88 protein-coding genes (1 of these 88 cut by a window edge) are annotated in these 115,343 nt (G+C 42.9%); 46 read left to right on the forward strand and 42 right to left on the reverse strand.

Going from position 1 to position 115,343, the window contains the following annotated elements; genetic code table 11:
- The first annotated feature begins 60 nt into the window (after positions 1-60).
- From FXV77_RS00845 to FXV77_RS00905, 13 genes are all read left to right on the forward strand, one after another.
- Positions 61-1,341, forward strand: coding sequence for a Gfo/Idh/MocA family protein (locus FXV77_RS00845; RefSeq protein ID WP_148917332.1), 1,281 nt, complete (start codon positions 61-63; stop codon positions 1,339-1,341).
- A 46-nt stretch (positions 1,342-1,387) separates the two neighbouring features.
- On the forward strand, positions 1,388-2,767 hold the full coding sequence (locus FXV77_RS00850; RefSeq protein WP_148917333.1) for a 3-keto-disaccharide hydrolase: 1,380 nt from the start codon (positions 1,388-1,390) through the stop codon (positions 2,765-2,767).
- Between the two features lie 21 nt (positions 2,768-2,788).
- Positions 2,789-4,204 (forward strand): Gfo/Idh/MocA family oxidoreductase, encoded by a 1,416-nt coding sequence (locus tag FXV77_RS00855; protein ID WP_148917334.1) that lies wholly within the window; start codon positions 2,789-2,791, stop codon positions 4,202-4,204.
- Between the two features lie 229 nt (positions 4,205-4,433).
- Positions 4,434-5,915 (forward strand): sulfatase family protein, encoded by a 1,482-nt coding sequence (locus tag FXV77_RS00860; RefSeq protein WP_246162134.1) that lies wholly within the window; start codon positions 4,434-4,436, stop codon positions 5,913-5,915.
- A 29-nt stretch (positions 5,916-5,944) separates the two neighbouring features.
- The gene (locus tag FXV77_RS00865) at positions 5,945-6,547 is read left to right on the forward strand and encodes an RNA polymerase sigma factor (protein WP_148917335.1); all 603 of its coding nucleotides are present in this window, start codon (positions 5,945-5,947) and stop codon (positions 6,545-6,547) included.
- A gap of 101 nt (positions 6,548-6,648) precedes the next feature.
- Positions 6,649-7,845, forward strand: a complete 1,197-nt coding sequence (locus tag FXV77_RS00870; RefSeq protein WP_148917336.1) for a FecR family protein — start codon at positions 6,649-6,651, stop codon at positions 7,843-7,845.
- Between the two features lie 162 nt (positions 7,846-8,007).
- Positions 8,008-11,451, forward strand: coding sequence for a SusC/RagA family TonB-linked outer membrane protein (locus FXV77_RS00875; RefSeq protein WP_148917337.1), 3,444 nt, complete (start codon positions 8,008-8,010; stop codon positions 11,449-11,451).
- Positions 11,452-11,469: 18 nt separating this feature from the next.
- Positions 11,470-13,197: a RagB/SusD family nutrient uptake outer membrane protein gene (locus FXV77_RS00880; protein WP_148917338.1), complete on the forward strand. Its 1,728-nt coding sequence runs from the start codon at positions 11,470-11,472 to the stop codon at positions 13,195-13,197.
- A 37-nt stretch (positions 13,198-13,234) separates the two neighbouring features.
- Positions 13,235-15,493 carry a family 78 glycoside hydrolase catalytic domain gene (locus FXV77_RS00885; RefSeq protein WP_148917339.1) on the forward strand — a complete coding sequence of 753 codons (2,259 nt, stop codon included), beginning with the start codon at positions 13,235-13,237 and terminating at the stop codon, positions 15,491-15,493.
- Between the two features lie 206 nt (positions 15,494-15,699).
- On the forward strand, positions 15,700-16,302 hold the full coding sequence (locus FXV77_RS00890) for an SGNH/GDSL hydrolase family protein (RefSeq protein WP_187443963.1): 603 nt from the start codon (positions 15,700-15,702) through the stop codon (positions 16,300-16,302).
- Between the two features lie 11 nt (positions 16,303-16,313).
- Entirely contained in the window at positions 16,314-17,960 is a 1,647-nt protein-coding gene (locus tag FXV77_RS00895; RefSeq protein ID WP_148917341.1) for an FAD-dependent oxidoreductase, read from the forward strand.
- A 50-nt stretch (positions 17,961-18,010) separates the two neighbouring features.
- Positions 18,011-18,544 (forward strand): gluconate 2-dehydrogenase subunit 3 family protein, encoded by a 534-nt coding sequence (locus FXV77_RS00900; RefSeq protein WP_246162136.1) that lies wholly within the window; start codon positions 18,011-18,013, stop codon positions 18,542-18,544.
- A 50-nt stretch (positions 18,545-18,594) separates the two neighbouring features.
- Complete coding sequence (locus tag FXV77_RS00905) at positions 18,595-20,313, forward strand: GMC oxidoreductase (RefSeq protein WP_148917342.1); 1,719 nt, start codon at positions 18,595-18,597, stop codon at positions 20,311-20,313.
- Between the two features lie 29 nt (positions 20,314-20,342).
- On the opposite strand, the gene FXV77_RS00910 is transcribed toward FXV77_RS00905, so the two are convergent.
- Positions 20,343-23,486: a ligand-binding sensor domain-containing protein gene (locus FXV77_RS00910; protein WP_148917343.1), complete on the reverse strand. Its 3,144-nt coding sequence runs from the start codon at positions 23,484-23,486 to the stop codon at positions 20,343-20,345.
- 296 nt (positions 23,487-23,782) lie between these two features.
- On the opposite strand from FXV77_RS00910, the gene FXV77_RS00915 reads away from it, so the two are divergent.
- Positions 23,783-24,757: a family 43 glycosylhydrolase gene (locus FXV77_RS00915; RefSeq protein ID WP_246162138.1), complete on the forward strand. Its 975-nt coding sequence runs from the start codon at positions 23,783-23,785 to the stop codon at positions 24,755-24,757.
- 15 nt (positions 24,758-24,772) lie between these two features.
- Here the strand turns inward: FXV77_RS00915 and FXV77_RS00920 are convergent, their stop codons facing one another.
- Positions 24,773-25,576, reverse strand: coding sequence for a response regulator transcription factor (locus tag FXV77_RS00920; protein WP_148917345.1), 804 nt, complete (start codon positions 25,574-25,576; stop codon positions 24,773-24,775).
- A 293-nt stretch (positions 25,577-25,869) separates the two neighbouring features.
- Between FXV77_RS00920 and FXV77_RS00925 the strand changes: the two genes are divergently transcribed.
- From FXV77_RS00925 to FXV77_RS00940, 4 genes are read left to right on the forward strand one after another with little or no spacing between them, the layout of a single operon-like run.
- A complete protein-coding gene (locus tag FXV77_RS00925) occupies positions 25,870-29,046 on the forward strand; it encodes a SusC/RagA family TonB-linked outer membrane protein (RefSeq protein WP_148917346.1) in 3,177 nt (1,058 codons plus the stop codon).
- Positions 29,047-29,089: 43 nt separating this feature from the next.
- Positions 29,090-30,625, forward strand: coding sequence for a RagB/SusD family nutrient uptake outer membrane protein (locus FXV77_RS00930; protein ID WP_187443964.1), 1,536 nt, complete (start codon positions 29,090-29,092; stop codon positions 30,623-30,625).
- A 50-nt stretch (positions 30,626-30,675) separates the two neighbouring features.
- The gene (locus FXV77_RS00935; protein WP_148917348.1) at positions 30,676-31,437 is read left to right on the forward strand and encodes a carbohydrate-binding protein; all 762 of its coding nucleotides are present in this window, start codon (positions 30,676-30,678) and stop codon (positions 31,435-31,437) included.
- Between the two features lie 4 nt (positions 31,438-31,441).
- Entirely contained in the window at positions 31,442-32,527 is a 1,086-nt protein-coding gene (locus tag FXV77_RS00940; RefSeq protein ID WP_222867681.1) for a family 43 glycosylhydrolase, read from the forward strand.
- Positions 32,528-32,594: 67 nt separating this feature from the next.
- On the opposite strand, the gene FXV77_RS00945 is transcribed toward FXV77_RS00940, so the two are convergent.
- From FXV77_RS00945 to FXV77_RS00955, 3 genes are all read right to left on the reverse strand, one after another.
- Positions 32,595-33,773 (reverse strand): trans-sulfuration enzyme family protein, encoded by a 1,179-nt coding sequence (locus tag FXV77_RS00945; protein WP_148917349.1) that lies wholly within the window; start codon positions 33,771-33,773, stop codon positions 32,595-32,597.
- Between the two features lie 176 nt (positions 33,774-33,949).
- Positions 33,950-37,297 (reverse strand): transcription-repair coupling factor, encoded by a 3,348-nt coding sequence (mfd, locus tag FXV77_RS00950; protein ID WP_148917350.1) that lies wholly within the window; start codon positions 37,295-37,297, stop codon positions 33,950-33,952.
- A 37-nt stretch (positions 37,298-37,334) separates the two neighbouring features.
- Positions 37,335-37,880: a hypothetical protein gene (locus FXV77_RS00955; protein WP_148917351.1), complete on the reverse strand. Its 546-nt coding sequence runs from the start codon at positions 37,878-37,880 to the stop codon at positions 37,335-37,337.
- Between the two features lie 117 nt (positions 37,881-37,997).
- Here FXV77_RS00955 and FXV77_RS00960 point away from each other — a divergent pair, with 117 nt between their 5' ends.
- Positions 37,998-38,852 (forward strand): helix-turn-helix domain-containing protein, encoded by an 855-nt coding sequence (locus FXV77_RS00960; RefSeq protein ID WP_148917352.1) that lies wholly within the window; start codon positions 37,998-38,000, stop codon positions 38,850-38,852.
- Between the two features lie 11 nt (positions 38,853-38,863).
- Positions 38,864-39,283 carry a DUF983 domain-containing protein gene (locus FXV77_RS00965; protein ID WP_148917353.1) on the forward strand — a complete coding sequence of 140 codons (420 nt, stop codon included), beginning with the start codon at positions 38,864-38,866 and terminating at the stop codon, positions 39,281-39,283.
- A 40-nt stretch (positions 39,284-39,323) separates the two neighbouring features.
- Here the strand turns inward: FXV77_RS00965 and galE are convergent, their stop codons facing one another.
- On the reverse strand, positions 39,324-40,352 hold the full coding sequence (gene galE / locus FXV77_RS00970; protein ID WP_148917354.1) for a UDP-glucose 4-epimerase GalE: 1,029 nt from the start codon (positions 40,350-40,352) through the stop codon (positions 39,324-39,326).
- Positions 40,349-41,344: a UDP-glucuronic acid decarboxylase family protein gene (locus tag FXV77_RS00975; protein WP_148917355.1), complete on the reverse strand. Its 996-nt coding sequence runs from the start codon at positions 41,342-41,344 to the stop codon at positions 40,349-40,351. The genes galE and FXV77_RS00975 overlap by 4 nt, the downstream gene beginning before the upstream one ends.
- A gap of 60 nt (positions 41,345-41,404) precedes the next feature.
- Here FXV77_RS00975 and FXV77_RS00980 point away from each other — a divergent pair, with 60 nt between their 5' ends.
- A complete protein-coding gene (locus tag FXV77_RS00980) occupies positions 41,405-42,667 on the forward strand; it encodes a 3-deoxy-D-manno-octulosonic acid transferase (protein ID WP_148917356.1) in 1,263 nt (420 codons plus the stop codon).
- Positions 42,668-42,743: 76 nt separating this feature from the next.
- Here FXV77_RS00980 and FXV77_RS00985 read toward each other — a convergent pair whose 3' ends face one another.
- The 5 genes from FXV77_RS00985 to FXV77_RS01005 all read right to left on the reverse strand — a co-directional run bounded on the left by FXV77_RS00985 (position 42,744) and on the right by FXV77_RS01005 (position 49,333).
- A complete protein-coding gene (locus tag FXV77_RS00985) occupies positions 42,744-44,192 on the reverse strand; it encodes a glyceraldehyde-3-phosphate dehydrogenase (protein WP_148917357.1) in 1,449 nt (482 codons plus the stop codon).
- Between the two features lie 175 nt (positions 44,193-44,367).
- Positions 44,368-45,495: a radical SAM family heme chaperone HemW gene (hemW, locus tag FXV77_RS00990; protein ID WP_148917358.1), complete on the reverse strand. Its 1,128-nt coding sequence runs from the start codon at positions 45,493-45,495 to the stop codon at positions 44,368-44,370.
- Between the two features lie 2 nt (positions 45,496-45,497).
- A complete protein-coding gene (locus FXV77_RS00995) occupies positions 45,498-47,360 on the reverse strand; it encodes a M1 family metallopeptidase (RefSeq protein WP_148917359.1) in 1,863 nt (620 codons plus the stop codon).
- On the reverse strand, positions 47,361-47,855 hold the full coding sequence (locus tag FXV77_RS01000; protein ID WP_148917360.1) for a hypothetical protein: 495 nt from the start codon (positions 47,853-47,855) through the stop codon (positions 47,361-47,363). It lies immediately after the preceding gene.
- Positions 47,856-47,869: 14 nt separating this feature from the next.
- Positions 47,870-49,333 carry a WG repeat-containing protein gene (locus tag FXV77_RS01005; RefSeq protein WP_148917361.1) on the reverse strand — a complete coding sequence of 488 codons (1,464 nt, stop codon included), beginning with the start codon at positions 49,331-49,333 and terminating at the stop codon, positions 47,870-47,872.
- A gap of 79 nt (positions 49,334-49,412) precedes the next feature.
- Here FXV77_RS01005 and pepT point away from each other — a divergent pair, with 79 nt between their 5' ends.
- The 6 genes from pepT to FXV77_RS01035 all read left to right on the forward strand — a co-directional run bounded on the left by pepT (position 49,413) and on the right by FXV77_RS01035 (position 55,357).
- Positions 49,413-50,693: a peptidase T gene (gene pepT, locus FXV77_RS01010; RefSeq protein WP_148917362.1), complete on the forward strand. Its 1,281-nt coding sequence runs from the start codon at positions 49,413-49,415 to the stop codon at positions 50,691-50,693.
- A gap of 60 nt (positions 50,694-50,753) precedes the next feature.
- On the forward strand, positions 50,754-51,320 hold the full coding sequence (locus FXV77_RS01015; RefSeq protein ID WP_148917363.1) for a nitroreductase family protein: 567 nt from the start codon (positions 50,754-50,756) through the stop codon (positions 51,318-51,320).
- 441 nt (positions 51,321-51,761) lie between these two features.
- Positions 51,762-52,238, forward strand: a complete 477-nt coding sequence (locus FXV77_RS01020) for a copper resistance protein NlpE (protein ID WP_148917364.1) — start codon at positions 51,762-51,764, stop codon at positions 52,236-52,238.
- A gap of 3 nt (positions 52,239-52,241) precedes the next feature.
- Entirely contained in the window at positions 52,242-53,447 is a 1,206-nt protein-coding gene (locus tag FXV77_RS01025; RefSeq protein WP_148917365.1) for an MFS transporter, read from the forward strand.
- A gap of 8 nt (positions 53,448-53,455) precedes the next feature.
- Positions 53,456-54,244, forward strand: a complete 789-nt coding sequence (locus FXV77_RS01030) for a hypothetical protein (protein WP_148917366.1) — start codon at positions 53,456-53,458, stop codon at positions 54,242-54,244.
- 3 nt (positions 54,245-54,247) lie between these two features.
- The gene (locus FXV77_RS01035; protein ID WP_148917367.1) at positions 54,248-55,357 is read left to right on the forward strand and encodes a toxic anion resistance protein; all 1,110 of its coding nucleotides are present in this window, start codon (positions 54,248-54,250) and stop codon (positions 55,355-55,357) included.
- Positions 55,358-55,727: 370 nt separating this feature from the next.
- On the opposite strand, the gene FXV77_RS01040 is transcribed toward FXV77_RS01035, so the two are convergent.
- From FXV77_RS01040 to FXV77_RS01065, 6 genes are all read right to left on the reverse strand, one after another.
- Entirely contained in the window at positions 55,728-56,258 is a 531-nt protein-coding gene (locus FXV77_RS01040) for a fumarate hydratase (protein WP_246162140.1), read from the reverse strand.
- A gap of 4 nt (positions 56,259-56,262) precedes the next feature.
- Positions 56,263-57,660 (reverse strand): class II fumarate hydratase, encoded by a 1,398-nt coding sequence (fumC, locus tag FXV77_RS01045; protein WP_148917368.1) that lies wholly within the window; start codon positions 57,658-57,660, stop codon positions 56,263-56,265.
- A gap of 234 nt (positions 57,661-57,894) precedes the next feature.
- Positions 57,895-58,299, reverse strand: coding sequence for an HU family DNA-binding protein (locus tag FXV77_RS01050; RefSeq protein ID WP_148917369.1), 405 nt, complete (start codon positions 58,297-58,299; stop codon positions 57,895-57,897).
- Positions 58,300-58,349: 50 nt separating this feature from the next.
- Positions 58,350-58,601, reverse strand: a complete 252-nt coding sequence (locus tag FXV77_RS01055) for a hypothetical protein (protein ID WP_148917370.1) — start codon at positions 58,599-58,601, stop codon at positions 58,350-58,352.
- Between the two features lie 59 nt (positions 58,602-58,660).
- Complete coding sequence (locus FXV77_RS01060; RefSeq protein ID WP_148917371.1) at positions 58,661-59,068, reverse strand: VOC family protein; 408 nt, start codon at positions 59,066-59,068, stop codon at positions 58,661-58,663.
- 118 nt (positions 59,069-59,186) lie between these two features.
- Positions 59,187-59,756: a hypothetical protein gene (locus FXV77_RS01065; protein ID WP_148917372.1), complete on the reverse strand. Its 570-nt coding sequence runs from the start codon at positions 59,754-59,756 to the stop codon at positions 59,187-59,189.
- Positions 59,757-59,916: 160 nt separating this feature from the next.
- Between FXV77_RS01065 and FXV77_RS01070 the strand changes: the two genes are divergently transcribed.
- Positions 59,917-61,530, forward strand: a complete 1,614-nt coding sequence (locus FXV77_RS01070; protein ID WP_148917373.1) for a S41 family peptidase — start codon at positions 59,917-59,919, stop codon at positions 61,528-61,530.
- Position 61,531: 1 nt separating this feature from the next.
- On the opposite strand, the gene FXV77_RS01075 is transcribed toward FXV77_RS01070, so the two are convergent.
- From FXV77_RS01075 to FXV77_RS01100, 6 genes are all read right to left on the reverse strand, one after another.
- Complete coding sequence (locus FXV77_RS01075; protein ID WP_148917374.1) at positions 61,532-61,927, reverse strand: hypothetical protein; 396 nt, start codon at positions 61,925-61,927, stop codon at positions 61,532-61,534.
- Positions 61,928-61,931: 4 nt separating this feature from the next.
- Complete coding sequence (locus FXV77_RS01080) at positions 61,932-63,446, reverse strand: tetratricopeptide repeat protein (RefSeq protein ID WP_187443965.1); 1,515 nt, start codon at positions 63,444-63,446, stop codon at positions 61,932-61,934.
- A 188-nt stretch (positions 63,447-63,634) separates the two neighbouring features.
- Positions 63,635-65,191, reverse strand: a complete 1,557-nt coding sequence (locus tag FXV77_RS01085) for a fimbrillin family protein (RefSeq protein ID WP_148917376.1) — start codon at positions 65,189-65,191, stop codon at positions 63,635-63,637.
- A 97-nt stretch (positions 65,192-65,288) separates the two neighbouring features.
- Positions 65,289-65,492, reverse strand: a complete 204-nt coding sequence (locus FXV77_RS01090; protein ID WP_148917377.1) for a hypothetical protein — start codon at positions 65,490-65,492, stop codon at positions 65,289-65,291.
- A 247-nt stretch (positions 65,493-65,739) separates the two neighbouring features.
- Positions 65,740-67,329 carry a hypothetical protein gene (locus FXV77_RS01095; protein ID WP_148917378.1) on the reverse strand — a complete coding sequence of 530 codons (1,590 nt, stop codon included), beginning with the start codon at positions 67,327-67,329 and terminating at the stop codon, positions 65,740-65,742.
- Between the two features lie 61 nt (positions 67,330-67,390).
- Positions 67,391-67,573 carry a hypothetical protein gene (locus FXV77_RS01100; protein ID WP_148917379.1) on the reverse strand — a complete coding sequence of 61 codons (183 nt, stop codon included), beginning with the start codon at positions 67,571-67,573 and terminating at the stop codon, positions 67,391-67,393.
- Positions 67,574-67,858: 285 nt separating this feature from the next.
- On the opposite strand from FXV77_RS01100, the gene FXV77_RS01105 reads away from it, so the two are divergent.
- A complete protein-coding gene (locus FXV77_RS01105) occupies positions 67,859-68,485 on the forward strand; it encodes a response regulator transcription factor (RefSeq protein WP_148917380.1) in 627 nt (208 codons plus the stop codon).
- Positions 68,486-68,489: 4 nt separating this feature from the next.
- Here FXV77_RS01105 and FXV77_RS01110 read toward each other — a convergent pair whose 3' ends face one another.
- From FXV77_RS01110 to mutL, 5 genes are read right to left on the reverse strand one after another with little or no spacing between them, the layout of a single operon-like run.
- The gene (locus FXV77_RS01110; RefSeq protein WP_148917381.1) at positions 68,490-70,520 is read right to left on the reverse strand and encodes a tetratricopeptide repeat-containing sensor histidine kinase; all 2,031 of its coding nucleotides are present in this window, start codon (positions 70,518-70,520) and stop codon (positions 68,490-68,492) included.
- A 15-nt stretch (positions 70,521-70,535) separates the two neighbouring features.
- Positions 70,536-71,645: an endonuclease/exonuclease/phosphatase family protein gene (locus tag FXV77_RS01115; protein WP_148917382.1), complete on the reverse strand. Its 1,110-nt coding sequence runs from the start codon at positions 71,643-71,645 to the stop codon at positions 70,536-70,538.
- Positions 71,646-71,647: 2 nt separating this feature from the next.
- Positions 71,648-72,532, reverse strand: coding sequence for a rhomboid family intramembrane serine protease (locus FXV77_RS01120; RefSeq protein ID WP_148917383.1), 885 nt, complete (start codon positions 72,530-72,532; stop codon positions 71,648-71,650).
- 15 nt (positions 72,533-72,547) lie between these two features.
- Positions 72,548-73,264 carry a rhomboid family intramembrane serine protease gene (locus FXV77_RS01125; protein WP_187443966.1) on the reverse strand — a complete coding sequence of 239 codons (717 nt, stop codon included), beginning with the start codon at positions 73,262-73,264 and terminating at the stop codon, positions 72,548-72,550.
- A gap of 23 nt (positions 73,265-73,287) precedes the next feature.
- Complete coding sequence (mutL, locus tag FXV77_RS01130; RefSeq protein WP_148917384.1) at positions 73,288-75,177, reverse strand: DNA mismatch repair endonuclease MutL; 1,890 nt, start codon at positions 75,175-75,177, stop codon at positions 73,288-73,290.
- A gap of 124 nt (positions 75,178-75,301) precedes the next feature.
- Here mutL and FXV77_RS21975 point away from each other — a divergent pair, with 124 nt between their 5' ends.
- The 9 genes from FXV77_RS21975 (at position 75,302) to FXV77_RS01175 (ending at position 88,479) form a co-directional block, all read left to right on the forward strand.
- The gene (locus FXV77_RS21975; protein WP_187443997.1) at positions 75,302-76,852 is read left to right on the forward strand and encodes a TPM domain-containing protein; all 1,551 of its coding nucleotides are present in this window, start codon (positions 75,302-75,304) and stop codon (positions 76,850-76,852) included.
- Between the two features lie 70 nt (positions 76,853-76,922).
- Positions 76,923-77,516 carry an RNA polymerase sigma factor gene (locus FXV77_RS01140; RefSeq protein WP_148917385.1) on the forward strand — a complete coding sequence of 198 codons (594 nt, stop codon included), beginning with the start codon at positions 76,923-76,925 and terminating at the stop codon, positions 77,514-77,516.
- 91 nt (positions 77,517-77,607) lie between these two features.
- Complete coding sequence (locus tag FXV77_RS01145) at positions 77,608-78,762, forward strand: FecR family protein (RefSeq protein ID WP_148917386.1); 1,155 nt, start codon at positions 77,608-77,610, stop codon at positions 78,760-78,762.
- 222 nt (positions 78,763-78,984) lie between these two features.
- Positions 78,985-82,299: a SusC/RagA family TonB-linked outer membrane protein gene (locus FXV77_RS01150; RefSeq protein ID WP_148917923.1), complete on the forward strand. Its 3,315-nt coding sequence runs from the start codon at positions 78,985-78,987 to the stop codon at positions 82,297-82,299.
- A gap of 20 nt (positions 82,300-82,319) precedes the next feature.
- On the forward strand, positions 82,320-83,783 hold the full coding sequence (locus FXV77_RS01155; RefSeq protein ID WP_148917387.1) for a RagB/SusD family nutrient uptake outer membrane protein: 1,464 nt from the start codon (positions 82,320-82,322) through the stop codon (positions 83,781-83,783).
- A 16-nt stretch (positions 83,784-83,799) separates the two neighbouring features.
- Positions 83,800-84,660 (forward strand): DUF4843 domain-containing protein, encoded by an 861-nt coding sequence (locus FXV77_RS01160; protein WP_148917388.1) that lies wholly within the window; start codon positions 83,800-83,802, stop codon positions 84,658-84,660.
- Positions 84,661-84,678: 18 nt separating this feature from the next.
- Positions 84,679-86,223: a PKD-like family lipoprotein gene (locus FXV77_RS01165; RefSeq protein ID WP_148917389.1), complete on the forward strand. Its 1,545-nt coding sequence runs from the start codon at positions 84,679-84,681 to the stop codon at positions 86,221-86,223.
- Positions 86,224-86,260: 37 nt separating this feature from the next.
- A complete protein-coding gene (locus FXV77_RS01170; protein WP_148917390.1) occupies positions 86,261-87,376 on the forward strand; it encodes a TlpA disulfide reductase family protein in 1,116 nt (371 codons plus the stop codon).
- A 20-nt stretch (positions 87,377-87,396) separates the two neighbouring features.
- Positions 87,397-88,479, forward strand: a complete 1,083-nt coding sequence (locus FXV77_RS01175) for a TlpA disulfide reductase family protein (protein ID WP_187443968.1) — start codon at positions 87,397-87,399, stop codon at positions 88,477-88,479.
- Between the two features lie 3 nt (positions 88,480-88,482).
- Here the strand turns inward: FXV77_RS01175 and FXV77_RS01180 are convergent, their stop codons facing one another.
- From FXV77_RS01180 to FXV77_RS01205, 6 genes are read right to left on the reverse strand one after another with little or no spacing between them, the layout of a single operon-like run.
- On the reverse strand, positions 88,483-93,312 hold the full coding sequence (locus tag FXV77_RS01180; RefSeq protein ID WP_148917392.1) for a DNA repair ATPase: 4,830 nt from the start codon (positions 93,310-93,312) through the stop codon (positions 88,483-88,485).
- Positions 93,313-93,316: 4 nt separating this feature from the next.
- Positions 93,317-95,437 carry an SPFH domain-containing protein gene (locus FXV77_RS01185; RefSeq protein WP_148917393.1) on the reverse strand — a complete coding sequence of 707 codons (2,121 nt, stop codon included), beginning with the start codon at positions 95,435-95,437 and terminating at the stop codon, positions 93,317-93,319.
- Between the two features lie 12 nt (positions 95,438-95,449).
- Positions 95,450-96,133 (reverse strand): DUF1449 family protein, encoded by a 684-nt coding sequence (locus FXV77_RS01190; RefSeq protein ID WP_148917394.1) that lies wholly within the window; start codon positions 96,131-96,133, stop codon positions 95,450-95,452.
- Complete coding sequence (locus FXV77_RS01195) at positions 96,126-96,389, reverse strand: PLDc N-terminal domain-containing protein (protein ID WP_148917395.1); 264 nt, start codon at positions 96,387-96,389, stop codon at positions 96,126-96,128. The genes FXV77_RS01190 and FXV77_RS01195 overlap by 8 nt, the downstream gene beginning before the upstream one ends.
- A gap of 4 nt (positions 96,390-96,393) precedes the next feature.
- On the reverse strand, positions 96,394-97,089 hold the full coding sequence (locus FXV77_RS01200; RefSeq protein ID WP_148917396.1) for a PspA/IM30 family protein: 696 nt from the start codon (positions 97,087-97,089) through the stop codon (positions 96,394-96,396).
- A 1-nt stretch (position 97,090) separates the two neighbouring features.
- On the reverse strand, positions 97,091-97,492 hold the full coding sequence (locus FXV77_RS01205) for a type III secretion system chaperone family protein (RefSeq protein ID WP_148917397.1): 402 nt from the start codon (positions 97,490-97,492) through the stop codon (positions 97,091-97,093).
- 89 nt (positions 97,493-97,581) lie between these two features.
- Here FXV77_RS01205 and FXV77_RS01210 point away from each other — a divergent pair, with 89 nt between their 5' ends.
- On the forward strand, positions 97,582-98,241 hold the full coding sequence (locus tag FXV77_RS01210; RefSeq protein WP_148917398.1) for a helix-turn-helix domain-containing protein: 660 nt from the start codon (positions 97,582-97,584) through the stop codon (positions 98,239-98,241).
- Positions 98,242-98,255: 14 nt separating this feature from the next.
- Here the strand turns inward: FXV77_RS01210 and uvrA are convergent, their stop codons facing one another.
- The gene (gene uvrA, locus FXV77_RS01215) at positions 98,256-101,108 is read right to left on the reverse strand and encodes an excinuclease ABC subunit UvrA (RefSeq protein ID WP_148917399.1); all 2,853 of its coding nucleotides are present in this window, start codon (positions 101,106-101,108) and stop codon (positions 98,256-98,258) included.
- A 144-nt stretch (positions 101,109-101,252) separates the two neighbouring features.
- Between uvrA and FXV77_RS01220 the strand changes: the two genes are divergently transcribed.
- Genes FXV77_RS01220 through FXV77_RS01230 form a run of 3 tightly spaced genes read left to right on the forward strand, consistent with a single transcriptional unit; the run spans position 101,253 to position 103,531 of the window.
- Complete coding sequence (locus FXV77_RS01220) at positions 101,253-102,293, forward strand: DUF2157 domain-containing protein (protein WP_148917400.1); 1,041 nt, start codon at positions 101,253-101,255, stop codon at positions 102,291-102,293.
- Between the two features lie 32 nt (positions 102,294-102,325).
- A complete protein-coding gene (locus FXV77_RS01225; protein WP_148917401.1) occupies positions 102,326-102,595 on the forward strand; it encodes a PqqD family protein in 270 nt (89 codons plus the stop codon).
- A gap of 15 nt (positions 102,596-102,610) precedes the next feature.
- On the forward strand, positions 102,611-103,531 hold the full coding sequence (locus tag FXV77_RS01230; RefSeq protein ID WP_148917402.1) for a hypothetical protein: 921 nt from the start codon (positions 102,611-102,613) through the stop codon (positions 103,529-103,531).
- 8 nt (positions 103,532-103,539) lie between these two features.
- On the opposite strand, the gene FXV77_RS01235 is transcribed toward FXV77_RS01230, so the two are convergent.
- Positions 103,540-103,956: an OsmC family protein gene (locus FXV77_RS01235; protein WP_148917403.1), complete on the reverse strand. Its 417-nt coding sequence runs from the start codon at positions 103,954-103,956 to the stop codon at positions 103,540-103,542.
- A gap of 151 nt (positions 103,957-104,107) precedes the next feature.
- Between FXV77_RS01235 and FXV77_RS01240 the strand changes: the two genes are divergently transcribed.
- Entirely contained in the window at positions 104,108-104,995 is an 888-nt protein-coding gene (locus tag FXV77_RS01240) for a glycerophosphodiester phosphodiesterase family protein (RefSeq protein ID WP_148917404.1), read from the forward strand.
- Between the two features lie 7 nt (positions 104,996-105,002).
- Here FXV77_RS01240 and FXV77_RS01245 read toward each other — a convergent pair whose 3' ends face one another.
- Together FXV77_RS01245 and FXV77_RS01250 are read right to left on the reverse strand one after the other, a co-directional pair.
- Positions 105,003-106,310 (reverse strand): SGNH/GDSL hydrolase family protein, encoded by a 1,308-nt coding sequence (locus FXV77_RS01245; protein ID WP_317132123.1) that lies wholly within the window; start codon positions 106,308-106,310, stop codon positions 105,003-105,005.
- Positions 106,310-107,536 (reverse strand): OmpP1/FadL family transporter, encoded by a 1,227-nt coding sequence (locus FXV77_RS01250; RefSeq protein ID WP_246162142.1) that lies wholly within the window; start codon positions 107,534-107,536, stop codon positions 106,310-106,312. The genes FXV77_RS01245 and FXV77_RS01250 overlap by 1 nt, the downstream gene beginning before the upstream one ends.
- A gap of 124 nt (positions 107,537-107,660) precedes the next feature.
- Here FXV77_RS01250 and FXV77_RS01255 point away from each other — a divergent pair, with 124 nt between their 5' ends.
- Positions 107,661-108,842: a trans-sulfuration enzyme family protein gene (locus FXV77_RS01255; protein ID WP_148917926.1), complete on the forward strand. Its 1,182-nt coding sequence runs from the start codon at positions 107,661-107,663 to the stop codon at positions 108,840-108,842.
- 29 nt (positions 108,843-108,871) lie between these two features.
- Here FXV77_RS01255 and tpx read toward each other — a convergent pair whose 3' ends face one another.
- Positions 108,872-109,369 carry a thiol peroxidase gene (gene tpx, locus FXV77_RS01260; protein ID WP_148917405.1) on the reverse strand — a complete coding sequence of 166 codons (498 nt, stop codon included), beginning with the start codon at positions 109,367-109,369 and terminating at the stop codon, positions 108,872-108,874.
- Between the two features lie 116 nt (positions 109,370-109,485).
- On the opposite strand from tpx, the gene FXV77_RS01265 reads away from it, so the two are divergent.
- On the forward strand, positions 109,486-111,381 hold the full coding sequence (locus FXV77_RS01265; RefSeq protein ID WP_148917406.1) for an alpha-L-fucosidase: 1,896 nt from the start codon (positions 109,486-109,488) through the stop codon (positions 111,379-111,381).
- Positions 111,382-111,498: 117 nt separating this feature from the next.
- Complete coding sequence (locus tag FXV77_RS01270; RefSeq protein WP_148917407.1) at positions 111,499-112,980, forward strand: hypothetical protein; 1,482 nt, start codon at positions 111,499-111,501, stop codon at positions 112,978-112,980.
- A 79-nt stretch (positions 112,981-113,059) separates the two neighbouring features.
- Here FXV77_RS01270 and FXV77_RS01275 read toward each other — a convergent pair whose 3' ends face one another.
- Both FXV77_RS01275 and FXV77_RS01280 read right to left on the reverse strand, forming a co-directional pair.
- Complete coding sequence (locus FXV77_RS01275; RefSeq protein WP_148917408.1) at positions 113,060-114,013, reverse strand: D-2-hydroxyacid dehydrogenase; 954 nt, start codon at positions 114,011-114,013, stop codon at positions 113,060-113,062.
- An 11-nt stretch (positions 114,014-114,024) separates the two neighbouring features.
- A protein-coding gene (locus FXV77_RS01280; RefSeq protein WP_148917409.1) for a glycine--tRNA ligase crosses the window boundary here: on the reverse strand, positions 114,025-115,343 show its 3' portion. Its footprint extends 151 nt past the window's final position; the window shows 1,319 of its 1,470 coding nt (coding positions 152-1,470); its start codon lies off the right edge, out of view; the stop codon is at positions 114,025-114,027.

Consider the following 115,343-nt stretch of genomic DNA (forward strand, 5'->3'; position numbering starts at 1 on the left):
AATTGTAGACCCGAAAGAAAAAGATTGAATTTCTTGAAATCGGAAAAAAGAAAGTACTAAATGAACAGAAAAGATTTTATAAAGATTTCGTCGATTTTTGCTGCATCTGCTTTTGTGCCTTTTTCTGAAGTACTTGCCAGCCAAGCATCCCTTAGGGTGGGTTTGATTGGAGCGCATGGAATGGGATGGTCAAATTTAAATGCGATATTGAAGAATACCAACGTGCGTTGTACGGCATTATGTGATGTAGATGAAAACGTATTAGAGAAACGTACAGCGGAGTTGGCCGAACGTGGCATTGATGTGCAGACATTCGTTTCCTATAAGGAGATGCTGGAAGCGGATCTGGTCGATATCGTCATCATCGCTACACCCGATCATTGGCATTGTCTGCAGCTTGCAGATGCGGTCAAAGCGGGGAAACATGTATACCTTGAGAAACCTATTGGCAATTCTGTTCAGGAATGCGATATGATGGTCGCTGCCGTAGACAATAGTTCCAGTATAGTGCAGGTGGGCCAGTGGCAACGCAGCCAGCAGCACTTCCGGGATGCAATAGATTTCGTGCATTCCGGACGGCTAGGGAAGATCAGAACGGTAAAGGCCTGGTCTTATGTGAATTGGAAACAAACCATCGAACAAAAACCGGATACACCTGTTCCAGAAGGCGTACATTATGATTTGTGGTTGGGTCCGGCCACAAAACGACCATTTAATCCCAATAGATTTCACTTCGAATTTCGTTGGTTCTGGGATTACGCAGGCGGCCTTATGACCGATTGGGGTGTACATATGTTAGATTACGCCTTATTGGGAATGAAAGTGTCCGATCCCGTGTCGGTGATGGCATCGGGCGGTAAATATGCAGATCCAAATGGCGCTTCGGAAACACCGGATACCCTAAATGTTGTTTACGAATTTGATGACTTTAGTATACAATGGGAGCATGCTATAGGCATTGGCCTTGGGCCATACGATAGAAACCATGGTGTCGCATTTATAGGGAATAACGGTACGTTGGTGTTGAATAGAAATGGATGGGAGGTTATCCCCGAGAAAGGAAAGATGGAGGCTGTTGCGCTGCAAAAACCGAAAGATAATGGACTGGATATGCACATGCAAAACTTTATTCAGGCCATAACGAAAAAAGATCGTACCCTGGTCAATGCGCCTATTCAGGTCGGGGCTCATATCGCTGTTTTTTGCCAGATGGGGAATATCGCTTACCGGACCGGTGAAAAATTATATTGGGATCGCACGAAACGTAAATTTACAGATAGAAAAGCCAATAATTATCTACTAGCCAAATATCATAACGGTTATAAATTACCGAAGGCGTGATACGCTTTTCCTATCTATTATCTAAATACTTAAATACACTTAAAAAATGAACGCAATATCTAAATTTTTGGTCGCAGCAACTATCGGCTTTGTGGCTTGTCAATCTCCTACTGAAGCTCAAAACGGAGGTAAATGGACGGATCTGTTTGATGGTAAGACGCTGGAAGGATGGAAATCCGTCGGAGGGGATGCGCCATATACGGTTGAAGATGGTGTAATCGTGGGTACGATGACCAAGGGAACACCAAATTCATTCTTAATTACCGAGAAAGAATACGGCGATTTTATACTGGAAGTTGATATTAAATTGGAAGGAACCGAAACCAATTCAGGGATCCAGACCCGTAGCCATATCGACCCGGAAGGGAATAACGGTAAGGGCCGGGTATATGGTAGACAGGTGGAGGTAGATCCGACGCCAAGAGCTTGGGCAGGCGGTATTTACGATGAAGCACGTCGCATGTGGCTTTATCCACTGGATCTTAATGAGAAGGCGAAGACTGCTTACAAAGTCAACGAATATAATCACTATCGTATCGAAGCTATAGGCGACGAACTACGCGTTTGGGTAAACGATACGCCGACAGCATACGTTATTGATACATTGGACAAATCCGGGTTTATCGGTTTACAGGTACATAGTATTAAGGACCATCTGGACGGACAAAAAGTATACTTCAAAAATATCCGTATACAAACCGAAAATTTGGAGCCGACAGCTTTCCCGGAAGACGTGTTTGTCGTCAATCTTAAACCTAATAATCTGAGTGATGCGGAGAAAAAATCTGGTGTGGAGTTACTATTTGATGGCAATACGGCTGATCAATGGCGTAGCGTGCGTGGTGACGCATTCCCCGAGAAAGGATGGAAAGTAGGAAATGGCGAAATTACCGTATTGAAATCTGATGGTGGTGAATCGACCAATGGAGGAGACATTATCACACGCGATCAGTATGCCGTTTTTGATCTTTCTTTTGAATTTAAATTGACTCCCGGAGCAAATAGTGGTGTCAAGTATTTCGTAACGTTGAAAGAACAAACCAAAGGCTCTGCGATCGGGTTGGAATACCAGGTGCTGGATGATAAGTTACACCCAGATGCGAAGATGGGCCGTGATGGAAACCGGACACTTGCTTCGCTATATGACTTAATAACCTCCAACAAAGATGCTCGTGCACGCAGGCCGATAGGACAGTGGAACCGCGGAAGAGTATTGGTGTCGGAAGATGGCACCGTAACGCATTATCTCAATGGTGCTAAGATGGTTGAATATAAACGCGGATCGCAAGAATATCTTGACTTGGTGGCGAAAAGTAAATATAAGGATTGGGATAATTTCGGTGGTGCGCCACAAGGACATATCCTTTTGCAGGATCACGGAGACAACGTATCCTTTAGAAATATCAAGGTTAAAAAAACGAAGTAATCACTTATAAAAAGATAAGATATGAACCATTACCTTTCACGTCGTAGTTTTATCAGCCGTGCTGCTATGGTAGGCGGTGGCGTGATACTATCCAATAGTCTGTTAGGAAAAATTCCGTTTGCTCCGGCCAATGAACGTGTGAACTTAGCGTGTATTGGAGTAGGCAACCGGGCGGGTGAAATCATCCGTGATTTGTACAAAACCGGACTTTGTAATATTGTTGCGCTGTGCGATGTCGATATGAATGCACCGCATACGCAGCAGATTTTGAAGATGTTTCCGGATGTTCCCCGATTCCAAGATTTCAGACAGATGTTTGACAAAATGGGCAATCAGATCGATGCCGTATCGATCGGTACGCCCGATTTTGCGCACTTTGCGATAACGATGACCGCGTTGGAGTTAGGGAAGCATGTATATGTGGAGAAGCCAATGGCACAGACTTTCTGGGAAGTGGAGCTGATGATGCAAAAAGCGAAAAAGCACAGTAATGTCGTTACGCAGATGGGAAATCAAGGGCATTCAGAAGCAAATTATTTCCAGTTTAAAGCTTGGAAAGATGCCGGTATTATTAAAGATGTGACTCGTATTGATGCACACATGAATAGCCGACGTCGCTGGCACGATTGGGATCCGAATATGAAAAACTTTCCGCCGGCAGAGAAAATTCCATCTACATTGGATTGGGAATTGTGGCAGATGCAGACACTAGGGCATAACTATAATAAGGATTTTATTAACGGACAATGGCGTTGTTGGTATGATTTCGGTATGGGAGCTTTAGGCGACTGGGGTGCGCATATTCTCGATACAGCACACGAATTTTTAGAGCTGGGTTTACCAACGCAAGTGGAAGCCACTTATCTGGAGGGACATAATGCATTCTTTTTCCCGATGTCTTCTACTATTAAATTTCATTTTCCAAAACGGAAAAGAATGCCCGCAGTAGACATCACTTGGTATGATGGTTTGGATAATTTACCTGAGATTCCGGAAGGTTATGGCGTTTCGGGCCTAGACCCGAACATCCCACCGCCGAGTACGGGTAAAATTGAACCGGTGAAACTGAATCCGGGGAAGATTATTTATAGTAAAGACTTAACGTTTAAAGGAGGCTCGCACGCAAGTACACTGCAGATTATTCCGGAATCAAAAGCGCAAGATATGGCGAATAAACTTCCAGAAGTTCCACAATCGCCTTCGAACCATTTTGCAAACTTCTTGAAAGCATGCAAGGGTGAGGAGAAAACAAGGTCTCCATTCGAAATTGCTGGGCCGTTAAGCCAGGTGTTCTGTCTGGGCGTTATTAGCCAACGACTGAACGGCAAAATAGAATTTGACCCCGTGAAGAAAGAAATTACCAACGACAAATTTGCAAATGCATTGTTGGCAGGCCCGCCCCCAGCTAAAGGTTGGGAGCAGTATTATAAAGTTTAAATAGACTTGGCGTACAAAGAAACGTTACGTGTGGATTCTTTGTACGCTAATTTTTTGCGTCTTCATAACCCATAAATGAAGCTTATCTTACTGTAAATCAAGAGTGATAAATAAAGCCTGCCTTATTTTTATTGAGATAATAAGGCAATAAAGTAAGATGATTTGACATATTACTCCCGTTATCTTTTTGTAATATTACAGGTTTAATTATGATAATCGATCGTTGAAAATGAAAAGAACATTATTTGTATTTGTTGTGATGGGCATGTTCTGTTGTAACAAGTTGTATTCGAATGACCATCTGACGAATGTGGTTAGTGACCGTGATACCATAGCCAAACCCAATTTTATTTTTTTCATCACCGACGATATTGGATGGGAGGATTTAGGATGCTACGGGAGTCCAAATGTAAAAACACCAAACATTGATCGTTTGGCGGCGAGAGGACTTAAGTTCGAAAACGCCTACCTGACAACCAGTAGTTGTAGCCCAAGTCGCTCCAGTATTATTACCGGGCGTTACCCTCATAATACGGGGGCACCGGAACTACATGATCCGCTTCCTAAGGGACAGGTCATGTTTCCACAGCTCTTAAAACAGGCTGGTTACTATACCGTGCTATCGGGCAAGAACCATATGGGGCCACAAACGAAGCATGCGTTTGATACGATCTCAGCAGGGCGAGGCCCTGGTGGAGAAGAAGACTGGAATGAGATTATAAGAAACCGACCAAAAGACCAACCTTTTTTCTTTTGGTTCGCTTCACACGATGCACATCGCGACTGGCAGATGAATGATAAAGCACCCGTATATAATCCCGATGATATTGTGGTACCACCGATGTTATACGATGGTCCGGAGACACGTGAGGATCTGGCGGCCTATTATCATGAAGTATCGCGTGCCGATTATTATATGGGAGAGATTGTTAAGGAACTGAAGAAGCAGGGTATCTTGGAAAATACCTATATCATCTTTATGAGTGACAATGGCAGGCCTTTTCCGAGAAACAAAGGAAGGCTGTATGACAGCGGAATCAAGACGCCTTTTATTGTCTATGGTCCCGATGTGGATAAGGGTACTACAACTGCTTTAATAAGCTCGGTGGATATTGCACCGACCATTTTGCATTTGACGGGTAATAAGATCGATGATCATATGCAAGGAGCCAGTTTTCATCCCATTTTACAGGACAAGGAATGGTCTGATCACCGTGACTTTGTTTTCGCTGAGCATAACTGGCATGTTTTTCAAGCGCATGAACGCATGGTGCGATACAAAGACTGGGTCTATATCCGAAATGCCTTTCCCGAACGTCAAAATTTGCTAGGTGAGTCTACGCGCCAGTTTCCTGCAGGACGGGAATTATGGGGCGCTCATGAGAAGAAGTTGACCTCACCAGAGCAAGAGGATGTTTTTCTGGTTCCGCGCGAGGGCGAAGAATTGTACAATCTGGTTTCCGATCCTTACCAGTTTAACAATCTAGTTTCCGATAAAAAACACCAGGAATCACTCGATTCTTTGCGAAAGGTGATGGATCAGTGGATTGCGGAAACAGGGGATTCGGTTCCGAAAAATCCAACGCCCGATCGGGATGATGTAAACGGAAAACGTTTACCGGGCGTGTGGAAAAAGGGTGAAAAGGCTGGGGCAAGTAAACAGGCTGAAAGCATCAAATTAAAGGGACCCCTGAGGATACAGGATTTGTAAATAACATCCTGCTATCGTAGAGATGGACTATGAAACACCTAAAAAGTCATACGGATGAAGCGTTGGTTGTCTTATTGAATAATGACGACGAAAGAGCTTTTTTGGAAATTTATGATCGGTATAAAGATGAACTGGCGACTCATCTTGTCCGGCTGCTACATGCCGCCGAATTGGCCGAAGAGGTGTTGCAAGATGTATTTATGATGCTATGGGAGAAGCGATATGAAATGGATGCTTCGAAGTCCGTTCCGGCTTACCTATATCGGAGCGCAATAAATAAATCCAAGAATATATTTCGTAAAATAGCGAATGACAATCGTTTGCGGGAAGAATTTCTGACCTACTTTAGAACAGCGAATAATAATATCGTGGAGGAGTGGATGGAAAATAAGGAAATTCAACAATTACTGCAAACATTGTTAGACCGCTTACCACCTCAACAAAAGAAAGTATATATGCTTTGCAAGCTTGATGGATTAAGCTATAAAGAGGTGAGTGAAAAGTTAAAAATATCGATAACGACTGTTAATAGTCATATTAGAAATGCCAATATTTTCTTAAAAGGGGAGCTTAAAAATCAATCAGAACTTTCTGGTTTTTTATATATCATCCTTATTCTTCTTGTTTTTTAATTTTTTTAATTTGATTTACAGTGTTTTATGAAAAAGCACTGTTTCGCTTGCTTGCTTTTTGCGTTTCAGGTGTAATATAACAAGTAAACCGAAATGTTATAATGGGTAAGAGCCAATACGATATCGAAGTATTATGTAGAAAATATTTAAATCGTGCTATTTCTGAAGAAGAACTAGCAGAAATGCTAGACTATTTTAAAGATCATGGTATACCGGAAGCGTTTGATCAGATGTTAGGCCAAGAGTTTTCGAAGACCATGAACAACGCCCCTTCCGAAGATATACAGGAGCTAACCAATAATGTGAAATTTAACTTAATCCATCAAATTAGATCGAAAAAGCAACCGCTTCGTTACCATTGGTTACCCTATGCCGCAGCTGTTCTTCTGACAAGCATGTTGGGATTCTTTTGGTTTATGTCTACGCAAGAGGCAACCCCTGATCAACAAATGGCGTCCGAAGTAGCGATCACACCGATAGGCCATAAAGCAACGATAACCCTTGCCGACGGTCGGGTATTGATCTTGGACGAAAGTCGCGACGGTATTATCGTTGAGGGGGGGCAAATCACCTATAATGATGGTGCCTCCACGGTTTTAGCATTGGAATCATCATCCCCTCAACAGTTAACCCTCAGTACACCGCGCGGCGGAATGTATAAAATTACCCTTTCTGATGGGACCGTCGTTTGGCTAAATGCCGAATCTACGTTAAAATATCCTTCTCATTTTCTGGAAGGGGAGCGGGTTGTTGAGTTAGAAGGAGAGGCCTATTTTGACGTAAAACGTGTGTCGGATGAAACCTCGACTCAACATTTCCAACCGTTCAAAGTCGTTAGTGCCAACCAAACGATAACGGTTTTAGGTACAGAATTTAATGTATCGGCTTATAACGGCGAAAAAGAAGCTAAAACAACCTTGGTAGAAGGAAAGGTTCGTTTAGAATCTGTTCAACACCGGGAAAATATGATCCTCCTTCCGGGTGAGCAAGGAAAAATCGGGCAAGATGGTGTGGAGAAGAATAAAGTGGATATCAATGATTATATAGACTGGAAGAACGGCGAATTTATATTCCGAAATGAGACTGCGAAAGAGGTGCTGCACAGAATAGCGCGTTGGTACGATATTGATATCGAATATAGCGACTATTTGCCTTCGGATGAGATTTTCTCCGGAAGTATTTCACAGTATAGCAACCTCCAGACTGTCTTAGATATTATGGAGGCAGCGGGTGATTTAGCATTCGAAATTAAAAATAGGACCGTTATTGTTCGAAATAAACTTAAAAAGAAAAACTAATCATCTATTAAGATCAAAAAATTATGTTATGATATAATGACGACGAAATGAACAAAAAAAACCGAAAGTGCGACCAACACTTTCGGCAATATCTGCAAGGCAGAAAATGTTCAGCACAACCTGTAATCTATAGTTATTCCATTGAACCAAACATTATTACAAATGTACGAAAAAATTACGTCCACCCTTAACGGGGTGTTAAAAAGGCAGGTGCTTATGCGCATTCAACTTACGCTAACTATTATTATCTTCTTCGCCATGCAAGTGGGGGCAAATAGTGTCGCACAACACTATGTTACCCTTCAGCGGGAGGGTATTTCCATTAAAGAGGTCTTTCGAGAAATCAAAAAGCAAACAGATCTTACGGTTTTCTATTCCGCAAAGCGGTTGAATGATTCCCGTAAAGTGAATGTAAACCTTAAAAATGCTGACATTGAAACCGTTCTGCACAATTGTCTTCAAGGATTGCCACTCACGTACGTCATTATGGATAAGACGATCGTTCTCAAGGGAGCGGATACGCAGATATCAAAGCATAAAAACAAAGAAGCTCCGAACCGGCAATTAACCTCAATTACGCAACAGCAATCCGTAACAGGTACTGTGCGCGATGTAGACGGAAACCCACTAGCGGGGATTTCCGTATCGGTAGCCGGCACATCAACTACTACTGCTACCACCGAAGATGGGCGCTATAGTATCAGCGCAAAACCAGATGCTACACTTGTCTTTCAATCGGTGGGTTTCGTTCGTCAAGAAGAACGTATCAGTGGCCGGCTCGCAGTCGATGTCACTTTAACGCAGGAAATCAGCGATTTGGACGAAGTGGTCGTGGTGGGGTATGGAACCGCAAAACGGAAAGATTTCACCGGATCGGTAGGGTCGATGAATCTCGAAAATTCACCAGTTGCCATGGCGCCGAATCTAAATGTGCTCGAAGCACTTAAAGGTAGCATCAGCGGATTAAATATAGGGGCGACAAATTCAGCAGGTGGAGAACCTGCGATGCAGATCCGCGGACAGAATTCCATTCATGGAACCAATACACCGTTGATCGTATTGGATGGGGTAATCTTCATGGGGAGCCTCAGTGACATCAATCCAAACGATATTGCCACGATAGACGTACTCAAAGATGCTACATCGGCAGCGGCTTACGGTTCGAGATCGGCCAATGGTGTTATTGCGGTATCTACCAAGCGGGGTCGCACTGGTAAACCGATGATCAGTTTTAATACGTCAATTGGTTTTCAGGAATGGCAGAATAGACCGGTCATGTTACGTGGCGAAGAATGGTTAGAAATGGTTAATGCGCGTAATCAATATACCCCTGGAACAACTAGCTGGTTAAAAAGTGGCGAACTGGCCAACCGGGAAGCAGGGCTGGAGACGATTTGGCAGGATGAAATATCCCGGACCGGTGTTATGCAAAATTACCAGGCGGCGATATCGGGTGCGACCGAAAATCTTAATTACTATTTGTCTACATCCTTTGATGACAATAAAAGTATTGTCGTGGGCGACCAGTTTAACCGGGTGGCACTCTTGGGAAAAATCAAAGCGGATATCACTAAATGGCTGGAGGTGGGTGTCGATGCCGGTTTTTCCAAACGGGATTACTCCAGTGTTGCAGCAAACATTAATCAAGCCCAGACAATGTCTCCTTATGGCGTCATGTACCGAGACGATCAAGGCAACCTCGAAAAATATCCGTATACGCAGGCTGGTATCAATCCACTGTGGGGCGTAACGGACGGGACACGAGATAACGAAGACTATCTGTACAACTATAGGTTAAATAGCCACGCTGTGGTCAAAGTACCTTGGGTTGAAGGCCTGAGTTTTCGGGTGAATTACCTGCTCAATCAGGATGAAACACATTACGGAAATTTTTATTACGAAGATTTTTATGTCCAAGAAGGGGAATCGCCCGACCGGTATTCGCGAGAGACGCTGCAAGGGCTGCTCACCAATGCCAATGGTACGATCGAGAAGCGGAAAGGCAATAGTTATATATGGGACAACATTCTGAATTTTACCCGGACTTTTGATAAGCATTCACTTGATATAACGTTGGTAGCTACCCGGGACCACATGAAATACGAGCGCTATGTCATGACTGGACGGGATTTTGCAGCAAATGGAAATACGATTTTGGGCTTGCAGGGACTGCATAAGGCAACAGTGCAACGTATCGATTATGATGGAACTGATGCGAACAATTTAGCTACCCGCAATTACGAACGATCCAATATTGGATACCTCGGGAGGCTTAATTATTCATTTGATGATAAATATTATTTCACAGGCTCTTACCGTCGCGATGGCGCCTCTGTATTTGGAACGGAAAACAAGTGGGCAAATTTCTTTGGTGCGGGTTTCTCTTGGCGGATAACCAACGAGGCTTTCATGGAATCGATAAAAGGATTGAATGACTTGAAACTGAAAATATCATGGGGGCAAAACGGTAATCAAGGTCTACCTCCTTATGGTACGCTCTCTACGGTGGAAAATGCCGCAAGTGGCGGTGCCAGGTACGAATTTTCCAATACACCGGGTCGTATTTACTACGGATTATACCAAGGTAAATTAGGGAATGCATCCCTTGGCTGGGAAACAACATCTTCTTGGAATGCTGGCTTCGAATCGGCTTGGTTGGGCAACCGTGTATTTGCTGATCTTGACCTGTATTTTGCCAAAACTACCGATCAGATTTTTACCCGTAATATCCCAGTGATGACGGGCTTTAAAACGATGATGACCTCCATGGGCCAGGTGAACAATAGCGGTGTTGAAGCAACTGTGCGGACGGTGAATGTACAGAAGCCTAATATAAGCTGGACCACTACGCTCACCTTCTGGAAAAACTTCAATAAGTTGGTTTCGCTCTATGGCGATGATTTGGATGGAGATGGAAGAGAGGATGATGACATTGCCAACGGACTTTTTATCGGGAAACCGCTTAATGCCATCTATGGCTATGAACAAATCGGCATTGTACAAGAAGACGATACCGAGTATATGGAGCTGACTGGAGCGGCTCCGGGCGCCCCTAAATATAGGGATCTGGATGGTGTCCCTGGAATCACCGCGACGGACCGCAAGATACTTGGATACGCTATGGAAAATTTTCGGTTAAATTTTAGTAGCAATCTGACGTATAAAAATTTTGGTTTCTATGTGATGGTTACGGGTACTTTTGGCGGTAACAATATGTTCTTGAAGAGGAATCCAGCGGCTTATCTGGTGAATGGGACTTCACGTTTTAATGACAACGTTCACTATATTCCCTATTGGACCGCTGATAATCCGAGTAATGAATATCCGTCGGCCCTTTTTGCAGGAGATGGGCGTTTCCTTGGCCTTCAAAATCGTGGATTTGTGCGTATTCAAGACCTCACCCTTTCCTATAAATTTGATCAACCTTGGATGTCTGCCGCAAATATTGGCAGCTTGAAGGTGTTTGCAACGGCAAAAAACTTGGCCACTTTTACCGATTGGTTTGGAGGCGATCCCGAAACCGGAGGTAGGATCAGGGAATCTGAAGCTGGAGACCGTTTACCTGTGGCTTCGACTTATTCGCTGGGTATAAACTTAAGTTTTTAATATTATTACAAGAGAGACATGAAGAAAATATATCAATATGGTTTTAGTGTATTCATAGGCTTGCAGCTGGGTGTTTCGAGTTGTGAATCAGACAAAAATTTCCTTACCGAAGTTCCACCGACGTTTTACACGGTTGATAATGCTTTCAGTTCACCTGCGCAGATAGACCAAGCCGTTATTGCCATTTATGCACAACTCCGGGATCTATGGGCCAACCCTAATGAGGATGAATGGATTTTTGCATTGCGTGGCAATGGCACGGATATGTTTGATGTGGCCAGCTTCCGACGCGGATCTTCTTTCAATAATTACGGAAACATCAACCCGGATCATGGAACCTTTTACAATACATATAGTACATGGTATCAAATCATCGCTAAAGCCAATCTAGCTATACACGCCGCAGATCTGGAACAGATTGTATGGTCTAGTCCCGATGAAAAGGCCTATGTTGTTGGCCAAGCACGCTTTTTTAGAGCTTTTGCATATTTAAATCTCGGTGAACTGTTTGGTGGCGTATCCATTGTCACGGAAATCGTTACGGCACCAAAATATGATTTTGCCCGTACCACGCGAGTGGAAACCTATCAATTTGTAATAGACGAGCTTTTGGCGATTGAAAATGATCTGCCTCCGACTACCGCAGAAGGGGGGCGCTTGGTGCGCGGTGCCGTACAGCACATGTTGGCTAGGGCCTACCTTGCGCAAGGCATACAATTGGCGGCCGAAGGCGATGATGCGGCAGCGCAATCCGCTTTTAACCAGTCGGTGGCAAACGCCGATAAGGTCATCAATGGAGGAACATTTTCGCTCATGAAGTCACGATTTGGATCACGAAGCAGTGAAGCGCAGGGCAATGTTTTTTGGGATTTGTTTCAGGAAGATAATGTAAATTATCAAGATGGTAACAGCGAGTGTATCTGGGCCATCCAGATTGACTATGCGGCGTACCGTGCAGAAGATGGGAAGTCTAAACTTCCCTATTCACGCACGTACGGACCTGTGTTTCGCGATGGAGCACCACAGCACCTCACCGGCGCACTCGAGGATGTGGGTGGCAGGGGGATCGCTCGAATGATTCCTACGCTGTACGCCCGCGATATGGTTTATGCGAATAAGTGGGCCGACGATATGCGGAATTCAGATGTTGTTCTACGCCGGACCTTAATTGGCAACGTGGCTACATCGCCTTATTACGGCAAGCCTGTACCGTGGGAGATTATTTATAACGGAAGCAATGATGCATCTACCAATAAGGCGAACCAAAGTCTCTGTTATCCGATTTCCTGCAAAATTGCTACCGACAGATATACCGGAATTGAAGATGGCGAAGATCGGAGTAATTTATTTCGAGACGACTATTTTATCCGCTTATCCGAAACCATTTTGTTTCGGGCGGAGGCAAAACAACGATTGGGCGATAAGGGCGGCGCTGCTGCTGACATCAATTTACTTCGGGAAAGAGCACAGTGTGGCTATTTAGTATCTGCAGGTGATATGGATGACCAGTTTAGCTTGATTTTGGATGAGCGCGCGCGGGAGCTGCTATATGAAGAAAGCCGTTGGAACACGCTTTTACGTATGGGGAACACCATTGCTGTAGACCGGATCCGTGCATATGCTTTCTGGCCGGAAGCAAAAGCAACCTTGACGTTTGATTACAATTTATGGCCAATTCCCAACACTATTATTGACACGAATAAAGATGTGCCCTTAGCGCAAAACGATGGCTGGCAAAATAGGTAGGTAATAACGAACTATTAGAATTTTAATTGAATTATTGATGTATAAATTTCGTGTAACTTTTCTTTATTTGTTGTGGTTATGTTTACCACACAGTTTAATTACTGTTTATGGACAAGATCTAGAAGTCGTAAATCCAAAAGTCGATTTATTGGCTCATCCGATGCTTCAAGTGGTTGAAGGATATCCTGTTACAGGTTCTCTTTTACAGGTCGGGCAGCAATCTAAAATTTATAACAAACAACCTGCCTTGGGGTGGGAGTTTACCAAAGCTGTTACACAATCGGCCTATCGAATCATGATGTCTACTAGTCCAGATAGTCTAGCTAAAGGCATTGGCGAGGTCTGGGATTCTGGTAAAGTGATGTCAGCGGAGTCGAGCAACGTGCTGTATAGCGGTCGTCCGTTGCGAGCCAATACTGGCTACGCCTGGCGCGTGATGGTATGGGACCAAGACGGTAACCAAACGACGTGGTCACCAATCAGTCAATTCCAAACAGCAGACACACTTAAGGCCTACAAAACGGCTTTTTATCCGTTGCAGAAAACCGATGAAGTACCGCAAGAGATGTCGAAGCTTGCCGATGAAGTAAGGGCTGACTTCGGGAAAGCGTCTTTTGGCCAACTGCGGCTTACGATGACATCATTGACGGGCACAGATACCATCACGATAAGACTTGGGGAAGAAATCCATGCAGATGGTACCATCAACCGTGAGCCAAGCGGAACGATCCGTTACGCCGAATACAAAATCCCGTTGACACGTGGTCGACATACCTATCGATTGCAATTTAATCCCAACAAACGCAATACTGGCCGGCAAGCTATTAAGATGCCGACTTATATCGGTGAGGTATTGCCATTTCGCTATGTCGAAATCGATGGGTATACCAGTGACATGGAAGCAAGTGACATCATCCGTTCTACCGTTCATTACCCGTTTGATGACTTTGCCTCGCATTTCGAGAGCTCTGACTCCGTACTGAACATGGTATGGGAGTTGTGTAAATATAGTATTAAGGCAACGTCTTTTGCTGGTATTTATGTAGACGGTGATCGCGAACGCATCCCGTACGAAGCAGACGCGTACATTAATCAACTTAGCCATTACGGTGTTGATAAAGAATATTCGATGGCAAGAAGGTCGCACGAATATTTGCTGCACAATGCCACTTGGCCCACCGAGTGGATTTTGCAGTCCGTGTTAATGGCTTATAACGACTACCTCTATACAGGTGATATCCGATCGGTTCGCCATCATTATGACGACCTGCGGGCCAAATTACTGTTGCCATTACGCGAGTCCAATGGTCTAATCAGTACCCGAAAAGGTAAACAATCACAGCAACTGATGCGTGCCATTCACTATCGAGGCGATGCCCTGCGCGATATTGTGGACTGGCCACATACCGGAAGTTTTGGCATGGAGGGAAACGGTGAAACGGACGGATTTGTCTTTTCCGATTTTAATGCAGTAGTCAATGCATTTCACTATAAAGCGCTGTGTGATATGGCTAAGCTAGCTGCGGTACTTGATCGCGGAGAAGATGCTGTAAAATTTTCGGAAAAGGCGGAAGAGACGCATCAAGCGTTCCAATCTTTGCTATGGGACAACCTTACGGGTGCCTATAGTGATGGCATCGATACGGATCACGCTTCATTGCATACGAATATGCTAGCGATGGCCTTTGGCCTGGTTCCCAAGTCGAAGAGCGAGCGCGTAATGGCATTTATTCGTTCGCGAGGAATGGCATGCAGTGTATACGGCAGTCAATTTCTGATGGATGCCATATATGAGGCTGGCGATGCCGAGTACGCGTTGTCCTTACTGACATCGCAGGATGACCGCAGTTGGTATAATATGATTCGGGCAGGAAGCACCATTACCATGGAAGCTTGGGACAATAAATTCAAACCTAATCAAGATTGGAATCACGCATGGGGAGCCGTTCCTGCCAATATTATTCCACGCAAGCTTATGGGCGTGGAACCCTTGGAGCCGGGATGGGGAGTTTTTCGTGTGCGGCCGCAGATTGGCTCGTTGACGAGGGCAAAGATTACCGTGCCCACCATCAAAGGTGCAGTGGTGGTTTCTTGCCAACAAGACAAATCGACTTATACGTTGGATCTGGTCGTGCCCGGAAATACCACCGCGATGCTTGAATTACCGTTGCCCGATAGGACCGTAACCGCTGTGACCATAAATGGCGAGCCGGTAGATGTGAAGGTACAACCTGATTTCTTGCAGTTCCCGCAGCTGAAAGGGGGTAGCTATCATGTTTCGGTCGATTTTCGTTAAAGCGAAATAGAAGACAGGTTGTGGTTAAATGATACGATAATGCAAAAAAAATAAGGTGATTTAACAGATTATTCCAAATCCATTTTGTTAATATTGCTTGTGATCATTTATAAAACCTCTTGTTAGATATGAAAAGATTTTTCTTTCTTCTCTGCTTGCTAATTTGGTGCATACCCTCCTTTTGCCAGTTCAACTTTCAAAAACGATTGAAAAACGGTAAACCACAGCATATCGTGGTGTATGGCACCAGTTTGTCCAGCGGCGGGAATGGTAAAGCATGGATGGAGGCCGTCAAAGCACGTCTAGAAGAAAAATATGGCGATAATCTCGTTAGCTATACGCTTGCAGGCAAGGGCGGAATGTGGTCTGTTTGGGGAGTGAGAAATTTCGAAGATAGCGTTATTGCCAAAAAACCGGATGCTGTCTTTATGGAGTTTGGTATGAACGATGCTTTTGAGGAATATGGAACATCGGTCGCCCTGGCGAAACTGAATCTCGCGTACATGATTGACCGGATTAGGCTCCACAATGATTCTTGCGATATCTTTTTACAGGTGATGAATATGCCTATAGGTAAGTCTGCGAGTTTCCGACCTCATCTCGATGATTATTACGCGATGTACCGGGAAACAGCGCAAGAGAAAAAGGTAACGCTGATCGATCATTACCCCAACTGGCAAATTATACTGGATAAAGGAGAGGACATCTTTAGACAGTACGTTCCGGATGGCTTACATCCCAACAGGAAAGGTGGGGAAGAAATTATTGCACCCAAAATAGTAGAAGTTTTGAATCTAAATATAAAATAAAAATAGAAAGCATGAAGAAAACACTATTAGCTGTGGTTATCATAGGGTTGCTTGTTTCTTGTAACCAATTGCATTCAAATGAGTATCAAGCGGACGTTATTATCTACGGGGGCACGTCTGCCGCCATCACGTCGGCTGTACAGGCAAAGCAATCCGGGAAATCCGTCATTGTCGTGTCGCCAGATAAACATTTGGGCGGACTGTCTTCGGGTGGTCTCGGATTTACCGATACAGGGGATAAATCTGTGATTGGCGGATTAGCACGTAATTTCTATCATCGCCTGTATCAGCACTATCAAGATAGCGCAGCGTGGCGTTGGCAAAAGCAAGCAGAATACGGGAATACCGGACAGGGAACCCCTGCTATAGATGGCGATGCCCGCACGATGTGGATATTTGAACCGCATGTGGCTGAGCAGGTATTTGAAGATTACGTGAAAGAATATGATCTGGAAATCTGGCGTGATGAGTGGTTGGATCGCGATCACGGTGTGGTGAAAGAAGGCGACCGAATTGTTTCCATTACCACCTTAAGTGGAAAAACATATCAGGGGAAGATGTTTATTGACGCGACCTACGAAGGGGATCTCATGGCTGCTGCAGGAATAAGCTATCACGTAGGGCGGGAAGCGAATCGTGTGTACGGCGAGAAATGGAACGGTATACAAACAGGTGTACTGCACCATGATCATTGGTTTAAGCGTGATATCAGTCCCTACGTAGTGCCTGGTGACAGTACGAGCGGATTATTATATGGCGTTTCGGACGAAGATCCAGGTATCTACGGAGAGGGCGATCATCGTTTACAGGCTTATTGCTTCCGCATGTGTCTCAGTAACCATCCAGATAATCGCGTGCCTTTTCCGAAACCAGCTCATTATAAACCGGAGAACTACGAGCTACTTGCCCGGGTTTTCGCATCGGGATGGCGGGAAACTTTTCGGAAGTTTGACCCTATCCCTAACCGTAAAACGGATACGAATAATCATGGCCCCTTTAGCACAGACTTTATCGGCATGAATTACGATTATCCGGAAGCGAGTTACGAGCGCCGTAGAGAGATCATAAAAGAACATGAAGAATATCAAAAAGGGCTGTTGTATTTCATGGCAAACGATCCGAAAGTACCATCCGATGTACGAGAAGAGATGGCGCAATGGGGATTGGCAAAAGATGAATTTACCGACAACGACAACTGGCCGCATCAACTCTATATTAGGGAAGCACGTCGGATGGTAGGACAACATGTCATGACGGAACATGATACCTTTAGTGAGGGCGAGATTTCCGATCCGGTAGGAATGGGATCTTATGCGTTGGATTCGCATAATGTACAACGCTATGTAAAGGCCGACGGTTATGTCCAGAATGAGGGCGATATCGGGGTGAAACCAAAAAAAGGCCCTTATAAAATATCGTATGGTTCCCTGGTGCCTAAAAAAGAAGAGTGTACAAACCTTCTTGTTCCGGTATGTGTTTCTAGCTCCCATATTGCTTTTGGAAGTATCCGTATGGAACCCGTATTCATGATATTAGGACAAAGTGCCGCTTTGGCAGCATCTTTGGCTATTGATCAAGGTATCGGTGTGCAGGATGTTTCTTATGATGATCTTCAAAAGCGACTAGTAGACAACAAACAAGTGCTGTCAAAACCATAATTGTTATATTTACCGTCTGATGAGAGATCGTAGATTAGAATTTTCGTAAAATGAACGTAAACGTTATCAATAGAAGAACGGCCCTTCGTAGGCTATTGTACATTGCCGGAGGGGCACTGCTACTCCCCGCTTGTTATCGACAGTCGGGAAAGGCAACTATCGAAATGACGAATTTGGAGATAGAGGAGGAACAGGAAAACCTGCTCGCGGAGCTGGTGGAGACTATTATCCCTTCATCTGATACACCCGGAGGAAAAGAATTATTGCTACACCTTTTTGTTCTGAAAATGGTCGATGATTGCCATAACCCAGAGGATCAGAAAGCGTTTATGGAGGGGATAGTTGCATTTTCTGCTTATGCACACGAGGCTACGGGACAGGATTTTATGGAAATGGATGCTGATAAGCGTCTTGCTTTCCTAGAAGCGATACCTGAAGTAGCAGACGAGCAAGTAAAGCGATTTTATGCCATTACTAAACGGCGAACTATACAGGGCTATATGAATTCGAAATATGTGATGACAGATTTGAAGAAATATGAGCTTGTCCCCGGAAGATATAACGGCTATTTTAAAATGACCTGATCGCCAATAGCGGAGATTAAAAAGAAAATTTAGAGAGAATACGTAAAAGAATGGCAAACTTAAATATAGATAGTGTGAAGACACGCACGTTTGATGCGATTGTTATTGGTTCAGGAGCAAGTGGTGGATGGGCGGCAAAGGAATTTACCGAAAAAGGCCTCAAAACGCTCCTTCTGGAGCGCGGACGCGACGTCGTACATGTCAAGGACTACCCGACGACCAACCTATACCCCTATGAGTTGGAGCACCGGGGAGAGATGACATATGCCGATAAGCAAGCAAATCCTATTGCAAATAGGTGCTATGCTTATAAAGAAGATACACAACATTTTTTCGCTAAAGACGAAGAACATCCCTATGTTCAAGAAAAGGATTTCGATTGGATCCGGGGGTATCAAGTAGGCGGAAAATCACTTTTATGGGCAAGGCAGACGCAGCGGTGGAGCGAATATGATTTTGAAGGACCTGCACGTGATGGCTTTGCCGTTGATTGGCCTATCCGGTATAAGGATATTGATCCGTGGTATAGTTATGTAGAGCGTTTTGTGGGTATCGCAGGAAACAAAGACGGACTATATACGCTCCCTGATGGTGACTTTTTGCCGGGTTACCCACTGAATGCCGTAGAGGATTACTTTCGCCAATCCGTGAACAAAAATTTTAAAAATAGACATGTTATCAGCGCAAGATGTGCGCATCTTTCAGAACCACAACCTATCCATATTGAACAGGGACGGGTAAAATGCCAACACCGTATCTTATGTCAGCGTGGATGCCCGTTTGGAGGCTATTTTAGTAGTAATGCATCGACGATTCCTTGGGCGCAGAAGACTGGAAACCTAACCTTGCGTCCGCATGCTGTGGTATATTCTATATTGTATGATCAGGAATCCGGAAAAGCGAAAGGGGTCAGAGTGATCGATACGGAATCGCTAGAGGAAATGGAGTTCTTCGCTGATGTCATCTTTGTGAATGCCTCGGCTTTAAACACAAACCTCATCCTGCTGAATTCCAAATCTGATCGCTTTCCCGAAGGCTTAGGAAATGACAACGGATTACTAGGTAAGTATGTCGCTTTTCACAATTATACAGCTCGTATCAGTGCGGAATATGACGGCCTGTTGGAATACCGAACCGACGGTCGGAATCCTGCCGGAGGGGGGTATATCCCGAACTTCCGGAATGTAGACCGGCAAGAAACAGACTTTTTACGTGGATGGGCAGCAGCTTTCGGTGCCGGTCGTTCACAGATTCGGGATACCAACGGTATCGGTGATACGCTCAAGAGTGCGCTACTTGAGGATTCAAAATGGAGCAACTGGCGTGTACATTCCCACATGATGGCGGAAACTATTCCTAAGGAAGAAAATCGGGTGTGGCTCGATACAGATAAAACGGATAAATGGGGAGTGCCACTCTTGCATATCGCCGTTGATTACGCGGAAGATGACTGGCAAAGACGTCAAGATTATTATGAACAGATGACCGCGATGTACGAGGCTGCAGGTTTTACGAATATACGCACCTCAAATGATGGTCGCCGACCCGGAAATGATATACATGAGATGGGGGGTGTTCGGATGGGACACGATCCCAAAACTTCCTTGTTGAATAAATGGAATCAACTCCATCTTTGTAAAAATGTTTATGTCACGGATGGCGCTTGTATGACATCGACCGCTACACAGAACCCGACATTGACCTATATGGCGCTTACAGCAAGAGCTGTTGATCATGCGGTGAAGTCGTTGAAAAATGGGGATTTATAGGTGGGAACAAATAATTAAACTTCCTGCATTTAAGGAGGGGTAATTATTTGCCTCTCGTTTTGTAGAGGTAGTTTCAATATAAATATATTTTCTCGCTCCGCTGTTAACATCGTTAGTGTACCTCCATGTAATTCGGCAAGTGATCTAGCAAGTGATAGCCCTAACCCTGTTCCTTCGGTTTTACCGATATGTTGTGTCGATCTATGGAAGGGTTTGAAGATGTCTTCCATTTCCTCTCTAGGAATTAGGTATCCATTATTCCGGAATGTGATACTTAGCATATTGTCTGCAACGACGTTTGTTGAGATATGGATATAATCTTGGGTATATTTGATAGCATTGCTTAGTAAGTTGGATACGATTTTGGAAACCGTTTCTTGATCGAGAGTCAGTTGCTGAGGAGCATTTAGATGCCAAAATAATTTAATGCCCTTGTACTGGATGAGTGTATTGTTTTCCGAAACGATTTCCTTAAGAAGTTGATTGATATTTACGGATGTAAAATATAACTTAAAACTATCGGACTCTATTTTTCTGAAATCCAGCAATTGATTCGTCATCAACACCAATTTATTGGTGTTTCGTTCGATCGTGTGCAACCATTTGAGCAACGGCGATTGTTCATCTATTCGGAATAGGATCTTTCGTAACGGCGCTTTTATCAGCATGAGAGGCGTCTTAATGTCGTGTGCGATATTGGTAAAGAAATCGATCTTTGCCTTATATAGTGCCCTTTCCCGATGAATTTTAAGTGCTTCGATGCGTTTTCTGTTTTTTTCCTTTATGCGTAAATCATAAGACCAAATAATATATCCAATGAGGGAAAGTATAGCTAATCCATACAAGGTATAGGCGAAGGATGATAACCAAATAGATGGATGAATAACGATGTCAAGTGTTTTTTCGGCGGAAAGTGGGGCTCCGTCAATTTCCGTTAGTTGTACACAGAGTGTGTATTTTCCTGCCGGTACTTGCGTGAAATACGCTGTGTTACTGTTTTTAAGGGTAATCCATTTATTATCGTATCCGTCAAGCTTATAACGATATACCTTTGATTGTGGAGACAGGAATGTCATAGCAGCGAACTCGATACTGAAAGTCGATTGGTCATGTTCCAGTGTAAGGGAGTGTGTATAAGCAATAGCTGTATTTAAAATAGTATTGGGGTTGGATGCTAGTACTTCTTTGTGTTGTACATGCAGACTGGTAAAATAAATAGGAATTTTTGGAGAGGGAGAATGGTGTTGAATACGTTTCGGATTGAATCTGATCATTCCGCCGGTTGCACCGAAATAGATGAATTTATGTGCATCTTGGAATACCGAATTGTAATTGAACTGTAGCCCGATTACGCCCCTTTCTTTGTTATATATTTGCATGCTACCGGTTGGTATGTGGTAGCTGACAAGGCCATGTGATGTGGATATCCAAAGGGTGTTGAAATCATCTTCGGTAAAGGTGAGAATCTGGTTGCTGGGAAGACCTTCGGCCGTGGTAATTCTGGTGAAATCCTCGTTATTTTCGTTTAAAATAGCAATGCCATTCTCGGTGGCCACCCATATTGCTCCCGTAGAAAGTTCACGAATGTGGTTTACTCTGTTGCTATTTAGCGAATGAGGCTGTTGTATGTTATGGGTATATATCGTCGTTTTATCGATCGTGGGATCGTATTTAAAGAGTCCATCCCGCCAGGTGCCAAACCAGATGTTGCCTTCTGCATCTTCAAAGATCGTGGTATAAAAAATATAATGCGGAACTTTCTCAAATATGCTGAAAGTTTGGTTTTGGGGGTTAAAAATATGGATACCTCGTCCGGTCGCTAAGTAAATAATACCGGCTCTTGTCTTATAGATATAATAGATAAAATTATTAGTTAAAGTCCCGTCCGTATTATAGCTGTCGTAATGCGCTATCATCTGTCTTTGACGGATATCGAATAAATCCAGTCCTTTGTCAAAAGTACCGATTAATAGAGTGTCTCCTATCAATAATAGACCATGGATATTGTTGTGAGACAGCCCATCTGCAGTGCCATAGTGCGAAAAAGCTTCTAAGTCGGAATTCCAACAGCTGATCCCTTTATCTTCGGTGCCTATCCAGATATTCCCGTATGGATCCTCGACCATCTCCCGAACAGCATACCCTAAGATAGATGGTTTTTGGTTTCTAGGAAATATTTTCTCAAATAAATCGAGTTTGGGGTGATGGTAGTTTAATCCCCCGAAATAAGTGCCTGCCCATAATCCTCCTTCGTGATCCTGACATAAGGTATATACAGCATTGTCTGAAAGGCTCCAGGGGTTGTCGTGCTCGTGATAAAGTCTTTTGGTGAGTCTCGTTTCCGTATTGTATATAAATATTCCCGATTCTGTAGCTACCCAATATTCTTGATTGATGTGAAGAATGTCCCGCACGAAAAGATTGTTGTTTTCGGTATTTGTCCCGAAAATATGCTCAACAGATAAATCATAGGGTGAAATGCGTAATAATCCGTGGCTTCTTGTTCCCGCTAAAATATAACCTTGTTGGTCTGTATAGAGTTGTTGAACCCAAATATCTTTTGTGCCGAGTACTTCGTTTAGATTGAGGGATTGTTGGCTGTGAACACAGGTCAATAAACCTAGGTGACTGGCATACCACGCTTTGCCATCCATATCTATAGTGAGTGCAGAAACAAAAAAATCTTCTGGTTTCGTCAGTTGCCGCAGTTGATTGGATATAGGTGTATAGTGATATAAAGTGAGATTGGCAACAAACCATATCTGTTCCTTGTTGTCTGTCCGGATAGATAAAACTTCACCACGTATATCGTCCCGGAAGATATGAAATTGTTCTTTCTTTTTGTCAAAAATATAAATTCCCTGATCGGTCCCTACCCAAATTGTGTGATCTCTATACACTAAAAGTTGCCGGATGAAGTTGCTCTCCAATCCATTCTGCACAGAAGGGTCGCTCTGGTAAATTTTGAACTGGTTGCCATCAAACCGATTTAAACCGTTTTTGCTTCCGAACCATAAAAAACCATCTTCGTCTTGTACTGCACATGAGATGAAGTTGTTAGATAATCCTTGGTCCACTTGATAGTGATTGAAGTAATATTGCTGGCTATACACCGATGAAATGTGTAGCAAGCTGATGAAAAACAGAACAATATATTTTTGGGTATCCGACATAAACGCAGGCTTATCATATAGTTAGATGAGCTATCTCCTCAAAAATACTGGAAAAACTTAAGTAATATAAACAAAAAAATCTTATGAGACAATTTAGGTATTTATTGAAACAAAATGTAAATAATGTTTGGAGATGTTTGGAGACTTTTGACCATGATACTTTTAGACAATTAATAGTTAAACATAACGATCTTATTTAGATGCAAAAGACCAGATTTAGATTGCTCCATATTTATTTAATTTTTAGCTTATGTGCAAGCTGCACAAATTCGGAATCCGTAAAAGATTCGTCGAATTTGATAGTAGAACAACTTCTTGCGAACCCGGTATTTGAGCCGGTATTGGCAGATCCTAGCGTAGTATTCGATACGAAAGAGCACAAATTTTATGCTTACGGGACGGAAGATGATTGGTCAGATGGAAATGGCTCCCGTTTAGTGCCTGTTTTAGAGTCAACGAATTTGACCGATTGGACATATGTGGGTGACGCTTTTGAACAAAAGCCTACCTGGAAAAAAGATGGTTGGATATGGGCACCAGATATTAACCACATACATGATAAATATTATCTTTATTATTCAATGTCGACTTGGGGAGATACCAATCCGGGAATTGGTTTGGCGATTGCCGACAGTCCTAAAGGACCTTTTGTCGATCAGGGGAAATTGTTTGCCAGCCAAGAAATGGATGTGCCCAATTCGATAGATCCGTTTTATATGGCAGACAATGGAGAAGAATATCTTTTTTGGGGAAGTTTTGATCACAGTTCTAAACAGGGTACGTATGCGGTTAAATTGGACGAAAACGGAAAAAAAATAAAGAGCTTACTGGACACGACAAAGATTGCCGCTGGAGATTTTGAAGCCGTCATGATACACAAAAGAGACGGGTACTATTATTTCTTTGGCTCAAAGGGTAGCTGCTGTGAAGGTAAAAATAGTGAATATCACGTGTTGGTCGGCCGGTCCCAGAATTTACTGGGCCCTTATCGGGATAAATCGGGGAACGATATCCGAATAAGAGGAAACGGAACACCCGTGATGCAAGGTAACGATGTTTATGCGGGGCCGGGTCACAATTCGCGTATCATTACAGATCAGGAAGGAAAGGACTGGATACTGTACCACGCCATACAGAAAGATAAGCCGAAGCTGTCAAATGGGGTTTCGAGAAGAGTATTGATGTTAGATGAAGTACATTGGGAAAATGGATGGCCTATTATCCACTCGGGAGAACCTTCTCCGGTTCGAAGCGCTATGCCTTCATTTTGAAGTAATAGTATAGCTTTAAATGTCGGTTTTTTTGTTGCTGATCTCTTGAATATACTCACGGGGTGACATTCCGTAATACTTTTGGAAATTCCGTCCAAAATGAGTGTGCGAACTAAAGCCTACTAAGAAGGAGACTTCAAATATTTTATAGTCATGGTGCAGTAACAGTTCGGTCGCTTTTTTCAATCGTTCCATATTGATAAGCTCATTAGGTGATACGTTTGATATGGATTTAATTTTTCTATATAAAGTCGGTCTGCTCAGGTTCATTAAATCTGCAAGTTTTTCTACATCGAGATTAGGATCGGCCAAATTTTGTTGGATAATGTCATATATTTTTTCTAAAAAAAGAGACTCTTCACTTTTTTGAACAGAAGAGGTTTTGACGTGTACAAAAGGTGAGGAGATAAAAAACTCTTTTATCTTATTTCTGTTAAGAAGCAAGCTATGGATCTGCGCACGAAGGTATTCTGGTGAAAAAAGTTTTTCGATATAAGCGTCGGCACCAATCTCTAAACCTTCTATTTTAGCGTTCAGCGTATTCTTAGCCGTGAGCAAAATAATCGGAATGTGTGCATGGTTTGGAGTAGACTTGATAATTTTACACACCTCGAAACCATCCATTTTTGGCATCATCACATCACAGACAATGAGATCAATCAAACGGAGGTTTAACACCTCTAAAGCTTCTACTCCGTCAGAGGCTCTCGCGATTTTAAATTGATCGCTCAGATCATCTTCTAAAAAATCTAAAACTTCCATATTGTCATCTACAATGAGAATTTTGGGTTTATGGAGTCGGTCTATAGAATCTATCATATTTTATCGTTTTTGCTTAGCTATCATCAAAACTACACAATAGTTTTTCGTTTGGAAAGTGCGACCGGGTGAGATGAAGTGGAAAAGACAAAATAATGAGTTTTTGATACAAAACGTGGAAATTAACGGAAGTATTTTTCCGTAATTGCGATTGTTATAATTAACACGTTAACCATATAAACAGATGAAAAATAAACCAAGGGGTAGTCCCCCGTTACGCACAATTGAGAAACTGATCAAAGAACTATCAATGCATGGCGTTATCGCCACTTAAAAATTTAACAAACTATTGTATGAAGCATTTCACGATTATATTAGTCTTGTTTTTATGCATCTTTGTGTCGCAGTCGTTCGCTAGCGTAAATGATTCACCCGTTACGACAACTAAACAAAGTAGCCACAACAGATTAAACTTTGAAGGAACCCAAGAATTGGTTCCGGTAAAAGGTACAGTAACCGATGTGGATGGAAACCCAATCCGTAATGTGTCGGTATATGAAAAAGGTACTAATAATGGCACGACAACAGCGACGGATGGCAGCTACACCATTAATGTAAGTAGTGTTGACATAACACTTGTATTTACGTCTGTAGGGTATATTACACAAGAAAGTCCTGTATCAAGGAGCCAAGGGGTAAACATCGTATTGCTCGCGGAAGAAAGTGAGCTGGATGAAGTGGTTGTCATTGGTTATCAATCGATACGTAAAAAAGATCTTACGGGAGCCGCGTCGGTGGTAAATACCAAAAATACAGAAGCGAAGGTGGCGAGGTCGCTGCCGGAAGCGCTACAAGGCCAATCGTCAGGTGTTGTGGTGAGGAATTCCGGAGGACCTGGTCAAGGTGCCGTAGTCAACATAAGGGGGTTAAGTACCTTATATGGCAATGCTAGCCCTTTGTATGTCATAGACGGGATGCTTTCAGACCCTAACGTAACTATCAATACGAATGATATTGAGAGTATCCAAGTGTTAAAAGATGCATCTGCCGCTGCAATATACGGCGCCCGGTCCGCCAACGGCGTTATCATCATTACTACCAAACAAGGAAAGGCCGGTGCACCCATGACAGTTAATGCCTCTGCAAGGTATAGTGTTACTAATCTACCGAAGATGTATGATATGATGAGTGGGGCGGAATATGTCGCAATGAACCGGCAAGCCTATGAAAATGCGGGTTATACACAGCAAGCTGCTGTGGAAAATTATGACGGTACGGATGTAGATTGGGCGGATGAGATGTTCCGTACAGGTTCCATACAAGATTATAGTGTTTCTTTATCCGGTGGTGGCAAGGGTTCCAAGTATTTCCTGTCCGGTGCTTATTTCAAAGATGTAGGAACGGTGATCGAACGGAAATTTGACAGAGCGGCACTTCGCATTAATACGGAAACTTCGCGAGGCCGTTTCCGTGTGGGAGAAAACATCATGATTTCTTCCTCTCACGGTCGATCACCATTTTCAGGAGGCGCGTTTGGAGGTAATCCATTCTACGATGCATTCAGTATGTTGCCCATTATTCCGGTTCAGCATACCGCATTTGTAAGTGCAGCTAACTCCGGAGGATGGGGCATTGGCTCCGACAATGCGCGAACGTATGCGAGAAATCATGTGGCCCAAGCTTACATTACTAATTCCGGTTACAACTACTTCAAGCTCATGGGAAATGTATACGGTGAAGCGGATCTTACCGATTGGTTGACCTATCGATTAAATGCCGGTATGGAAACCAGTTTTGACAAGAACACGAGTTTACGGGGGCAGGGCATATGGTATTGGAATCAGATAAATGCCCCAACGCGGATCGATGAGGGACGCTCCCAGTTTTTGAGCTATCTTTTTGAGCATACGCTGAATTTCAATAAGACGTTCGATAAGCACCAACTCAACGGTGTAGTAGGTTATACGCAACAAACCATAGGTAGGGATGGTATCGATGCGGGAAAGACCGATCTGCTCGAGGCTGGAGATCGCTATTTCAATACGATCAACTCGGCTACCGGAGAAAACACGTCTTCTGGCAGTAGGGGCAGGAATTTTATAGACTCCTGGTTAGGACGGTTCAACTATACATATGATGATCGTTATTTGGCAACCTTTACCTTCCGCTCAGATAAGGACTCCAGATTCTCCAAAAATTATCGTTCTGGATTTTTTCCTTCAGGAGCTTTGGCATGGCGAATTAGCAATGAGCAGTTTTTCGATGTAGATTGGGTGTCTGATTTGAAGCTACGAGGTTCGTACGGATTGCTAGGTGCGGCCAATTTATCCAATTACCAATATATTGGGCTAATCAATCAGGCACCGCGTGCAATATTTGGAACAGGAGAGCAAAATGCTTATGTCGGGGGCACACAGGTGAGGTTGGTGGATCCCAACCTGCGGTGGGAAGAGAAAGCGACATTAAACTTAGGCTTTGACGCTTCGTTATTTAACAGGAAACTAGATGCCTCTTTTAATGTGTTCAGGTCTGTCACTTCCGACGTGCTACTTTATCTACCGATCCCCGGTTATATAGGCAGTTTGGGCGGCGATATATTCACGAATATGGGCTCTATTGAAAATAAAGGCGTGGAGCTTGAATTAACCTATAGACCCCAAGTCGAGAACGAAGATGGCTTTCGATGGGATGTAACCGGAAACATTAGCTTTGTGCGTAATAAAGTGCTGTCGCTTGGCAATCTGGGCGTTGATCCCGCGACCGGGCTTCCTCGAAACTACATACAATCGGGCAATACGCGGACGCAAGTCGGACGTTCCATTGGCGAATATTATGTGATATTAACGGATGGTATCTTTCAGAATCAAGCTGAAATTGATGAACATCGGGCACAGTCCAGTATTGTGAAGCCCGGTGACATCCGGTACGTAAACTTGCAAGATATGGGGACTGGAAATGATATTAATTCTGAAGATCGGACATTCGCGGGCACCCCGTGGCCTACATTCACATCTGGTCTCATGTTTAACGGATATTATAGAAATTTCACACTCAATATGCAATTTTATGGCGTATTCGGCACCAAGCTCTATAACGATATGCGTCGTGATTTTGACGGTATGGGATACTCCAACTATCGGAGAGGGGTTGTACCCTGGACAGCCGAAAACCCGACAGATTTTCCGCGTCTCGGCGTATCCTATACCAGTAATACAGCGGGCGATCCCGCAGTGGATCAGGGTATTCAGTCGAATGTTCGGGGCGATACGGAGCGCTGGTTGGAAAATGGTTCGTATCTACGGTTGAGTAATGTGCAATTCGGATATAATGTGCCTAAACGTATATTGGAGAGATGGCATATCCCTTCATTGCAAGTGTATGTGAGCGGACAGAACCTGCTAACCATCACAAACTATTCCGGGCTCGACCCAGATGTGGTGGGCGCTAATGCCAACCTAGAGCCTGGCGTTGATGTTGGTGGCTGGCCTCCTAACCGGATTGTGTCATTCGGTATAGCGCTAGGTTTGTAATCGTTGAACCAAAAATGAATGTAGAATCGGACAATTTATTAAGATGAAAAAATTGACAATAATATTAGCCGCTATCGTTTCTCTCTCTGTTTCGTGTAAGAGAAATTTTGATGAACCGAATCCCGATATGCTAACGGGGGAATCTTACTGGCAAGATGATGTTGATGCGATCAAAGGGATCAATGCCGTGTACAGTGGCTTGAATAGGAGTAATAATTATTATAATCGTTGGATGCATTTCGTGTATTTGCTGCGATCTGACGAAGGCTTTGGCTCGGGCGGTGATATTGGGTTAAATAATAATATGGCGTTTTCTTATACCAGCAACAATACCGGTAATGGACAATGGAACGCTATTTTCCATGTCAATTATCGGGCGAATCTGGTCATAGCCAACGTGCCCCAGATCACTATGGATGAGGACTTGAAAAACCGTATTGTAGCCGAAGCAAAATTTTTACGGGCGTTAAATTACTTTAATCTCGTCGTATTTTGGGGGCGTCCGCCACTGGTCTTGGTACCATTGTTACCTACGGATTACCCACCTAACGCAACTCCGGAGCAGGTATACATGCAGATTGAAAAGGACTTGACGGAAGCGCTGGCCGATTTGCCAGCGTCGTATGATGCCGCTGATGTTGGCCGTGTTACCAAAGGGGCTGCGCATGGGTTGCTTGCTAAGGTTTATTTGCAGCAGGGTAAGTTCGATGAGGCGAAAAATGCTATGGAATGGCTAGTGACGGGGGAAGGCGTGTCTAATTATGCTTTGATGGCCAATTATGCAGATAATTTCGATAAAGATCATGAGAATAACCAGGAGTCGGTTTATGAGATACAATATAAAGAAAATCCTGCAGAGAATGGGGACGACGATACTAATCCAGGCATTAGTCTAAATACCGGCACGTCAGTGGCCAAGTTTTTAGCGCCGCCAGCACCCGGTCCGGGATATGCGGATGGTGCGGCGAGACGCTGGGTAGTGGATGCATTCGAAGCTGAAAGAACCACCGACGACAAGCGGGATCCACGGGCCGGTGTGAGCTTTTTGTACGACTACGCGGATGAACGCGGACCAGCTTTTACGATGGTATACGGGCAAACATGGCAGCAACGGTATGGCTCCAGTGACAAAAGAGTGTGGTTCAGGAAATTGTTGAACGACCATTGGAGAAATGAGGAGAATTTTAGCTCGCCGAACAATTACCGGATGATTCGTTATGCCGATATCCTGCTGATGTATGCCGAATGTCTTAATGAAATAGGGCAGACTGGAAATGCTTATGCATACGTAGACAGGGTAAGAACCCGCGTCAATCTGCCATCACTGACAGTCGCTAAACCTGGTTTGAATCAGGAGGATTTTCGCCAACAGATCAAACATGAAAGATTGTTGGAACTTGCTGGAGAGGGATGGCGTTATTTCGATATGGTACGTTGGGGCGAACTGGCAAACAACTTGGACGTGTTGAAAGAACGGGACGCAGATTTTAATAATTTTGTACCTGGCAAGCACGAATGGTATCCCATCCCACAAGGCGATGTAGATAATTCAGATTTGACGCAAAATCCGGGATATTAATGAGTAGAAATAGGATGTTTTGCAAATACAACCTTAAAAAGAGTATGAACATGAAAAAGTTAGCTTATCTATTTCCGTTTTGTCTGCTGCTGACAATAACAAGCTGCAAAGATGAAGTGGAAATGCCTTCGAGTACGCTGCCGCCGACGGTTATATTGCAGGCAGATGCCATTGCGATAGCGGAAGGTACATATATACTGAATGCCGAAGGAAGAAGCGCCTATGGCGGTGCAAAGCTGCGTAAAGTCGAATTTTATAAAGGAGAGGAGAAAATCGGCGAAAAAGATATTGCGCCTTACACATGGGCATATCCGGTCACGGAAAACATACCCGATCAGGAGCTGTCTTTTTATGCCGTTTTGTCTGACGTTGTGGGGAATAGCGTGAAAAGTGATGTGGTGACGGCAACGGTCAAGGTGTTGCCTATTCGGATAGAGGCTGAACATGCAGTTTTGCGAGGTTTAGCACGGGTGGCTACCGATCAGGAGACAAGAGAGACATCATCTAACCAAGCAAAAGTTGGCGCCATCGATAATGCAGAAAGTGGTATTGATATAACGATCGACGTACGAGCGGCGGGAGAATATCTAATTCGGGTAGCTGCTGGTACTGGTTTTAACGGAACTGCACATAAAATTTATGTGGACGACAAGGAGGCTGAAGCACAGATTTATGATATTCCCAACCTCGGCTGGAACGTTTGGCAGACCTTCGACATGCTATTTGATCTGGAAGTTGGAAGCCATAAAATAAGCATTCGTCGTCAAAGTGGATATGGAGAATTGGATTATGTAGAATATTCAAAACGATAATGATATGAGCAAGAAAATGTATATATATATAGGCGTGTTGCTATTTTTCATAGCTTGTGAAGATAAGGGTGCAGGTCTCTACCTTGGGGTTCCCAAACCACCGGAAGCTGATCCGGAAGAAGAGGTCATGTATAGAAACCCCGTGTTTGAACCGATTTTAGCAGATCCTACCGTCGTGCGGGATCCCCGGACGGGGTTATTCTACGCGTACGGAACAGAAGATAACTGGGGAGATGGCGTCGGGAATCGTGTCGTACCGATTGTCAGTTCAGAAAATCTAACTTCATGGACGTTGGTCGGACAAGCGTTCTCTACAAAACCTAATTGGAAAAATTCAGGTAATATTTGGGCGCCTGATGTGGTTTATATGGACGGGAAATTCGTCATGTATTATTCTTATTCTACTTGGGGCGATGCTAATCCGGGAGTCGGGGTCGCGACGGCTGAGCAGCCTGCAGGGCCATTTACCGATCAGGGGAAGCTTTTTACGAGTAACGAAATAAATGTACCAAATTCTATTGATCCGCATTTCTTTGAAGAAGGGGGGCATCGGTATTTATTTTGGGGAAGTTTTAGCAATGCTGCTACGCAGGGCACGTATGTGGTCGATTTGAGTGATGATGGTCTGAGCGTACCTGATTTATCGCAAAAGACAAAGATAGCCGCTGGTGATTTTGAAGCGGTCATGATTCATAAGCGAGAAGATTATTATTACTTCTTTGGTTCTAAGGGGAGTTGTTGTGAAGGAGCCAATAGCCAATATCGGGTATTGGTAGCCCGTTCAACAAACCTAAAAGGACCTTATCTCGATAGAGATGGGCATGACATCTCGGAGCGTGGTCGAGGTACGATATTACTCCAGGGGAGTGAAATATTTGCAGGGCCAGGTCATAATTCCCGTATCATGACCGATGATGAGGGAACCGATTGGTTGCTTTATCACGGTATAGACAGGGCTCAAGGAACAGTTTCTAGCGGCGCTACTAGACGCCCGCTCATGCTGGATAAAATTGAATGGCGAGACGGTTGGCCGTCGATAGGAGGCGCCATACCGAGCGCAATGCGGACAAAGGCTCCCGTTTTTAATTGATTCATGGATAGAAAAACGATAAAAGACTGTCAACGACCCGGTATGTTGATCCGGGTTGGTTGATGGCCTAGCTCTCTAAAGCCCCCTCAAAATCAGCAATAAGATCATCGATATGCTCGATACCTACCGAAATGCGTAGCAGCCCTTTGCTGAAAGATAACTGGTTTCCTTTTTTCTCTGCTTGATGTGCACCCCACATGCTGGCAGGGTGGGTTATCAAGGATTCTACCCCACCTAAGCTGACCGCGTTGTGGAAGTAATTTAATCTATTTAATATCGCTTGCGCTCGTTGGAACTGTTCATCATCATCTTTGCCATCAACCTCGATCGCGAGCATACCGGTGAATCCTTTCATCTGTTTTTTTGCTAACGTATGTTGTGGATGATCATCTAATCCTACATAAACAACTTTCTTTATCGTGGGTTGTTTTTGCAGCCACTGTGCCAAAGTGAGCGCATTTTCATTAATCTGACGAACACGTAATGCGAGTGTTTTCAAACCGCGTAGAAGCAACCAAGAGTCAAACGGACTTAACGATGCTCCCAGTAGAAGCGATCTACGCCAAACTTTCTCGATGTATGCTGCCGAACCACATACCGCGCCGGCTGTAAGGTCGCTATGCCCGCCAAGGTATTTTGTGGCGCTGTGGACAATGATGTCGATACCAAAATCAGCAGGTACTTGGTTGATAGGAGAGGCAAAAGTGTTGTCTATCATAGTCAAAATACCACGTTCCTGACCAAGCTTACCAATATATTCCAAATCGGTAATATCGAGGTTGGGATTGGAGGGTGTCTCCACAAAAATGAGTTTTGTATTGGGCTGTATGGCTGCTTCGAAAGCTTGATTGTCAGTTTGGTCTACTTGCGTTACTTCGATGCCATACTGCAACAGAAAATCACGAATAAACGTTAATGACGCGGCGTAATGCGCGTTCTGAGCGATGATATGGTCACCACTTTTTACCACAGCGAGGATAGCCGTACTGATTGCAGCCATTCCCGTTGCCAATACCAGCGCATCCTCTTTCTTTTCTAATTTCGCGATAAGCGCCGCAGCCTGGCTATTATTGGGATTGCCATGACGATGATAAAACTCGGGCGATTTGGTTGCCGCCGCTGCATGTGTAAAAGAATCTATATCATCAGCGAGATACGTGGATGTTTGAAAGATCGGTGTCACAACCGATTTCGTCGTATTGAAATGTTCACCTTCGTGAATCAAAGAGGTCTCGAGTTTTGCCATAATACAGCAAAGCTACTAAATAATCTAGTGTTTTACTAGGGATTGTTTTTACGCAGTTTCACTATCCCCTTTTTGACCTTAGACGTCACATCCGGAGATTTGACAGCTGTAGAAATCTATTTTTCGCACTATCCCTTATGTCAAATATCCGAAGTGACGAGGTTTTTGGTTCTTTTTTACGGGAAAAAAGAACATATAGATTTCAATAAATGCAACGCATAATCAATACTATTAACGTTGCTCAATGCCAACCTAAGTTGCCCCTTTACTTCTTTTAAATTCGATATCGCAGGATGCGCTTGTACGAAAGCCAGCACTTTTCCAAATTGATCGGATTCAAAATAACTGGATTTTGGATTGTTGACAAAATAACCTTTCAGCGTATTCTTTTTAAAGGAAATCTTCTCGAAACCAATCTGTTTACCCAGCCATTGCAGACGCAACGTATTGAATAGTTCATAAACAGGTTTGGGTATCGTACCAAAACGATCCTCCAGCTCTTTTTCGAATGTCGCTAGCTGTTGTTCATTGTCTAGTTTTCCGATCTCGTTGTAGAGATTGTAGCGCTCTCCGATATTGGTGACATATTCATCTGGAATCATGACCTCGAGATCGGTGTCTATTTGGGTAAAAGTCACATACTTTTTATCCTTTTCATCGGCAAATAGTTTCCCAAATTCGTCTTCTTTTAGTTCCTGGACGGCTTCGTCGAGAATCTTGTTGTACATCTCAAAGCCGATTTCGGCAATAAAACCGGATTGTTCGGCACCCAAAAGGTTTCCGGAGCCACGTATATCCAGATCACGCATCGCGACATTGAAGCCTGATCCTAATTCCGAAAACTCTTCTAAAGCCGAAAGACGCTTATACGCTTCGTTCGTTAATGTGGATAGCGGCGGACTTAATAGATAACAGAAGGCCTTTTTGTTGGAACGTCCTACACGCCCACGCATCTGGTGGAGGTCGCTGAGCCCAAACATGTGCGCATGGTTGATAATAATGGTATTGGCATTTGGAATATCCAGACCCGCTTCGATGATCGTCGTAGCGACCAATACATCAAAGTCGTGGTTGATGAATTTCAGCATGACATCTTCCAGTTCGTCGCCTTCCAATTGCCCATGGGCAATACCTACGCGTGCACCTGGTACCAGCTTTTGAATCATCGCACCCAGCTGAGGTAGATCAGCTACCCTGTTATGAATGAAAAATACTTGTCCGTTTCGCTCAAGTTCGTAGGAAACCGCTTCCTGTATGAGTGTTTCGTTAAACACATGGAGCTCTGTTTGTACGGGCTGTCTATTGGGAGGTGGTGTGGAGATTATGCTTAAATCACGCGCACCCATTAGCGAAAAATGCAGGGTACGCGGAATAGGGGTCGCGGTTAAGGTTAATGAATCTACATTTTCCCGCATCACTTTGAGCTTCTCTTTGACGGAGACACCAAACTTTTGTTCCTCGTCAATAATCATCAATCCTAAATCTTTAAACTTAACGTCTTTACTGACCAATCGGTGCGTGCCGATGATAATGTCTATTTTACCTTCTGCCAGGCGGGATAATGTATCTTTAATCTGTTTCGAGGATTTGAATCGGTTGATATAGTCAATATTCGCCGGCAATCCTTTTAGACGTTCACTGAACGTACGATAATGTTGCAGAGCTAATATCGTCGTTGGAACCAACACGGCGACCTGTTTGCTGTCCGCTACAGCTTTGAAAGCTGCCCGGATAGCAACCTCCGTTTTTCCGAAGCCTACATCCCCACATACCAATCGATCCATCGGATGAGGTGATTCCATATCCCGCTTGACATCGTTGGTTGCCTTTTCTTGATCTGGTGTATCTTCGTAAATAAAAGATGCTTCGAGCTCGTTTTGTAAGTAAGTATCGGGACTGAATGCATTTCCCGTTTGGGCTTTCCGCTTAGCGTATAGTTTAATAAGGTCGCGCGCAATGTCTTTGACCTTTTTCTTGGTTGTCTTTTTCAGCTTGTCCCAGGCATCTGTTCCAAGTTTATTCATTTTAGGAACAGTGCCTTCCTTGCCGGAATATTTAGATATACGGTTTAGGGAGTTGATATTGACATAGAGCAGGTCGTTGTCCGCATAGACCAAACGAATCATTTCCTGTGTCTTACCATTGACTTCTACCTTTTCCAGCCCGGCGTATTTACCCACGCCGTGGTCGATATGTGTGATGTAATCACCCGGTTTCAGGTCGCGCAGTTCTTTCAGCGTAATCGCCTGTGAACGTTCATAACCTTTTTTACGTTTGTATTTATAGTAGCGATCAAAAATTTGGTGATCCGTGTAACAAGCGAATTTTTGCTCATCATCACGAAAACCCTCCCGTAGCGCACGGTGTACGGGAATGAAAGTGACCGATTTGTCAATATCTTCCAGGATAGTGAAAATCCGTTCGATTTGTTTTGTAGAGTCTGAAAAGATCAGGTTTTGTATACGATGTTTTTCATTCTCTTTAAAATTATGGATAAGCAGGTTAAAATCTTTGTTGAACGAGGGCTGTGGATGCGTATCAAATAACAGGGTTTCATCTGCTTTGTAATAAAATTGCTTACCAAATTCGATGTTGGGGAAGTCGAAAAGCATTTCTCCAAAAGAACGATCAGTCGTGAAGGTAACTCTTGGATCTACCCATTCACTATTGGCTTTAATATCCTTCTCGGGCAATGCTTTCCAGAATTCCGAAGCTTTTTTGTAACCATCTTTCAAGATATCTAGCGTGAACTGTACGTCTTTTAGCCAGATAACACTATCGCGGTCGATATATTCCAATAAGGAGATATGATTGTTGGACAGGAATTTAGCCTGCACATTGGGTACAATAGTTACCGTATGTATCTTACTCACCGATAGTTGTGTTTCCACATCAAACGTACGGATACTTTCTATATCATCACCAAAGAACTCAATCCGATAGGGAAGGTCGTTGGAAAAGGAAAAAATATCGACAATTCCTCCTCGGATGGCAAATTGTCCAGGTTCATATACGAAATCTACACGCTCAAAATCATATTCATAAAGAAATTCATTGATGAAATCAATGCTCAGTTTACTCTGCTGCGTGATGCTGAGGGTGTTTTTTTCCAGATCATCCCGATTAATAACTTTTTCAGCAATAGCTTCCGGATAGGTGACGAGCATTTTAGGTAATTCCGAAGTATGGTTTAGTGCGCTTAGTGCCTCTGCACGTTGCAATACATGGGAAGCGTCTGTTTGTGTAAATTCAAATGCCTTACGAAACGAGGCCGGAAAAAACAAAATTTGTTTGTCTAGCACACTTTCCAAATCACTTAAAAAATAGGAGGCTTCTTCGTGTGTGGGTAAGATAAAAATGAAAGGTCTTTCTTGCAATATATAAGCCGCCGCTGCTGTTACCGCATCGGATGAACCAATGAGTCCTTTCAGGTGAACCTTCGGATTCTTTGCCTGTATACTTTTAACCAGTGATTTTACTTTATCGCTTTGCGCGTACTTATCGAGAATTTCTTGTATACCCACGTAATGCCAGATCTTGTTTTTGCAAAAATAGTAAATTCTACACCAAACTATACTCCATCGCAAAGTTCATCATTTCCTCCATATCTTTCTGTAAATCGAACTGCAGATCCTCATGCAGTTTATCGAATTTATTGATGGTGGTTTTGATACGTGCTCTTACATAATCATGCAGCTTGGAAGCACTATGCACACCAGATTTTTCAAAAAGACGTGGAAATCGACGGAAAGCCTCATTTAGGATATAGATGCGACAATCGACTTCGCTGTATTTGTCTTTTGTGATCTTTTCGTGTTCGTTAACTATGCCGCTGGCTTGTCGGATAAGACTTTGAAGTTCCTTGTAGTTGCTATAAACAGGGATATTCTTGACGGAATTTCTGCCTTTGGCAAAGAGGGTTGCTAATCCTTCTTTGAGTTTCTCGATACGATCTTCCAGATCAATCTGGTCTTCTAATAGCTGAAAATGTAATTGCTTCATCAACATCTTGTCTTTACCAACTAGACGGACGAGTAACTTGTCTTTTTCCTTTTGTGGAAGATTTAAAACCGCTTCCTTTAATTCGGGTTGCTTGTGTAACGACATGAGGTGAAGTTAAAAAGAATTTTTAACTCTTTGACTTCAAACCTATATTCAGTAAAAAACACCATTAAAACCTGTAATTATACCATTGTTTGTGGAAATATCGCTATATCTTTGTATATGGTTTTAAAAATTCCTGTCATAGAGCAATGTACCGTTTCCGGAGATATGCAGCAAGGCATTATGGTGGAGGATTTGGCGGGTTATTTAGCCCGAAATAAAAACTTGATTTTTCCGCATCGCCATAATTTCTACCATTTGCTGCTCTTTACAAAAGGGGGAGGAAAACATACCATCGATTTTGAAACTTTCGATATCGTACCTTGGCAGATTTATTTTATGTCGCCCGGACAAATCCATTCCTGGTCTTTCGAAGGGGAAATGGATGGCTATGTCGTTAATTTCGATAAGGACTTCTTTAAAACCTTTTTACTTCGTCCGGATTATCTCGGATCTTTTTCTTTTTTCTCCGGATTCGTGCGGGATGAGGTATTTACGGTGAAGGAGGCGGAACGTGAAGTGATTGTAGATACATTCAAACGTTTACGAACGTATGTTCGCGATGTGGATTTTGCCCACATTTCGTTGTTATATATTTTCCATCTGCTGGAAAAGCAACGCGATCTGCCTAGTCCGTTACAAGAGGATATATATAATCGTACTTTGTTGCGTAACTTCTTGAACTTGATAGAATTAAATTATCGATCGCTGCGCCTGCCTAAAGATTATGCGGCATTACTGTATATCACGCCGAATCACCTCAATGCCTTGTGCCAAGAAGTGTTGGGTTCGTCTGCTGGTGAGATTATTCGAAACCGGGTGCTTCTGGAGGCAAAGCGTTTACTGGTGATTAAAGATTATGCTATAGCGGAGATTGCCTACGAACTCAATTTTAACGATAATTCTTACTTTACAAAGTTCTTTAAAAAAGGGGAAGGAGTAACACCGGAAGAATTTAGGAAAAAGCATACTTAATTAGTGTATACATGGAAAATAACAACGCATATACCATTAGCAAGTTTAAAGCGGCAACACAATGTAGATGCCCCCGATGCCGAACAGGGAAAATTTTTGAAGGAGGTATGTTTCGCTTGAAAGGACAGAAAATGAATAAGAACTGTCCGCATTGCGGATTGAAGTTTGAAATGGAACCCGGATTTTTCTATGTGGCTATGTTCGTTAGTTACGCGCTTAACGTCGCAGAATTTGTGACTGTTTGCATTGCTGTATCTGTACTATCTGGAGGTTCGGAATCACCTTGGCTTTATTTAACGGCATGTTTGTTAACAGCAGTTATATTCGCTGGAGTTAACTTCAGATATTCCCGGATTATACAATTATATTGGCTGACTCCCAATCTACGTTTCAACGAGAAATATTATGGAGAGGCTTATAAGAAACAGTAATAGTGCGAGAGGCAATTGGATTGCTCCTCGCACTATTGCCTTATCCAATCGGATTTTCCTTTAAGTACTTTTCCCAAGCCCATGCCGACGCCATCATCTCATCAATACCCAATTCTGCTTTCCAGCCCAATTGGTTGGCAGACTTTGTGACATCTCCCCATACCTTGATAATATCGCCTTCGCGACGAGGACCTACTACATAATTAAGCTTCTGTCCGGAAGCCTTTTCAAATGCTGCAATAGCTTCCAATACGGAGTAGCCGTTTCCAGTACCAACATTGAACACATCGTATTTGCCATTGGGATTTCCTTTTTCCAATAAACGGATGGCGGCTACGTGTGCTTTAGCCAAATCAACCACGTGGATATAATCGCGGATGCAAGAACCATCAGGCGTGTCATAGTCGCCGCCAAAGACGGTTAGTTTTTCCCGTTTGCCAATTGCCGTCTGGGTGATGAAAGGCAGGAGATTCTGTGGGACGCCGATAGGGAGCTCGCCGATCATTGCAGATGCATGCGCTCCGACCGGGTTGAAATAACGCAATGCGATAATATTATAATTGCCATAAGCGCTGGATGTCTCTTCCAATATCTCCTCTGCAATTTGTTTGGTATTTCCATAAGGCGAAGCTGCCTTTTTTACCGGAGCAGATTCTGTCACCGGTAGTGTATCTGGCTCACCATATACTGTGCAGCTGGAAGAAAATACAAAGTTGATATTCTTGCCTTGGTAGGCGTTCAGGAGGTTAATTAACGAGAAGAAATTGTTATGGTAATATTTCAGTGGTTTCTCTACGGATTCTCCGACGGCTTTCGAGGCAGCAAAATGAATAATGCCGGTAATATCCGGATTCTCTTGAACAAAGGTTTTGACTTTAGCTTCATCACATAAATCAAACTGATGAAATTCCGGTCGGATACCAATAATTTCCGCTATCTGATCCAGAATTTGGATATTCGAGTTGGATAAGTTGTCGATAATAACCGGTGTATAGCCCGCGTTGTGTAATTCTACTACCGTGTGGGAACCGATATACCCAGTTCCGCCGGTGACTAAGATTTTGCTCATTGGTCTTGATTATAATATGTGAAATTCTTTTGTTTTAACTCTTCTGAGGGCAATTGCTTATAGTAATTTAGGGTTTGGAGCAGACCCTCTTTACGATTCACTGCCGGGTTCCAGTTCAAAATCCGATTTGCTTTCCCGATATCTGGACGCCGCTGCTTCGGGTCATCTATGGGCAAGGATACGTAACGGATTTTAGATTGGTTCCCTGTTAAGGCGATGATTTCCCTAGCCATATCGTTTATGGTCAGTTCATCCGGATTTCCAATGTTCATAGGTTGCGTATAATCGGAGAGCAATAACCGAAATATTCCTTCGATTTGATCCAATACATAACAAAAAGAACGGGTCTGGCTTCCGTCTCCGAAAACAGTGAGGTCTTCGCCACGTAAGGCTTGGGCAATAAAAGTGGGCAATGCTCGTCCATCGTTTAAGCGCATACGAGGGCCATATGTGTTGAAAATGCGGACGATGCGCGTGTCTAGCCCGTGAACGTTGTGGTAAGCCATGGTCATGGCTTCTTGAAAGCGTTTAGCTTCATCGTATACACCCCGAGGGCCTACGGGATTGACGTTCCCCCAATATTCTTCCGGTTGTGGCGAAACTAAAGGATCACCATAGACTTCCGAAGTCGACGCAACCAAAATACGGGCGCATTTGCTTTTTGCCAATCCTAAAAGATTGTGTGTGCCCAACGACCCTACTTTCAACGTCTGAATCGGAATCCGTAGATAATCCACCGGGCTTGCGGGAGAGGCAAAGTGGAGGATATAATCCAATTTTCCCGGAACGTGTACAAATTTAGAAACATCATGGTGATAAAAGTCGAAATTGGGCAGTTTGAATAGATGTTCAATATTGCGGAGATCACCTGTAATCATATTGTCCATCCCGATAACATGGAAGTCTTCGGCAATAAAGCGATCACATAAATGCGAACCTAAAAAACCTGCTGCGCCCGTTATGAGTATACGTTTCTTTTCTTGTTTATCCACGAACCGTTATAATGAATAAAGTTTAATATCTTTGACGAATATAAGCATATTTTTATCAACATGCGTCTTCTCTACGACATAGGAATAGGCCTTTACACCATCCTGTTACGCTTGATCTCGCCATTTCACAGAAAGGCCAGATTATGGGTGGAGGGTCGTAAAGAGCTATTCGGCAGTATCAAACAAACGATTGAAAAGGACGTTAAACCGATATGGTTCCATTTTGCTTCGTTGGGTGAATTTGAACAGGGAAGATCGGTCATGGAAGCCATCAAAAAAAAATATCCGAATGAAAAAATAATCATTACTTTTTTTTCACCGTCGGGGTATGAAATCCGAAAGAATACACCTTTAGCAGACTATGTGTTCTATCTCCCTACCGATACGGCAAATCATGCCTGTAAGTTTTTGAATATCGTACAGCCTAAATTTGCGGTGTTTACGAAATACGAATATTGGTATCATTATTTTCGGGAACTTAAAAAACGGAATATCCCTTTATTCGTTATCTCAGCTATTTTTCGGGAGGAACAAGTGTTTTTTAAATGGTATGGCGGATTCTTTCGCGGAATATTGAAACAGGTTAATTTTTTCTTTACCCAGAATACGGACTCGGTGCTTTGGTTGCGGGCTATTCGTATCAGACAAGCAGGGCTTGCTGGGGATACACGCTTCGATCGGGTAGTGGAATTGCCTAAGCAGCGCCGTATCCTACCGGAAGTGGAACAGTTTCTGGGAGAACATGTGCAAGTATTGGTCGCTGGGAGTACTTGGGCGCCTGACGAACGCTTACTTGCCGAATTATTGGCAGCGCAAAAAGGCTGGAAAATGATCCTGGCGCCACACGAAATTCACCAAACCCATTTACAGGAGATTAAACAACTGTTTCCCGATGCGTTATTTTTCTCCCATTTTGCCAAATACACGACGGTTGAAATAAAAAATGCTTCAATTCTGATTATCGATAATATCGGGATGTTATCGTCTTTGTACGGTTATGGGCAACTGGCCTATATAGGCGGGGGCTTTGGTGTGGGGATCCACAATACATTGGAAGCTGCGACCTACGGTATACCGGTTGTTTTCGGACCGAATTATGCGCGTTTCCAAGAAGCGGTGGATCTTATGGAACTGGGGAGTGCATTCAGTGTGGGAAATGCTAAAGAATTGCAGGTGGTTGCACAGGCGTTGTCCGATGAAGAGAAGAGAACTATTGCCGGAGAGACGGCTCGGAAGTATGTGCAGGAAAAGGCGGGCGCTACGCAGATTATTATGAAATATCTGGAGACGGAGGGGTTGGCCGGACAAGACGCTGTAGTATGAAAAGAAACCTACCTGTGGAATGCAGGCAGGTGCTCTCGTCAATTAAGACTTATCTAATAGATGAAAATTAAAGACGTTAGTAGTAGCTATATTGTCTGACTCCTGCTACGTACCTAGCGAGTCGCATCACTTGGTGTACATATCCGTATTCGTTGTCATACCAGACATAAATAACAACATTTCTACCATTTGAAGAAACAATCGTGGCCGGCGCATCGATGACGGCGGCTGCCGTAGTTCCTATAATGTCGGAAGAAACTAGATCGCGATTGTTCTCATATTTAATCTGTTCAACCAAGCTTCCTTTTAAGGCGGCATTTAATAATATATTATCCAATTCTTGTCTAGTACATTTTTGCTGTAATTCCAATTGCAAAATGGCAAGAGATCCGTTAGGAATCGGTACCCGGACAGCATTGGAAGTTAGTTTTCCTGAGAGTGACGGTAGCACTCTTGAAACAGCGACACCTGCTCCTGTCTCCGTAATAACCATGTTGAGTCCCGCTGCACGTCCTCGCCGCTCTTTCTTATGCATATTATCGACGAGATTCTGATCATTAGTATACGCATGTATGGTTTCTACATGGCCGGTGGCTATTCCAAAAGCATTATCAATTATAGATAAAACTGGGGTTATAGCGTTGGTTGTGCAGGAGGCTGCGGAACATATTTTTATATCTGTAGGCGAAACGGTATGTTCGTTAATTCCGTAAACGATATCAGGTAGGTCTTTTCCTGGAGCGGTAAGTAGTACTTGGGTAATTCCCTTCGCACGTAGATGGCGCTCCAAATCTATTTTTTTTCTAAATGCTCCTGTGTTATCAATCAGGAGTGCATTTTCGATCCCGTAAATAGTATAGTCTACATCTTCTGGCGCACTTGAAGATATGAAATAGATGGTCATGCCATTGATGATGAGTGCGCTATTTTCCCAGTCAGTTTCAATAGTCCCCTCAAAGTCGCCGTGGATAGAGTCGCGTTTTAGTAAATTGGCTCTTTTTTGTAGACTAAAGAGGTCAACTTCTTCTCGCACGACAACGGCACGAAGCCGGAGTTGATTACCATCAGCAGTAGTGTTTATTAATTCTTTTGCCAATAATCTTCCAATTCGTCCAAAACCATACAGTACAACGTCTTTAGCTTTGAAACCTTGATGATGCACAACGGAAGCCAATTGTTTACGAACAAAGTAAGATATCGAATCATCTTGACTTGCTTGTTTGTTAAAATGAACTGCGAGCGTTCCGATGTCTATCTTGGAAGGCGGCAGATTCATTTCCTGAATCGCGATAGCTATTTCGGTGGTAGCGAAAACAGTCACTTCCGTACTGTATAGGGTCGATATGTGTCTGTGCAGGTGGAGAATAGAGCCGGGACGTTGATGTAGGATTTGATTCCGGAATAAAACGAGTTCAACACCTTCGTTGATCCACATATTGCTGACGATCTCAGCGAGACGAGCTGCAGCATTTTGCTGTTGTTGATAACTTTTGATTTCTTCTTCAAAAGGGACTATTGGTACCATAATTTTTGTTATACATGATTACGGTACAAACATATTAAATACTAGGTGAAAATTGATGTTATTTTACTGTATTTGTAAATATTAGACAAAATAGGTTAATGATTTTGCTGGATTTGTAAAAATAAGCCTGAAAATTAATAATTTTTAATTTTGTTTCTTCGTCCATAACATAGACTTACTGGACGATAAAAAGTTCCGACGCAATATAATCAGCAAGGAGTTTTCCTTTCACCGTGAGTGTAAGATAGCGTTTTTGGATAAGTTCTACCTCCTGCTGGTCTATGAAGTATTGTATGTGCGATACGAGATATTGTTTACTGTCTGTCCCAAAGTCCCGTACTATTTTCTCCAGATCAATACCCCACATCGTTCGCAGAGAAGTCATGATATATTCGTTGAACTGATCTTCCCGAGATAGGTTTTCCGTTTCGAAAACGGGTTTTCCGATGGCTATCCCTTCCATATAGCGGGTGTTGTTTGCGATGTTCCAGCTTCTCGATTTTCCATTAAATGAGTGTGCCGATGGACCGATACCAAGATAATGCCTGCCTTGCCAATAAGCGGTATTGTGTTTGGCGTATTGTTCATTTTTGGCAAAGTTCGATATTTCATAATGCGCAAATCCATTTTTGGTCAAGGTATCGATAAGCATGTTCATTTGTTCAGCACTTTGTGTTTCTTGCATGGGAGGGGTTTTTCCGTTGCGAATGAAGTGTGCCAGTGCCGTTTTCTGCTCTACAGTCATCGCGTAAGACGAGATATGAGGGATATTAAATGTAAGCAGCTTCTCCATATTGGACCGCCATTTCGCATTTGTCAACAACGGATAGCCATAGATAAGGTCGGCAGTGATGTTTTCAAAGCCCGCATCTTGTACTCGTTTGATGGATGCTTCGGCTTCTGAAGCATGATGTGCCCTATTCATCCAACGTAAATCTTCTTCATAAAAGGATTGTATACCGATGCTAAAACGGTTGATAGGGGTATGCCGTAGCGCTTGTACTTTTGCTTTATCCAAATCATCGGGGTTCGCTTCCAAGGTGATTTCAGCGTCGTTGGCTATTTCGAAATGTGTTGCAACGTTGCCTATAAGGTGCTCGATTTCTTCCGCCGTTAGCAAAGAAGGTGTGCCTCCCCCAAAATAAATGGATCTTATGGTTTTGTCCGTCAAATATTGCGCACGTAACGCTACTTCCTTTTGTAAGGCTAGTATCATCTCTTCCTTATATTGCAGCGATGTGCTGAAATGGAAGTCACAATAATGACAAGCTTGTTTACAAAATGGGATATGGAAGTAGATCATATTTATCTATTCCAGCTATTATCCGCGGATTCAATATCCGCTAATCGTAACGACGGATCAATCTGCACCTTTACAGCTTTCTTCGTAATCGGCAACGTATAACTCGGTTTTGTCCAGAACCAATCTTCCAATACGGTGCGTTGTGCACCATCATATATGGAGAAGGATTCTGCGGGTTTTTCACCACGCATTTCGCGTAACGGAATATAGAAGAGTTCCTTTGTGCCATCTTCGTATTCCACCAACAGGTCAATGGGCATGGCGAGATTCGATTTATTCGTCAGTATAATCTCGTTGTCGGTTACATTTTCGATAGCATAGTCGATCGTACGTGTGGTATTCACAAATAGATTGAAATACCATTTTAAGTTGATGTCGGATACTTCTTCAGCTACACGTTTAAAGTCGTTGGGGGTCGGGTGTTTGAATTTCCATAGCTCGTAAAACTTCAAAAACGTTTTATCCAGGTTTTGCTGGCCGATAATATAGCCGAGCTGTTGTGCGAAGACTTGTCCTTTATTGTATGCCTGCTGGCTATAGCCATAGTTCGTGTCATAGTAATCTGCCAGTAAACTCATGGGCTCTTCCTTACCAGATAAAGCCAGTTTGTAGTAAGCTCGATAAGCGTTGATTACCGGGTTGGTATCCAAGCTGCCTCTTTTCTCGAATAAACTTTGAAAACCTAGCTCCTCTATATAACTGGTAAAACCTTCGTCAAACCATTCATCTACCGTTTCATTGATACCAAAAAGGTGTTGATACCAAGAATGGGCGGCTTCATGGAAAATAACACCTACCAAGCTTTGGATATTACGCCCACCGGTCACGAGAGTTGCTGTACCGTATTCCATGCCGCCATCACCTCCTTGAACAATGGTATAGGTAGGCCATGGATACGGACCAAAACGTTCGGCGCAAAAATCAAAAAACTCGGCTGCCAGCCCCTGTGCCGTTTTCCAATTTTCTTTAACTTGCTTGTTGGTTGGGAGGTAGACGGTGTAGACCGAAACACCATCTTTGCTTTTAGTCGAATCGACGACAAACTTTGGGTCGGCTGCCCAAGCGAAATCATGGATGCTCTCCGCTTTGAAATGCCAGGTAGCTTTCCCGTTGGTGGAAACGACTTTTGTTTTTTTGTCATACCCTTTTACTTCTGCTGGATTTTGTAATACGCCGGAGCTTCCGACGATATAATCTTTATGAAGGTGTAGCGTGACATCAAAATTACCAAAGGGAGCGATAAATTCACGGGCTACGTATTCATCTAAATGCCAGCCAAACTCATCGAAGTGCGCCATCTTAGGGTACCATTGTGTCATGGATAAAGCTACGCCTTCTTTGGAATTTCGGCCGCTACGGCGTATTTGTTCTGGAACTTGTGCTTCCCAGCTCATGTCGAAAGAAACTGTTTCTCCGCGTTGGATGGGAGTAGGTAAGGTCACTTCCAGTATGGTGCCGTCCTCTTTGAATGTGGTTGGCTGTCCGTTCATTGTGAGAGATTGTATCCGTTGATAACCGATTTGTTCGGGTGTCAACGGAGCAATTCGGCTTTGAATCTTCGGGTTTTCTATTGTGCCTATATTGCTCGTCATTCGTGCATCGGGATCGGCAATGTTGGATAACCGGTAATCCATCATACTTTCCGGTTGGAATGCGTTAAAATACAGGTGGAAATAGACCTTTCCAAGGGCTTGGTTGGAATTGTTGGTGTATTTTATCGTCATTTTTCCTTGATACTGATAGTTTTTCTCATCGACATCAATATCCATTTTGTAATCGACAGCTTGTTGCCAATATCCTGCCCGTTGTGCAAATAGGATAGTATGGAAAAGCATTAAAAAAGATAGAAGTAGTTTTGTTTTCATTTACATATAATAATATTCGACACCCTCTTGTCGTATTGCGTGGACAAGTGCATGGAGGTCATCGGCTTTTTCAAATAACTTATTGCGCCAATATCGTTTTGTTTTTTTGTCTTTCTTAAAAAAAAACATAATCAGGTTGCCGCCTGATCGAGGCACATTACGTAGGTACTTAATATTGTCCAATGGAAAAGAATCCTCTTGTTGGTTCTTAAATTGTATCACAACCTTTCCTTCTTTTATGATCCATACGGAATCGTTCTTACTCCATTTGGTGCTACAGAAAATCAATAATGGTAAGCTAACCAGCACGACCAGAATCTTAGCGATTTCGGATATAGGAAATCGGGAAGCGATAGCAGTAATCAGGCAGACACCTGCCAGAAGGAGCAGCATATATCGTCCGCGATGTAGCGTCGCTATATGGAAAGACTTGTTGACCATGTCCCAAAAATAAGAAAGAGCGACCATATAGCCACCCTTTTGGTTAAATATCACGAGTTATTTACGGTTTACCCTGCTTCCTTAATCCGTACATATTCCCCTTTCGTATTGATATACAGCACATCCCCTTCCTCGGTTTCATTTACTGCCGCTATGCCGTCATAAAATGGCGTTGCATATTCATATTTAAAAGGGATGACCGTTTTCCCATCTTTGGTGATGTAGCCATACTTGTTGTCCTGGAGGGCCACCACAAGGTCGTCCTCATTTGCCAACAAGAGGTAATCGTATCCTGCTGTAGTCTTTTGTTGCGATTGTATATCCACCACATAATACCGCTCATTCTCCATAATGATCATATGGCTTTCGTCATATTCCATAATGGTTTCAAAAACTGCTGGTAAAATGATTTGGCCGTTTAGATCAATTAATCCCGTTTTACCGTCTTGGGAGAATAAGGCATAGCCCTTTGAAAAGAATGAAATATGGTCATATTGAGCCGGAATGATAACGTGTTGGTTCTGATCCATCATGCCTGTTTTGCCATCTATGGAGAAGAAGATGATCTCCAGTTCGGGATCCAGCGCCAGGTATTCCCATTCGCAGGGAATAACTTCTTGCCCCTCCGTATCAATGATGCCGTATTGGAAATCCGGGTTTGTGACGACTGCATGTGTTCCTATAAATTCATTAATGGACGCGTATTTTGGTGTCACAATGATCTGTTGGTTATCATCCCGGATACCGATAAGGTGGCTTGTCGAATCCTGAAATGCATATAAATCGTATCCTAAAGGCATATCGAAGAAGCTGATGCCATATATATCTTCTTGTAATGTATAGTCTTCGGGAATTTCAAAGAGCGTTGGGTCGAAATCAATTTCCTGCACGGTACTTGCTTCAATGCCAAATCCGAAAGCACCGATATACAGTGCTGCGCCGGGGATGTTTTTGAGATAGGCATATTCTCCCCAGTATAAAGAGGGAAGGCTTTCATTATACCAGATTTCCACTTTTGCGTCTTGTGCGGCAGAAGCATCAAGTTCATCTGTGTCGAACTCCAAAACGGCCAATTTACATGACAAGCCGGCGATAGTCTTGCTGGTGTCTGCGATAAAGCGTAAAGGTAAATCGGCTGTGCTGGTGACGATGATATCATCTTCCGTTTCATGGATGTTCACTTTATCCATCGCATCGGCGGTTTTTGTATAGGCCTGCAGAGAAGGATAGAGCGTATACGAATCAGCTGTGTTACGGTTGGTGATTTGGATTTGGTTGTTTTGAATGATACCCTGTGTTTCTACCCGCATAAAATGTTGATTTACCCAGGCTTGTACTTGTGGCGTGTCATCCTCACCGAATGCTGTAGCCAATGCTGCTAACATGGCAAGCGATCTATCTTCTGCTGTGTCAGCCTGCGCAAGTGTTGCTAAAGAAAGGGCGAGTTTGTAGTCAATTTTAAAAAGTTTCTCTTGTGAAAAAACCGTAGAAAGGGAGAAGCTCAGTAGTAGAGCCAATATACTTCTATACATAGATGTTGTGTAATTAGGCTGCAAAATTGAGAAAAAAACTGCAAAACTTTCTACCTTTGGACGATAATTAGATGTTTGTATGGATAATTTTGATATAAATAGTATAACCGATTTTCACGTTGCGGAACGTTTTATGCGCTACGTTCAGATTGATACAGAATCCGACCCCCATGCAACTTCTTTTCCTTCTACGGAAAAGCAAAAGGATTTAAGCAAACTCTTAGTGTCGGAATTGCGTCAAATGGGTATAACAGATGCGCATCTCGATGAATATGGCTATGTCTACGCTACTATTCCATCGAATGTGGGTCAGGAAGTTCCTGTGATTTGTTTTTGCTCCCATGTGGACACGTCGCCGGATTGTTCGGGAAAAGATGTGAAGCCGCTACTACATGCTGATTATCAGGGTCAAGATATCGCGTTGCCAGATGACCCATCGGTCATTATAAAATTTAGCGAGCATCCCGATTTGAAGCATCAACTAGGCCATGATATTATTACAGCTAGTGGCACTACATTACTCGGGGCAGATGATAAAGCCGGTATAGCCGAGATTATGGATGCTACACGTTTGCTGATGGACTATCCCGAGATAAAGCACGGTGAAATCAAGTTGTTGTTTACACCCGATGAAGAAGTTGGACAAGGTGTCGATCATGTCGATTTGAAGAAATTAGGTGCGCAGTTTGCTTATACGATAGATGGAGAAAAAGCAGGTACTATTGAAGATGAGACTTTTTCGGCAGATGCGGTGCATATTGTTATTCAAGGCATATCTGTGCACCCTGGTTTCGCGAAAGGAAAAATGGTTAGTGCATTGAAAGTGGCGGCGGACATTATTGCGGATTTGCCAAAAGATAGTTTGTCGCCGGAAACAACTGCGGAGGCAGCAGGTTTTATCCATCCAACCGAGATAAGCGGGGGAGTAGACAAAGCGGAAATCAATTTTATAATCAGAGACCACAACACATCCAAATTAGCAGAATACGAAACCATATTGCATCGTATTGTGGAGAACGTGGTCGTACATTATCCGGGTGTGACTTACACATTCGATGTTAAAGAGCAGTATCGGAATATGAAAGAGGTGCTCGACCAGTATCCAGCAATCATGAAGGTAGGTTTGGAGGCCATTAAACGTGCCGGACTTACGCCCGAACGGAGAAGTATACGGGGCGGTACGGATGGTTCGCGGCTTTCATTTATGGGACTGCCCTGTCCAAACGTATTTGCTGGTGGACATGCATTTCATGGTAAAATGGAATGGGTAAGCAAACAAGATATGGAAAAAGCGGTGTTAACCATTCTGCATATTGCTAATATTTGGCAGGAAGACGCGATAGGTGATAAACAGGGGTAAAGCAAAAAAAATAAACTATATAAAGATTGGTCACGGACAACCGATCACAGATTTAAAAATATGGAAAAAAACGAAGTATTAAAAGCCATTTACAGCAGGAGAACGGTAAACCAGAATAGTTTTACCAACGAAGATATTGCTAAAGAAGATATCCTTACTATATTAGAAGCAGCAAATGCTGCACCTACGCATAAGCGTACACAGCCGTGGCGTTTTGTGGTATTTCAAAAGGATGGCTTGAATCGCTTAGGAGCAGAGTTGAGCCGTATTTATAGAGAAACGACGCCTTCCGAAAAATATGCGGAACTGGCGGAACAAAATATGGCGAAGAAAGCGACGATGTCCAATGTGGCGATCGCTATTATTGTGAACTATACGGGTGAGCTTCCTGAATGGGAAGAACTGGCGGCCACGGCCTGTGCAGTGCAAAATATGTGGTTGGCAGCGCATTCGCTCAACATTGGAGGCTACTGGGCCTCTCCGGGGCTTATTCATCATTTGGGATCATTCCTGAATTTGGAAGACAATCAAAAATGTGTCGGGCTTTTCTATATGGGGCATCATAACAATGAACCACGTGAACCCGTAAGATCGCCTATAACCGAGAAGGTGCGTTGGGAAGAGTGATTTTTTCTTTTTTCCCGCAAAAAAGAAACAAAAAGCTCGTCGCTTCGAATGTTTTACATTTAGGATAGTGCTAAAGAGTGTTAGTGCAGTTGTAAAACGTTCGGATGCGACCATCTGTGTTAATTAGGGGTAGTGTAATGCGTAGATGAACGCATTTAATAATAAACAGCAATGATGCGGGCTCAAACGGCCTAGCATTGTTCCGCGGGCAGCTTTACGACGGCTATTCCGTTAAAAACAGAAAGCTGTCTGAGCGAAGCGAGTTCCTTTCTGTTTAGGAATAGACAAGTAAAGGTAGCGGAACCTTGCAAGCCTTGACTTTTTTTGCTTCGTTTTTTGTGTCAAGACAAAAAATGAAGAGGATATAGACAAATAAAGGTAAGGGGACATGAATATTCAGGAAAGGATGGTGCAATATTTGTAATAAACACTAAAAAAGTTATGAAAAAATTATTTTATGTGGCATTAGCAGTATTTGTTTTTTCAGCCTGCACATCGCCGGATAACTCGCAAACAAACTCGGAAGAACGAATAGATTCGTTGGAAGATCAAATGGTATCTAGACCCCTGGAGATGGAAAATCCGGATCCGGCGCATAATTCCCAAAACTCCGTTGATTGGATGGGAACTTATGAGGCCGTTTTGCCTTGTGCCGATTGTCCTGGGATTAAGACCGTATTGGTTCTCCATGAAGATGAAACATTCCAGATAAGTAGTGAATATTTGGAAAGGGACACGAAGTTTGAAGACGAAGGCACCTTTGAATGGCAAAATAATGGATCTATCGTGCATTTGAAAGGAAAAGATACAGACGTTAAGCTTAAAGTAGGCGAAAACAGGCTGTTTCAGTTAGATCAAGAAGGTAAAGAGATCACCGGAGAGTTAGCGGAGCATTATATTTATAAAAAGCAGCTATAATTCGTGTCAAATTTATCTACCCCTCAACTTACATCGACTATGTTATGGCTGATGGCGGTACTGTCTGGTTTGGTGGTGGCTAATAACTATTATAATCAGCCACTTTTGGGACTGATCGCGGCAGATTTCCAGGTAAGCGAAAGTAGTGTGAGTAAAATTGCTGTGTTGACCCAGATAGGATATGCATGTGGATTACTATTTATCGTGCCGTTGGGTGATAAATTATGGAGAAAGAAGTTAATCCTGATAGATTTGGCACTCGTTATTCTGGCCTTGCTGTTTATGGCATATGCCCAACAGCTAACGGGGCTTTTTGTTGCGAGTTTCTTTATTGGAGTTACCTCCGTGATTCCCCAACTATTTGTGCCGATGGCAGCAGAGCTTTCCAGCCCGGAGAAAAAATCGGTCAATATTGGTATGGTCATGTCCGGGCTGCTAATAGGCATATTATTGTCACGTTTCCTCAGCGGTATAGTCGGTGAATTGTGGGGCTGGCGGACGATGTTTGAAATAGCGGCGGGGATGATGATACTAGCTTGGCTGTTGGTCTATCGTTACTTGCCGGAACTACGTCCCAATTTTGAAGGGTCTTATGGCTCGTTGATGCAATCGGTCTGGCAGCTGGCGAAAAACCAGCCTGTCCTGCAATTAGCCTCATTCCGTGGAGCAATGGGGTTTGGTGCCATGTCTGCGGTTTTCACAACACTTGTCTTCCACATGGAAGGAGAACCCTTTTACGCAGGTTCATCCGTAGTAGGAGGATTCGGTTTGATCGGCGCTGTGGGCGCTTTGGCAGCAGCTTTTGTAGGAAGATTAGCACAACGGTTTACCCGATATCAATTGATCTATTATTCGCTATTGATATTATTGTCAAGCTGGATGTTTATCTACTTCGGGGGGAATACCTACTGGGGGTTAATTATAGGTATTATTTTGATTGACCTGGGATTGCAGAGTTCTCATATTATGAATCAATCTGATTTTTTTGCTTTACCTACCAACGCTACTAATCGGTTGAACACGGTTTACATGGTCAGCTATTTTATTGGAGGATCTTTAGGAACCTACCTGGGTGCTGTAGGTTGGCAATACGCCGGTTGGACAGGTGTCTGTTTCGTTGGTACGGTTTTTAGTATTTTAGCTTTTGGCGCACATGTTTTATTAGGGAGGGGGAGATTAAAAAACAATTTTTTAATGAAAAATAAGTAAATTGCAACATGGGATTTGCAACGAAGAAACCAAAACGCTGGGAACTGCGGCAATTGACATGGACATTCATATCGATTGCCATGTTTATTCCTTTTCCAGTGCATATCTTCCCCTTTGTGATGTTATCCCAAGCGAAGAAAAGTAAAATTCGCTCCTGGTATGCTACAGGAATTGCCTTATTGATGGTGGAATTGGCATTGTTTGCCTCATTTGTTTATTTTTTCGGAGCTATATCGCAAGGCATGCTGTTGACGCTTGGAGGATATGTTACTTCTTATATCGTCGGAAATGGTATGCTCTTAAATCGGGCAAAACCTTATTTACAGCGTTTGGAGCTGGGCGAGATGCGTCCGCTGGCTTGGATTCCGACAGCTTCTTCCCGTAATAGATTACAGGAATTACCGCAAGCCACGTTGGATACGCCTCAACTTTTTATCGAGAGATTGCTGCATTGGCGCAAAGCGATTAATAATAGGGCAATACACCAGAATATTGATAAGATTATCCATCTTTTTCACTTGTTGGAGCAACGTGATAAAATGGAAGCGGAAAAATTTCTTGTCCGTCATTCCACGGTGGTGAACGTGTTGATGAAGTATGATGAAATTGAAAATTCAAGACTGAATAACCAAGTGGCGATAGAATCCAAAAAGAAATTGGAAGAGGTTATTGCCAAAGCCGCGATAGCTATCGAACAGGAGGTAACTAATCAGTTTAAAGCGGGTATCTTGGATGTATCGGCCGAAACCGATGTATATATACAGACATTAAAAAATAGAAACCTATTAAAAGATTAACTTATGGCAAATCTGGATCTGACCACATACGATGATAATGGAGAAAACAAAAAAAGCACGGATGTATCCGTAAATTTTTCCGATGAAGACAAGGCAGCGATAAGGCAATATAAAGATAAAATAAACTTAACGTCGACTACCGATGTGATCCAATACGGTGTCGGGAGTCAAACGAAAGTCGGCAATTTTTCGAACGAAATATTGAAACAAGTGCGTACCAAAGATATGGGGGGAGCAGAAGATATTCTATTAAACCTGCGCTCAGACATTAAATCATTTGATGAGAACCTGAACAAAAAACCGTTGATTCCTTTTTTTGATAATCTAAAGAAAAAGGTAAAACGTATGCGTACCGAGTATCAATCGGTGGAGAAAAACATCCATCAGATAGAGCTGAAATTGGAAGGGCATTACAAAAACTTGGCAAAAGACGTCAATATATTCGATAAGCTTTTTGTAGAGAACCAAAACTATTTTAAGGAACTTTCGCTCTATATCGCAGCGGGAGAAGAAAAGTTGCAGGAAGCGCACTCCATTACTTTGCCACAATTAAAGGCCGAAGCAGAGGCTTCTGGCGATCAGCATAAGGTGCAGGCGTATAAAGATATGGAACAGCATGTGGTGCGCTTTGAACGTAAAATCCATGATTTGAAGCTTACGCGCATGGTGGTTCTTCAAACTGCACCGCAAATCAGATTAATACAGAACAACAGTTCCTCCTTGATGGAAAAGATTCAGTCTTCTCTTGTCAATACGATTCCGTTGTGGAAAAATCAGATGGTACTTACATTGGGTATTGCCCATTCACAACGTGCTTTGGAAGCCCAAAAGGCGGTTACAGACGCAACCAATGAATTGTTGAGACGTAATTCAGAGATGCTGAAAGACTCGACCATCAATATTGCCAAAGAAACAGAACGAGGTATTGTTGATATTGAAACGATCAAAAAGGCGAACCAGGACATTGTCTCGACTATAGACCAGGTGCTTCAGATACAACGGGAAGGAAGGGAAAAACGCAAAGTCGTAGAGCAGGAATTACTACAATCTGAAAATGAGTTGAAGACACATATATTGAAATCCGCTACGGACGAGAATAATTTATTAAATTAATCTTCTGTCACTTTTTTTACCTCAAAAAAAGTAACCAAAAAAACTCGTCGCTTCGGATGTTTGAGACAATGGATAGTACTAAGGATGAGTTTCTACATACCTCAAAAATCCGGAGGCGACATTGGATGTTAAGGGAGGGATTGTGCAATGCGTGGCTATGAGCATTCAATATTGCTTCGCGAACAAGCGAGATTAAACGGCCTTGTACTTTTTTGCGGCCATTTTTCAGCAGACTATTCCGTTAAAAACAAAATAATGTTTGAGCGCAGCGAGTTTTATTTTGTTTAGGAATAGACAATGGAAAATAGCAAAAACGTACTCAGCCTTGATTTTTTTGCTTCGTTTTTTTATCAAGAAAAAAATGAAGGAGCTACTCCCATCGCTTTTTAGGCACACACTTGATACCGTGTGTTTTCCGCAAAATCACAGGTCGTTGGTCGAATCGACTTTCCAGCACAAGAGAATCTGCATCGTGGTAGGCGATACGATAACGGGGTAGATAGGTGCCCGTCCGATGACACCCGGATGTCTTGTATTTGCCGTTAAGACGCGTATAAATACCCTCGCCTATCAGACTATCACCACGGATGACATAAACGCCCCGGGCGTATTCCGTCCATTCTCCGTCTTGATAGCAAGAATCCGGAATACGTTGCATGCTGGCGTGTACCTGCATGGTGGTATATATAGAGTCGCAAATAAACTTAAATTCATGTAAGGTATAATCCATCATCTGCGATTGATGGACAACACTATCCTGCACCCACACACCCTGTAGATAATCGGCGCCTTCTGCCTGCATTTCTGAATGACGGACACAACTGCTCACAAAAAGAAGCATACCTACCATCGTAGATAGGCATGCGAATAGGCGATATTTTAATAATAAAAGTATTATCACCTGATTATTTTAAACTTCCGACCATATCCTCTGGTTTCACCCACTCATCAAATTGTTCCGCTGTCACGTACCCTAAAGCGATAGCTGTTTCTTTAAGAGTAGAATTGTTTTTATGGGCTGTTTGTGCGATTTCTGCTGCTTTGTAATAACCGATTTTCGTGTTGAGCGCCGTTACAAGCATTAAAGAGTTGTCCACAAGTTCTTTAATACGAGCGTAATTAGGTTCGATACCTACGGCACAGTGCTCCTCAAAAGATACGCAAGCATCACCAATAAGGCGTGCCGATTGTAAGAAGTTGGCTGCCATAAGCGGTTTGAATACGTTCAGTTCGTAATGGCCTTGTGTGCCTCCAATGGTAATGGCAACATCATTTCCCATCACCTGTGCAGCTACCATCGTGAGTGCTTCACATTGGGTTGGATTCACTTTGCCCGGCATGATAGAAGAACCCGGTTCGTTTTCCGGAATGATGATTTCGCCGATACCCGAACGCGGACCAGAAGCCAGCATACGAATGTCGTTTGCAATCTTATTCAAAGAAACAGCAAGCTGCTTAAGTGCGCCGTGTGTTTCCACAATAGCGTCGTGTGCAGCTAATGCCTCGAATTTATTCGGAGCCGTAACGAAAGGTAATCCCGTAAATTCGGCGATGTATTTGGCGACAACAACATCATAACCCGCAGGGGTATTTAATCCCGTTCCTACCGCGGTACCGCCCAAGGCCAATTCGGATAGGTGCGCCAAGGTATTCTTTACCGCTTTTAGGCCGTGATTAAGCTGTGCTACATACCCCGAAAGTTCCTGTCCGAGCGTCAATGGCGTCGCATCCATTAAGTGCGTACGGCCTATCTTGACGACCTTCATGAATTCTTCGGATTTGCGTTGCAGTGTGTCCCGTAATTTTTCTACGCCGGGGATCGTTACCTCTACGACCGCTTTATAGGCTGCGATGTGCATTCCTGTTGGGAATGTATCGTTAGACGACTGTGATTTGTTGACGTCGTCGTTTGCTTTTAGGATAGGTTCACCTTCACCAATATTGCCGCCGGCTAACACCTGTGCACGATTAGCGACTACTTCATTGACATTCATATTGGATTGTGTCCCGGAACCAGTTTGCCAAATCACCAATGGAAATTGGTCGTCTAGTTTACCGGCTAGGATTTCATCGCAAACAGCGCCGATTGCATCGCGTTTCTCCACGGATAAAACACCTAGCTCGTGGTTAGCAAAAGCGGCAGCTTTCTTTAAATAAGCGAAACCTTCGATAATCTCTTTCGGCATAGACGCTGCCGGCCCAATCTTAAAATTGTTGCGTGAACGTTCCGTTTGTGCTCCCCAATATTTATCCGCAGGAACTTGAACTTCACCCATGGTATCTTTTTCAATCCTAAATGACATAGTGTATGTGAATGTTAAAAGTTAAAAAATCAACCTGTAAATGGTTGTACGACAAAGTTAATGAAACTTGAAGGAAAAAGGAACTTTTGTTTACACCGGGATAACGTATAGGTTTTGAAAACTAAAGTTTGTTTTAGCAAAAATGCATATGCGTTTTAGGTATTTTGCATATCCATTTTACGTAAATTGCATATGCTTTTTTTTAGAAATGCATATGCAATTTTAGACACTTGCCTAAGCCTCTTGTTTATAAGAGCTTATCTTTTTTTCAAAAGTAACTTTGTCCAGTTCTTTCTTCATCTGTTTGCTGGGATGGAAAATCAACCGTCGCTTGTGGACGTTCAGCTCAGAAACATTTTCTTTCTTTGCGCTTCCTGTGCTGTTGACACTCATCCGAAAAGATCCTAGATTACCTAAACGGACGATATAACCATCGGAAATAGCTCGGGGAATCTCTCTTACTAAACTTTGGAGCACGGCATATACATCAGATTCAGTGAGTGAGCAGGAATGCGATATGTCAGCCGCCAAGTCATCCAAAGTTTTCTCGCCCGAGCTGATTGGGCGGAGATAGAACTTCTTTGGTACTGTTGGATCTATATTGCTTCCAATTTCGTGAATATTATATTTAATTGCCATGGTATTGAAATAGGATTATAGTTCGTTGTTCGTTAGTATACTTTAAAGTATTAGTCCCTTCGTGTCGTAAAGATAACGCACTGTACGTACTTCCACAAATGTAAGGCGGTATAAAATGCGTATATCTGTATACGTCGAGTAATATAACGCCATGCACATACCTGTTTATTTCTTTGGGATACTATTTTTATCGGATTCGTGACAGCCTCTAACTCACGGGAAGAAGCGTCATCTTTGTTAACAGGATCGCGGGATTTGGCGGAAGTCAAACCCGACAGCGCTATGCGATTGATTGATTCCATTTTTGACCTAAAAAAAAAGTGCGTTGAATGAAAAGGAATTTTTGTTTACACTGTCAATTCTAACTTTGCTGTGGCGGGTATACAAGCTCCCATAAATGACGGTCAGGGTCGGAAATATATCCAATATATCCCCCATATGTTTCGTCAACCATGGCTTTGCCCGATACAGTGCCTCCGTAGTTTGGTGCATTTTCCAAAGCTGTATCTACATCTTCTTTTGACATCAACGAACAACTGATGATTGTTCCAATATTGTCGTTTGGTAACTGTGCCCCATAACCTGCTTTTTGGGTATATGCTTCAAAAGCACCTTTTTCCATGAGAAATAAAGAAAGATTTGTTAGTTCAACCGTAATTATTCCTTCTTCAATCTGAAGATCGGGAAGTCCAAAGATGTTTTTGTAAAATGTTAGTGTTTTGTCCAAATTTTGAACAGGTAAACAAACTACTGTGCCTCTTATTCTCATGCTATTTAGATGTTGACTATTATTCGTTTTATATTACAAATCTAACCACTTTCTTTTTTAATCAACTTTGCATAAGATAAGAATTTGGATGTTTGTTTTTGAAACCATTGTTTAACTTTTACATCCCCAACCGATTATTGATACGTTGCTGTATATGATGGTACAGCTGCTTGGGCTTCAGTGTACGCCAGGGGAAAGTGTTGAAATCTCCACCAAAATGGATGTAATAATCGATTCCCTGCGTTTGAAACTCCTGAATGACATGATCTCTGAAATTCACGGCCACAATCCATCCATCATCTATATCCTGGAACCATTCTTCGTAATACGAATCGTCGGAACTATGGAAGTTGAGTACATTTTCGCCGATAAGTAGAAACTTGTTAATTCCCTCTGCCATCATGATATCGACTACTTCGCGTTTTAGCAGCATAATATCATTGTAAATAGTATCGTTCCATTCGCCAATCAATTCCATGATGGCAAACCCTCGGTCATAGTCAGCATATAGAATTTTTACATAGAGAGTGAGTGAACCGAACTGATCCCATTGGGGATGCAACAGAAAATTATAAATCTGTTTGTCGTACTCAAATTCGCTATAAACCGTGCCGTAGAAAGGCGATTTTTCGTCTTCCGAAGCGATATAATCATCGCGCCAATTATAATAGGGTTCTATTTCGTGCAAAGCAAATACGTTTTAGTAAAGATAGAAATAAATTATCACGTAGTTTTTACAAGAATATTATGAACAATAAAGGTTTTCGTACGTATATTATTCAAATACTTGTTAACTTATCACGCAAATATTGAGAAAACTATTTTAATTTTGCAACCGAATTTTATCCATGCAAAAAGGCACTAAACGGAACATCTTTGTCGCAGCTACTTATGCCGCCGTATTGCTCTTGGGCATCCTGCTCGGGCAGAACTATGTAGATGAGCAAGGGAGCAAACCCGGCAATAGCCTCATGCCTATCGGTTTATCCGGGAATACATGGAAAGTTCAGCAATTGTTAGATCTTGTGGACGAAGCTTATGTGGATAGCGTCGACATTGACTCGGTACAAAATGGAGCAATCAATCACATTATATCGCATTTGGACCCGTATTCTAGTTATTTAGTTCCTAATGAGTCACAGCGCCAGACAGAAATTTTGGAAGGAACATTCGAAGGTATTGGTATGGAGTACTTTAATTTGAACGATACGCTGATGATTGTGTCATTGATTAATGGTGGTCCAGCAGATAAGGCGGGCTTCCGAGTAGGAGATAAGTTGCTGAAAATAGGTAATGAACCTGTGGCTGGGATACATATTTCGCGGGAAGGTGTGGAGAAATTGATCCGCGGTCGTCGTGGAACAGATGTCCGTATACACGTGAAGCGGGGAGGAGAGGAGATGGATACACCCATCAAGGTGGTGCGTGACCAGGTAACGGTAAGCTCACTGGACGTGGTTTATATGATTGAACCGGGTGTAGGTTACGTGAAGGTAAGACGATTTGGTATCAATACGGCCCACGAGTTTCGGGAGGCTATTATCGAACTGAAAAAGCAGGGGACACAAAAACTTATTCTTGACCTTCGGGACAATGGAGGGGGATATTTCCACATGGCCATCAAGTTAGCCAGCGAGTTTTTTGCCGACAGACGTCTTATTGTATATACCGAAGGGGCACATGAAGAACGACGCGAATATTTTTCGGACAGTGCTCAAGGAGGCAATTTTGCTACAGGCGAACTAGCGATTCTCATTAATGAAAATACAGCTTCGGCGAGTGAGATTGTAGCGGGAGCCATACAGGACTGGGATCGTGGAACGATTGTCGGAAGGCGCTCGTATGGAAAAGGGATTGTGCAAGAACAATTCGATTTTTCGGACGGGTCAACGGTAAACTTGAGCATCGCGCGTTATTTCACACCGCTTGGACGGAGCATACAAAAGAAATACATGGCCAATTGGTCGAATATGGTCGACTTTAGCAGTATGTATAACGGACTATGGGCACTCGATACTTTATATGCACATGGGAAGGCCTTTGAAACCAAAGCAGGCAAACAAGTATACAGCGGTGGAGGGATACTGCCCGATATTCATGTGACGCAGGATTCGAATGCGTTGAGTCTTTTCTATCAGGATTTGATACAGTATAGCTTTATTGAGCAATTTGTGTATACCCGTTTTACCAAACAGGCACCTGCTTATTCCATTGAGAATTTCTTACAGGGTTATAATTTGCCCGATAATGAATATCACGCGTTTATTGATTTTGTGCGCGAAGAAGGGTTTGTAATCTCCGACAGGAAGGCCCGCGAACTTCGGAACGTCATCGAAACGGATATAGAAGCGCTAGTGGGACGCTTTTATTTTGGTCGTGAAGCTTATTTCAAAGTTAGAAATCGAAATGATAATTTTGTGCAGAAGGCTTTAGAGTTTTTTGGAGAGCATGATGTACGATAAGTTATTTCATCTCTTTCTGCTGTATTTGAACGCGTAACTCTAACGAAGATACCTTCTCCATCAGCAGATCTCTGTGACGGGTCAATAATGTATTTTTATCCTCAAGTTCGCGCACCTTATCCAGCAGGTCTATTACTTTTTTTAATAACGAATTTTCTTCTCTTAATATATCTGTCATCATGTGTTCGGAGCTTGCAGCTATAGTGTTAAAGGAGGATCCAGCGGATATTTTAGATTCTGGTTTTGGTGTTTTTAGCAGTGGTATAGTCTTATTTATCCACGCTGACATGGTGCGCTTATCTTTCACATGATATTTTACCATAGCTTCCTCAAAGAGTAAGTCCCCGTTGATAATAGCCTTAACGGCTTCTATTTGAAGTTCTTTTTTAGATTTCATTTGTTTAACTTGACACTGATATTCTTTCCCATATCCAGATGTTAAAATCGACATCTGAGGGGATGCCGAATTTCTTCCGAAATCTATTTTTTCGAACTTGCACCGCTCGGGTTGTCACAAAAGTATATTCGGCAATGTTCTTGGTGGAAAAGTTAAGGAAGGCCATCGCACAAAACTCTAATTCTGTATTCCGAATCTTGGGATCGATAGCTTTTAATGCTTGAATAAACTCCGGATATAACTCTGTAAACAGAATTAAAAACTCCGGGCTATTGCTTCTTGCTAGCGTTAAAAGATCATTGAACTTATTCTTTTGAAGGGTGTTATTAAGTGCTTTGTTCGTTATTTCTTTTTCATGTAAGGTTGCCTCCTTCTCCTTCAAAACGTTTCGATTATTTCGTGCCCTCCAGGAAAAATAGACAAACATCAATACAGCAAGCGTCAAAATAGCGATAATACCCACTATATAGTTGTTTTTTTTGATATTTTCTTCTTTATCTTTCACGTTCAATACGTGACGTAAAGCGTGATCAATGACTTGTTTATTCTCTCTTTCCAAGGAGTCATTTAGCCGACTATACGCCAACAAGTATTGATTTGCTTCATCCTCACCAAGATTATATTCTCTATAAAAATCCGATAGCTCTCTGTATTGATTTCGAATAGCATTGCGATCACCTACATGGATCGCGTTGGCCAACGCCTTTTTATAATATATCGCTGCTTGATGATAATTCCCTTGCTCTCTTTCCAGTTCTCCTAAAAAGATCATGGTGTTTAAGAAGATCGGTATATGATGCTTTTCTACCGTCGCAAGAGATTTGTCCAGATAAATTTTTGCTTTGTCGTAATCTTTTTTATGGATAAAGAGCCAACCGAGGTTGTTATAGGTACTCATGTATTCCATATGAACCTTCTCGTCCTTCCCCCCGAGCGTATGCAGGAGACCCAGTTGCAGAAACGTGTATTTTTCAACAGAATCTATTTTTTCCATTTTCTTGAACGTATACGTAAGGTTACTGTATAGATAGAGTAACGATATCGTTTTGTTGTCCTCTTCCAATGCTTCCCATAACTTCTGTTGCGCTCGGTATTCTCTTAGTGCGAGTTCATGCAGTTCGAGCTTTGTATAAAATTGGGCACTCAAACGATGGATTTCGGACTGAACAATTGCTCGCTTTCTGTAATACGCCGTTTTTTTGATTTCATCCATATGCTTCAACCCCTCCCTGAGTAAACCGATATGCAATAAGGCGTGTCCTATCATAAAATGGGCCTCGCCTTTTCCTTTATCATAGCGGTGTTTATTGGCTAATACCAAAGCTTTCGTTGCTTCTTCCAGTGAGGGTAACAGTTGTGCGGAAACATGATGCGCCCACGCTTTATCTAAAAGAGAGTCAATCTCATTATTAGGGTTTTGTGCCTGGACGTTGATAATATGGGTGAAGAGGAGAAGGAGGGTGGAAAGCAGTCGGTATCGTATAAAATTAGGATGAAAGATGTTGGTAGGATAATTCATATAGAGGTATGCGAAACGGCGCATTAAGTTGAAAATACAAATTTAGTTAACAAAACAGCTCTTAAAAAGCGCGTATAGCTCAAAAATAGCTTGACATGGACTATTCCATGCCAAGCACAACCAATAGTAAATACGATCATCACTTAAAAAAACATTTTTAAGTCAAGTCGTTGGATACGGTAGGTAGGTTAGTTATAATCTCTTACACAGCGTATTTTCATGCCCCAGTCTACGGTAGAGAATCCCCCGTCGCGGTTAGAAACAACACTATACCAATTGCCGTTTTCTTGATGTCTTCCGGCCCAAAGAATCCACAAGGAAGTTGTAGACCAACGCCAGCCTTCTCTCGGTTGAAGGATGTTTGAATTTGTAGGTGTTCTGTAGCCCGTCTCTGGAAAAAATAAACCCTCATCATCGATGGTTGGATACCAAGCCCCATTTATGCCGCCAATAGTGCGAGGTTCCGATATATCGTCTTCGCCGCTTAACATGTCAAAATCTTCTTTGGTTGGTGTACGCCATTGATTGCCGTCCATCACCAAAGCACAAGGATCTCCCAAATTCGCTGCACTGCGGTCAAACTCTCGACCATCGCCGTAAGGATATAGATGCCCGAAAGGGAAATAACTACCGTCACCGGCGTTTTGCGAGAAGCTGTATACATCCTCATCAGTGTCATAGTTAAGGTCGCCTTCAGCCCAGATTAATCCTCCGATATCTTGTGGGTGTTTCTTAATGGTAAGATTCAAATCGTAACGTTCACCCGGCATAATAGTGATCCCGCCGATTTCCACGTCATTTTTGGTAAGGTCTCCAATCTTGATTGCCCCGATTTTTAGAACGCCGTTTGCCGTGCCGGAATTGGCGACAATTGTCGGCAAAGATGTGATGCTGGTGCCTCCTATTGCTCCCATTTGAACGGGAGCGCCATTCGTGTTCAGGTTATGGTACGTTAGGGTTCCTTCTTCGAATTCCAGATCGGCTTGATCGTAATGTGGAGCTAAATAAAAATTGTCGGCCACTTCAATGGATCCGATTTGGCTTCCATCTATGATTGTCGTAATTTCACTGAATAGGTGTTTCAAGGTAATATTCAGGGTGTTTTGTCCCGATGTCACCTGCTGATCGATCCGTGTATAGAGGAGATCTGCAGTTCCAGTAATATTTTCCAGCTTCGCCGCAGAGAGGGCACCTGTGCCAGCACTTGGCAGCGGATCGGAATTATGCAGTGAATAAGCAACAAATGTATAGGATTGCTCGGCGACCAGTTCAAATGCTTCTGGCATGCTGCCACCAATCGTGTAATCTGCTTGGTCAACATAGTTTCCGTCCGCATCATATACCACCACCCCATATGTAATACCTGTGGGTAGCGGTTCGGCTGCTGCTTTTAATGCTGTTCCCGCAGTCTTCGCGACACTTGCTTTTGATAAACGTGCCACGTCGGATGCTTGGTCGTTCCCCTGTTTTCTGGATAGCGTTGCTTGGATATAATGCTCGTTATCTATTCGGACAGTGACCGTCTGCGTAGTGGGAACGGCGTTATTTGATTTGCTTTTTTTTGTGGCAGATGCCTTTAGGGTGCCTGTTTCGACATGATCGATGCCGGAAACGAGCACCTGTACTTTGGCGACTTTATCCGGATTGACGGCATTTTCTTCCTTTGAGCAACCTGTAAACAATATAAAGGTAATGGCCATACCGATAGCTAGTTTCAGTGTTGGCCGATTTGATGTTTTTTTCATTTAATTTTTTTGGTTTGATTAGAGCTCTCCCGACGTATCGGGATCGGTTTGATAATGTGTTTTCTTAACGTAACGTGTGTTCGTATAACGCAATAGATTACCAATTAAGATCTTTGCTCTGAACGGATTCCTGATTCCACTCTTTGGTGACCGATCCGGAGTCTACATTCCCAGCTCCAGATCCAGATGCTATCGAATATTCCATAGCGATAGATAATACCTGGATCGTGGGCGAGGAATACGGTTGTTTTGTTTGCAAGGAATCTGTGTTTTGTCCCCTGAATTTGATTGATTTTTTCATTGTGATTGTAGTTTGTTGAATTTTGTTTTGTAGAATATCGTTTCTAAAATTTTGCCGCGCGATTTATTAGTGGCAATAATAGTATTTAGATGCTAGAGTGCAAAAAAAGTGGTATTCACATAGGTATCACACTTTTTTAAATATATTGATAGTCAGTGTATTGGATGTTGTTTGGAATAAAAAAGAGGCCAACCTTTCGGAAAGCCCCCTCTTCTCTATATAAGTGTGAATTTGTGATGTAGCTAGTTTAATCAGCGCGAACACAACGCACTTGATAAGCAGTACTTGAACTGCGTGGTGTCTCCGACACGTTCATAGTATAGGCACCTTGGACTTGAAGATCTCCAAAGTTACCACTGCTATTACGTAGTAGATAATATCCAAAGCCCTTCTCTTGTTTATCTGGACCATTGTTGTAGACACCAGTGTAAGGAATAAAAAGATATTGGTGTTCGTTCTCTGCGGGTTGAGACTGTGTACCGAAAAACACCCCTTCTTGTCCCGACGTTCCTTTATAATGGCCTCCCCATCTAGCTGGAGCATATTGATTTGGGCCTGGATTGTCAGCTCCTTGATCGTTAGTTCCGAATGGTTCTGTCCGTCTCTTCAATGTATTCATCTCTGTAGTAGTGGGTAATCTCCAAGTGTTAAGAGGCATGACGAGCGCACAAGGGTCCCCATGAGCACCGTTCTGTGCCGAGGTAGGAGCTCTATTGATATCATCATTGTTCCCGTTTAATCCGAATACTTTTGGCGTCACATAGTTCGGGAAGAAATAGGAGTCCGAGATTTCATTGTTTGATGTAAAACCATAACTACCTGTTTCAGGATCATACGCCAAGTGTCCTGGTGCCCACGTTGAACCACCAACCTCAATTCCAGTATCCTCCTTATCACCCAAATTTAACTCTAAAGTGTATTGTACACCAGCTTTTAGTGCCCAACCACCGCTAGTAATAGAGCCCTGGATGTCATTGATGGTTACATTCGGTAATTCCACTACACCATTGTCCGTATCTTCTACCGCGATCATCGTCGGGTTGCTTGTCCAAATTTGACCTGCAGTTTGGCCAGTGAAACTAACGGCTGCCGCTGTTGTTACTCCACCAAAAGTAACAGCACCTGTTTCTTCATTAAATTCATAAATGTGGTTTGGAGCAAGCGTACCTGCACCAATGCTGTTGATGGTACGTCCTGAACCCGCATTGAATACCACCGTTACTTCGGTAAGCCTATGTTCTAATACAATTGAAAGGGTGTTGTCGCCCGCTGTTACGCTGAAATTGCCCGATACCCAAAGTGGATCTTTCGCTGCGCCAGTAGAACTTTCATCTCCGTAAGCATAGGCTGTGTAAGTATAACTACCCGCCTCAATATTAAATTTATGTGCTCCCTCACCTTGTGTAAAGGTTTCGGTAGCTACAACTTCGTTACCTTGAGAGATGACAACAGTATATGCTGTGCCAGTTGGCAATGGGAAGATTTCGCCTACGCCAGTTGTGGTTGTCGCAGCACGGTTCGCAGAAGCACGCAGGGCTGCTGGTGCTGCGGCAGCTGTAGAAACTTCTTTTAAAGTTGCTGTAACGTTAAACTGGTCGTTAAATTTAATAACTTGACGTTGTACAGCCGGGGTTGCCATCATCTTGCCTGAGCTGGCAGATGCCCGTAGACCAGCATTAGCTTTATTGCCCGCAGAAGGTCCTACGCCCCGCATGTCAACTGTTACGGTCGCTTTACCCCCTAAATTATCTATGCCATTATCTTTTTGACAAGAAGATGCAAAAACTGTACTGGCTGTAAAGCAGACCAGTAGCGTTTTGATGTAATTATGTTTCATTATTTAGAAAATTGTGATGTTAAATAAAATTGAATGTAGTAGAATGGCCGAACGTCCTAATTTACCAGTGGTTGTTTTGCACCTCTTGCGTTTGTGTTTCCGTGGTATTCCATTGATGGCTGGCTGAAGGTGCTGCTGAACCAGAAGCAATGCCATATTCCAATTCCAATTCCACTGAACGAAGTAAAGGCGCTTCATAGCTAAGCTTAGCGTCGGGATTTTGAGTTGATTTTTTTGTTTCCATGATTTTTAATGTTTGAATTTTATTTCTTTACGTATGCTCTCTAATAACTTTTGCCACTCCGTATTGACCTGGAAGTATGCTGAATTTTGGTGCGAAATACGATGTTTTAATACGAAATTTTATATCGCAAAGTTCTTCTGTAGCATGTTTTTGTTATGATAATGACGTTGTATAGCAAAAACATGCTATGTTTTCTGTTTTATTTGTAGTTTAAGAGCTACATTTGTAATTCTTCTAATCACGGAATAAAAACCATACGGGTTTAAATAGGATATTTGTCCTACTATGAGAGATTTAACGCACGCCGTAGTATTGGACGACCATCGGTTATTTGCAGATTCTTTTGCACTTTTGCTGCAAAAAATTGGGCAATTTGACGTCGTGTTGTCTTTTAGTGCTGTCGATGAATTCTTCAGTTTTTTGCAATCTTTTGGCGATCAGGAACTATACGTTTTTCTGGATTATTATCTGCCAGACACGAATGGACTAGCGCTGTTTGCAGATATAAAACGGCAGTGCAGAATAGTCAAGATTATTTTTATTACAAGTGCATTTACACCTGCTGTCATAAGGAATATCTCGCATTATAAACCTGACGGTATATTGAGCAAATCTGCAGAGATTCCGCTATTTGTTAAATGTATACGGGATGTGCGGAGTGGAAGGAAGTTTGTTGATCCGCAGTTCGAACCGTTTTTAGCGCAGCGCGATGAGCGAGGTACAACATTGACTCCAAGGGAAATAGAATTATTAAAATATTTCTCGCAAGGTCACAGTATTGCGGAAACAGCCGCCAAGACGTTTCTAAGCCCGCATACGGTCGTTGCACATCGCCGAAAAATGATGGCGAAAGCCAATTGTCAGACGATTGCACAAATGCTTACCTACGCCAGAGATAATGAATTGATTTAACTGGTTAAACCGCGTCTACACTATCGAGCTCAAACCAACATGTTGTCCCCTGATCAGGACTGCTTTCTATCAATAATTCACTGTTGTTAAGTTGGAGGTAGTGGATGCAGATTTGCAAACCTAAACCGGATCCTTCTTCATTATTTGTGCCGTATCGTCGGGCGTAGATAGGTGTTGTAAATAAGTTGCTGATGGTTTGTTCGGACATACCTATGCCGGTATCGGATATATAGATTGCGACACGATGGTTGTTTACTGTCGATGCCGTATGAATATGGATACGGCCTCCTGTCTTCGAAAATTTTATACCATTATCAATCAGGTTCCGGATTACGGTAGCGACAGCTTCCCTGTCAGCATACACTTCCGTATATATTGTGTGTTCTACCACTAATTGAATATTTTTGTCATCTGCTTTCTGTTGATATAGCTGGACTATAGGCTCTAGTACATCTTGTATTTGAAATCTCGTTTTATTTAACGGAATATAGGTGAGCTGAAGCCTTACCCAAAGGAGCAGGTCATCCAATAACTGAATTAAGTTATTCACGTCCCGATACGATAAGGACATAAGGTGTTGGATATCTGCAGACGACAACTGTTTGCTTTCAAAAAGTGACAATACGTTTTTCAGGCTGGCTATCGGATGTCGTACATCATGTGCAACTAGCGAAATCAACTGTTCCTTAAAATGATTGGAAGCTTCTAGTTGGGCGTTTTGTTTTTCAAAAAAATCGTTTGTTTCTTTAAGAATATGATTTGTTCTGCGCCTTTGTCGGATATTGCTGACAAGTAGCAGGGCAATAGCTGTCAAGATAAATACGAGTGTAATGGTGCTATATAGCCACTGTTTTTGTCTTTTCAGTTGCATATCATGCAAAAGGGCCGTTTGCTCTTGATCTTTTTGGTATTTATATTTTTCTTCCGTACGTACCAGCTCCTCTTTGTTTTGCTGGCTGTATAGACTGTCAGATGCCAAAGTTGCTTTTTTAAAGTAGTTTAGTGCCGTTCGATAATCACCGCGTTTTTCATACAAGTTGCTCAGCTGTTGGGCCGACGTCTGAATATAATAGAACTGTTGCTGCCGGGTTGCCAGTTCATAATTCTTTGCTGCATAGGTATAGGCGGCATCCGTATCGCTGACCTTCATATAACAGGCTGCCAGATTATCCAAAAGACGAAGATACTCGGTCTGCTCTCCTGTCAATTCTAGCGTTTCTTTAGCTTTTAAGAAATAGGAGAGCGCTGTTTGCATATTTTCTTGTTCCATAAAGAAAGCACCGAGCGACTGAAGGGCGTTTCCGATCGCCTTTTTATTATCCTGTCTTTCGGCTAGAGCCAACGACTGCAAGTATAATATCTCCGCCTTTTTGAAGTCTTTTTTTTTAAGATAAAGATGTGCTATGTTTCCCAGTATGAAAGTAGAACGGGTAGTATCACCGTTCGATTCGTATAGTTGTCGGCTTTTTTCGTAAAACTCGATGGCCTCATCATGTTTAAGTTGATAATGGTATACCATACCGATGTTATGATTTGCATGTGCTACCGTATTGATGAAATTATTTTTTTCGGCAATTTCCAAGGCAGTATATAAGTTTTCCAGCGCTTCGTCGTGCGCACCCAACGCGAGATAGGACATGGATAGATTGCTGCGTATCTGTGCACTGAAAGCCTCGTCATTCAATCCGTCAGCAAGTGCTATTGCATGTTTGTAAGATTGTACTGCCTCACTGTAATTCCCCTTTTCATAATAACCGATACCTAGGTTGCGTAATGCGTGCATTTGCCCAACCATGTTATGTAACTGTATACTCATCTCTAAAGCTTGTGTCGCTAAGATGATAGTAGAATCCGGTTTTGAAGACCAAAACGCCAGTGCCTGTTTGTTCAATCGATTGATCGTGCTGGTGTCTTGTCCTGTTGCGGTTTCCGTCTGCTCAGCCTTAACTGTTGAGAGGCTTAATAAAAGAAACGATGCAAAGAATACTGTACAAAGATTAATCTTTTCCGTTTTCGAAAATAAAGATAAGCTCATAGGAATTCGGGGATTTTACAATCTAATATCTGCAAAAATGGGATAATGGTCAGAAAGTTTTTGCTTGATTACCTGATAATTTTCGACTTGAAACTGTGGACTACAGAATATATAGTCAATTTGAAAGAGCGGAAACATCTCATAATGGGTAACACCCCATCCCTGGCCTTTTTCTTGAAAGGTGTTTTTCATTCCCTTTCCAATAAGATTTACACTATAGGACATCGGCGTGTCATTGAAATCGCCCATGACAATAATAGGATAATGTGTCGTATCTATATGGTCGCGGAGTGCCTCTGCTTGTTGGCTTCGACGTTCAAAAGCATACTTTAGTTTTCGGCCAACACGTTTGGTGGCGTGTTCTTCATTTGGCGTATTGGATGGGTTCTGAATAAACGCTTTGTCTTCTGTTTGTAGTCCAAAGGAACGTAAATGCACGTTATATATACGGATCGTGTCTTGACCCTTGACAATGTCTGCAAAAGTGATGCGATTGATACCGTATTCATTTTTAGTAATTGTACCCGAATGGATAATGGGGTATCTGGAAAAAATAATCTGTCCATAACCCTCATGCTCACTTTTGGTTACCGGTTCAAAAAAATAATCTTGCAGTCCGCTCTCTGCCAGAATACGGTCGCTCATTTGTTTGGTGCCTTTGATCTTGGTAAAGAATTCCTGTATGCAGAGGATATCGGGATTTGCACTTTTTATAAGAGGTACAACTTTATTCCGAACGGTTGTAGACGACATCTCATTTACTTCGGTGAAGAGATGGGCATTAAAACTCATCACACGCATAGCTTGTTCCGTTTTAGTCACATCATCAGGCTTGGAACGAAAACCTATATGTTGGGTGAGCAAATTCCAACCGAAAAGAATAGGAATCAAGGTATAAAGCGCATACACCGGACGACGTAGTAGCCAATATGAAGTGAAGCCGATATTGACCATTAAGATAAGAGGGTAGCCTAAGCTAAAGAAAGGGAGAAGCCAAACTGTTTTAGGATTGATGAAAGAAGCTGCATAACTCAATAGCAAAAAGAATACAGCAACCATATTGCATAAAAATATCGTTTTACTGAAATATCCTAATTTTTTTTTGAAGAAACTCTTCCTTGCCATGACTACTTATCATCCTTACTTGCTTTGAATAGCACTTCTTTCTCCCGTGAAGTTAAGCTTTCATAGCCGCCTATGGAAATTTTATCCAAAATTTCGTCAATTTCTTCCTGGTTAGGAAGGTCGGATGCATGTCGGAAACTGCTGTAAGTAGCTGAAGCGATCTTGCTTTGGTGCACGACTTTCATCTTCGACTTTTTTGTCGGTTTTCTTAATCTTAACACACTAAAATCTTTGCCCTGATTTAGTGATCGGATAAATAGGATTCCCCAAAATACCATCGCTAGAAAGCTGATACCTCCAGCCTTGTTCATAAGGCCGGTAAAAATCAGTTCTATACAAATATATACAAGAGCAACAATTTTTAAGGAAATTGTGCCCAATAGGAGTAGTCGCAATTCGTAACGTGGTGCTAAAGTTGCAATCGAGGCTACCAATGCTCCTAAAGCAAATGTCGAGGTGGAGAAGGACAGTTGCACGCTGTTTTGTAACATCGGTATAAAACCAAGGCCTAGATAAATACACGCGCCCAGGAGGGAGGCACTGAAATAGAGAAACAAGAATTGTCTTCTGTTGAGAAAATTCAAGAAAATATTGCCCATCCAGTATAACCACAGACAATCGAACAGCAATTGAAACAATCCTGTGTACAAAAAGGGATAAGTAATGATAGACCAAGGTTGTTTCAGAAACTGGCTAAACGATAAGGGTAAGCTTAAATAGTCAATAGCATAATCGTACAGTGATACCTGAAGGAGATTGACCTCTTTCAGGAGATCAAAAAGATGGATAAGTACGAAGATGGCAACTTGTACCGATATGATAAAAGGAATAGGAGACTTACTTTGGTAAGTATCACGCCAAAAAGTTTTTAAGACACTCTCTTTCATCCGTTACGCTATGCTTTAATACATACTTCCTCTTCTAATGCGCCATATTTTGAGCAGGATATAGGCAAATAATGCACCACCAACATGCGCCAGATGGGCAATCGACCCGCCGGAATTTGTAAAACCTAAATATATCTCTATTAAAATTAATATCGGAATAAAAAATTTCGCTTTTATGGGAATAGGGATAAACATGAGGTAAAGCGACATGTTTGGGAACAGGTAGCCAAAGGCTAGCAACAACCCGTATATGGCACCGGAGGCACCCACAAGAGGTGTCCCATATATGGAAGCTAGTGTATTAAATTGATCTTGTGTGACATCCAATGGAGAGCTCACTCTATTGTTCAACATATCGAAATTTAAAAATTCCGCCGCTCTTACAGTACCCGTGATATGATAAACTTCAGCGGCTTGTACACCGTATTGCAACACAAGTGCGCCAATACCACATATCAAATAAAAATTTATGAAGCGTTTAGAGCCAAGTACCTGCTCGATAATGGGGCCGAACATCACCAGTGCGAACATATTAAAGAAGATATGTCCAAAGCCTCCGTGCATAAACATGTAAGTAATCACTTGCCATATGTGGAAGAATGGTGAATCTGGATAGAATACCCCAAAAAAACGAGGGGCTTGCATAAAAATGGCAGAGCCTATAAAACACACCACATTGATGATGAGCAGGTTTTTGACTACAGGGGATAAATTCGAAAGAATGTTGTTCATATATTATATCGTAGGTCTAATACTTAGTTTTTGTTAAATCGTTCCATCAGTTCTTGCAATGTAATCGTTACCACAATCGGCCTACCGTGTAACGATATACTCGGTGATCGGGTAGCAAAGAGTTTGTCTATTAATTCAGCCATCTCTTGGTTGTCCAATGCTGTTCCTGGTTTGATGGCCGCGTTTTTTGCGAGACTACGTGCTAAGTTTTCTCTTTTATTAAGTTGTAATTCGTCTTTATTGTTTTTAAAATCTTCCAAAAGCTGTTCCAAAATTTTCGTTTCGTTGATGCCTTGCCCTAAATCTGCAGGAATACCGTCAACAATAAAAGTTGTTTTCCCGGAAGGGCGAACTTGAAAGCCTAGTGTTTGGATTTCGGTGAGAATGTCTTCCATTAAGGCGCAATCTGCCGCACTTAGCTCCACCGTTTGTGGGAATAAGCTTTGTTGACTGCTTCCTTGGTTATGTTCCAGTTGTTCCATATAGTGCTCAAATAAGATACGCTCATGTGCCGCCTGTTGATCTATCAGCATAAAACCCGAATGTATCTGCGATATGATAAAACGGTTGTGCAGCTGATAAAATTGCTTGACGCCATCCTGGGAGGTCCTCGATGAGGAAGCACCACCTGTTGTAGAAGGGCTTGAAAATGTTTGCTCTTCCTCATGCAACGCTAATTGTTCTGCCGTCTCTCTTTGGGTGATTTGATACAAGGAGTCCCAATTCTGAGGAATACCTGCTTTTTTCTCCAGCCCGGCGGCATAATTGGAGGTACGGGAACTCGAGGAAGATGATTTCGTGTCTTCGAAAGGATTAAAGTTAGGATTAAAAGAAATCGTCGGTGCTTGAATCTCTTCTAAGGGCTTATTGGTAATGAGGTTATTAAAACTTGTTTCTTGGTTGAAATCTAATGTTGGCGCGATATTATAGCGGCCTAAAGAGCGTTTAACTGTCGACCGCAAAATAGCATACATCGCTTTGTCGTCCTCATACTTAATCTCTGTTTTTGTCGGGTGAACGTTGATGTCTATTTTGGAGGGATCTATCTCGATAAACAAAACATACAACGGATAGGTATCTGCCGGAAGTATATCCTCGTAAGCATTCATCACCGCGTGATGGAGATAGGGGTCTTTGACAAAGCGTTTGTTGACAAAGAAAAACTGTTCTCCGCGCGTTTTCTTTGCAAATTCCGGCTTGCCGATAAATCCGTTGACCGTAATAATCGTAGTGTCTTCCTCTACGGGTACAAGGCGTTGGTTATAATTGTTCCCGAAAAGATGTACGATCCGTTGTTTCAGGGTTTCAGCAGGCAAATGAAAAAGTTCATTTCCGTCACTATGCAGACTAAAAAATAGGTTAGGATGCGCTAATGCAATACGTTGAAATTCGTCAATGATATGACGCATTTCCACAGAATTGCTTTTCAGGAAATTACGGCGAGCAGGGATGTTGTAAAAAAGGTTCTTTACCGAAATACTCGTGCCTCCAGGTAACGCTTCAGGTTGCTGACTGATTACTTTCGAGCCTTCGATTTCTATAATCGTACCCAGTTCATCTTCCACACGCTTAGTTTTAAGTTCTACCTGTGCAATGGCGGCAATAGAGGCTAAGGCTTCTCCACGAAAACCCATTGTTCGGATAGCAAATAAATCTTCTGCTTGGCGTATTTTGGAAGTGGCATGTCTTTCAAAGCAAAGGCGAGCATCGGTGATGCTCATGCCGCACCCGTTATCAATAATTTGTATGAGGGATTTTCCAGCGTCCTTAACGATAAGTTTAATTTTATCCGCTCCCGCATCGATTGCATTTTCAATAAGCTCTTTGACAGCAGAAGCCGGGCGTTGCACGACTTCTCCTGCAGCAATCTGATTGGCAACCGAATCCGGCAGTAACTGTATAATATCTGACATACAAGAGCAAAGTTACTAATTTTTCGTGATTCACCCTTCGTGATTACGTCTTAGCTTTTCCTTCCAAAATAATGCTTGATTTCTATCAAAATTTTTAACATATTCGAAATAAATATACAGGTTTATGAAACTTCACTCCGCAGTGTGTTGGCAGCGTATTTCTCTTCTGTTTTTAGGTGTGTTTTTTGTTTCGAGTGGTTTTGCACAACATTTGTATACCGTTGAAACGTTGCCTAGTCCGAAAGAAGCAGGACAAGATTTCTATGTCAGTAATCCAGATGATATATTGTCTTCTGCAACAGTAGACCAATTAAATCTATTTTCTACCGGGATTGATAAAGTCTCGGGAGCGGAGTATGCTGTTGTCGTAGTCAATGATTTTGAAGGGTATGATGTATTCGAATTTGCACTGCAACTATTTAATACATGGGGGATAGGTAAGCAAGGACAAAATAACGGTCTGCTACTATTTATTGCCAAGGATCGGAGAGAATATCGCTTTATTTCCGGATATGGCATGGAAGCTATCTTTCCAGATGTCTATCTACGTCGTATCGGCGAGAAATATCTTGTTCCTCATTTCAAGACAGGCGATTATGATGGAGGTGTATTGGAAGCCTCCTCCGCTATTCAGCAAGCATTGATGTCGTCGGATGTACAAGCGGAACTACATCGTATGCTGCCGGAAGCAACGCCCTTCTTTAGCAAGCGAAATCCCCATTTAGTCAATTCTGTTGTCGTCATACTGCTATATGTAGCGTTGTATTATTGGGTTGTGCGTGTAGGCCATAAATGGACAGATGAGACGGAGTGGGCCGCTTCATCAGCAAATACAACTAAAAAACGACAAAAAAGAGGATGTGGTGGCTGGTTTGTTTATTTGGTATTTGGAGGTTTTGCGACGATATTCACCATGCTGTTTGTCATGATGATTTTTGCGTTCGTGCTAAATGATATGGAGCGTATGTTTCAACTTTCAACGTTACCATGGCTTTTCGCTGTGTGGGGAAGTTACACTGTAGCGGGTCGGATTTGGGAAACACGGGATGCGATAAAAAAAAGTTATAAAGACGAGGAGAACAAACTCAAAGCGTTGAGACGTTTTCAGCTACAAACATTTATTCCCTACTTGTTGAGCCCCCTGATGTTGTTTAGCTTTTTCAATTTTCGGCAGAAATGGAAAAACAGCCAAGTACGCTTTGTGCCACCAGATGATTCCGGCAACTGGGAGCGGATTAATCGGGATGTGGTAAAGTTAGGTGATATGAAAACCTATCTGAGTCAAGGACAATTGAAAGAAGAGAATTTAAGTTCCCGGTTTTATGAGGTATGGGTCAACAAAAAAACAGGAGAGCGAAAAGTGTTGGGATGGGCAGGAAAGACAAAGCTGGCTGTTTGTCCGTCGTGTGGTTTTAGAACGTATGAAAAGGGGAAAAGGGGTAAAATATTGAAAGTTGCGACCTACAAAGAGAATGGGCTGCAACAAGTCTATGATCAGTGTCTACACTGTAAACAGAAAGAGGATAAGGGGACACGGGTCATTCCGAAGTTAGTGCGGAGTTCGGGTGGTGGCTCCAGCTCTGGCGGCGGGTTTAGCGGTGGCTCCTCCGGTGGAGGTGGTGGCAGTTTTGGCGGAGGGTCATCAGGAGGCGGTGGTGCTGGAGGGAGGTGGTGATTAGACTACTGTTTTAGTAGGGTTGTGTAGATAGTTCGTATATTTGTTTTTGGAAGCATGTACATAACTGATGACGGATTATAAGATTTATGACGATCAGGAGTTGGTCCGACTTATGCGGAGCGGGGACGAACGTGTATTGGTCGAGATATACGATCGGTACTGGGAGAAAATGCTTGTCGTAGCCTTTAACCGTCTCGGAAACCTTCAAGAGGCAGAAGAATGCGTACAGGATGTGCTGTATAAATTATGGAAGCTCCGCGACAATCTTTCTTTGACGAAAAGTGAATTGGCAAACTACCTGGCACGGGCTGTACGAAACCATACCTTTAATGTGCTGGAGGAGCGACAGCGAAAGCGGATGCGAATGTCTGCTTATAATCACGAGGAGATTACGGATACCCTGTCACCCGAAAGGCAACTTATTGTCCAAGAATTGCAACAACAGATCGATAAGGCCATAAAAAACTTACCGCCGCAGTGTCAACTCGTATTTGTTCTAAACAAACATGAAGGACTTTCCGCTAAAGAAATAGCGAATAACCTCAACCTATCCGAGAATACGGTAAAATCACACCTCAAGAAAGCGAAGAAGGATCTCGGAAATAATACCGAATTACTGACTACCGTTATCTTTTTTCATATCTGCCTACAGCAATTTTAGTTTTTTAAAAAAAAAGATCCGGAGGGACTCACCCTGTTGGCTGGATTTACTGTCTATAATAATAGAACATACAATATGATCATTTTTATTCATGAATAAAGACTCGGACTATATAGAAGGCCTTGTGTTCAAGTTCCAACAGGGGGAGATCAACCCCGAGGAGTTAAAGGAACTTTTGGAATGGTATAACAGTCATGCAGATGAGCAATTAACCATAACCAGTGCTGAACCTTTGACGGGTGAGCAGATAAAACAGCGCATGCTGAATGGTCTGATGTCAAGGATCAAATCAGAAGAGGCCGCTCCAAAAGCAGGGATTTACCATCTCCGACCTTGGCTCTGGGCGTCATCAGTCGCGGCTATATTACTTGTTTTTGCTGTTGTTTGGATTAATATAAGGAAAGGGGAAGTGTCTATTCAGGAAATTGGCGCAGAAGCGCAGCAGGATTCTATTCTACCAGGAGGCAACAAGGCCGTATTGTTATTGGCTGATGGAAGTCAAATGACGTTAGATACGGAACAACAGGGTATTGTAATGGATGACGCTATACATTATGCGAATGGACAGCAACTGGATAGGAAAGTTGATATCAGTGAAATGAAAAATCTTCAGCTTTACATACCAAAAGGAGGTATTTATCAGGTTACTTTGTCAGATGGTACACAGGTCTGGTTAAATTCAGACACGCGATTAAAATACCCGTCCCGCTTTTCTGGTACCGAAAGAATCGTCGAATTAGAGGGCGAAGCTTTTTTTGTAGTCAAATCCATGTTGGATGCGGAAAAGCGACGTGTACCTTTTATCGTCAAATCCAAAAGCCAGTCTGTTGAAGTCGTCGGTACGCAGTTCAATGTAAATAGTTATTCCACACAGCCTTTCGTAAAGACGACGTTAGTGGAAGGTTCTGTTCGGGTACAAGCACCGGATAAGGAAGTCGGCTTACGTCCAGGGCAACAGGCCAGCACGATGGGAAACCGAACAAAGGTGAAACAAGTAGATCCTCAAAATTATATCGCTTGGAAAGATGGTAAATTTAGTTTTGACGGTAAAACGTTTGAAGAAACAATGGCCGAAGTCGGTCGATGGTACAATCTTTCTATTGTATATAAAGGGCGTATTCCAGCTATCGAATTGGTAGGAGACGCTTATCGAAATGATCGGATAAATCTAGTGCTCCGCCTATTGGATGCCGCAAATGTCCGTTACGAATTGGATATACCAGACCGTACACTAATTATTTATTAACATTCATGAAAAATTACGAACAAATCAAAGGAGAAATGCAGATGACATAGAAGACTTAAGCGTAACGCAACAAAGAATTGACGACCTGTATAATAAAGAAGGAAAGGAGTGCCATCCTTTCCTTCAAACAGACAGGTTAGTCTAAAAACTATTTTTAACAGCAGGTTTTGTACTAACCAAATCCAAGTAAAATTAATGAATAAAAATTACTTATTGCGAGTGATGAGAATAACCCTATTCTTACTAGTGGCGGGGATGCTCTCCGTCAGTGCGAACAGCTACTCACAGAAGATTACCTTCAAAGGCAGAAACATTGCGTTTTCCGCTATTCTGGAAGCGATTCGACAACAAAGTGGCTATACCGTGTTTAGCACCAAAAACGTTCTGAATTCAACGTCTCCCCTAACGTTAGATGTAAGGGGAATGGAACTGGATGCGTTTCTAAAAACAGTAACAGCCAATCAACCTGTAGGCTATCAGGTGGAAGACAAAACCATTTCTTTTTTTAAGAAAAACCTGCCTGATAATTCGAAAAAAGAAGCATTTGTGCAGCGACAACAACAAGAAATGATTACGGGACAGGTGGTTGATGCCGAAAATCACGAAGGGATCGAAGGCGTTACCGTGCGGGTAAAGGGAACCAACCAGGTTGCGACGACCAACGCGAAAGGAGAATTCCAATTGACCGCAGCAAATCTTCGTGAAGATGCCGTGTTTACGTTCAGTTATATCGGGATGCAACCCAGGGAAGTTCCTTATAAAGGGCAGCGCGTCTTAAACGTAACGTTGGTACCCAATGCTGATGCAATCAAAGATGTGGTAGTGACCGGTATATACCAGCGGGACAGGGAAAGCTTTACGGGATCTTCGGCCACCTACACAGCTAAGGAGTTGCAAATGGTGGGTAATCAGAATGTATTACAGAGTCTAAAAACACTTGATCCTTCTTTTGCCATCGTAGATAATAATTTATTCGGTTCCGATCCCAATCGTTTACCCGATATCGAGATTAGAGGTAAAAGTAGTGTTATTGGACTTACCGATGAATATAGTGCGAACCCTAATCAGCCGTTGTTTATACTAGACGGTTTCGAAAGTACACTCGCCATCATTTCCGATCTTAGTATGGATCGGGTCGCAAGCATTACACTACTTAAGGATGCAGCAGCGGCGGCAATCTACGGTTCCAAAGCAGCCAATGGCGTAGTGGTGATCGAGACGAAACGTCCGGAGCCGGGGCAGTTGCGTGTCAACTATACGCTTAATGGGCAGGTGAGTTTTGCCGATCTGACAGATTACAACCTGATGAATGCGGAAGAAAAACTGCAGTTTGAACTCTTATCTGGGTTTTATGGTCTGCTGAATGCTGACGGGCAGATTATTGTTGGCGCTAACCCAAACAACGAAGCTCTTTACTTTGATAGACTCAAAGAGGTTCGCCGCGGTGTCAATACCTATTGGGCTAATGAGCCGCTTCGTACAGCCCTCAACCAGCGGCATACGCTGTTCGCTGAAGGAGGAGATGCGAATTTGCGCTATAGTGCTTCGCTTAATCATGGTATTACAAAAGGGGTTATGAAAGGTTCTGATAGACGGGCAACGAATGGGAATGTTCGCTTATTATATAGACGGGGAGCGATATCGTTTACAAACTCCCTAAGCATTGATAACGTGATAGCAAACAAAGAGACGTCGCCTTTTTCCGATTTTTCGAGAGCGAACCCCTATCACCGTAAATATAATGCCGATGGCAGTGTGAAGATGCTATTGGAAGATTTTAGTGTTACACGATCTGACTTTGATCCTATTTATAGCCCGCTTTACGATAATAGTAATTTGAATGTAAACGAGCAGGTATCGCAAGGTTTTACCAATAACTTCGAGCTGGAATGGCGGGTAAGAGAGTCGTTACGGGTACGGGGTCGTTTCGGACTTCGGAGCCTGTCGACACGCGATGAGATTTTCAACTCACCATACAATACGGCGTTTTTGGGTACGGATCCATTGGAGAGAGGGAGGTATTGGGAGGCAAATGGTAGAAACGTGAACTATGACGGTGATCTCAGCGCCACATTTGGAAAGCTTTTTGCCGAAAAGCATATGTTGAATGCGGTGGCGGGTATGCGGATGGAACAGGCAACTCAACGACGAAGCGCTTATCAGGTTTTTGGTTTTATCGATGATGCGTTTTCTAATCCTAACTTTGCTCTCGGTTATCGGGAGGGACAGCGCGCAGATTATCAGGAAGCAAAACGTCGTGGTGCTAGTGTGTTCCTGAATATGGGATATGCGTATGATCAGCGGTTTCTAATAGACGCTACGTTGCGTTCTGACGGTGCTTCCGTGTTTGGTGCGGATCGGCAGTTTTCCAATATCTGGTCGCTTGGTGTGGCTTGGAACGTCCACAATGAAGACGCCGTTAAAGCGTGGGGATGGGTGAATCAGTTACGTCTGAGAGCGACTGCCGGTAATCCAGGGAACCAGAATTTCGACAGTTACATATCGATGCGGATCTACCGTTACAACAACGAAAACCGAAACCCTTTCGGTGCGAGTACGATCGTTGACAATATGGGGAACCGTGGGCTAAAATGGCAAACGACATTGGACCGTAATGTAGGGTTTGATTTTGTTACGTTGAGGAACCGCCTGCGTTTCGTGGCCGATTATTTTGTGAAGACAACAGATCCTTTGTTGGTTTTTGTGTCTTTACCGTCTTCCGTAGGTGTTCAGCAGGTGGCACAGAACATAGGGGCACAGATTACGCGAGGCTTTACGATCAATACCGATTATTCGTTAATTAGCCGGGATCAGTTTAACTGGCGTGTTAACCTGAATATGCGACAGCTGAAAGCCGAATATCGAGATATGGGAAATCAATTGAATAACTTTAATGAAACGAATAAGAGCCGTAATCTCGTACGCTATTATGATGGGGGTAGCCCTTCGGATTTGTGGGCAGTTCGCTCGGTGGGTATAGATCCAGCTACAGGCCGTGAGATATTTTTGAATAAAAATGGGGAACAGACCTTTGTATACAATTTCGAAGACGAGGTTATTGTCGGAAACAGCGACCCGGACATAGAGGGGGTATTGGGCACAAGTTTCTTCTATAAAGGATTTTCAGCCTCTGCTTTCCTGCGTTATCGTTTCGGAGGTCAGGCCTTTATGCAAACGCTGTATGAGAAGGTCGAAAACATTACTGAAAGAGGTGTGGCATTGAACCAGGATAAGAGAGCACTTTATGACCGCTGGAAACAGCCAGGAGATAATGCTAAATTTAAAGCCATATCAAGAACGGAACACACGCCAATTTCTTCCCGATTTGTAGAAGATAATAATGTACTGGTCGGCGAATCGTTCTCGATAGGCTACGAAAGTACGCGAGCCTCTTGGTTAAGGGCGGTTCGAGCTTCATCAGTGACATTTAGGGCTTATATGAACGATATCTTCCATATATCGACCATCAGAAATGAACGGGGTATTGATTATCCATTTGCACGGTCGGTCTCCTTTTCGGCGGCTGTTCGTTTTTAAAATTTTAAAAGATTTAAGAAATGAGAATACTATATAAAATAATCATCTTTTCATTTAGCTTTTTCGTGCTTTCTTGTAGTAAATGGGTAGAGGTTAAGCCGGTTGATCGACTGAGAGAAGATGAGCTGTTCATGAATAGTGCCGGTTTTATGATGGCATTGAATGGTGTATATGTGGAGTTGGCTCATGTGGACCTGTATGGACAAAATATGAGTGCCGGCATGATTGATGTATTTGCGCAATATTATTACCTGCAGAATAGTACACATACCTATAGAAAGTTCGCAGAGTTTGCCTACACCGAAAGCGCTGTTAAGCTGGCGGTAGACAACAGCTGGAAAAAGGCGTATGAACTGATCGCGAACTGTAATGTCATTTTGGAAAAATGTGGCGATGCGCCAAGCAATGTGTTGCCGCAGCCTTACTATGGTATTGTCAAAGGAGAGGCTCTTGCGCTTCGGGCGTTGCTTCACTTGGATATGCTCCGGCTGTTTGGTCCGATCTATAGAGAAGACAGCAATGCTTTAGCCATTCCATACGTGGATAAAACCGGGTATGATATTTCACCTTTGTTAAGCTCGGAAGAGGTGATGCAGCACATAGTAAGCGACCTAAAAACGGCATTATCGCTGCTCGAGTCGGATCCTGTACGGACGGAGGGTGTACGGCATTACAGCAATCCGAACGGAACTAACGATTTCTTTTACCGACAGTACAGGTTAAACTATTACGCTGTTAAGGCACTATTGGCGCGTAGCTTTCTTTGGGAAGGGAATCGGGTCGAAGCTTTTCGATATGCCGATGAACTCTTACGCGAAGTGCAATCGCCGGAGGAAAATATTTTTCCCTACGTTACGTTTAATGCCGCGATGGATGTTGACAAACCGGATCGGATGTTCTCGACCGAGGTGATGTTTTCCTTGTATGACATCGGTCGAAGTGAAATGTACAGAGGTTTATTCGATGTCAGTCTGCAGGCCACCGACAAATTATCATTTAGTAATCAAGACGTGAATGAAACACGCGTGAGCGATATATATGATGATAACAACGACTTCCGACGCAGAATCTGGCAAGAGGCGGCTACCGGTACCATCCGCGCAACGACTAATATGAAATACGAGGACATTATTGATGCACCTGGGCGCTACATGATTCCTTTAATCAGACTCTCCGAAGTCTTGTTGATCGCCGCTGAATGTTCGCCGGACGTCAATCAGGGAAGGGAGTACTTGAATGCTCTCCGAACAGCAAGGAATTGCGTGTCGCTGGCGGCGGATGATGCGAGAACATTGCAAGTAGAAATTGGCAGGGAGTTCAGACGTGAAATGATCGGTGAGGGACAAATGTTCTTTTTCTATAAACGCAACGGATATCAGTCCTTGCCTAGCCATTCCTCGGCAAGCATTAATCCGACCCAAACCATGGTTTTGAATAATTACAGGGTACCGCTACCGGATAGTGAGATTGCCCTTAGACAGTAATCTAAATAACAAAAACATGAAGCGCATATTTATATTTATATTTTTTGTACAGTATTGTATACTGTTCTACGGTTGTGAAAAAGAAATGATGGCTTACGAGGGCAAAGAAGGCGTCTACTTTGCCGTACGCCACAACGACAACACCACTATTCTCCCAGGATTATGGCCTTATCAACCTTATAGTAACGTACAGTTTGCCCGCATCGGTTTAGATGAAACAGCGTTTGAGGTAAACGTCGCGATTACCGGACCGGTCAAGGACTACGATCGTGTTTTTCGCTTAGTGGTCAACCCGGACTCAACGACGGCTATTGCCGGGCTGCACTATGGCGATGTTCAGGAAGAGTGGACTGTGCCCGCAGGAGCAGTATCCACGAGGGTTAAGATTCCTCTTAAACGCACGCCGGATCTCGAAGAAAATCCCGTAACGTTGGGACTGCGCCTTATCCCGACAAATGATTTCGAACTGTCTTTCCCGGAATGGGAAGCTATCCCTGAATTCACGCAGGGTCAGATTGTGCGTGAGTTTGATGCCAGTCTACACGCTTTGAGGATTGATGATATCATGGTACAGCCGACGGTATGGTCAGGGTCGTTACAGGCTGGTAATCGTGAATCAGGTCTTCTTGGTGTGTTTACCCGCCGCAAAATGGAGTTTTTAATGGAAAACCTACGGGTAAAGTATGAAGATTTTGACGATCCGGAAATCATGCCCATGGCCAGAATGATGCTTATTGCCAGTGACGGTACGACTATTTTAGTGAAGCGTTTAAACGAAGGGAAACCCGTATTGGAAGAGGATGGACGACTGATGTGGATGGGTACGGTGCCGTGGACATCCTATGTGGGCGTGCCATGGGTTCCCGGTAATGAATAATATAGTAAAGAAAAGAAAATGAAAATATATCATTATAGTATAGGATTGCTTTGCCTGCTGATCGTTTTTGCTTGTAGTAAGGATCTGGGTAATTATGATTATCACGAGATCAACGAACTAGAAATTCAGGAGGTCGAAGAGCATTATATCTTGCGGACAGGCGTTGACACACTTCGTATCACGCCTCTCCTTAACCCGACTATAGACGAATCGGATCCGTCCCGTTACCATCATCTATGGATACTGCGGTTGGGTACTTCCAATTTTGATACCATTGCCTGGGAAAAAGACCTCACGTATCCCGTGTCCTTGGCCGCGAACAGTTACAACCTTTTTTATCGTGTATTGGATAAAGAAACCGGGGTAACCTGGGTGGCCAATACAGAACTACAGGTCAGTACGGCATACTCCAAGGGTTTGCTGTTGATCGGTGAAAACGAAGCGGGATTTGCAGAGGCGGAAATGTTATCCATGTTGGGCGACACGGTACACATTACGCAAATTTTAGCGAAAACCGAGCTTCCGCCATTATCCGGTCCGATTAGTTTTTTTCATACCGGAGGTTCGGCGGCTTACAGACGTCTATGGGCAATGACAGCCTCGGGATCGTACTTTTTAGATTTGAATACGATGGCGGCAACAACGAATAATTCCCTTCAGCCGTATGTATTTATTTCGGAAGATATTGATCCGGAAACACTACACCCCGTGGTCGTGGCACCGCAGATTCGTACCGCAGCGGGAGCCATAGGCAGTGTATTATACCGTGCACTTGTTACTATAGGTGGGGATGTATTTGCCGCGGCACCTGTTTTGCTGGGAGGAGACTACTATAATAACCCTGTCAACCGCGTTGCAGCAGCTCCGGATGTACGGATACCTGCTGCTCCATATCTGTGTTACCCTATTGGGTCAATGAATAATATTATGTGGTACGATACCTTAAATGAGCGGTTTTTGAATTTTAGTGGGATCGCTATTGCGACAACATCAACAGTACTGCGTGATAATGAAGGAGATCCTTTTCCATGGAACCAACCGGCCGGCAGAACATTAGTGTATGCTGAAAACACGCGTAACACGGATGGTAACTCAACGAATGGCAATTCTTTTGCCATTATGAAAGACAGTGATCATACGTGCCATATATATAAGTTTTATGCCAACGGAACAAATCCCGCAAAACGCGCCGCGTATACCGTAAAGCCGATCGCGACAGATTTTGCACAGGCTGATTGCTACGCTTTTTCTTCGCAGCGTAGTGTAGTCTTTTATTCGGTAGGCAATACATTATATGCCTATGACTATAATCCGGGTTTTGAAAAGATCTACACCTTCCCCGAAATCGGGAATGACGAGATTACGATGCTCAAGTTTGATACCCAGATCGATCATTTGACGAATAGCCTGTATATCGCAACATACAATACCGAAAGCAAAGGTACGTTACGCCGGTTTTTACTCGGCCTGAACCCGAATGTAGTTGAACTCCAGCTGCAGGAGAATAGCACCTGGATCGATCTCCTAAAAGTAAAGAATATCAATTGGCGAGCGGTTGATTAATCCTTGTAATTTTTGAACGTTAAATAAATAAATAGATATGATATTAAAGACTATAAAGACATTGTTAATCCTCCTATTGGCTACGGTAGCATTTGGACAGGAGGGAGATTTTACCATCAACGGAAAAATAGCAAAATCCAACGATGACAAATTCATCAAACTATATTACCAGCATGATACGATAAAAGTGGTGGATAGCGTACGTGTTGAAAACGGGCGCTTTACTTTTAGAGGAAAGTTGACGGCACCTACGATCGGAAATTTGAGCTTTGATAAAGCGGATCAGGGCGATCGGATCGATCTCTTTTTATCGCAAGGAGCTATTGATGTACAGTCGAACGATTTGCTGGGTCATGCGAAAATTACGGGGACGGCGTTGACGGATGCACACGAGCGTCTAGCTATCAAAATAAGACCTGTAGAGCGGGCGTTGTTTGATCGTTTTAATAATTATCAAGCCATGCCGGAGGGAGAGGATAAGAAGGCCTATCTAGAAAAACTGATGGTTGGGCTAGATGAATATGGACGTTTAAAGCGAGAAACTATTCATCAATTTGTCGTTGAGAACCCCGATTCATATGTCGCACTTTATCATTTGGACAAAACCGCTCTAGGAAGGATCGCCAATTATGAAACGACGTATCCTTTCTATGACAAACTCAGTCAGGAGGTAAAGGGTACGCCACTGGGTAAGGAGCTTGGGGCTCGGTTGTTGGCTGCTAAAGGAGACCTGACTGGACAACAATATAAAGATTTTGTTTCGCAGACACCTGCCGGAGAGGAACTAAGTCTAAAGGAAATTATTCAGAAGAATAATTATACGTTAGTTGATTTTTGGGCGAGTTGGTGCGGCCCTTGTCGCAAAGAAAATCCATATGTCGTTAAGACTTACGAAGCGTTCAGCGACAGCGGGTTTACGGTACTAAGTGTATCGCTTGACAATGATAAGAAAAAATGGGAAGATGCTATAGAAAAAGACGGCATGCCTTGGTATCATGTGTCTAGTCTCCAGGGATGGAAGGAGCCTGCTGCACAATTGTATGGTGTCCGTGCTATTCCCCAAAATGTGCTCATCGATAAGCAAGGCAAGATAGTAGCCACTAACCTTCGCGGCGAAACGTTATTTAACAAAATTCAGGAACTCGTAAACTAAATGGAAACCCGATGCGCATTATGAAAAATTTGAAATACGTAGTACTGCTATGGCTTACCTTCGTTGCTTTTAACAATGTAATAGCACAGAAAGCATTTAAGTTAGAGGGCAACATTAAAAACCCGGCGATGGAAGGGAGTATGGTTTTATTGGCCTACCATAATGGAAAAACCCTGAAACACGATACGACACGTGTTCGTCAAGGGCATTTCGAACTTAGCGGAACTGTAGAGAAACCCGTAAAAGTACTTCTTTTTGTAAGCTATTCTAAAGAAGAGGAAGCAAAAAAAAAGAAACGAGGTGAGACCAATCACTTCTATCTTGATGCTGGCATAACCAGTGTGAAAGGAGAAAGCCTGGAAACTGCCACTATAACGGGAAGTGCTGTACAGGATGATTTCAGTCTACTTCAGAAGAGTCTTAAATCCGCCGGTTGGACAGATGAAGATCTGATGGAAGACCGCATGATCGCTAAAAGGGATAGTGTACATTTCGCTTTTTTAGCCTCCCATCCGAATTCTCAGATCTCGTTTGACTTGATGAAACAAATAGCTAGGCCTAATCTCCTCGCCCGACGTTACGAGGAGATGTCAGCAATATACAACGACTTGTCTTCTGCATGGCGTGAATCTGAGGACGGTCAACGTGTTGCACGATTGCTGCTTGGTGCAAAGAAATTAGGCATTGGAAAAGAAGCTATTGATTTCAGTATGGATGATGTTTCAGGTAATCCAGTTAGTCTGTCAGATTTCCGTGGTCAGTATGTGTTGCTCGATTTTTGGGCTTCCTGGTGTATACCTTGCCGCGCAGAGAACCCTCATTTAGTAAAGGCATATGAGAAATTTAAAGAGAAGAATTTTACGATATTAGGTGTATCGCTCGACAAAGAAAGCGGTAGACAACAGTGGATCGATGCGATTGAAAAGGATGGCCTTCCATGGATTCATGTATCCGACCTTAAAGGCTTTGATAGTACTGCAGCACGCAGCTACAATGTACTGTCTATCCCTATCAATTACCTTATCGATCCTAAGGGTAAGATTGTTGCTGTAGGTCTAAGGGGAGACCAATTAATCAAAGAATTAGAAAAAATCCTATACTAGTGGTTAACCCTTGCCGTTTTGAATAGCCTTAATGATTCCTTCTAGATTCTCATTAAATTCTAAAAGTTGGGCGAAAACCTTATCGTCCTTTCCTAGTCCGCCATGCTTATTGTTCTTGCGGAATATTTCCTTGATGTCTTCCCAACGTTTTTGTTCGTCGGGACGAATCAATCCGGCAAGCTCTTTCAGCTTCAACAGATTGCTCTCGGTATCGCTCGTCAGCGTTTGTGATTCGCTTTCGTAGTGTGCCAACAACGTTTGGTTGATTTCCTCATCGTTCATCATCGGAATGACCTGCGCAACTAATTTGCTCATGTTGCGGTAAGAGCCCTGCATCTTGAAAGGCGGCTCGGTACGGTAGCTATCCTGCATCGCGGCACTTTGGATATAGCTTTTGTTGACTTTGATGACGGTATCACGGATTTTCATCACGTGGCGTAGCACAGCGATGAAATCTTCGATTTCCTGTTTTAGATAAACCCCTTCGAGCTCCGGAATCTGCTCGGCACCAGATTGTACATAGTCGACGAGGGCATAAAAATCTGGGAAGGATTTTCCGGCAATCTTCGCCAGATAGCTATTTTCGATAGCCGCATTTTCTATCAAACTTAGGTTGAACAAATGTTCCGTATCACCAATAACATCGCCTAGGTTGTACACATCTGCCCGGTTGGCAAGCATATCGGGAATCTGGAATTTAGAACCACTTTCGGTATAAGGATTACCGGCCATAACAATGCAGAAGCGCTTGCCACGCAGATCGTAAGTTTTGCTTTCACCATCAAAAATACCGTCGATTTTACGTTGCCCGTCAGCCAATGAGATGAATTTCTGCAAAAATTCGGCACTTAAATGCTGTATGTCATCCAAGTATAACATTACGTTGTCTGCCATCTCAAAAGACAGGTTTATTTTTTTAAGTTCTTCACGCTCGCCCGATGTTTTGGCTTCTACGGGATCGATGGAGGTAATGGAATGTCCTATTGTTGGACCGTTTACTTTCACAAAATGTAAGCCCATCGTTTTGGCAAGATATTCCATTAATGTAGTCTTGCCATAGCCCGGCGGAGAAATGAGCAAAAGCATGCCCATACGTGCAGTACGTTTGTTGTCGCCTGCAGCGCCTAATTGTTTTGCCAGATTGTTGCCAATGAGTGGAAAATAGACGTCGTTAATGAGTTTGTTCCGGACGAAAGACGTCAATACTTTCGGCTCAAATTCATTTATTTTTAACTCTTTTTTATACGATTTGCTGATTTGTTCTTTCAGTTGGGAAAAAGCTACAAAACGAGGTACATCTACGGTCACAAAATCATGCATTTTTTGCATGAAAGCGTGGTAATTCAGCTGTAATGTACCATCCTCCAATAAGGTATGGTTGCCTTTCAGTTGTTCTAATGTTGTGTTATATTGTCCGAATACGAGATGATAGTCATCTTTTGGGAACAGAAGAGCTGCAGCGGTTTCTTCCATGATTGGCTGGTAGCTGTCGGCTTTTTCGGTTTGATCGACGAAAGCATGTAGCCAGTTTAGTAGGAGTAGATAACGATCGGTATCATCAAAGTGTTCATTTTGAAAATCTTGTTCAAAATCAGGATATATTTTTTTGTCTTCTAGGTAGCGGACAAATTCCTGTTGGAGATGGTCGGCTTGTTCACTTAAGGTCAGTTTGCTGTAACTGGTGAATGTCTGAAACAGATAATTCGCAACCATTTGTGGACCATAATCCGATAAGTCCAGGTATGTTTCCCACACCGAAAATTGTGCAGCAATCTCATGAATAATGGATTGGTAGCGCACGGAAGCAGGAAATGCTTTTAGTACGGATCGCCCCGATTGGATAAGGTGCTGTAACCGCTCGCGCTTGTCTTCTGACAGGCTGTGCCAAAACAGCTGCGCCATGGCGCGCAGAGGGCTCTCAAAGCGTAATAATTCGAGTTTTTCGTCTAATTGTTTGACCGCTTGGAAAATCTGCCATGCGTCGGTATTATGGACACCTTTGATATAACCTTCTGAATAATGCTGTTCAATATGGTTTGCAATATAGGCTTCGGCGTCAAATTGTCTGATAGTTTGTGAAACTAAGAAGGCTTGGTACGCCAGATACTCGCCACGATAAACCTCTTTGTTTTCCGATAGTAGTTCCTGTTCCCAAATGTTGTGGTATTGTAGCAGTTCATCATTTTTGACCTTTTGATAGAAGCTGGTACCTGTCAGGTGGAAGTAGAGCTCTTCGTTGCGACGAACAAGCGTGAGGCTGAGCGATTGCTTATTAACCGTAAATTTGTGTGCGCCGAGTGCAATGATATTGTCACCGTCAACATACAGTTCTGTTTTGTCCCGCAATGTCCGCAGGGCATCTTCCTGCGATTTTTTTAACAGGTTTTCTAGGTTTTCGGCTTTAGAAATATCGTTTAGACTTTTTAGCTTTGCAACAAGCTGCCGTACCTTGTCTATCATGAGATCAGCGGCATAAAAGCTCTGTATTTCTGCCCGGTTTTGGAAGGTAGCCGATTTGTTTTCGATGTTTTTCAATACGCGTAGGCCGATCTGTACTAAAGAACCGGTTCGTTTATTGATCTGCTCCACCAGTTGCTCGCGCCGGATGTTGAAGGCCTTGATGACGTCATCCCGTTTATCAGCTATTTTTAAGGCAAAATCATCAAAATCAGCAAATTTACTTTCCAGTTCCTCCAACTGGACCAGTATTTTGCTGTAGTATTCCTCCACCTTATCGGTGGAAGTAGACAATTCCAAATAATTCGTGACCGATTGCTCCAACAGGGTCATTTGCGCCGAAAATTCGGCAATAGCTTCTTTGCCCTGCAACGATTTGAGTTTGCGGGTCAGCTGTGCGCGCACTTCGTTTAAGGAAGCGAAGATAACCGATATTTTTTCTACTATTTGGGTGGTTTGTGTCGCGTCTTCGATCTTCAAGCTGTGCAGCATATCGATCAAAAGCTCCAGTTCGTTGGCAATAGCCAGATTACCGTCTTCAATCGCTTTCGCATCAAACGCTTTTTCTATAGCCGCTACCTGTTGTTTTTGTTCCTCTACGCGTTGCTCGTATGAGCTGAGCGCTTCCACTCGCAATAGGAAAGTGACCGTATGTTGGGAGCGTTCGTCGGTTATTTGGTGTAGTGTTTTCTGTAATTCTTCAACGTGATCCAGCGCAACGTATTTGACATTTTTAAGTTCAATAGCTTCGCCGAGTAAACGTCTTGCATCGGCCAATTGATGAACCAGTTGGTCCAGTTGTTCTATCACCGTACTATTGATGCCAAACTGTAACTGTTCGAGTTTTTCTTTCAGTGCCTGTATCTGTTCTTCAGCATGTTTGCGCTGTGCCTGTACTTTCACGAATTCATCAATTGCGGAATTGGCAATTTCCTGTATCTGTGTTAGCGGTGTGCCAAGGCTGGACAAGGCGTCGTCTTGGATCCAAAAATAAGCGTCCAGCAGGTTGCCGGATTTTTTGAGGATATCCTCGTATAGCCCCTCGTAGCTGTCTTCTTTATGGACTAACTGGATGACTTCCTGCGCCTCCGCCATCGCCTGCACAATCTGTTTATTGCCCACCTTATATAATGGATGATTCTTTTTTGCTTCATTTTCCTGAAGTATTTCCATATAAGGTGTTTCCCATATTTGCACCTGATGGTGGCGTGTGGCCTCGGCTTCTGTTCGGAAATAAATGAGGCTCCCATCGTTGAAAATCGTAAATCCATTGCAGATAATAGGTGTTTCAACGGCCTGCTGGATGATGTTGTACGATAGCAGTATGTAGGTGTTCGTTTCTTTCTGGGTGAAGACATATAGGAAGTCTTCACCGTTTGGCGAAGCAATTTTCCGTAGAAAAGACATGTTGTCTGCGTTGCCCTCAAAGATTTTGTGGGTTCCGTTTTGCAGGTAATATCCGTTGGAGAAAATTAGGCCTTGGTTATCGGGCAATAGGATGGCGGATTCGTTCAGCGATTTGAGGTTGACAACCTCCTTTGTGCGCTGGTTGAACACGTAAGCTCGGAAATCTTCTTGATAAGGCTTTACCCGTATGGCAATGAGATTGCCTAGATCCGCATAATAGTACTCCGCATCATCGAGTTGCTGGTCGAGATTCGTCACTTTTTCGGCGTAAATTCCCTTTCCACTGTCGGTATTGTCTTCAATTTTGAATGTAATATCACCGTGCAGGGCTTCGATAAATACCTTGTCCAAAATGGAAATATGCGGAAATTTTCCTAAACGACGATCTTCCAGTGTGGTTTTGATCCAGTCAAACTCAAACTGATCAGGCAGCCGTACTTCATGTATACTTCTGTCGTCTTGATAATGGAGTTTACCATCTTTGATCAGCCACTTGAATGCTTTCAGGTCAGAAGCTTTCTTGCTGGTTTGGAAAATCATGTAGAGGTAGTTCTCCGTACGGCGGAATCGCGCGAAGATCGCATCCCGATAGTACTTATATAGATTTTGATAATCGACGACGAAGTTGGGGTCGTTGATCAAATCTAATGGCTGTGGGATGAACTGATTGTTTTCAAAAAGGTAGATGCTGAAAACATCTTCCAGCTTGATTTCTGTGCGTAAACCGAAATGTACGTTGTAGCCGAAAATACATACCTCGTCAATGGCGACAATGCCGCGTGCAACACAGGTGTTGTCTGTCGTGATCCGTTGGTTGGCTTTCAATGTAAAGGATGTGGCACTAAATACCTCCCGACGGGCGTCATTCAGTACCTGCAACCTTTTGATAAGATCTTCCTTTTGTGTTCGCAGACGCTTTTGGATGATTTCATACGCGCCTTGGTCAAGGCTGTTTTGTTGTTCCTGCATAAAACTAACCGTTCAGTTTCTTGTTCGATACGCCTAAGTTTTTCGCCAATCCGAACAGCGAATTGATAAAGCCTGTGTCTTCTTCTTCACCTTCGGCCTTAGCTGCTTGTTGTAATTTAATCAACGCGGCGGATACCGTCAGATTTTTGATGTCGTTGGAAGAGACACCATATTTGTCAGCGAGTCCACGGATTTTCTCCGCCAAATCACCGTTGCCATTGACGCCTATCAATGCATCTTTAATATCTGTAGCATGTTTTGAGTTGTTAATCAAATGGTCAAATCCTTTGGCGTTGGACACTTGGCGAACAATGTTTTCGAAGAACATCGTTTCACCACCGACGATGTCAATTTTGGCTGACTTCAAGGCTTCGGACAGTACACCTGCTTGTGCTGCGGCAATATCTTTTTGGATGTTGATATGCGCCAATTCTACGTCACGCTCTTTTTGCAATTGCAATTTGAACTCTTCGTGCTCTTTGCCGACACCGTCCAATTGTTTCATTGCAGCTGCTTTCTCTTCGATACCTTTTGCTTCCGCCAATGCTTTTTCGCGAACGACCTCGGCTTGTGCCAATCCTTCTTTACGTAAAGCTTCTGCTTTTTTCTCAATAACAACAGCTTCTTTGGTGCCTTGGATTTCTTCTGCCTCGGCTTTTGCTACCATGACTTCCGCTTCGGAAAGACCAAGTGCAGCTTCTTCTTTTGCTTGTGCTTCGGCTATAATTTTGCGGGCTTCAGCTTCTTTTGCAGAAGCTTCTTTTTTCGCTTCGGCTTCGATGAGCAATTCTTGTGCTTTTTTCTCGGCGATTTTACGGGCGGCTTCGGCATCGATTACTTTCTTCTCCGCTTCTTGCTCTGCAGCAATCTTAGCCGCTTCCGCTGCTTTTACGATAGCGATTAAGCGCTCTTCGGCTTCCTGCGAAGCCGCAATGACACCGGCCTGTTTCTTACGTTCCACATCGCGGAAGACCTCGAGGTCTTTAACCGCTTGTTGCTCTTCAATAACTCCTTTTTCAAGCTGTACGCGCTCTTTGATAACGCTTTGGATACTTTTTTGCTCTGTTTCAATCGAGCGCTGTTTGTCGATTTGTGCTAAGGTCACAATACGCTCGCGCTCGGTTGCTTCCAGTGCACGGTCTTTTTCCACCCGTTCGGTTTCGACCGCATCGGTACGGAGTTTGTTTTTCTCCGCAATGATGATCTGTCGAAGCTTGTTCTCTTCCTGAATGGCCAGTTGCTCCTCGGTAGCGATACGCACTGTTTCAGATTTCAAACGTTCTTCTTCACGCACTTTTGCGATTTCAGCTTCTTCGCGGGCTTTGATGTTATCGACCTCCCTGCGCTGTTTTTCTTCTTTTTCAGCCAGTTGTCGTTCGAGTTCCAGGATAGCTTCGCGGGCTTCTACATCTTGCTTCTTAATAACTTTCTCTTCCTCTCGACGAATCAGGTTGGCGTTCATGTTCTGTAGAGCCGTTAGCTCCGTGATTTTTTTGATACCTTCCGAATCCAAAATGTTGTCCGGACTTAGGAATTTCAGCTCGGTCTGTTCCAGATAGTCGATGGCGCAGTCATCCAAGATGTAACCGTTGAGGTCCGTACCAATAATGTTCAGGATTTCCTCCCTAAATTCTCGTCTAGCCTCGTAGAGTTCGATGAAATCGAACTTCTTACCTACCGTTTTTAGGGCTTCTGAAAACTTGGATTCGAAGATGTTTTTTAAGGTTTCGGGATCACTCGCACGGTCGCAACCGAGGTTTTGGGCTACGTTAATGACGTCGTCGACGGATTTATTCACCCGAACGAAGAACGCGACTTTAATGTCTGCACGAATATTATCCTTACAGATTAATCCGTCGTGCTGCATTCTTGCAATTTCGATTTTCTTTACCGAAATATCCATGATTTCCATCCGGTGGAATACCGGAACGACATACATTCCCTTATTGAAAGCGACCTTCGTGCCACCCACGCCGGTACGTACAATGGCTTTTCCTTGTGGAATCTTTTTGTAGAACATGCTGAGCACGACAAAAAAAGCAAGGATAAAGAAAACAACGGCACCTACGGCAATTAAAATGACACCAGTCAGCCCGTCTACAAATAATAATGTGTTGCTTGTCATTGGTTTATATAATTATAATGAAATATTCTCGAGTGTAATCTCTTTTTTTACATAATAGAATTTTTTGTCGACTCCTTCGTCCACGACAGTCGCCTGTTCACCATACGTAATCTTTTCCCCATGCTGACTTTTTACGTTAAGTTGAATGATGTCGCTTCCAATAACGATTTCCAGCCAACCCAAACGTTCACCTTCGATGGTAGAGCGCATTTTGCCTGAGCGTCCTAAAAAGTCGTGTGCCTCTTCTCCTGTGTAACCGACTTTTTTGTACAATTTTACCAAAGGAATGGTAACGTAGTGCATCAAGAAGAAAGTGAGTAACAGGACGGGAATAAGCACTAAAACGGATTTCCAGCCAAATTGTGTGAGATTGAACAGGAGTGATGATGCAATCGTGATGATCCAGCTGATGAATTTAAATAACGTGACGATGACCATAAATGGCGCTTTACCCACGTTGATAAAAGCCATCGTTTTTGTTAAAAAGGAAGGTTCAGCGTCTGTTTCTATGTCCGCATCGTCTGGTATATCGACTTCGTGGACATCAGCACCTTCAAACGCGACATCAGCCTCACCAAAGTCGAATCCGTCTCCCAGTAACATCGTGAAGAGCCAATAGAGCAGGGAAATACCTGTCAATACGGTCATGATGGCGTTAGGAAGTGGATGGAATAGAAGGTTTAAAATATCAGTCATGTTTCCATTTTGCTTTATGTTTTAAAGGATAATTTTTTCTTAGCACCAAGTAATAAATCATCGATCCGATGAGTGGTGCTAGTACAATTAACAGAATCAGTAATATTCTATCTGTTGTTTTATTGCCGAACTCTCTTTTGAATAAATCAACCAATGCAATGATTGCAAATATCAAAGGAGCTATCCCAGCAATAGCAAAAACGAGCAAGAAAATGGCTTCTTGTGTGCCTATGTTTATAAATAATAAGGTGTCCATGTTGTTATTGTTTTTTTAGCTCTTGTTTCAAGTTCTCCAGTTCTTCTTCTACTGATTTTTTCTTGTTTTTTATGGTGTTTACTTCATTAAAGGCTGTTTCCTCTGCAATTTCGGCATATGCTTGGGCCAGGTCCTCACTGTCTTTAGCCTTAAGCTTCATGCGTTCGAGCATATCAATCGTTCCATGGGTGTCCATGGTGGCGATATGGCGGTTCGCGAGTTCGGAAGCACGGGTTACTTTTTGCTTTGCCTTTAAAATTGTTAATTCTTTTTCCCATCTGGAAATGTTATAGCGCAAAACTTCCATTTGTTGGGCAATTTTTTCCAAGGCTTGCCCCTGACTTTCGATTTGATCTTGTAATGTGTCCAGCTCTGCCACCAAATCTTGCTTGTTTAACAAAGCTTCTTTAGCCAGTCGGTTGGCCACATCAGTTCCCAATTTACCCGCATGGTATTTCAGCAATATCGTCTTGGCTTTCTCTTCCATCTGTTCGGCACGTTCACGATTTTGTTCCGCTTTGTTTTCCAAACGTATTTTAGATGCCTTAGCCTGTGCCAGCTTTTCTATAACCTCAGCAAGTTCTTCCTTCAAGTCCCGAATACCTTGTTCAATCATGTGGATGGGATCTTCCATCCTATCCACCAACGCGTGGATTTCCGATTGCCCTATCTTTAAAAGTCTTTTGAAAATGTTCATCATATTACTTGTTCGTTTGATTCTTTGAAAATGCTATCAATTGTTCATAATACTCGCTGAGTAACAAAGACAGCGAATTGATTGCTGCGTCAAATTCATTCTGATCAATGTTGTGCGCCTGCAACGTGTAGCGGAATATCACTTTTTTGCCATCTTCTGTAAGGGCAAATCCGCCATGTATAATATCCCTGTTTTTCATGAGCAATGCTTTGAAAGTCGCCAGATTGTCCGACTGCAATGTGAACAGGTACTGCTCGAAAATAATCACTGGTGGCGCGACGCCGATGATCAGATTATGGATGCCATCCGTCTCACTTTCGACAATGAAAAACCCTTCTTGCTCACTGTTTTTACAAATAGTGAATCCGATATCTTCTATATATTTTTTAATTTTCCGAAACAGCATAGCCGATTAAATTGTATATTTGCTCATAAACTTTGCATAAATATAATAAATGCAAAAATATTTTGCAAAAAAAAATAAAAAAAAGTTAAATGAGTCAGATTGGAAGTAACATAAAAAAGCTTAGGAAAGTGAAGGGGTTAAGTCAGCAAGCTTTTGCAGACTTGTTTGGTCTGACACGTGGGAATATCTCTTCGTATGAAGAGCGGAGAGCCGAACCAAAAATTGAGATTATTTTACAGATTGCAAAATATTTTGGCATACCCGTGGCGGAATTGCTGCAAAAGCAGCTTACTGTAAATGAAATTTTGAACTTCGAGGACTATTTTGAAGACAGTACGCTGCCGGTGGCAGCTAAAAATATGAGTGCTGTACCCTTTATAGGTCGGGAAAGTTTTCTGCATGCCGATCAAAAAATAGACGTGGCTACTTTGCCGCAGATCTATTTTCCAATATATCATAAACAAAAGTTCCTCGCGGTGGAGAACTGCTCTTTTATTCCCAAGCCACTCGTATTTCCATTTGAAGAGAATGCCATTCTGTTTTTTGAACCGGTAGAAATCGCAATTCTGCACACACTTGATCAGCATTATGGCGTTTATTGGGGTGCTGATGAACTCTTTTTTGGCCAATATCAAACCAATAGTAACGAGATTGAACTGATATTAAACGACTGGATGAAAACGATATTCACCGAGGAAAAGAAATCTTATTTCTGGAAGCTTTACGGTAAGTTTGAGCGGGTTGTTTAGTTTGTTACGAAAAGTCATCTCTTCATTTCTTCCTTCAAAAACCTAGCCGTTTCATTGCCTTTCTGTTTGATAAGGTCCTCCGGTAATCCGGCAAACATCAATTGCCCGCCACCTTTTCCACCCTCTGGCCCCATATCAATAACCCAGTCCGCGGTTTTCACAACATCCAGATTGTGCTCGATAATCAATACGGTGTTTCCACGATCTACTAATCGGTTGATGACACCTAATAAAACATTGACATCTTCAAAGTGTAGTCCGGTAGTCGGCTCATCTAAGATATAGAACGTATTGCCCGTATCTTTTTTAGATAATTCGGTAGCAAGCTTCACGCGTTGTGCCTCTCCTCCGGAAAGGGTGGTAGACGATTGCCCTAATGTAATGTAGCCTAGGCCTACATCCTGTAAGGTTTTAATCTTTCGATAAATGGAAGGAATATTTTCAAAGAAATCCACTGCTTCATCAATACTCATGTCCAGCACATCGGAAATAGATTTTCCACGGTAGCGAACCTCTAATGTTTCGCGGTTATAGCGCTTTCCATGACACGTTTCGCATGGAACTTGTACGTCGGGTAAGAAGTTCATTTCGATGATTTTCATGCCTGCGCCTTGACAGGTTTCGCAGCGACCTCCCTTGACGTTAAAAGAAAAACGACCAGGCTTGTAGCCTCGTATTTTTGCTTCCGGCAATTGCACGAACAAGGTACGAATATCCGAAAAAACACCGGTATAAGTCGACGGGTTGGAACGTGGTGTGCGCCCTATCGGGCTTTGGTTGATTTCGATGACTTTGTCAATATGTTCAAGTCCTTCTATTTTTTTATAGGGTAGCGGCGTGCTTTTCGCACGGAAAAAATGTTTGTTTAAAATAGGATAGAGTGTTCCTGTAATAAGGCTGGATTTTCCCGAACCGGATACACCTGTCACTAAAATTAATTTTCCTAAAGGAAATTCTACATGGATATTCTTCAAATTATTTCCAGAAGCGCCTTTTAACGATAATACATTGCCGTTGCCTTTACGTCGCTTAGTTGGGATAGCAACTTCTTTCTGTCCGTTGAGATAACTGGCTGTCAATGTATCAGCTCTCATAATTTCTTCCGGTGTTCCCTGTGTTACTACACTTCCGCCATGTATACCTGCTTCTGGTCCCATATCAATGACGTAATCAGCTTGTAGAATCATGTCTTTATCATGCTCCACCACCAATACCGAATTCCCGATATCACGTAGATTTTTCAGCGAATTAATCAACCGTTCATTATCCCGTTGATGTAATCCGATGCTCGGTTCATCCAGGATATATAACACATTCACGAGTTGGGAGCCTATTTGTGTCGCCAATCGTATACGCTGGGCTTCGCCTCCAGAAAGTGTTTTGGAAGAGCGGTCCAAGGTGAGGTAGCTTAATCCTACATCCAACAGGAAGCCTATCCTGGCACGAATTTCCTTCAGGATTTCGGCAGCAATGGTATTCTGGCGCTCGTTGAGACGGTTTTCTATGCCTTCAAACCAATCGTACAACGCGGAGATATCCATGCTGGCCAACTCGTGAATATTCTTTTGATCTATTTTAAAATGTAAAGATTCTTTTTTCAGTCGTGCACCTTGGCATGTGGGACACATGACTTTCGTCCGGAAATCCTCTAAGATAGGCGCGTCGTCTGAACCCCGGCCATTTATTTCTTCTAACATATCGAAGATCCCCGTGAACTGTATTTTGTATTCGCGTGCACCATAACTTCCGTAAGAAACGGTAAGACTTAAAGGCTCTTCACCTCCAAAAAGAAGGGTGTCCAGTTGCTCGCTGCTTAACTTTTCAATAGGACTGGTCAAGGAAAAGTCCAGTTTTTTGGCTACTGCTTTCACGACTTGGAATGTCCATGAGTCACGCGATGGGCCTAAAGGTAGGATAGCACCCTTTTGTATGCTCCCTTTTTTATCTGGAATAACAATGTCTTTGTCGATTTCGAATATATAACCGAGTCCATCACATTTTGGACAGGCACCATACGGCGAGTTGAAAGAAAAAGTATTCGGTTGCGGTTCGTCGTAGGATATGCCCGACTCCGCATCCATGAGATAGCGGCTGAAGAAATGTTCCCGTCCGTCCTTGTTCGCGATTTTGATAATGCCTTTCGCTACTTTCATGGCTTGCATAACAGATGTATATAGCCGCTTTTTGTCTCCTTCGCTTGCGTATAGACGGTCTACAACTGTTTCAATATCGTGGATCTTATAGCGATCGACCTGCATTTTAGGAACAAGTTCCAGAATTTCGCCATCTACACGTACCTTCGTATAGCCTTGTTTACGAATCTGTTCAAAAAGCTCGCGATAATGACCTTTACGGCCTTTCACAACAGGTGCTAGAATATAGATAGGCTCATCGCCGAATTCTACTAATATTCTGTCCACAATCTGCTCTTCCGACATACGTTGCATGAGTTTGCCCGTTACGTAAGAATAAGCCTCGCTTGCTCTTGCATACAGCAATCGCAGGAAATCGTATATTTCGGTGATTGTTCCAACGGTCGAGCGTGGGTTCTTGTTTGTCGTTTTTTGTTCGATGGATATCACAGGGCTTAATCCCGATATTTTGTCGACGTCGGGGCGTTCCATTCCGCCTAAAAACTGTCGGCTGTAAGCAGAAAAAGTTTCCATATAACGACGTTGTCCTTCTGCGTAGATCGTGTCGAAGGCCAGAGAAGATTTGCCACTACCGCTAAGCCCGGTAATCACGACTAATTCATTGCGAGGAAAACTGACGTCGATATTTTTGAGGTTGTGTACACGTGCGCCAAATACCTCAATTTCACGATGTTCACTTAAATCTATATGATTGTGCTGCTTGATAGAGCTCATACTGTAATGTTCTGAATTTTGCAAGGTACAAAGGTACGGAATTTTTAGTCAGGAATGAGTGGCCGGCCATCAGTGGTGAAATTAGATAACATAAATTTTTTTGGCTAGTAATTTGTACTTTGGTTGTATAAAAACAAACAGCGCGTGAAAAAATTGGATTTGACAAAGCAGGAGCGAGAAGTCGTTGAAAATGCACTTGACCACTGGCGGAATTCCAATCTACTGGAAGCTGGCAAAGTCGAAGAATTGAAGGAAACTATTGACGAAAGAGGGTTCGAATGGAAACATTTGGCTCGATATGCATTCTGGATAGCATTGGTTTCCCTCATTTTTGCCGTATTTTCGCTTTTCGCAGATGATGCTTTGATACGTTTTGTGGAGCGCTTTTATGAAACGCCAAATATTGTTTTCTGCTTATTTTTTGCTGGCATCGCTATTCTTTTTTATTTTCTGGGCTTCCGGAACAAGAAGCGATATCCGGAGAAGATGTTTTCTAATGAAACCCTGATGCTTGCAGGCTCTTTTGCAACAGCTGCATGTATAGGTTTTCTGGGGCAGGTGCTGGATCGAACGACAAACCATTATACACTCCTTTTTCTGCTGTCAATTATCATCTACGGTACCTTATCGGTTAAACTTAATTCTAAACTCATATGGGTATTTACGTTGGTGGCACTTGGTATCTGGTTTGCGACTGAAACGGCATACCATAGCAATTGGGGATTTAAATTTTGGGGTATGAACTATCCGTTGCGCTTTACCTTGTTTGGATTGTTGTTGACCACTTTTGCGCTGTGGGGGCAGGAAAAAATAAAACCGCTGAAACCTTTTCAATCAACAAGTTATGTCGTTGGATTATTGTATACGATGATAGCGTTGTGGTGCCTTTCTATTTTTGGTAATTACAGTGATTTCGATGCGTGGACGCAGGTTCGTCAATACCATATCCTTTATTGGGGTATCTTAGCTATTCTGGTTTCATTGGGATTAGCTTTGTATGGCATGAAGACAAAAGACCATGCTTCGCGCGATATAGGTTTTGTTTTCTTTATCCTGAACCTATATACCCGCTTTGTGGAATATTTGTGGGATAATATCAACCGCACGATTTTCTTTCTCCTGTTGGCGGGATCATTTTGGTTTGTTGGCAGATGGGCAGAACGGATATGGCGTAAAGAGAGGTGATTTATCATAAATAATATTATTTTTGTTTCATTATGAAGTTAAGACAAGATTTAGTCCTTAGGAAAGTGGGGGACGACTATATTATGGTAGACCCAAGTCAGGGCATGGTAGACCTTTCCAAAGTTCATACCCTTAATAAGACCGCTGCGTGGCTTTGGGAGCAATTGGTAGGAAAAGAAATCAGTGTAGAGCATATAGCGGAGCTTCTATTCGAACGTTATGACGTTTCGCAAGAAAAGGCCGTAGAAGATGCGGAATCCTTGATGCAGGAATTTGAGAAAGCTGGTCTCTTGGAAGCATAGGGTAGATATATAAATATGGAAACCAATATAGCGCCAGAATTGACAAACCACTATTATGAAATCGCAGGTTTACAACTAGAATTACGTTTTCCCTCCACGTTAAACCTGGATCATATTTTATCTTCTTTCATCAGTTTTCGCAAGGAACATAGTAATGGAACATCTGCTACAGTAGTGACCTTTATGGAAGAAGTGGTACCCTTAGAAGAAGATTGGGGCACGCTTCGAAGTGATATCTCTCTTGTGTGGGGTGACAATTTTCGTTTCTATGAACAAGAAAATACATTTGTCACACTGATAAAACACAACATAAAAGACAAGCAGTGGATGATGAAAAGCACGAAAGATTTCAGAGAATCGCGCATATATGGAAAAGCGGATGATCCGCGTATGGGGGAGTTTGTCAGTTGGTTGTTAATGGTTGTTTTTGGACAAGTGGGATTACAACATCGGCTTATATTGATTCACGCTTCCGTCATTGTTTACCAGGAAAAGCAAGGTGTAGCGTTTTTAGGAAAGAGTGGCACGGGGAAAAGTACGCATAGTAGGCTTTGGCTACAGCATATTCCAGATACTGCATTGTTAAACGACGATAATCCTGTTGTACGGCTCGAGGAAGATGGACGGATTATGATATATGGAACGCCGTGGAGCGGGAAAACACCGTGTTACAAAAATAAGCGTGTAGAATTCAAAGGATTTGTACGGCTGGAACAAGCTCCCCATAATAGATTTACGTGGAAAAAAGGTATGGAAAGTCTGGTTACCGTCCTTCCTAGTTGTACTGCGCTCCGCTGGAATAAAGATTTATTTAATGCCATGACGGATACACTTTCGCAATTAGTGGATCAGGTAAATGTGGGGCACTTGGAATGCCTGCCCAACGCTGATGCTGCACAGATATCGTATAAAGCATTTTTTGAAGAACAAAGTTAGCATTCGGTTTAAACGAATTTCAAGCTATACGTAATCTCCACGCCGCCTGCGGCTAACATATCGTGAACGGAGCAATATTTCTTTACGGCCAGTTCCGCAGCTTTATGCACTTTTGCTTCGTCGAGTTGCCCTTTTAATATAAAAGTAATGTGTATGTGGGTGAAAATATTAGGGATTTCTTCCCGTCGTTTCCCTTCCACCTCGACCTGGATATCCTCTATTACCTGACGTTGCTTCTTCAGGATGCTGGAAAGATCAAATACGCTACAAGAACCTAAAGCCATCAATACCAGCTCCATTGGACGTACACCTTTTCCTTCACCCCCGATACTCTCAGAACCATCAATATTTACTTTTACGTCGGCGAGTTCGCTCGAACCCTCAAAATGAACCGCGTCGTTTTTACGTTGCAAATGGATTTTCATTCGAATAAATAGTTTTTTAAATTCTTGTCCTTCGTGTCGGCCAGCTGGCGGATCATGTAAGTTTCATGCTGTTAAGATAAGCAAATATTTTATATTCTTACTATCTTCGTCGAAACAAACAAATTAGACTTTTCTGATAAAACTTAAGACTATGAAAAAATATTTTATAATCGTAGTATTCTTGCTTCAGATCCACGCAATATTTGGACAAGTTGATAAAATAAGGCAAGCTTTAGTGAATCGTGATGAAACGAATGTTCTGGTTGTTTCCCATCGAGGGGAATGGAGACAGGCACCGGAAAATTCACTAAAAGCTATCGAGCTGGCAATCGAAGCAGGTGTGGATGTTGTCGAAATCGATCTTGCTAAAACGAAAGATGGGCATTTGATCCTTATGCACGATAAAACCTTGGATAGAACAACGACGGGAAAAGGAAGTGTAGGGAAGTGGACGCTCGATTCATTAAAAACTTTGAAATTGAAGAACGGAGCGGGATTACGAACGCACCATAGCATTCCAACATTGGAAGATGCCCTACTTCTTGCTAAAGGGAGGGTGATGTTAAATCTGGATAAAGCGTACGATTTATTTGATGAAGTTTATGCGCTGTTAGAGAAAACAAATACAACCGATCATATCATCATGAAAGGAAATAAAGATGTCGCTACCGTTAAACAACAATTCGGGCAATATTTAGATAAAGTAATTTATATGCCTATTGTAAATTTGGATAATCCAAATGCAAAACAAATAATCGATGACTTTAATCAGGAAATAAATCCGGTCGCATTCGAATTGGTTTATAAAGAAAAAACGAATAAGTTACCTTTGCAGCTTGCTTCAGAATTAAAAGGGAAAAACCTATTGTGGTACAACACGCTTTGGGACACGCTGGCCGGAGGACACGATGATGATAAAGCAGTGGAAGACCCCGATGAGTCTTATGGCTATCTAGTGAATACATTAAACGCTAGAATTATCCAGACTGACCGGAGTCCATACTTAATTACCTATTTGAAAGGAGTCGGTAAGAAGTGAAATTTCCCTAAGGAAATTTCACTCCTCTATATTTTGAGGCATCTACCTTTGGAATCCTACTGCCATATTGTTTGTTTATGGCTTCAATAAAAAGATTGGCGATGAGCGCATTTCCTATTGGCGTAAGATGCACACCATCTAACGAAAAAGCATTTCCGGTAATAAAAGATGCATTGACAGCTACACCGTTGTAAACAATGCCCGGATTTTTAACACGGTTAAGATAGGCATGGGCATTTGCCAACGCCAATCCCTCTTCTTTCGCGACCTCTTCAATAATACCATTAAACGCCTTCACACGAGCCTGAATAGTCGTCACCTCATCGCTGTCCAATACATATTTGCTTTCGACCGGATGGTCTGGATGCAAGCCGTATGGAAGAGGATTCTCCGCTGAGGTGCTGCCTAACAATCCTGCGGATGCAAATGGCAGCACAAACAAATCATTATCTGAGGCTGCTTTAGCCGTACCTGCTCCGGTTTCGATATAGATGTCTTGAATATCTTGACCACTCTCCGCTTTTACTGCTGCGATCAATGCTTCCCGTGTCACCGTGGTGAAAAAAGGAATGGCTGTTACATCGGGAATAGTGGCGACTACGCCTTTCCGTTCGTTGGTCGTCAATGCCCCGATAAAATCTCTGTACACTTGTTCAAACGTTGCGGTTTGTGTCAGTACTGTGGTGGGATCGCCTGGATTGGTTACGGCACCATTCATGGCGTAACCCAAAACATCGTTGTTTCCCAGCCAAAAACTAAAAAATGTATGGTTTTTTTCCGTGGCAAATTGTACGTAGGTTTTCGATCCAACATCGGAATCCGGTAATAGCCGTTCGAAATACATGTTCAAACCCCCAAACCAATCTTGGGTAGAAAGATCTAACCGCATGCCCGGAACGCCCAAGTTTTCGATGTCGTCTGTATATTTTGTTAGTTTACCTTCTTGCCTGTAAGCTAGATGGTCGGTGACGTTCTCCATCACAGGTTGTCCATTAACAAGATCTTTAAGGTGCAGATATCCCGATCCGTTACGTTCATTTTCAGAGAAAAATGGGCTTCTAAAATTACCTCCGCCAACTTGTCGCAATTGCTCGGAAATGAGATTAGGAAACGCCACCTGTTGTCCTTCAAGGTATAATCCTCCATCAGCAAAGCCTGCTGTTAAGGAATTTCCGACAGCAATGTATTTTGAAAAATCGGCTTCTCCGGCTGTTGTCGGAATGCCCTCGATTTCGGGTTTGCAGGAAAAAGCTAGAAGAGTGGATAAAATACCAATATATAGCGGTATATTTTTGAATATTCTTTTCATCATCATTACCATTTATAAGTTAAGGATATACCAGGAGCGTGAATGTTTGTTTTATACGCGCCGGAAAGTCCTGTATTTGCACTTGTTACAGTTCGCTCTAGGATGCGTTGAAAAACATAAGCACCCGTAAGATCCCATCGGTCGTTAATATCGTACGTAAATCCAATAGATCCCATCATACGATTGTTGTCTGGAGTTTCGGGTGATACGTAAGGCCCCCGAACAGGGCTATATACGTAGCCTCCTCCTATCCGCAGATCGAGGCGATCAGAAGCTTCATAATTGATGCCCACTTTAGCTGAAAGCGCATTTTCATATTTTTTCTCCTGTTTCGTATCTTCTAACACAGGGGTATTTTCTTTATAGTCGAAAACCAGCTCTTTATATATACTGTAACCAATGAAGGTAGCGTCGGCTGCGATATCCACTCGCTCACTGGCCGGGAACGTAAGACCTATGTTGAACGAACTTGGAAGTGGAAGCTCCGCGTCAAATGTGGTGTTTGGAAAGGAGGTCGCTAAAGCAGGAGGCACGGTAAATTCAGCATCTCCGTCTTTAAGCTTGGTGATCACTTGGGAACGATAACTTAGTGAGATCGCGAAGTCATCCTCTAAATTATAATGTACGCCCACATTAAAGCCCATACCCGTACCTACGCCGGACAACTCTGCCCTTCCGGGGGTGCCATCAGCCGACGCCAGCGGTATGGAGCGTGAAAGATCGACCAAGCCCACGTTGTATACGAAGCCCCCACCGATACCGAAATTTTCTGTCAGTTTGAAACTTAATGTCGGTTGGATATATATTGCCCGCATCTGTAAGTGATTTAACTCGTACCGACCAGGCCATTGATCACCCCAATCAACAGAACCGCCAAACGGCGTATATACACCAAGGCCAGCTTTCCACCAAGAGTTTCGAGGGCCAAATGTCGCAAAGACAGAGAACGGTGGCGATATCTTAAACTTCGTGTGGTGCACATCGTTGCTATTAAACTCTCGAAAGGCTGAGCGATACATAATGGCACTAGCGCCAACAGATACTGCGTTCTGATTCATTTTGGCAAGTGCACCCGGACTATAGAAGATGGAAGTTTCGTCTACAAAAAGTGCTGAACCGGCACCGGCCATACCGACAGCTTTTTGGCCCTGTGTGTTTACCTGTGATCCCTGGGCCCATAATAGGGTAGGGCTAACAAGTAACAATCCTAATAGTAGTTTTTTTATCTGCATAAATTGTGTTTTTAGATAAAACGCATGAGTAGGTTTATAAACTCCTAGTAAAAGGTAGCAAACTATATGCCAGCATAATATTTTGTGTCTATAAAATATGGAAAAAACTTTAACTTTGTCCGTTATGGAGAAAGATCAATCTAAAATCATAAGGGAGCAAGCTCCACGATCAGCAACAAGAGAGCATTCCGTTCCTTTATATTTAACGTCGAGTTTTATTTTTGATAATGCAGAGCAGGGGCGAGCTATTTTTGCAGAAGAAGAATCCGGGATGGTCTATTCGCGCTATGCAAATCCTAATACAGCAGAATTTATAAATAAAGTTTGTATTATGGAGGGGGCAGAAGCTGGTCTAGCATTTTCTTCTGGGATGGCAGCTGTTTTCGCTTCTTTCGCAGGTTTCATCGGGCAAGGTGATCATATTGTTTCAGCCCGAGCTCTTTTCGGCTCTACCCATCAACTTTTGACACAATTGTTCCCTCGTTGGGGAGTAACACATACCTATGTGGATGCGGTGGACAATGAGGCTTGGGAGCGTGCTATTCAACCAAATACCAAAATAGTTTTTCTTGAATCTCCTTCTAATCCTGGTTTAGAGCTTGCTGATTTAGCATTTTTGGGAGCTTTGAAAGAAAAACACCCTGATGTTATATTTGCAATCGATAATTGTTTTGCAACACCATATTTGCAAAAGCCGCTAAAATATGGTTTTGATCTTTCCATTCATTCCGCAACAAAATATATGGATGGACAGGGTCGTGTATTAGGTGGTGTTATCGTTGGAAAACAGGATTTGATTGACCAGTTGATGTTCTTTATACGGCATACCGGACCGGCAATGTCTCCTTTTAATGCTTGGGTATTGTCAAAAAGCATAGATACGCTGAGCTTGCGTATGGACCGACATTGTAGCAATGCTTTGGCATTAGCGGAAACATTGGAAAAACATCCGGAGATAGTGGACGTGAAATATCCGTTTTTACCGTCACATCCACAATATGAACTGGCGACTAAACAGATGAAAGCCGGCGGCGGTATTGTAACCTTTGAAGTAAAAGGGGGAGCAGCGCGAGCTTTCCGATTTTTAGATGCTTTGCAAATGATCTTGTATACCTCTAATCTTGGTGATGCGCGTTCTATCGCTACACACCCAGGATCCACTACACATTCAAAATTGAGTGAAGAAGAGCGTTTGAACTTGGGTATCAAGCCGGGCAGTGTTCGCCTGTCGGTAGGTATTGAGGACAAAGACGATATTATTGGGGATATTTTGCAAGCTTTGGAAGCTTCTAGGGATGAAGGATAAAAAGGTTAGGAGTTCTTGACTCCTAACCTTTATAAGGCTGCTAGCGCCTTATCGTAATCGGGCTCTTCCGTCGTTTCAGCGACCTGCTCTATATAAGATACTTTGCCTTCTTCATCAATTACGACAACAGAGCGGCTTAATAAACCAGTCAACGGGCCATCCACAAACTTTACGTGATAAGCATCTGAGAAGTTACTGTCTTTATACTCGGAAAGCGTGATTACGTTTTCCAAGTTTTCTGCAGCGCAGAAGCGCCCCTGTGCAAAAGGAAGGTCGCGTGAGATGCACAATACAACGGTGTTTTCCAACCCTGAAGCTTTTTCATTAAACTTCCGTACAGACATGGCACATGTACCCGTGTCTATGCTCGGAAAGATATTTAAGACTACCTTTTTTCCCTTAAAATCGCTTAAACTTTTCTCTGATAAATCGCCTGTGGTCAATTTGAAGTCGGGTGCAGAAGACCCAACTGTGGGTAAATCACCTTGTGTATTTACTGCTGTTCCTTTAAATGTAATTTTAGTCATGATTTCTAATTTTAAATAAGACAATTAAGGTACGAAATTTTAAATAAATTTCTGCCCTGTGATGTTTTCAGATTAAATTATTATTTTCACGAAGTATAGTACAGAAACATCAAAACATGAAAAAATCAAGATTACTCTTACTATCTTTTATTTTGCCGGTAACAGCATGTATGCAAGAGGTAGTTGAACCAGAACCTTACGGGGTTTTACCGACAGAACGCCAATTGCGCTGGCATGAAATGGAAATGTATTCTTTAATCCATTATACGCCGACAACTTTTCAGAATAAGGAGTGGGGCTTTGGAGATGCCGATCCTCAGATTTTCAATCCGCAGCATTTTGATGCGCAGCAGATTGCAGCAGCAGCAGCCTCGGCTGGTTTTAAAGGGTTGATTTCTGTAGCGAAGCACCACGATGGCTTTTGTCTATGGCCTACGGAAACGACAAATTACAGCATAGCTGCATCACCTTGGAAAGACGGAAAGGGGGATATGGTGAAGGAGTTTATGCAAGCCACCCACGACCAGGGGATGAAGTTTGGCGTATACCTGTCTGCTTGGGATAGAAACGACACGCGTTACGGTTCTCCGGCCTATGCGGAAGCTTATCGCGAGCAGCTGATGGAATTGATGACCCAATACGATGAATTATTTACATCATGGCATGATGGAGCAAACGGTGGCGATGGCTATTACGGTGGTAAAAAAGAGAAGCGTATTATCGATCGTACAACATACTACGAATGGCATGAGAAAACTTGGCCTATAGTACGCGAAAAGCAACCGATGGCGATGATCTTTTCAGATGTAGGACCAGACATGCGCTGGGTCGGCAACGAAAAAGGTTTCGCAGCTGAAACAAGTTGGGCCACCTACACGCCCAGAGGAATCGATGGGGGTCCCGCGTTGCCGGGGGCTTCAGACTACAGTGAGTCCGAGACAGGCACACGAAATGGCGAACACTGGATCCCAGCGGAATGTGATGTGCCCCATCGACCGGGTTGGTTTTACCATCCTGATCAAGACAGTCAAGTGAAAACGCCGGATGAGTTGTTTGAGATTTACCTCAAGTCCGTAGGACGCGGTGCCAATATGAACTTAGGACTGGCACCCATGCCGGCGGGCTATTTGCATGCCAACGATGTGAAATCTTTGGAAGCTTTCGGTCGGAAGGTAGCAAAGACCTTCGAAAACAACCTGGCGGAGGGCGCACGGATTAAAGCTTCTAACGTACGTGGCAACGCCGATAAGTTTGGCACAAAGTGGTTATTAGATGACGATCGTTATAGCTATTATGCGTCTGACGATGATGTATTGGAACCGGAGTTGGAGATTACGTTGCCCTCGGAACAAGTGTTTGATATCATTCGTTTACGTGAAAATATTAAATTGGGACAGCGACTGGATAGCGTGTCCATAACTATATTCCAGGATGGTGAATGGGCGTCACTGGCATCGGCAACAAGTATTGGAGCCAATCGGCTTATTCGCTTAGACGAACCTGTAAAGGCAACGAAGTTGAAGATCAAATTGCACGCACCGGTAGCACCGACATTGAGCGATTTTGGTTTGTTCAAAGAATTTATGGAGCCGTTCACATTTGACAAAAATGCCAACGATGAACAAGCTAAGCTCACTTCGAGCGACTTCACCATACGAACGGGCAATGGTCTGTCCAAGAGTGTAGACAATGACCCAACGACTTTTGAAATACTTACCGAAATTAGAGGAGGAGTTGTCTTTGAACTGAAAAAACCGGTTTCAGCAATAAGTTATTTGCCGCGTCAAGATGGACAGAAAGAAGGTATTGCGTTGAAGTATGAGATTGCAACCAGTGCGGATGGTAAAGAATGGAAAACGATTAGGACCGGAGAATTTTCCAATATTCAGGCAAATCCTATTGAGCAAACTCTTACGTGGAACACGCCTGTTCAAGATAAATATATACGCTTTGTTCCGGTAGAAACAGTAGGCAAAACGTTCTCTGTAGCATCGTTTACACTGTTTAATTAATAATATAGGATAGATACGGTCAATTGGGAAGCATCAGAAAATCAAATGTTTATTGGTTTTCTGATGCCCATTCATTATATTTGGTTATCAATTGAATTATAACTTGATAACTGAACTATGATGAAAAGACCAATCCATTCGGTTTGGTATAGCTTTTCCATCTTGTTTATCATGCTTAACATGGCTTCCTGCAAAAAAAATGCAGTGGAACCCGATGATGGTCAAGAAAGCTATACCATAGGTTTTAAATTCCAGGAATTTGAACACCTTGTTTCCCCTTTGGGAACAAAAGCACAAAGGGCAGGGGATGTTGAAAAACGTTCTACTGCCAAAAATTTTAATCAAAATACGTATGAAGGCTATATTTATTACTGGTCTTTCAATGCGGAATCCTTGATGCCAGATAGTTATCCAAGTACCCATTGGAACATCACCTATAATCAGGGACTGATTCCCGATGAATACGGCACGGGATGGAGTTATGAGAGCTATATAGCCGGAAGAGCATTGTCGTTGAAAGGTTTGAAGGAATTGATTTTCAAGATGCCGTTGACGAAAGTGCTGGAGGTTCATGAATTAGCGTTTGATGTGAGTTCTTCGGGAACCGGACCAAAGGGTTTCTCTCTTTTATTTTCTCAAGATGGAGAAAGCTACACGGCGCTGAAAGATAATAACCAGTTTACGAATACGAATACGCCACAAGCAAGAAATTCGTTTGCTTTTTCGTTGGAAGAACTATCGTTGGACCTTTCGGCAGATTTATATGTCAAATTGATTCCTCAAGCGGGCAACCGTGGAAGTGCAGGTGATTATAACGACGTTACCGGTATTATGCGTATAGATAATTTCCGACTGTCTGGAATTGCGGAGGAGATAGCCGATGCGAGTGTACGCCGGGTACATTATCATATTTTTGATGCCGTAACAAAAAATCTGGTTCTCTCCGGAGCCGACCATTTTCGGGAAGGAGCGTTGTCTGATTTCCAACTAACACTTCCCGCGGGGGATTATATCGCTTCCTTTGTAACAAATGTATCCAATGCGGAATTAAACATCCCAGAAACAGGCAATGCTGCTGCATATTTTATTGCCAATACCTTCGCAAATCATAAGGCAAAGATTTTTGGTGTTCTAGATACATTTTCTGTCAACGGGGATATGCAAAAGGACATAGAACTAAGCCGTTATTATAGCGAGGTTCGATTTGCATTTACAGATGCCGCGGATTTGTCGCATGTGGCAAAGCTCGTTGTCAAGCAGGGACATGAACCTCAATTTTATGCGCCTTTTCAGCCCGTAATGAATAATCCAGTAGACGACCTATCGGAAATTGTTATCCTTCCCGGGTTTAGTGAGGATATCCGGGAAGTATTTTTTAACCAATTTATCGGGTATACAACGATAGCTGTACCATTAACGTACATTGTGGAAGCTTACGATGTATCAGATGAATTGATAACGACATTTCAGGTAGATAGCGAAATCCACAACAATATGCAATTGCTGTTCCGTGGTAAATTATTGGATACACCTAACGGAGGATTTGTTGTTCGTCTAAACGAAAATTGGGATGGCGAAAAACAAGTTGATTTTAATTAAATAATTAATTTTTTATAATAACCAGGTTATAATTTGATTTGATAGAGGAGACGCCATAAAATCGCGTCTCTTTTTTTATTTATAGTACATTTAGAGGATTACCTTCGACGAAAGCCTTTATATTTCCTGCCACCGTATCCATCAAACGAAGTCGGGCTTCTTTGGTTGCCCAGGCTATATGCGGAGTGATGATACAGTTTTTTGCTTTAAAAAGCGGATTATCCGCCGGCGGTGGCTCCGTTGCCAACACGTCTAAACCTGCACCACTTATGCGTTCGTCATTCAATGCATGAGTAAGGTCCAGGGCATTAACCAATCCACCTCTTGACGTATTGATGAGCTTGGCCGCAGGTTTCATGAGAGACAAGGTTTGGGCGTTGATGATGTTTTCGGTCTCCGGAGTAAAAGGGCAGTGCAAACTGATCACATCAGCCTGCGCGAAAAGTTCCTCGCGGGTAACCCATTGAAAGTTCTTTCGGTGTGACTGATCTGTTTGTGTACGGCTGGATGCCAAAATAGGCATTCCAAAAGCAGCACCTACATCGGCAACTCGCTGGCCGATACTTCCGAACCCTATAATGCCGAGTGTTTTTCCCGATAATTCAGTTAAAGGATAATCCCAAAAACAGAAATCCGGGTTTGCTGACCATTTCCCTTTCATCACGGCATCACTGTGGCGTTGCGTACGATAACATAGTTCTAGAAGGAGGGAAAATGTCAATTGGACAACGGAGGCGGTGCTGTATCCCGGAACATTGGTTACGGTGATATTCCGTTCTTTGGCACACGCCATATCGATAATATTATATCCCGTAGCGGTAACACCAATATATTTTAGCTTCGGTAAAGCGTTGATTACTTTAGCCGACAACGGTACTTTGTTGGTGAGCAACATGTCAGCGTCTGCAGCACGTTCGACAATCTCGTTTTCTGACGTACGCTCATGGACGACAAGGTCGCCCAATGTCTGTAAAGCATCCCAGCTTAGATCGCCGGGATTAAGTGTGTAACCATCTAAAACTACGATTTTCATGCTTTCCTCCTCTATACCAATTGTTCCAATAGATTGTTCCAGCTAACGAGTCCACCAATGATGTTGCGAAGGTCAGCTGCGGGAACACGTTCTTGCTCCATGCTGTCGCGGTGGCGGATCGTTACGGTATCGTCCTCTAATGTTTGATAGTCCACCGTGATACAGAATGGTGTACCAATGGCATCTTGTCGGCGGTAACGTTTTCCGATAGCGTCTTTCTCGTCATATTGGATGTTGAAGTCCAGTTTCAGCTTTGTCATAATCTCCCGCGCTTTATCCGGTAGCCCGTCTTTTTTAGTAAGCGGTAATACCGCGGCTTTAACCGGAGCAATAGCAGGATGGAATTTCAACACGACACGTGAATCTTTCTTTTCTGCAGTCGACAAATCCTCCTCTACAAGAGAATTTGCAAGAACAGTTAAAAATAGACGATCCAAGCCGATAGAAGTCTCCACCACGTATGGTACATAGTTTTGATTGATTTCTGGATCGAAGTACTGCATCTTCTTTTTGGAGTACTCCTGGTGTTGTTTCAGGTCGAAATCCGTACGCGAATGTATTCCTTCAACTTCTTTGAAACCAAATGGAAACTGATATTCGATATCTACCGCTGCGTTAGCATAATGTGCTGGTTTGACGTGATCGTGATAACGATATTTTGTTGCGTCTGCTCCTAAAGCTAAATGCCATTTCAAACGTGTTGCTTTCCATTTTTCGTACCATTCCATCTCGGTGCCGGGGCGGATGAAAAATTGCAATTCCATTTGTTCAAACTCACGCATACGCATGATAAATTGACGGGCAATGACCTCGTTTCGGAAGGCTTTACCGATTTGCGCTATTCCAAACGGAATCTTCATGCGACCGGTCTTCTGTACATTTAAAAAGTTCACAAAGATACCTTGGGCAGTCTCCGGACGGAGATATACTTTTTCTGCTTCTTCTGCCATCGCACCCATTTGTGTAGCAAACATCAGGTTAAACTGACGTACTTCTGTCCAGTTCTTTGTTCCCGAAATGGAGCATACAATATTGTGCTCTTCGATGATTGCCCTTAAACGCAACAAATCATCAGCCGTAATAGCATCATCGAGGTCTTTTTGAAGCTGTGCTGCTTTATCGGTCTTGCCGTCTTTTTCGTAACGGTCTATTTTGTCTTCGATAAGTTGATCCGCGCGATAACGTTTCTTGGAGTCCTTATTGTCAATCATCGGATCGTTAAACCCATCGACATGGCCAGACGCTTTCCAAGTTGTAGGATGCATGAAAATTGCCGCATCGATACCGACAATATTTTCGTTTAATTGCACCATAGATTTCCACCAATAGG

The organism is Sphingobacterium phlebotomi (assembly GCF_008180195.1).
Taxonomy (GTDB): domain Bacteria; phylum Bacteroidota; class Bacteroidia; order Sphingobacteriales; family Sphingobacteriaceae; genus Sphingobacterium; species Sphingobacterium phlebotomi.

Bases quoted from the DNA above. Each gene is read 5' to 3' on its own strand.
- FXV77_RS00845 (WP_148917332.1), top strand. From the start codon at position 61: ATGAACAGAAAAGATTTTATAAAGATTTCGTCGATTTTTGCTGCATCT.
- FXV77_RS00850 (WP_148917333.1), top strand. From the start codon at position 1,388: ATGAACGCAATATCTAAATTTTTGGTCGCAGCAACTATCGGCTTTGTG.
- FXV77_RS00855 (WP_148917334.1), top strand. From the start codon at position 2,789: ATGAACCATTACCTTTCACGTCGTAGTTTTATCAGCCGTGCTGCTATG.
- FXV77_RS00860 (WP_246162134.1), top strand. From the start codon at position 4,434: ATGAAAAGAACATTATTTGTATTTGTTGTGATGGGCATGTTCTGTTGT.
- FXV77_RS00865 (WP_148917335.1), top strand. From the start codon at position 5,945: ATGAAACACCTAAAAAGTCATACGGATGAAGCGTTGGTTGTCTTATTG.
- FXV77_RS00870 (WP_148917336.1), top strand. From the start codon at position 6,649: ATGGGTAAGAGCCAATACGATATCGAAGTATTATGTAGAAAATATTTA.
- FXV77_RS00875 (WP_148917337.1), top strand. From the start codon at position 8,008: ATGTACGAAAAAATTACGTCCACCCTTAACGGGGTGTTAAAAAGGCAG.
- FXV77_RS00880 (WP_148917338.1), top strand. From the start codon at position 11,470: ATGAAGAAAATATATCAATATGGTTTTAGTGTATTCATAGGCTTGCAG.
- FXV77_RS00885 (WP_148917339.1), top strand. From the start codon at position 13,235: ATGTATAAATTTCGTGTAACTTTTCTTTATTTGTTGTGGTTATGTTTA.
- FXV77_RS00895 (WP_148917341.1), top strand. From the start codon at position 16,314: ATGAAGAAAACACTATTAGCTGTGGTTATCATAGGGTTGCTTGTTTCT.
- FXV77_RS00900 (WP_246162136.1), top strand. From the start codon at position 18,011: ATGAACGTAAACGTTATCAATAGAAGAACGGCCCTTCGTAGGCTATTG.
- FXV77_RS00905 (WP_148917342.1), top strand. From the start codon at position 18,595: ATGGCAAACTTAAATATAGATAGTGTGAAGACACGCACGTTTGATGCG.
- FXV77_RS00910 (WP_148917343.1), bottom strand. From the start codon at position 23,486: ATGTCGGATACCCAAAAATATATTGTTCTGTTTTTCATCAGCTTGCTA.
- FXV77_RS00920 (WP_148917345.1), bottom strand. From the start codon at position 25,576: ATGATAGATTCTATAGACCGACTCCATAAACCCAAAATTCTCATTGTA.
- FXV77_RS00925 (WP_148917346.1), top strand. From the start codon at position 25,870: ATGAAGCATTTCACGATTATATTAGTCTTGTTTTTATGCATCTTTGTG.
- FXV77_RS00930 (WP_187443964.1), top strand. From the start codon at position 29,090: ATGAAAAAATTGACAATAATATTAGCCGCTATCGTTTCTCTCTCTGTT.
- FXV77_RS00935 (WP_148917348.1), top strand. From the start codon at position 30,676: ATGAAAAAGTTAGCTTATCTATTTCCGTTTTGTCTGCTGCTGACAATA.
- FXV77_RS00940 (WP_222867681.1), top strand. From the start codon at position 31,442: ATGAGCAAGAAAATGTATATATATATAGGCGTGTTGCTATTTTTCATA.
- FXV77_RS00945 (WP_148917349.1), bottom strand. From the start codon at position 33,773: ATGGCAAAACTCGAGACCTCTTTGATTCACGAAGGTGAACATTTCAAT.
- FXV77_RS00955 (WP_148917351.1), bottom strand. From the start codon at position 37,880: ATGTCGTTACACAAGCAACCCGAATTAAAGGAAGCGGTTTTAAATCTT.
- FXV77_RS00960 (WP_148917352.1), top strand. From the start codon at position 37,998: ATGGTTTTAAAAATTCCTGTCATAGAGCAATGTACCGTTTCCGGAGAT.
- FXV77_RS00965 (WP_148917353.1), top strand. From the start codon at position 38,864: ATGGAAAATAACAACGCATATACCATTAGCAAGTTTAAAGCGGCAACA.
- galE (WP_148917354.1), bottom strand. From the start codon at position 40,352: ATGAGCAAAATCTTAGTCACCGGCGGAACTGGGTATATCGGTTCCCAC.
- FXV77_RS00980 (WP_148917356.1), top strand. From the start codon at position 41,405: ATGCGTCTTCTCTACGACATAGGAATAGGCCTTTACACCATCCTGTTA.
- FXV77_RS00985 (WP_148917357.1), bottom strand. From the start codon at position 44,192: ATGGTACCAATAGTCCCTTTTGAAGAAGAAATCAAAAGTTATCAACAA.
- hemW (WP_148917358.1), bottom strand. From the start codon at position 45,495: ATGATCTACTTCCATATCCCATTTTGTAAACAAGCTTGTCATTATTGT.
- FXV77_RS00995 (WP_148917359.1), bottom strand. From the start codon at position 47,360: ATGAAAACAAAACTACTTCTATCTTTTTTAATGCTTTTCCATACTATC.
- FXV77_RS01005 (WP_148917361.1), bottom strand. From the start codon at position 49,333: ATGTATAGAAGTATATTGGCTCTACTACTGAGCTTCTCCCTTTCTACG.
- pepT (WP_148917362.1), top strand. From the start codon at position 49,413: ATGGATAATTTTGATATAAATAGTATAACCGATTTTCACGTTGCGGAA.
- FXV77_RS01015 (WP_148917363.1), top strand. From the start codon at position 50,754: ATGGAAAAAAACGAAGTATTAAAAGCCATTTACAGCAGGAGAACGGTA.
- FXV77_RS01020 (WP_148917364.1), top strand. From the start codon at position 51,762: ATGAAAAAATTATTTTATGTGGCATTAGCAGTATTTGTTTTTTCAGCC.
- FXV77_RS01030 (WP_148917366.1), top strand. From the start codon at position 53,456: ATGGGATTTGCAACGAAGAAACCAAAACGCTGGGAACTGCGGCAATTG.
- FXV77_RS01035 (WP_148917367.1), top strand. From the start codon at position 54,248: ATGGCAAATCTGGATCTGACCACATACGATGATAATGGAGAAAACAAA.
- fumC (WP_148917368.1), bottom strand. From the start codon at position 57,660: ATGTCATTTAGGATTGAAAAAGATACCATGGGTGAAGTTCAAGTTCCT.
- FXV77_RS01050 (WP_148917369.1), bottom strand. From the start codon at position 58,299: ATGGCAATTAAATATAATATTCACGAAATTGGAAGCAATATAGATCCA.
- FXV77_RS01055 (WP_148917370.1), bottom strand. From the start codon at position 58,601: ATGGAATCAATCAATCGCATAGCGCTGTCGGGTTTGACTTCCGCCAAA.
- FXV77_RS01060 (WP_148917371.1), bottom strand. From the start codon at position 59,068: ATGAGAATAAGAGGCACAGTAGTTTGTTTACCTGTTCAAAATTTGGAC.
- FXV77_RS01070 (WP_148917373.1), top strand. From the start codon at position 59,917: ATGCAAAAAGGCACTAAACGGAACATCTTTGTCGCAGCTACTTATGCC.
- FXV77_RS01075 (WP_148917374.1), bottom strand. From the start codon at position 61,927: ATGAAATCTAAAAAAGAACTTCAAATAGAAGCCGTTAAGGCTATTATC.
- FXV77_RS01080 (WP_187443965.1), bottom strand. From the start codon at position 63,446: ATGAATTATCCTACCAACATCTTTCATCCTAATTTTATACGATACCGA.
- FXV77_RS01085 (WP_148917376.1), bottom strand. From the start codon at position 65,191: ATGAAAAAAACATCAAATCGGCCAACACTGAAACTAGCTATCGGTATG.
- FXV77_RS01090 (WP_148917377.1), bottom strand. From the start codon at position 65,492: ATGAAAAAATCAATCAAATTCAGGGGACAAAACACAGATTCCTTGCAA.
- FXV77_RS01095 (WP_148917378.1), bottom strand. From the start codon at position 67,329: ATGAAACATAATTACATCAAAACGCTACTGGTCTGCTTTACAGCCAGT.
- FXV77_RS01100 (WP_148917379.1), bottom strand. From the start codon at position 67,573: ATGGAAACAAAAAAATCAACTCAAAATCCCGACGCTAAGCTTAGCTAT.
- FXV77_RS01105 (WP_148917380.1), top strand. From the start codon at position 67,859: ATGAGAGATTTAACGCACGCCGTAGTATTGGACGACCATCGGTTATTT.
- FXV77_RS01110 (WP_148917381.1), bottom strand. From the start codon at position 70,520: ATGAGCTTATCTTTATTTTCGAAAACGGAAAAGATTAATCTTTGTACA.
- FXV77_RS01115 (WP_148917382.1), bottom strand. From the start codon at position 71,645: ATGGCAAGGAAGAGTTTCTTCAAAAAAAAATTAGGATATTTCAGTAAA.
- FXV77_RS01120 (WP_148917383.1), bottom strand. From the start codon at position 72,532: ATGAAAGAGAGTGTCTTAAAAACTTTTTGGCGTGATACTTACCAAAGT.
- FXV77_RS01125 (WP_187443966.1), bottom strand. From the start codon at position 73,264: ATGAACAACATTCTTTCGAATTTATCCCCTGTAGTCAAAAACCTGCTC.
- mutL (WP_148917384.1), bottom strand. From the start codon at position 75,177: ATGTCAGATATTATACAGTTACTGCCGGATTCGGTTGCCAATCAGATT.
- FXV77_RS21975 (WP_187443997.1), top strand. From the start codon at position 75,302: ATGAAACTTCACTCCGCAGTGTGTTGGCAGCGTATTTCTCTTCTGTTT.
- FXV77_RS01140 (WP_148917385.1), top strand. From the start codon at position 76,923: ATGACGGATTATAAGATTTATGACGATCAGGAGTTGGTCCGACTTATG.
- FXV77_RS01145 (WP_148917386.1), top strand. From the start codon at position 77,608: ATGAATAAAGACTCGGACTATATAGAAGGCCTTGTGTTCAAGTTCCAA.
- FXV77_RS01150 (WP_148917923.1), top strand. From the start codon at position 78,985: ATGAGAATAACCCTATTCTTACTAGTGGCGGGGATGCTCTCCGTCAGT.
- FXV77_RS01155 (WP_148917387.1), top strand. From the start codon at position 82,320: ATGAGAATACTATATAAAATAATCATCTTTTCATTTAGCTTTTTCGTG.
- FXV77_RS01160 (WP_148917388.1), top strand. From the start codon at position 83,800: ATGAAGCGCATATTTATATTTATATTTTTTGTACAGTATTGTATACTG.
- FXV77_RS01165 (WP_148917389.1), top strand. From the start codon at position 84,679: ATGAAAATATATCATTATAGTATAGGATTGCTTTGCCTGCTGATCGTT.
- FXV77_RS01170 (WP_148917390.1), top strand. From the start codon at position 86,261: ATGATATTAAAGACTATAAAGACATTGTTAATCCTCCTATTGGCTACG.
- FXV77_RS01175 (WP_187443968.1), top strand. From the start codon at position 87,397: ATGAAAAATTTGAAATACGTAGTACTGCTATGGCTTACCTTCGTTGCT.
- FXV77_RS01180 (WP_148917392.1), bottom strand. From the start codon at position 93,312: ATGCAGGAACAACAAAACAGCCTTGACCAAGGCGCGTATGAAATCATC.
- FXV77_RS01185 (WP_148917393.1), bottom strand. From the start codon at position 95,437: ATGACAAGCAACACATTATTATTTGTAGACGGGCTGACTGGTGTCATT.
- FXV77_RS01190 (WP_148917394.1), bottom strand. From the start codon at position 96,133: ATGACTGATATTTTAAACCTTCTATTCCATCCACTTCCTAACGCCATC.
- FXV77_RS01195 (WP_148917395.1), bottom strand. From the start codon at position 96,389: ATGGACACCTTATTATTTATAAACATAGGCACACAAGAAGCCATTTTC.
- FXV77_RS01200 (WP_148917396.1), bottom strand. From the start codon at position 97,089: ATGATGAACATTTTCAAAAGACTTTTAAAGATAGGGCAATCGGAAATC.
- FXV77_RS01205 (WP_148917397.1), bottom strand. From the start codon at position 97,492: ATGCTGTTTCGGAAAATTAAAAAATATATAGAAGATATCGGATTCACT.
- FXV77_RS01210 (WP_148917398.1), top strand. From the start codon at position 97,582: ATGAGTCAGATTGGAAGTAACATAAAAAAGCTTAGGAAAGTGAAGGGG.
- uvrA (WP_148917399.1), bottom strand. From the start codon at position 101,108: ATGAGCTCTATCAAGCAGCACAATCATATAGATTTAAGTGAACATCGT.
- FXV77_RS01225 (WP_148917401.1), top strand. From the start codon at position 102,326: ATGAAGTTAAGACAAGATTTAGTCCTTAGGAAAGTGGGGGACGACTAT.
- FXV77_RS01230 (WP_148917402.1), top strand. From the start codon at position 102,611: ATGGAAACCAATATAGCGCCAGAATTGACAAACCACTATTATGAAATC.
- FXV77_RS01235 (WP_148917403.1), bottom strand. From the start codon at position 103,956: ATGAAAATCCATTTGCAACGTAAAAACGACGCGGTTCATTTTGAGGGT.
- FXV77_RS01240 (WP_148917404.1), top strand. From the start codon at position 104,108: ATGAAAAAATATTTTATAATCGTAGTATTCTTGCTTCAGATCCACGCA.
- FXV77_RS01245 (WP_317132123.1), bottom strand. From the start codon at position 106,310: ATGATGATGAAAAGAATATTCAAAAATATACCGCTATATATTGGTATT.
- FXV77_RS01250 (WP_246162142.1), bottom strand. From the start codon at position 107,536: ATGCAGATAAAAAAACTACTATTAGGATTGTTACTTGTTAGCCCTACC.
- FXV77_RS01255 (WP_148917926.1), top strand. From the start codon at position 107,661: ATGGAGAAAGATCAATCTAAAATCATAAGGGAGCAAGCTCCACGATCA.
- tpx (WP_148917405.1), bottom strand. From the start codon at position 109,369: ATGACTAAAATTACATTTAAAGGAACAGCAGTAAATACACAAGGTGAT.
- FXV77_RS01265 (WP_148917406.1), top strand. From the start codon at position 109,486: ATGAAAAAATCAAGATTACTCTTACTATCTTTTATTTTGCCGGTAACA.
- FXV77_RS01270 (WP_148917407.1), top strand. From the start codon at position 111,499: ATGATGAAAAGACCAATCCATTCGGTTTGGTATAGCTTTTCCATCTTG.
- FXV77_RS01275 (WP_148917408.1), bottom strand. From the start codon at position 114,013: ATGAAAATCGTAGTTTTAGATGGTTACACACTTAATCCCGGCGATCTA.